Source organism: Enterococcus sp. DIV0970a (genome assembly GCF_051711265.1).
GTDB classification, from domain to species: domain Bacteria; phylum Bacillota; class Bacilli; order Lactobacillales; family Enterococcaceae; genus Enterococcus_D; species Enterococcus_D casseliflavus.
In genome coordinates this window covers 1,672,468-1,787,810 of record NZ_JBIOMF010000001.1, presented here as the reverse complement: position 1 = coordinate 1,787,810, position 115,343 = coordinate 1,672,468, and the positions used below count along the sequence as shown (strand labels likewise).

The 115,343-nt window shown below is 41.7% G+C and carries 119 protein-coding genes and 3 pseudogenes (2 of these 122 only partly in view); 76 read left to right on the top strand and 46 right to left on the bottom strand.

Translation table 11 applies throughout. From position 1 onward, the window contains the following. From IGK14_RS08595 to IGK14_RS08580, 4 genes are all read left to right on the top strand, one after another. Positions 1-693, top strand: partial view of a carboxypeptidase M32 gene (locus tag IGK14_RS08595; RefSeq protein WP_010748388.1) — the final stretch only. Its footprint begins 822 nt before the window's first position; the window shows 693 of its 1,515 coding nt (coding positions 823-1,515); the start codon falls outside the window, past its left edge; it ends in the stop codon at positions 691-693. Between the two features lie 146 nt (positions 694-839). After that, positions 840-1,499, top strand: coding sequence for an HD domain-containing protein (locus IGK14_RS08590; RefSeq protein ID WP_010748387.1), 660 nt, complete (start codon positions 840-842; stop codon positions 1,497-1,499). Between the two features lie 83 nt (positions 1,500-1,582). Beyond that, complete coding sequence (locus IGK14_RS08585; protein ID WP_005226138.1) at positions 1,583-1,963, top strand: hypothetical protein; 381 nt, start codon at positions 1,583-1,585, stop codon at positions 1,961-1,963. Next, a complete protein-coding gene (locus tag IGK14_RS08580; RefSeq protein WP_010748385.1) occupies positions 1,960-2,193 on the top strand; it encodes a hypothetical protein in 234 nt (77 codons plus the stop codon). Before IGK14_RS08585 ends, IGK14_RS08580 begins: the two co-directional genes overlap by 4 nt. 156 nt (positions 2,194-2,349) lie before the next feature. Here IGK14_RS08580 and IGK14_RS08575 read toward each other — a convergent pair whose 3' ends face one another. Then, positions 2,350-2,676: a hypothetical protein gene (locus tag IGK14_RS08575; protein WP_438712051.1), complete on the bottom strand. Its 327-nt coding sequence runs from the start codon at positions 2,674-2,676 to the stop codon at positions 2,350-2,352. A 93-nt stretch (positions 2,677-2,769) separates the two neighbouring features. Between IGK14_RS08575 and IGK14_RS08570 the strand changes: the two are divergent. After that, positions 2,770-3,932 (top strand): annotated as a pseudogene (locus IGK14_RS08570) (VanZ family protein). A 58-nt stretch (positions 3,933-3,990) separates the two neighbouring features. Next, on the top strand, positions 3,991-5,337 hold the full coding sequence (locus IGK14_RS08565; RefSeq protein ID WP_438712049.1) for a DEAD/DEAH box helicase: 1,347 nt from the start codon (positions 3,991-3,993) through the stop codon (positions 5,335-5,337). A 31-nt stretch (positions 5,338-5,368) separates the two neighbouring features. On the opposite strand, the gene IGK14_RS08560 is transcribed toward IGK14_RS08565, so the two are convergent. Beyond that, entirely contained in the window at positions 5,369-5,812 is a 444-nt protein-coding gene (locus IGK14_RS08560) for a GNAT family N-acetyltransferase (protein WP_010748382.1), read from the bottom strand. A gap of 70 nt (positions 5,813-5,882) precedes the next feature. Between IGK14_RS08560 and IGK14_RS08555 the strand changes: the two genes are divergently transcribed. The 4 genes from IGK14_RS08555 (at position 5,883) to cls (ending at position 12,839) form a co-directional block, all read left to right on the top strand. Then, on the top strand, positions 5,883-6,935 hold the full coding sequence (locus IGK14_RS08555) for a DUF7278 family profilin-like fold-containing protein (protein WP_005226132.1): 1,053 nt from the start codon (positions 5,883-5,885) through the stop codon (positions 6,933-6,935). Between the two features lie 351 nt (positions 6,936-7,286). After that, positions 7,287-9,929, top strand: coding sequence for an alanine--tRNA ligase (alaS, locus tag IGK14_RS08550; protein ID WP_010748381.1), 2,643 nt, complete (start codon positions 7,287-7,289; stop codon positions 9,927-9,929). Between the two features lie 276 nt (positions 9,930-10,205). Next, a complete protein-coding gene (locus IGK14_RS08545) occupies positions 10,206-11,348 on the top strand; it encodes a cation diffusion facilitator family transporter (RefSeq protein ID WP_081116312.1) in 1,143 nt (380 codons plus the stop codon). A 24-nt stretch (positions 11,349-11,372) separates the two neighbouring features. Continuing rightward, complete coding sequence (gene cls / locus IGK14_RS08540) at positions 11,373-12,839, top strand: cardiolipin synthase (RefSeq protein ID WP_010748379.1); 1,467 nt, start codon at positions 11,373-11,375, stop codon at positions 12,837-12,839. Here cls and IGK14_RS08535 read toward each other — a convergent pair. Further along, positions 12,819-13,235 (bottom strand): ribonuclease HI family protein, encoded by a 417-nt coding sequence (locus IGK14_RS08535; protein WP_005226128.1) that lies wholly within the window; start codon positions 13,233-13,235, stop codon positions 12,819-12,821. The two genes, cls and IGK14_RS08535, sit on opposite strands and share 21 nt — an antisense overlap. A 65-nt stretch (positions 13,236-13,300) precedes the next feature. Between IGK14_RS08535 and IGK14_RS08530 the strand changes: the two genes are divergently transcribed. The 19 genes from IGK14_RS08530 (at position 13,301) to IGK14_RS08440 (ending at position 32,564) form a co-directional block, all read left to right on the top strand. Beyond that, complete coding sequence (locus tag IGK14_RS08530; RefSeq protein ID WP_010748378.1) at positions 13,301-13,711, top strand: EbsA family protein; 411 nt, start codon at positions 13,301-13,303, stop codon at positions 13,709-13,711. A gap of 209 nt (positions 13,712-13,920) precedes the next feature. Beyond that, entirely contained in the window at positions 13,921-15,591 is a 1,671-nt protein-coding gene (locus IGK14_RS08525; RefSeq protein ID WP_438712044.1) for a formate--tetrahydrofolate ligase, read from the top strand. Between the two features lie 228 nt (positions 15,592-15,819). Then, on the top strand, positions 15,820-16,227 hold the full coding sequence (locus IGK14_RS08520; RefSeq protein WP_438712042.1) for a hypothetical protein: 408 nt from the start codon (positions 15,820-15,822) through the stop codon (positions 16,225-16,227). Next, on the top strand, positions 16,220-16,927 hold the full coding sequence (locus IGK14_RS08515; RefSeq protein WP_010748375.1) for a CBS domain-containing protein: 708 nt from the start codon (positions 16,220-16,222) through the stop codon (positions 16,925-16,927). The genes IGK14_RS08520 and IGK14_RS08515 overlap by 8 nt, the downstream gene beginning before the upstream one ends. Further along, the gene (gene lspA, locus IGK14_RS08510) at positions 16,924-17,409 is read left to right on the top strand and encodes a signal peptidase II (RefSeq protein WP_005226122.1); all 486 of its coding nucleotides are present in this window, start codon (positions 16,924-16,926) and stop codon (positions 17,407-17,409) included. Before IGK14_RS08515 ends, lspA begins: the two co-directional genes overlap by 4 nt. Next, positions 17,393-18,301: an RluA family pseudouridine synthase gene (locus tag IGK14_RS08505; protein WP_005226121.1), complete on the top strand. Its 909-nt coding sequence runs from the start codon at positions 17,393-17,395 to the stop codon at positions 18,299-18,301. Before lspA ends, IGK14_RS08505 begins: the two co-directional genes overlap by 17 nt. Positions 18,302-18,544: 243 nt before the next feature. After that, positions 18,545-19,081: a bifunctional pyr operon transcriptional regulator/uracil phosphoribosyltransferase PyrR gene (gene pyrR, locus IGK14_RS08500; protein ID WP_005231374.1), complete on the top strand. Its 537-nt coding sequence runs from the start codon at positions 18,545-18,547 to the stop codon at positions 19,079-19,081. A 19-nt stretch (positions 19,082-19,100) separates the two neighbouring features. Beyond that, on the top strand, positions 19,101-20,381 hold the full coding sequence (locus IGK14_RS08495) for a solute carrier family 23 protein (protein ID WP_005226119.1): 1,281 nt from the start codon (positions 19,101-19,103) through the stop codon (positions 20,379-20,381). Positions 20,382-20,428: 47 nt separating this feature from the next. Then, positions 20,429-21,355: an aspartate carbamoyltransferase catalytic subunit gene (locus IGK14_RS08490; protein ID WP_005226118.1), complete on the top strand. Its 927-nt coding sequence runs from the start codon at positions 20,429-20,431 to the stop codon at positions 21,353-21,355. A 36-nt stretch (positions 21,356-21,391) separates the two neighbouring features. Further along, positions 21,392-22,675, top strand: a complete 1,284-nt coding sequence (locus IGK14_RS08485; protein WP_010748373.1) for a dihydroorotase — start codon at positions 21,392-21,394, stop codon at positions 22,673-22,675. Position 22,676: 1 nt separating this feature from the next. Beyond that, positions 22,677-23,756: a carbamoyl phosphate synthase small subunit gene (locus tag IGK14_RS08480; protein WP_438712037.1), complete on the top strand. Its 1,080-nt coding sequence runs from the start codon at positions 22,677-22,679 to the stop codon at positions 23,754-23,756. 1 nt (position 23,757) lies between these two features. Beyond that, positions 23,758-26,943, top strand: a complete 3,186-nt coding sequence (carB, locus tag IGK14_RS08475) for a carbamoyl-phosphate synthase large subunit (RefSeq protein ID WP_010748371.1) — start codon at positions 23,758-23,760, stop codon at positions 26,941-26,943. Between the two features lie 21 nt (positions 26,944-26,964). Continuing rightward, on the top strand, positions 26,965-27,741 hold the full coding sequence (locus tag IGK14_RS08470) for a dihydroorotate dehydrogenase electron transfer subunit (RefSeq protein WP_225000860.1): 777 nt from the start codon (positions 26,965-26,967) through the stop codon (positions 27,739-27,741). Then, the gene (locus IGK14_RS08465; RefSeq protein WP_231435180.1) at positions 27,741-28,664 is read left to right on the top strand and encodes a dihydroorotate dehydrogenase; all 924 of its coding nucleotides are present in this window, start codon (positions 27,741-27,743) and stop codon (positions 28,662-28,664) included. The genes IGK14_RS08470 and IGK14_RS08465 overlap by 1 nt, the downstream gene beginning before the upstream one ends. Beyond that, the gene (gene pyrF, locus IGK14_RS08460) at positions 28,664-29,383 is read left to right on the top strand and encodes an orotidine-5'-phosphate decarboxylase (RefSeq protein WP_231435179.1); all 720 of its coding nucleotides are present in this window, start codon (positions 28,664-28,666) and stop codon (positions 29,381-29,383) included. The genes IGK14_RS08465 and pyrF overlap by 1 nt, the downstream gene beginning before the upstream one ends. Continuing rightward, positions 29,380-30,012, top strand: a complete 633-nt coding sequence (gene pyrE / locus IGK14_RS08455) for an orotate phosphoribosyltransferase (RefSeq protein ID WP_438712034.1) — start codon at positions 29,380-29,382, stop codon at positions 30,010-30,012. Before pyrF ends, pyrE begins: the two co-directional genes overlap by 4 nt. A gap of 160 nt (positions 30,013-30,172) precedes the next feature. Next, on the top strand, positions 30,173-30,850 hold the full coding sequence (locus IGK14_RS08450; RefSeq protein WP_017144366.1) for a carbonic anhydrase family protein: 678 nt from the start codon (positions 30,173-30,175) through the stop codon (positions 30,848-30,850). A 308-nt stretch (positions 30,851-31,158) separates the two neighbouring features. After that, positions 31,159-32,061 carry an AraC family transcriptional regulator gene (locus IGK14_RS08445; protein WP_225000858.1) on the top strand — a complete coding sequence of 301 codons (903 nt, stop codon included), beginning with the start codon at positions 31,159-31,161 and terminating at the stop codon, positions 32,059-32,061. Positions 32,062-32,075: 14 nt separating this feature from the next. Further along, positions 32,076-32,564, top strand: a complete 489-nt coding sequence (locus IGK14_RS08440; RefSeq protein WP_128431994.1) for a pyridoxamine 5'-phosphate oxidase family protein — start codon at positions 32,076-32,078, stop codon at positions 32,562-32,564. A 251-nt stretch (positions 32,565-32,815) separates the two neighbouring features. On the opposite strand, the gene efbA is transcribed toward IGK14_RS08440, so the two are convergent. Next, positions 32,816-34,516, bottom strand: a complete 1,701-nt coding sequence (efbA, locus tag IGK14_RS08435) for a fibronectin-binding protein EfbA (RefSeq protein ID WP_128488570.1) — start codon at positions 34,514-34,516, stop codon at positions 32,816-32,818. Between the two features lie 108 nt (positions 34,517-34,624). Then, entirely contained in the window at positions 34,625-35,023 is a 399-nt protein-coding gene (locus tag IGK14_RS08430; RefSeq protein WP_016609320.1) for a DUF1622 domain-containing protein, read from the bottom strand. A gap of 126 nt (positions 35,024-35,149) precedes the next feature. On the opposite strand from IGK14_RS08430, the gene IGK14_RS08425 reads away from it, so the two are divergent. The 24 genes from IGK14_RS08425 (at position 35,150) to IGK14_RS08310 (ending at position 58,549) form a co-directional block, all read left to right on the top strand. Beyond that, positions 35,150-35,728, top strand: coding sequence for a hypothetical protein (locus tag IGK14_RS08425; protein ID WP_010748364.1), 579 nt, complete (start codon positions 35,150-35,152; stop codon positions 35,726-35,728). A gap of 374 nt (positions 35,729-36,102) precedes the next feature. Beyond that, positions 36,103-37,155 (top strand): tryptophan ABC transporter substrate-binding protein, encoded by a 1,053-nt coding sequence (gene trpX, locus IGK14_RS08420; RefSeq protein WP_231435177.1) that lies wholly within the window; start codon positions 36,103-36,105, stop codon positions 37,153-37,155. A 78-nt stretch (positions 37,156-37,233) separates the two neighbouring features. Beyond that, positions 37,234-38,118, top strand: a complete 885-nt coding sequence (locus IGK14_RS08415; RefSeq protein WP_010748362.1) for an ABC transporter permease — start codon at positions 37,234-37,236, stop codon at positions 38,116-38,118. Beyond that, positions 38,118-38,876: an ABC transporter ATP-binding protein gene (locus tag IGK14_RS08410; protein WP_225000855.1), complete on the top strand. Its 759-nt coding sequence runs from the start codon at positions 38,118-38,120 to the stop codon at positions 38,874-38,876. Before IGK14_RS08415 ends, IGK14_RS08410 begins: the two co-directional genes overlap by 1 nt. 413 nt (positions 38,877-39,289) lie before the next feature. Then, positions 39,290-40,159 carry a shikimate dehydrogenase gene (locus IGK14_RS08405; protein ID WP_231435176.1) on the top strand — a complete coding sequence of 290 codons (870 nt, stop codon included), beginning with the start codon at positions 39,290-39,292 and terminating at the stop codon, positions 40,157-40,159. Between the two features lie 39 nt (positions 40,160-40,198). Continuing rightward, positions 40,199-41,224: a 3-deoxy-7-phosphoheptulonate synthase gene (aroF, locus tag IGK14_RS08400; protein WP_005226100.1), complete on the top strand. Its 1,026-nt coding sequence runs from the start codon at positions 40,199-40,201 to the stop codon at positions 41,222-41,224. Positions 41,225-41,260: 36 nt separating this feature from the next. Next, positions 41,261-42,316, top strand: coding sequence for a 3-dehydroquinate synthase (gene aroB, locus IGK14_RS08395; RefSeq protein WP_231435175.1), 1,056 nt, complete (start codon positions 41,261-41,263; stop codon positions 42,314-42,316). Between the two features lie 19 nt (positions 42,317-42,335). Continuing rightward, a complete protein-coding gene (gene aroC / locus IGK14_RS08390; RefSeq protein WP_005226098.1) occupies positions 42,336-43,502 on the top strand; it encodes a chorismate synthase in 1,167 nt (388 codons plus the stop codon). 44 nt (positions 43,503-43,546) lie between these two features. Beyond that, positions 43,547-44,629 (top strand): prephenate dehydrogenase, encoded by a 1,083-nt coding sequence (locus IGK14_RS08385; protein ID WP_034868604.1) that lies wholly within the window; start codon positions 43,547-43,549, stop codon positions 44,627-44,629. 9 nt (positions 44,630-44,638) lie between these two features. Beyond that, positions 44,639-45,928 (top strand): 3-phosphoshikimate 1-carboxyvinyltransferase, encoded by a 1,290-nt coding sequence (gene aroA, locus IGK14_RS08380; RefSeq protein WP_438712028.1) that lies wholly within the window; start codon positions 44,639-44,641, stop codon positions 45,926-45,928. Further along, a complete protein-coding gene (locus IGK14_RS08375; RefSeq protein ID WP_015509710.1) occupies positions 45,925-46,431 on the top strand; it encodes a shikimate kinase in 507 nt (168 codons plus the stop codon). Before aroA ends, IGK14_RS08375 begins: the two co-directional genes overlap by 4 nt. A gap of 1 nt (position 46,432) precedes the next feature. After that, positions 46,433-47,314 (top strand): prephenate dehydratase, encoded by an 882-nt coding sequence (gene pheA, locus IGK14_RS08370; protein ID WP_225000851.1) that lies wholly within the window; start codon positions 46,433-46,435, stop codon positions 47,312-47,314. Continuing rightward, entirely contained in the window at positions 47,289-47,759 is a 471-nt protein-coding gene (locus IGK14_RS08365) for a GNAT family N-acetyltransferase (RefSeq protein WP_225000850.1), read from the top strand. Before pheA ends, IGK14_RS08365 begins: the two co-directional genes overlap by 26 nt. Before the next feature lie 117 nt (positions 47,760-47,876). Beyond that, a complete protein-coding gene (locus tag IGK14_RS08360; RefSeq protein WP_438712024.1) occupies positions 47,877-49,151 on the top strand; it encodes an LCP family protein in 1,275 nt (424 codons plus the stop codon). A gap of 93 nt (positions 49,152-49,244) precedes the next feature. Continuing rightward, positions 49,245-50,093, top strand: a complete 849-nt coding sequence (locus IGK14_RS08355; protein WP_225000848.1) for a DegV family protein — start codon at positions 49,245-49,247, stop codon at positions 50,091-50,093. Positions 50,094-50,269: 176 nt separating this feature from the next. After that, positions 50,270-50,812 (top strand): GNAT family N-acetyltransferase, encoded by a 543-nt coding sequence (locus IGK14_RS08350; protein ID WP_225000847.1) that lies wholly within the window; start codon positions 50,270-50,272, stop codon positions 50,810-50,812. After that, positions 50,805-51,062, top strand: coding sequence for a TfoX/Sxy family protein (locus IGK14_RS08345; RefSeq protein ID WP_225000846.1), 258 nt, complete (start codon positions 50,805-50,807; stop codon positions 51,060-51,062). The genes IGK14_RS08350 and IGK14_RS08345 overlap by 8 nt, the downstream gene beginning before the upstream one ends. 188 nt (positions 51,063-51,250) lie before the next feature. Beyond that, entirely contained in the window at positions 51,251-51,730 is a 480-nt protein-coding gene (locus tag IGK14_RS08340; RefSeq protein ID WP_005235941.1) for a DUF6530 family protein, read from the top strand. Between the two features lie 18 nt (positions 51,731-51,748). Further along, positions 51,749-54,016 (top strand): AAA family ATPase, encoded by a 2,268-nt coding sequence (locus tag IGK14_RS08335; RefSeq protein WP_231435172.1) that lies wholly within the window; start codon positions 51,749-51,751, stop codon positions 54,014-54,016. A gap of 137 nt (positions 54,017-54,153) precedes the next feature. After that, positions 54,154-54,489: a hypothetical protein gene (locus tag IGK14_RS08330; protein WP_225000844.1), complete on the top strand. Its 336-nt coding sequence runs from the start codon at positions 54,154-54,156 to the stop codon at positions 54,487-54,489. A 29-nt stretch (positions 54,490-54,518) separates the two neighbouring features. After that, positions 54,519-54,791, top strand: coding sequence for a hypothetical protein (locus IGK14_RS08325; protein WP_225000843.1), 273 nt, complete (start codon positions 54,519-54,521; stop codon positions 54,789-54,791). 84 nt (positions 54,792-54,875) lie between these two features. Then, positions 54,876-55,544 carry a hypothetical protein gene (locus IGK14_RS08320; protein WP_231435171.1) on the top strand — a complete coding sequence of 223 codons (669 nt, stop codon included), beginning with the start codon at positions 54,876-54,878 and terminating at the stop codon, positions 55,542-55,544. Between the two features lie 15 nt (positions 55,545-55,559). After that, complete coding sequence (locus IGK14_RS08315) at positions 55,560-56,408, top strand: sce7725 family protein (RefSeq protein WP_142973007.1); 849 nt, start codon at positions 55,560-55,562, stop codon at positions 56,406-56,408. 1,730 nt (positions 56,409-58,138) lie between these two features. After that, positions 58,139-58,549 (top strand): hypothetical protein, encoded by a 411-nt coding sequence (locus tag IGK14_RS08310; protein WP_010748346.1) that lies wholly within the window; start codon positions 58,139-58,141, stop codon positions 58,547-58,549. Between the two features lie 157 nt (positions 58,550-58,706). Here the strand turns inward: IGK14_RS08310 and IGK14_RS08305 are convergent, their stop codons facing one another. Further along, a complete protein-coding gene (locus IGK14_RS08305) occupies positions 58,707-59,093 on the bottom strand; it encodes a hypothetical protein (RefSeq protein ID WP_438712018.1) in 387 nt (128 codons plus the stop codon). A 213-nt stretch (positions 59,094-59,306) separates the two neighbouring features. Here IGK14_RS08305 and IGK14_RS08300 point away from each other — a divergent pair, with 213 nt between their 5' ends. The 4 genes from IGK14_RS08300 to IGK14_RS08285 all read left to right on the top strand — a co-directional run bounded on the left by IGK14_RS08300 (position 59,307) and on the right by IGK14_RS08285 (position 60,723). Next, a complete protein-coding gene (locus tag IGK14_RS08300; RefSeq protein ID WP_010748344.1) occupies positions 59,307-59,675 on the top strand; it encodes a hypothetical protein in 369 nt (122 codons plus the stop codon). A 36-nt stretch (positions 59,676-59,711) separates the two neighbouring features. After that, on the top strand, positions 59,712-59,990 hold the full coding sequence (locus IGK14_RS08295) for a hypothetical protein (protein WP_010748343.1): 279 nt from the start codon (positions 59,712-59,714) through the stop codon (positions 59,988-59,990). Then, complete coding sequence (locus IGK14_RS08290; RefSeq protein ID WP_005226077.1) at positions 59,987-60,274, top strand: hypothetical protein; 288 nt, start codon at positions 59,987-59,989, stop codon at positions 60,272-60,274. The genes IGK14_RS08295 and IGK14_RS08290 overlap by 4 nt, the downstream gene beginning before the upstream one ends. A gap of 95 nt (positions 60,275-60,369) precedes the next feature. Further along, positions 60,370-60,723: a DUF2200 domain-containing protein gene (locus tag IGK14_RS08285; RefSeq protein WP_010748342.1), complete on the top strand. Its 354-nt coding sequence runs from the start codon at positions 60,370-60,372 to the stop codon at positions 60,721-60,723. A gap of 315 nt (positions 60,724-61,038) precedes the next feature. Here IGK14_RS08285 and rsgA read toward each other — a convergent pair whose 3' ends face one another. Both rsgA and mgtE read right to left on the bottom strand, forming a co-directional pair. Further along, a complete protein-coding gene (rsgA, locus tag IGK14_RS08280) occupies positions 61,039-61,980 on the bottom strand; it encodes a ribosome small subunit-dependent GTPase A (protein WP_438712015.1) in 942 nt (313 codons plus the stop codon). 152 nt (positions 61,981-62,132) lie between these two features. Beyond that, entirely contained in the window at positions 62,133-63,497 is a 1,365-nt protein-coding gene (mgtE, locus tag IGK14_RS08275) for a magnesium transporter (RefSeq protein ID WP_438712013.1), read from the bottom strand. A 408-nt stretch (positions 63,498-63,905) separates the two neighbouring features. Here mgtE and IGK14_RS08270 point away from each other — a divergent pair, with 408 nt between their 5' ends. Next, complete coding sequence (locus IGK14_RS08270) at positions 63,906-64,892, top strand: DNA/RNA non-specific endonuclease (RefSeq protein WP_010748339.1); 987 nt, start codon at positions 63,906-63,908, stop codon at positions 64,890-64,892. 34 nt (positions 64,893-64,926) lie between these two features. On the opposite strand, the gene IGK14_RS08265 is transcribed toward IGK14_RS08270, so the two are convergent. Continuing rightward, positions 64,927-65,205: a LexA family protein gene (locus IGK14_RS08265; protein WP_010748338.1), complete on the bottom strand. Its 279-nt coding sequence runs from the start codon at positions 65,203-65,205 to the stop codon at positions 64,927-64,929. Positions 65,206-65,545: 340 nt separating this feature from the next. Here IGK14_RS08265 and IGK14_RS08260 point away from each other — a divergent pair. Then, positions 65,546-66,031: pseudogene (locus IGK14_RS08260) on the top strand (AmiS/UreI family transporter). Between the two features lie 49 nt (positions 66,032-66,080). Here IGK14_RS08260 and IGK14_RS08255 read toward each other — a convergent pair. Continuing rightward, positions 66,081-67,319, bottom strand: a complete 1,239-nt coding sequence (locus IGK14_RS08255; protein WP_010748337.1) for a glycosyltransferase — start codon at positions 67,317-67,319, stop codon at positions 66,081-66,083. Between the two features lie 162 nt (positions 67,320-67,481). On the opposite strand from IGK14_RS08255, the gene IGK14_RS08250 reads away from it, so the two are divergent. The 4 genes from IGK14_RS08250 to IGK14_RS08235 all read left to right on the top strand — a co-directional run bounded on the left by IGK14_RS08250 (position 67,482) and on the right by IGK14_RS08235 (position 69,734). Further along, the gene (locus IGK14_RS08250) at positions 67,482-67,874 is read left to right on the top strand and encodes a hypothetical protein (protein WP_010748336.1); all 393 of its coding nucleotides are present in this window, start codon (positions 67,482-67,484) and stop codon (positions 67,872-67,874) included. A 61-nt stretch (positions 67,875-67,935) separates the two neighbouring features. Further along, complete coding sequence (locus IGK14_RS08245; protein ID WP_051095336.1) at positions 67,936-68,475, top strand: sigma-70 family RNA polymerase sigma factor; 540 nt, start codon at positions 67,936-67,938, stop codon at positions 68,473-68,475. Continuing rightward, positions 68,465-69,259, top strand: coding sequence for a hypothetical protein (locus IGK14_RS08240; protein ID WP_010748334.1), 795 nt, complete (start codon positions 68,465-68,467; stop codon positions 69,257-69,259). Before IGK14_RS08245 ends, IGK14_RS08240 begins: the two co-directional genes overlap by 11 nt. Positions 69,260-69,566: 307 nt before the next feature. Beyond that, positions 69,567-69,734, top strand: coding sequence for a hypothetical protein (locus IGK14_RS08235; protein WP_438712009.1), 168 nt, complete (start codon positions 69,567-69,569; stop codon positions 69,732-69,734). 242 nt (positions 69,735-69,976) lie between these two features. On the opposite strand, the gene IGK14_RS08230 is transcribed toward IGK14_RS08235, so the two are convergent. After that, complete coding sequence (locus tag IGK14_RS08230) at positions 69,977-71,302, bottom strand: dihydrolipoyl dehydrogenase family protein (RefSeq protein WP_154694491.1); 1,326 nt, start codon at positions 71,300-71,302, stop codon at positions 69,977-69,979. A gap of 184 nt (positions 71,303-71,486) precedes the next feature. Between IGK14_RS08230 and IGK14_RS08225 the strand changes: the two genes are divergently transcribed. Continuing rightward, positions 71,487-71,675: a hypothetical protein gene (locus IGK14_RS08225; protein ID WP_005226063.1), complete on the top strand. Its 189-nt coding sequence runs from the start codon at positions 71,487-71,489 to the stop codon at positions 71,673-71,675. A 62-nt stretch (positions 71,676-71,737) separates the two neighbouring features. On the opposite strand, the gene IGK14_RS08220 is transcribed toward IGK14_RS08225, so the two are convergent. The 4 genes from IGK14_RS08220 to IGK14_RS08205 all read right to left on the bottom strand — a co-directional run bounded on the left by IGK14_RS08220 (position 71,738) and on the right by IGK14_RS08205 (position 74,278). Continuing rightward, a complete protein-coding gene (locus IGK14_RS08220) occupies positions 71,738-72,715 on the bottom strand; it encodes a Gfo/Idh/MocA family protein (protein ID WP_010748331.1) in 978 nt (325 codons plus the stop codon). Next, positions 72,712-72,900: a heme-binding protein gene (locus IGK14_RS08215; protein ID WP_306453153.1), complete on the bottom strand. Its 189-nt coding sequence runs from the start codon at positions 72,898-72,900 to the stop codon at positions 72,712-72,714. Before IGK14_RS08215 ends, IGK14_RS08220 begins: the two co-directional genes overlap by 4 nt. Positions 72,901-72,934: 34 nt before the next feature. Then, positions 72,935-73,183: a hypothetical protein gene (locus IGK14_RS08210; RefSeq protein WP_228074171.1), complete on the bottom strand. Its 249-nt coding sequence runs from the start codon at positions 73,181-73,183 to the stop codon at positions 72,935-72,937. Between the two features lie 69 nt (positions 73,184-73,252). Further along, positions 73,253-74,278 (bottom strand): Gfo/Idh/MocA family oxidoreductase, encoded by a 1,026-nt coding sequence (locus tag IGK14_RS08205; RefSeq protein WP_005226060.1) that lies wholly within the window; start codon positions 74,276-74,278, stop codon positions 73,253-73,255. A gap of 204 nt (positions 74,279-74,482) precedes the next feature. Between IGK14_RS08205 and IGK14_RS08200 the strand changes: the two genes are divergently transcribed. From IGK14_RS08200 to IGK14_RS08185, 4 genes are all read left to right on the top strand, one after another. Further along, positions 74,483-75,376, top strand: coding sequence for a MurR/RpiR family transcriptional regulator (locus IGK14_RS08200; protein WP_010748330.1), 894 nt, complete (start codon positions 74,483-74,485; stop codon positions 75,374-75,376). After that, positions 75,373-76,338, top strand: a complete 966-nt coding sequence (locus IGK14_RS08195) for a Gfo/Idh/MocA family protein (protein ID WP_010748329.1) — start codon at positions 75,373-75,375, stop codon at positions 76,336-76,338. The genes IGK14_RS08200 and IGK14_RS08195 overlap by 4 nt, the downstream gene beginning before the upstream one ends. 160 nt (positions 76,339-76,498) lie before the next feature. Further along, positions 76,499-76,723 carry a hypothetical protein gene (locus tag IGK14_RS08190; RefSeq protein WP_005226057.1) on the top strand — a complete coding sequence of 75 codons (225 nt, stop codon included), beginning with the start codon at positions 76,499-76,501 and terminating at the stop codon, positions 76,721-76,723. Positions 76,724-76,900: 177 nt separating this feature from the next. After that, the gene (locus IGK14_RS08185; protein WP_010748328.1) at positions 76,901-77,377 is read left to right on the top strand and encodes a GNAT family N-acetyltransferase; all 477 of its coding nucleotides are present in this window, start codon (positions 76,901-76,903) and stop codon (positions 77,375-77,377) included. 71 nt (positions 77,378-77,448) lie between these two features. On the opposite strand, the gene IGK14_RS08180 is transcribed toward IGK14_RS08185, so the two are convergent. The 8 genes from IGK14_RS08180 to IGK14_RS08145 form a co-directional block, all read right to left on the bottom strand. Then, positions 77,449-78,492, bottom strand: a complete 1,044-nt coding sequence (locus IGK14_RS08180; RefSeq protein ID WP_010748327.1) for an AI-2E family transporter — start codon at positions 78,490-78,492, stop codon at positions 77,449-77,451. A 172-nt stretch (positions 78,493-78,664) separates the two neighbouring features. Beyond that, on the bottom strand, positions 78,665-79,522 hold the full coding sequence (locus IGK14_RS08175) for a triphosphoribosyl-dephospho-CoA synthase (protein WP_010748326.1): 858 nt from the start codon (positions 79,520-79,522) through the stop codon (positions 78,665-78,667). A 12-nt stretch (positions 79,523-79,534) separates the two neighbouring features. Next, on the bottom strand, positions 79,535-80,620 hold the full coding sequence (locus IGK14_RS08170) for an acyltransferase family protein (RefSeq protein ID WP_010748325.1): 1,086 nt from the start codon (positions 80,618-80,620) through the stop codon (positions 79,535-79,537). A gap of 24 nt (positions 80,621-80,644) precedes the next feature. Further along, on the bottom strand, positions 80,645-81,238 hold the full coding sequence (locus IGK14_RS08165) for a malonate decarboxylase holo-ACP synthase (RefSeq protein WP_010748324.1): 594 nt from the start codon (positions 81,236-81,238) through the stop codon (positions 80,645-80,647). A gap of 3 nt (positions 81,239-81,241) precedes the next feature. Then, on the bottom strand, positions 81,242-82,924 hold the full coding sequence (gene mdcD, locus IGK14_RS08160; RefSeq protein ID WP_154694490.1) for a biotin-independent malonate decarboxylase subunit beta: 1,683 nt from the start codon (positions 82,922-82,924) through the stop codon (positions 81,242-81,244). Next, positions 82,914-83,213: a malonate decarboxylase subunit delta gene (locus IGK14_RS08155; RefSeq protein ID WP_005226050.1), complete on the bottom strand. Its 300-nt coding sequence runs from the start codon at positions 83,211-83,213 to the stop codon at positions 82,914-82,916. Before IGK14_RS08155 ends, mdcD begins: the two co-directional genes overlap by 11 nt. A 25-nt stretch (positions 83,214-83,238) precedes the next feature. After that, positions 83,239-84,885 carry a malonate decarboxylase subunit alpha gene (gene mdcA / locus IGK14_RS08150; RefSeq protein WP_086295359.1) on the bottom strand — a complete coding sequence of 549 codons (1,647 nt, stop codon included), beginning with the start codon at positions 84,883-84,885 and terminating at the stop codon, positions 83,239-83,241. A 5-nt stretch (positions 84,886-84,890) separates the two neighbouring features. Then, positions 84,891-85,805 carry an ACP S-malonyltransferase gene (locus IGK14_RS08145; protein WP_010748321.1) on the bottom strand — a complete coding sequence of 305 codons (915 nt, stop codon included), beginning with the start codon at positions 85,803-85,805 and terminating at the stop codon, positions 84,891-84,893. Positions 85,806-85,922: 117 nt separating this feature from the next. Between IGK14_RS08145 and IGK14_RS08140 the strand changes: the two genes are divergently transcribed. Then, the gene (locus IGK14_RS08140) at positions 85,923-86,777 is read left to right on the top strand and encodes a LysR family transcriptional regulator (RefSeq protein ID WP_010748320.1); all 855 of its coding nucleotides are present in this window, start codon (positions 85,923-85,925) and stop codon (positions 86,775-86,777) included. 222 nt (positions 86,778-86,999) lie between these two features. On the opposite strand, the gene IGK14_RS08135 is transcribed toward IGK14_RS08140, so the two are convergent. The 3 genes and pseudogenes from IGK14_RS08135 to IGK14_RS08125 form a co-directional block, all read right to left on the bottom strand. Then, positions 87,000-87,419 carry a cupin domain-containing protein gene (locus IGK14_RS08135; protein WP_010748319.1) on the bottom strand — a complete coding sequence of 140 codons (420 nt, stop codon included), beginning with the start codon at positions 87,417-87,419 and terminating at the stop codon, positions 87,000-87,002. Further along, a complete protein-coding gene (locus IGK14_RS08130; protein WP_010748318.1) occupies positions 87,420-87,764 on the bottom strand; it encodes a carboxymuconolactone decarboxylase family protein in 345 nt (114 codons plus the stop codon). Beyond that, a pseudogene (locus IGK14_RS08125) lies at positions 87,733-88,050 on the bottom strand (flavodoxin); the annotation flags it as partial. The pseudogene IGK14_RS08125 and the gene IGK14_RS08130, both read right to left, overlap by 32 nt. A gap of 57 nt (positions 88,051-88,107) precedes the next feature. Here IGK14_RS08125 and IGK14_RS08120 point away from each other — a divergent pair. Beyond that, complete coding sequence (locus IGK14_RS08120) at positions 88,108-88,674, top strand: transposase (protein WP_438712003.1); 567 nt, start codon at positions 88,108-88,110, stop codon at positions 88,672-88,674. Then, positions 88,632-89,585 (top strand): IS3 family transposase, encoded by a 954-nt coding sequence (locus IGK14_RS08115; protein ID WP_416053495.1) that lies wholly within the window; start codon positions 88,632-88,634, stop codon positions 89,583-89,585. The genes IGK14_RS08120 and IGK14_RS08115 overlap by 43 nt, the downstream gene beginning before the upstream one ends. A gap of 221 nt (positions 89,586-89,806) precedes the next feature. On the opposite strand, the gene IGK14_RS08110 is transcribed toward IGK14_RS08115, so the two are convergent. Beyond that, the gene (locus tag IGK14_RS08110; protein WP_010748315.1) at positions 89,807-90,688 is read right to left on the bottom strand and encodes a LysR family transcriptional regulator; all 882 of its coding nucleotides are present in this window, start codon (positions 90,686-90,688) and stop codon (positions 89,807-89,809) included. A 288-nt stretch (positions 90,689-90,976) separates the two neighbouring features. Here IGK14_RS08110 and IGK14_RS08105 point away from each other — a divergent pair, with 288 nt between their 5' ends. Continuing rightward, on the top strand, positions 90,977-91,165 hold the full coding sequence (locus IGK14_RS08105) for a hypothetical protein (protein ID WP_010748314.1): 189 nt from the start codon (positions 90,977-90,979) through the stop codon (positions 91,163-91,165). Positions 91,166-91,383: 218 nt separating this feature from the next. On the opposite strand, the gene IGK14_RS08100 is transcribed toward IGK14_RS08105, so the two are convergent. The 4 genes from IGK14_RS08100 to IGK14_RS08085 form a co-directional block, all read right to left on the bottom strand. Continuing rightward, positions 91,384-92,079 (bottom strand): flavodoxin, encoded by a 696-nt coding sequence (locus IGK14_RS08100; protein WP_311902615.1) that lies wholly within the window; start codon positions 92,077-92,079, stop codon positions 91,384-91,386. Between the two features lie 303 nt (positions 92,080-92,382). Then, positions 92,383-94,626, bottom strand: coding sequence for a beta-glucosidase BglX (gene bglX, locus IGK14_RS08095; RefSeq protein WP_256998700.1), 2,244 nt, complete (start codon positions 94,624-94,626; stop codon positions 92,383-92,385). Further along, complete coding sequence (locus IGK14_RS08090) at positions 94,619-96,085, bottom strand: glycoside hydrolase family 43 protein (protein ID WP_231435329.1); 1,467 nt, start codon at positions 96,083-96,085, stop codon at positions 94,619-94,621. Before IGK14_RS08090 ends, bglX begins: the two co-directional genes overlap by 8 nt. A gap of 73 nt (positions 96,086-96,158) precedes the next feature. After that, positions 96,159-97,436, bottom strand: coding sequence for a PTS sugar transporter subunit IIC (locus IGK14_RS08085; RefSeq protein WP_231435328.1), 1,278 nt, complete (start codon positions 97,434-97,436; stop codon positions 96,159-96,161). 176 nt (positions 97,437-97,612) lie between these two features. On the opposite strand from IGK14_RS08085, the gene IGK14_RS08080 reads away from it, so the two are divergent. Both IGK14_RS08080 and IGK14_RS08075 read left to right on the top strand, forming a co-directional pair. Continuing rightward, the gene (locus tag IGK14_RS08080) at positions 97,613-98,602 is read left to right on the top strand and encodes an AraC family transcriptional regulator (RefSeq protein WP_010748309.1); all 990 of its coding nucleotides are present in this window, start codon (positions 97,613-97,615) and stop codon (positions 98,600-98,602) included. A gap of 142 nt (positions 98,603-98,744) precedes the next feature. After that, positions 98,745-99,053: a hypothetical protein gene (locus tag IGK14_RS08075; protein ID WP_034695606.1), complete on the top strand. Its 309-nt coding sequence runs from the start codon at positions 98,745-98,747 to the stop codon at positions 99,051-99,053. Positions 99,054-99,291: 238 nt separating this feature from the next. Here the strand turns inward: IGK14_RS08075 and IGK14_RS08070 are convergent, their stop codons facing one another. The 4 genes from IGK14_RS08070 to IGK14_RS08055 all read right to left on the bottom strand — a co-directional run bounded on the left by IGK14_RS08070 (position 99,292) and on the right by IGK14_RS08055 (position 103,099). Continuing rightward, on the bottom strand, positions 99,292-100,680 hold the full coding sequence (locus IGK14_RS08070) for a tryptophanase (RefSeq protein WP_010748308.1): 1,389 nt from the start codon (positions 100,678-100,680) through the stop codon (positions 99,292-99,294). A gap of 83 nt (positions 100,681-100,763) precedes the next feature. Then, positions 100,764-101,258: a nucleoside recognition domain-containing protein gene (locus tag IGK14_RS08065; RefSeq protein WP_005231345.1), complete on the bottom strand. Its 495-nt coding sequence runs from the start codon at positions 101,256-101,258 to the stop codon at positions 100,764-100,766. Continuing rightward, positions 101,255-101,896: a nucleoside recognition domain-containing protein gene (locus tag IGK14_RS08060; protein WP_010748307.1), complete on the bottom strand. Its 642-nt coding sequence runs from the start codon at positions 101,894-101,896 to the stop codon at positions 101,255-101,257. Before IGK14_RS08060 ends, IGK14_RS08065 begins: the two co-directional genes overlap by 4 nt. Before the next feature lie 18 nt (positions 101,897-101,914). Beyond that, on the bottom strand, positions 101,915-103,099 hold the full coding sequence (locus IGK14_RS08055; protein WP_010748306.1) for a M20 family metallopeptidase: 1,185 nt from the start codon (positions 103,097-103,099) through the stop codon (positions 101,915-101,917). A gap of 148 nt (positions 103,100-103,247) precedes the next feature. On the opposite strand from IGK14_RS08055, the gene IGK14_RS08050 reads away from it, so the two are divergent. Then, positions 103,248-104,177 carry a LysR family transcriptional regulator gene (locus tag IGK14_RS08050; protein WP_154694486.1) on the top strand — a complete coding sequence of 310 codons (930 nt, stop codon included), beginning with the start codon at positions 103,248-103,250 and terminating at the stop codon, positions 104,175-104,177. Positions 104,178-104,508: 331 nt separating this feature from the next. Continuing rightward, positions 104,509-105,009: a hypothetical protein gene (locus tag IGK14_RS08045; protein WP_438711999.1), complete on the top strand. Its 501-nt coding sequence runs from the start codon at positions 104,509-104,511 to the stop codon at positions 105,007-105,009. Between the two features lie 174 nt (positions 105,010-105,183). Here IGK14_RS08045 and IGK14_RS08040 read toward each other — a convergent pair whose 3' ends face one another. The 11 genes from IGK14_RS08040 to IGK14_RS07990 all read right to left on the bottom strand — a co-directional run. Continuing rightward, a complete protein-coding gene (locus IGK14_RS08040) occupies positions 105,184-105,873 on the bottom strand; it encodes an ABC transporter ATP-binding protein (protein ID WP_010748303.1) in 690 nt (229 codons plus the stop codon). Beyond that, entirely contained in the window at positions 105,867-107,066 is a 1,200-nt protein-coding gene (locus IGK14_RS08035) for a hypothetical protein (RefSeq protein ID WP_010748302.1), read from the bottom strand. The genes IGK14_RS08040 and IGK14_RS08035 overlap by 7 nt, the downstream gene beginning before the upstream one ends. Beyond that, entirely contained in the window at positions 107,063-108,166 is a 1,104-nt protein-coding gene (locus IGK14_RS08030; RefSeq protein ID WP_154694485.1) for a hypothetical protein, read from the bottom strand. Before IGK14_RS08030 ends, IGK14_RS08035 begins: the two co-directional genes overlap by 4 nt. Positions 108,167-108,459: 293 nt before the next feature. Then, positions 108,460-109,494: an amidase family protein gene (locus tag IGK14_RS08025; protein WP_010748300.1), complete on the bottom strand. Its 1,035-nt coding sequence runs from the start codon at positions 109,492-109,494 to the stop codon at positions 108,460-108,462. A gap of 61 nt (positions 109,495-109,555) precedes the next feature. Further along, entirely contained in the window at positions 109,556-110,770 is a 1,215-nt protein-coding gene (locus IGK14_RS08020; protein WP_010748299.1) for a phosphopentomutase, read from the bottom strand. A gap of 4 nt (positions 110,771-110,774) precedes the next feature. Then, positions 110,775-111,929, bottom strand: coding sequence for a YhfX family PLP-dependent enzyme (locus IGK14_RS08015; protein WP_010748298.1), 1,155 nt, complete (start codon positions 111,927-111,929; stop codon positions 110,775-110,777). A gap of 1 nt (position 111,930) precedes the next feature. Further along, positions 111,931-112,284: a PRD domain-containing protein gene (locus IGK14_RS08010; RefSeq protein ID WP_010748297.1), complete on the bottom strand. Its 354-nt coding sequence runs from the start codon at positions 112,282-112,284 to the stop codon at positions 111,931-111,933. A 105-nt stretch (positions 112,285-112,389) separates the two neighbouring features. Further along, positions 112,390-113,313, bottom strand: a complete 924-nt coding sequence (yhfZ, locus tag IGK14_RS08005) for a GntR family transcriptional regulator YhfZ (RefSeq protein WP_438711997.1) — start codon at positions 113,311-113,313, stop codon at positions 112,390-112,392. A gap of 4 nt (positions 113,314-113,317) precedes the next feature. Next, the gene (locus tag IGK14_RS08000) at positions 113,318-114,421 is read right to left on the bottom strand and encodes an aminotransferase class V-fold PLP-dependent enzyme (RefSeq protein WP_010748295.1); all 1,104 of its coding nucleotides are present in this window, start codon (positions 114,419-114,421) and stop codon (positions 113,318-113,320) included. 10 nt (positions 114,422-114,431) lie between these two features. Next, a complete protein-coding gene (locus tag IGK14_RS07995) occupies positions 114,432-115,304 on the bottom strand; it encodes a phosphotriesterase family protein (RefSeq protein WP_010748294.1) in 873 nt (290 codons plus the stop codon). A 13-nt stretch (positions 115,305-115,317) separates the two neighbouring features. Then, on the bottom strand, positions 115,318-115,343 hold the final stretch of the coding sequence (locus IGK14_RS07990; protein ID WP_010748293.1) for a YhfT family protein. Its footprint extends 1,291 nt past the window's final position; only the last 26 of its 1,317 coding nucleotides appear in the window; its start codon lies beyond the right edge, outside the window; the stop codon is at positions 115,318-115,320.

The following is a 115,343-nucleotide window of genomic DNA, read 5'->3' as shown; positions in this document are numbered from 1 at the left end:
GAGAAATACGAAGGCACGCCTGTTCATGAAGGGGCGTCCATGGGAATCCACGAATCCCAATCGCTGTTTAATGAAATCATTATCGGCAGCAACCGCAATTTCTGGGCAAAGCAATACCCATTTTTCCAAGAATGTGCGGAAGGCACGTTCGATGATGTGTCTTTTGACACTTTCTATGACTCCTTGAAGCATTCAAAAGCTAGCTTGATCCGTATTGAAGCCGATAGTCTGACATATGTCATCCATATCATTATTCGTTACGAGATCGAAAAAATGATCTTTAACGAAACCGTATCGATCGATGAACTGCCAAAAATCTGGAATGACAAATACGAGGAATATTTAGGGATTCGTCCAGAAAATGACCTGGAAGGGATCTTACAAGACGTTCATTGGTCTGGTTCAAGCTTCGGGTATTTCCCATCCTATGCTCTAGGATATATGTATGCAGCGCAATTACTCCACGCTATGGAAAAAGAAATCAATGTCGATGAAGTGTTGGCTTCGGATGATTATTCACCGATTCGTAAATGGCTGACTGAAAATATTCATCAATATGGCGCATCCAAGAAACCAAATGAATTGATTTTAGATGCAACGGATGAATTATTGAATCCTCAATATCTATTAGACTATTTACGCAAGATCTATTTTAGTGTCTATAAAATCAGCGAGACGCAAGATTTCGCTTAAAAGTAACGAGTGGAAAGAAGCTTCGCAAGACGTTACCGCCCCAATTATTTCATGGGGTGCTCGTCTTGTTGAACTTCTTTTCCTTTTGTATCAATCACCATCGAAAAAAGAAGGCTAGCTGCTTTCATATCGAAAGAAGGAAAAAAATGAAGGAAGAAAACAATGTTGCCGATCTTAGCAAAGTAATTGCTTATGCCGAAAGTATTCTGGGGAATGATTACACAGGACATGGGTTTGATCATGTCAAACGAGTGGCTGGGTTAAGTCAAGCCATCATTGATGCCGACGAATTGGCAGTTGATTGCTTTGTCGTACAGGCGGCAGCCTATCTCCATGATACGGTGGATGACAAAGTTGTGGCGGATGTCACAGCGGCGTCTAATGAAGTGCGAGCTTGTTTGACCACAGCGGGAGCCAGTGAAGCACAAACGAAAGAAATTTTTTCTATTATCGAGAATCTGTCTTTTTCAAAAGAACTTTTGCAAGGCGCGCAAGTTGTCTCAGTAGAAGGCCGCGTCGTTCGTGATGCAGATCGTCTCGATGCTTTAGGTGCGATCGGTATTTTACGGACGAGTTATTTTGGTGGCAGTCATCAACACCCGATCCATGTCAGTGACTTAGCCCCAAAGACGTTTCAAAATCATGAAGATTACCGAAAAGGGACGACGGTGATCAATCATTTTTATGAGAAACTATTTTTACTTCCTGAAAAGATGACCACGGCGTATGGCAAAAAAGAAGCCCAACGACGTGTGGCTTTCATGAAGGATTTTTTAGAAGAATTCTATGCAGAATGGGATGTTTAACTTTGTTTAGAGTTTTTTAAACTGAAATTCGATTATTTCCTTTTTCCTCCATTGTTCTTTATAATAATAAGTACAAAGGAGGGATGGAAATGTACTACCAACAGGCATTACAACCGAATGAACTATTGCCAGCGATTTCCAATTCAGGGGAATGCTTTTTTGTCATTCGGGCTGAGCTACCCATCCGGCAATATCAAATCGCAGTCTATCTTTACGACGATCAATTCTTTTTGTTGCAAGATGATCGCTTGTTTGATCAAATCGACCAAATCTCTAGTGAAACATTAGGGGATGAAGAAGAGATTTTACCATTTATCGAAGAAGCGCTGGAAGAAAACCATTATTTATTAGTGGAAAAAGCGTTTATTCGTTTAGATCTATCTACTTTACAAAAGATGACCGATCTTACTAGTTTCGATATCTTGTTTTATGAATTTTTTGACTCATGGGGGGAAGAAGGATGAAACGGACTGAATACGTAACGCTACAAGACCAAACATTGATCGACCTATTCCAGCAGTTAGGAGAGGATGTTTCAAATCTCGAGCTGATCGATGAAGAAAAGAATATCGATGTGGTGGTTGTGTCGAATAGTGACTGGCAATATTTATTGGAGCAAGTCAATGATGATGTGAAAGAGTCTTTTGCTGATACCTCAGAGACAGACCTGGATGAAGAACTAGCCGACGAATAAACCTTTTTTTAGTTGATAAACTGTTTTACTACGAAAGTGGCGGATGGATCTTTAGAACGGGTCTAGCAATCTAGGCAGCTTACCAAAAAAATACGAAGCGATCTCATTTCCCGTCAAGAGGAGCAGGATCAATTCGTATTTCTAGGTAAGTTGTTTTTATTTTGTCAGCAGACGAACGTTTTTGACTTTTAAATAGCCGCGAATCAAGTTGACAATCAGTAAAAGAATGCCCACAATCAATGGAATCGCTAATAAATAAGGCGAGTAAAGGTGGGTTTCTTGCACGTGTTCAAGAGATGTTTTCTCCACTTCATTGATGGCTTGTTGAATGACTTGTAAACTAAATCCTGTCAGAAAACCAGCAATGATGAAAAGGACGAAGCCTAGATAGGGAATATCGGAAGACCGGCGAAAAAGAGCAAAAGCTGCATATAAAACCAAAAGGAATGCCGGTACGCCAAAGGCAAAATAGGGATTTAACATGGTTTTTTAACCTCCTTTTCTTTTATGATACTCCAAAATTTACGTTTTGGGAAATAGCGTGTAAGATAAAAAGAAAACGTGAAGGAGTTCTTTATGTCCGCTTATATTACCCCAATAAAGGTTGCCTTGCTGGTTTTTCCTTTCCTAGCATTGGCGATATCAATGATTTTTTTGTTATCCAATATCGAAAATACGGTCGTTTTATCTTGTCACGCGCACTGGTTCTGTATTCATTTGTCTTCTATTTATTGTGCGCCTATTTCTTAGTTATCCTACCATTGCCCTCGATCGAAGAGGTAGCACAGATGACTGGTCCTAAGATGGAATTGCAGTTAGGTTCATCGTGGCAACATTTTGTCCAACAGACCGTCTTAAACATTCACGATCCGCAAACCTATCTTCCCGCTATGAAGCAGGGGGTCTTTCTTGAGCCACTCTTTAATTTATTGTTGACCTTACCATTTGGGGTCTATTTGCGTTATTACTTCAAATGTTCCTTTTTAAAAACACTCGTTATTACGTTTTGCCTGACGTTGTTTTTTGAATTAACGCAGTTGACGGGCCTATATTTTATTTATCCTCGTCCGTATCGCTTATTCGATGTCAATGATCTCTTTGTCAATACAGTTGGAGGGCTTGTGGGCTGGACGATCGCCCCACTTTTTACGTTCTTATTGCCATCAAGGGAAGAGATGGATGCCGATTCTTACGCCAAAGGCACTCGGGTGACTGTGACACGAAGGGTGTTTGCTTGGTTGATCGACTGGGGAATACTGAATGTGATCAGTTTCCTTGTGGTGATCGCTGTTCGTTTGCTCACTCAACAGACGGTACGGGACTTTAGTGGGGACTATTGGTACTTTGCTCTTGAAGTGTTGCTGTACTTTGTGTTGTTGGCTTACCTTGCCAAAGGACAAACGATTGGAAAAAAACTCGTACGAATCAAAATCATGCAAGAAGGCCGTGAGCGTGTCAGCTTGGGGGCGTTATTGAAACGCTATGGCTTGTTTTATCTGATTTATGCCAGCATCAGTCGGGTCAATATCTTCTTCGCTCCGTTTCTTGAGTCGGATAATATGCTGCTTTTAGTCGTTAGTTTGTTGATGGTAGTTATTTTTGGGTTGATCCAGTTTGGTTTTTACTTGAATCTCTTGTGCGCAGCAATAAAAAAATAAAGTCGCTTTTTCTATGAGCGCCGCAGTGCAACGTATACTATCAGTACGATCGATCCTCAATCGATTACAAAAGAAAGTTAGGAAAACAAGGCAACATATGCTATAATCCAAAGGATGCTAAAAGAAAGAAGGTGTTTGAATGTCTTTTGAGTCATTTAAATTTCAACCATTTATTTATGAAGCACTTGCTGATAAAAAGTTCTCTAAACCAACAGAAGTGCAAGAAAAACTGATACCTGTTATCCAAAAAGGACGCAGTGTTGTAGGGCAATCACAGACCGGAAGTGGTAAGACCCACACATTTTTACTGCCGTTGATGGATAAAATCGATGCCGAAAAAGATGAAGTGCAAGTAGTGATCACTGCACCGAGTCGTGAATTAGCCACGCAAATCTATCACGCCGCAAAACAAATCGGCGGATTTCATGATCCTGAAATTCGAGTGTCAAATTTCGTCGGAGGAACGGATAAGCAACGTCAATTAAGCCGTCTGCAAAACCAACAGCCCCATGTCGTGATTGGGACACCTGGTCGTATCTTGGATATGATCAACGAACAAGCGTTAGGGGTTCACACTGCCAATGTATTTGTCGTGGATGAAGCAGACATGACCTTGGATATGGGCTTTTTAGAAGAAGTCGATCAAATTGCGGGGCGTTTGCCTGAGAAACTACAAATGCTGGTTTTCTCCGCAACGATTCCAGAGAAATTGCGCCCATTCTTGAAAAAATACATGGCCAATCCATTGATCGAAGAAATCAAATCGAAAGCAGTCATCTCTGATACGATCGAGTATTGGTTGATTTCTACCAAAGGAAAAAATACCAATAAATTGATCTACCAATTATTGACTACAGGCCATCCCTATCTTGCCATCGTTTTTGCCAACACGAAGAGCCGTGTGGATGAAATTACGGATTACTTAAAGGAACAAGGCTTAAAAGTAGCGAAGATCCACGGTGACATCAGTCCTCGTGAAAGAAAACGGATCATGCGCCAAGTGCAAAATTTGGACTACCAATATGTTGTCTCAACAGATTTAGCTGCGCGAGGAATTGATATTGAAGGGGTTTCTCATGTCATCAATGCTGAGATTCCAGCTGATTTAGACTTCTTTATCCACCGTGTTGGTCGGACCGGTCGAAACCAAATGGATGGGACCGCGATCACTTTATATGATCCAAGCGATGAAGGGGCAATCCAAGCCATCGAAGATCTAGGGGTTGTTTTCCAACCGAAGGAAATCAAAAATGGCGAGATCGTTGCGACTTACGATCGGAATCGTCGGCAAAAGCGGGAAAAATCTCGTGACGAATTAGACCCAACCTTGATTGGCTTAGTCAAGAAAAAGAAGAAAAAAATCAAGCCTGGCTACAAGAAAAAAATTCAATGGGCCGTTGATAAGAAGAACAAAGAAAAACGGAAGATCGAACGTCGTCAAACGACTCGAACTGCCCGCAAAAACAAGAAAAATTCGAATAGCTAATGCTTACCAAAACAGCAGTCAAGGAAGAGAACTACTCTTCCTTGACTGCTGTTTTTAATTGTTTGGTCATTTCTACACACAATACGCCATCTTCAGCATAGGGTTCAGATGTTTTTTGATACCCACAGGATTCATAAAACGCACAAGCGTCGATCTCTGCGGATAACACTGATTGGAGGGCACCCTCTTGGATACCACGCATTTCGAGATAATGCAATAATTTGGTGCCGTATCCTTGGTGCCGATAGGCCTTGGCTACGCAAAAGCGATCAGGTTGCAGGGTGTTTGGCGTAGAGAATTGATATCTGCTGGTAGCGATCGGTGCGTTTCCATCTAGCCAAAGATAGTATGGGCAAGTTTGGTCTTTTTCATCAAATTCCCAATCTATAGGAATGTGCTGTTCTTCCACAAAAACGGCTTGCCGCAGGGCGAAAACCGCTTGTAGCATCCACGGACTGCGTCCAAAATAAAGCATCAGTCGTTTTCCTCCTTTTTCGTGGTATACTCGTTATATAGTAATTGTAGCAGATGAGAGGAGAAATGACGTGGATTTTTTTGAGGCGTTACAATGGTCAAATTGGAAGACACTGTCCTTTGAAATCAAAGAACAGCTGATCCAGCAAATTTTAATGTATTTTGTCAGTCCTTTAAAGGAGATCACCGATGTCCATTTTAGTCAGTTGACGTATGCAGGGTTGAAATGTGCTACCTTTGAATTAACGATCGATGGCGAAGACTTTGTCTTTATACCAGGGAACTCTGAGGCGATCTTAGGTTGGGATCTCGGTGTGCAAGGATTACCAGCTACTTGCTGGAGTAAAAATTGGCAGTCACCACCCAACGAGATCATTCGCCAGCTGGAAACAATCTATGAGTTAGAAACCAGCCAGGATTGGGGGATTTTTGTCAATGAGTCTACGAGCCCTTTGCGCAAAGCTGTGATTGATCCTATGCTAGTCCAAAAAAGTTCTCTGCCTGCTGGCGCAAGGTATATCGGGCAGTTAAATACGATCACTGGGGAGTTTCACGGGTTAGTCGATCAATTCAGTGTTTTCGAAAAAGAGCTAAAGGCACAATTCACAGCACCAGCGTCCTTTGAGGAAAGCTTGCGTTGGGAATTACCCGCTTTTTATCACGAAGAGAATCGCTATTTTGCTGCACTCGAGCCGTTATCGGAAACCTATCAGTTATTTACCCACGAATCCGTCAGTCAAACAGAATTGAAACAGCAGTTAGACAAACAAGGCTTTCAGCTGCTATCAGAGGATCAATGGGAATACGTTTGCGGTGCTGCGACTCGGCGACTTTTTCGCTGGGGCAATGAAAAGTCCTGCGACGATGGTGTCTCTTTGTCAACCGCTGAATTGCTTGAACCGAATTTATTTGGCTGCACCTATGGGCTTGCGGATGCGTGGGAGCTGACAGATGGCTTGTCTTTAAAAATGGAGAACTGGCAGATTTGTGGGCATCCTTTATTCGATGCCTTGCCATATGCCAGTTATTACCGTTCACGGAAAATGCTGCAGCCAGATCAAAAGCTTTCTCCCCAGAGCTATCGTTACCGCAAAGCGATTCTGATCAACAAAGAACGGATTTGAGGATTGACTTTTTCGAAACATTTCCTTATACTTTGAATGACGAAGGATATGGTCGGTTTGATGATTCATTACAGAAAGTTTTTCACTGCTGAGAGAAAAACATGAATTCGGACGGATTGCTCCCTTTGGTGCTCAACTGCAGCAGAAATGTTGCCGTCCACTCCGCGTTAACGAGTCTAAGAGGTAATGAGTCACATCATTGCAAGCAAGGTGGTACCGCGTATCGACGTCCTTGCTCTGCAATGGTGTTTTTTTATCGTCAAAATGACTTTACAGGCATAAGAGCGCCTTACCAGCAATTTTGTCAGCCCCTGTATCTTAAGCGAACACAGAAGAAAGTAGGAGAATAACGTGAAACAATTATCCAGTGCAGAAGTACGCCAAATGTTTTTGGACTTCTTTCAATCAAAAGGTCATTCCATCGAGCCGAGTGCGTCCCTTGTTCCAGTCAACGATCCAACCCTATTATGGATCAATTCAGGGGTAGCAACGCTAAAAAAATATTTTGATGGCAGTGTTGTTCCTGAAAACCCAAGAATTACCAATGCGCAAAAATCGATTCGGACTAACGACATTGAAAACGTTGGGAAAACAGCAAGACATCATACGATGTTTGAAATGCTAGGCAACTTTTCAATCGGCGATTACTTCAAAAATGAGGCGATCCATTGGGCATGGGAGTTTTTGACCTCACCAGAATGGATGGCTTTTGATCCAGACAAATTATATGTCACGGTTTATCCAAAAGACACAGAAGCAAAACGGATTTGGGCAGAAGAAGTCGGCTTACCACCAGAGCATATCGTTGAGATTGAAGACAACTTTTGGGACATCGGTGCAGGACCTTGTGGACCGGATTCAGAGATTTTCTATGACCGTGGTCCTGAGTTTAATGACGTAGCGGAAGATGATCCCGAAAACTATCCTGGTGGCGAAAATGAACGCTATTTGGAAATCTGGAATCTGGTCTTTTCAGAATTCAATCATCAACCAGATGGCTCCTATGAACCATTACCACATAAAAACATTGATACGGGGATGGGGCTGGAACGAATGGTTTCCATCGTTCAAAATGCACCTACCAATTTTGAAACAGACTTGTTTCTGCCGATCATCAATGCAGTGGCAGATTTAAGCGGTCGTGTGAACTACGGCGACAGCAAAACGACAGATATCTCCTTTAAAGTGATTGCAGACCATATCCGCGCGCTTTCTTTTGCGATCGGCGATGGGGCACTTCCTTCAAATGAAGGCCGTGGCTATGTTTTACGTCGTTTATTACGTCGTGCAGTCATGCATGGGAAAAAATTAGGGATCGATACTGCCTTCTTATACAAATTAGTACCGATCGTTGGCGAGATCATGGAAAGCTACTATCCTGAAGTACTAGAGCAGCAAGAATTTATTGAGAAAGTGATCCGCAACGAGGAAGAACGTTTCCATGAAACGATCAATGAAGGGTTAGATATTTTAAATCAAGTGATCGCCCAAGTAAAAGCAGACGGTCAAGATACGTTAGCTGGTCAAGATATTTTCAAATTGTATGACACTTACGGCTTCCCAGTTGAATTGACAGAAGAAGTGGCGGAAGACGAAGGGTTGAAAGTGGACCACCAAGGGTTTGAACAAGAAATGGATGCACAACGTGCCCGCGCTCGTGCGGCTCGACAAACAGAGCTTTCGATGGGCGTACAATCCGCTTTATTGACAGATATCAAAGTAGACAGCCGTTTCGTTGGCTATGATTCACTTGAAGCAAACAGCGAATTATTAGTGATCATCCAAGACGAAGCGTTACATGATTCTGTTTCGACAGGTGAAGCAAAACTGATTTTTGCCGAAACACCATTCTACGCAGAAATGGGTGGACAAGTTGCGGACACAGGCACGATCGTAGCAGAAGATGGTACGATCGTAGCGGAAGTGACGGATGTCAAAAAAGCACCGAACGGTCAGTTCTTGCATACTGCTACAATCAAAGCGCCACTAAAAGAAGGCGTGAACTATTTCTTACAAGTGGATCAGCATCGTCGCAATAAGATCATTAAAAATCATACGGCGACTCACTTATTGCATAAAGCCTTAAAAGAAGTATTAGGCAGCCATGCGAACCAAGCAGGTTCATTAGTTGCTCCAGGACATTTGCGCTTTGACTTTAGTCATTTTGGGCAAGTGACCAGCGAAGAGCTGAGCCAAATGGAACAAATCGTCAACCAGAAAATTTGGGAAGCTCTTCCTGTTGTGACGATCGAAACGGATATCGATACCGCAAAAGGCATGGGAGCGATGGCACTCTTTGGTGAAAAATATGGGCATGACGTTCGCGTCGTCAATGTTGCCGATTGGTCGATCGAATTATGTGGGGGAACCCATGTAGCAAATACGGAGGATATCGGTATTTTCAAAATCGTTTCTGAATCAGGGATCGGTGCTGGTGTTCGTCGGATCGAAGCAGTGACTAGTCAAGAAGCTTATACGTTATTGCATGAAGAAGAAGCGCAATTAAAAGCAATTGCAGGGATCGTTAAATCCGCCCAATTAAAAGAAGTCGTTGCCAAAACAGAACAACTGCAAGCGCAGCTGCGTGAATTGCAAAAAGAAAACGAAGCTCTTGCCAGCAAGTTAGCAAACCAGCAAGCAGGGGATGTTTTCAAAGATGTCAAAGAAGTAAATGGTCTGCGTCTGATCACAGCAAAAGTGACTGTAAAGGACATGAACCAATTACGTCAACTAGCTGACCAATGGAAACAAAAAGACCATTCTGATATTTTAGTGTTAGCTACCGCGAATGATGGCAAAGTGAATCTTTTAGCTGCCATGAACAAAGCATCCAACGAAAAAGGATTGAAAGCGGGCGATTTGATCAAAGAGATCGCACCTAAAGTTGGCGGCGGCGGTGGCGGCCGTCCTGATATGGCACAAGCCGGCGGGAAGAATCCAGAAGGAATCGCAGCAGCACTTGAGACAGCAGCAGCGTGGTTAGCTGCCAAGTAAGCACACTATGGTTGAATCTGTACCCGCGAGTTCCTTTCCTTTAAGAAGATAGGTGAAAGAGGAGCGTAGGTCTTTAACACATTCCTTTTTTGAACGAAGATGACGGAGGGGGAGACCCTTCCGTTATCTTTTTCCTTTTTTCCTACGTGTTATCTGAAAATGCGTTTGATAATTGAAGGGAATTCGCTTTTTTTTCGAAAAAACGATACGAATAGTTGTTTAATTGAATTCCTTCGGGGTAAAATAAGAAAGATGGTTTTTTGAGAGGGTGATGATTTGCTAAACTTTTTTTTAGATCGTAGCAAAAAAAATGGTGTCTACGAACGTACAGCCATCGGGAAATTAGCAGGTAGCCTCGGGTTGCTTTCCAACCTACTATTATTTGCTGGGAAATTTATCATTGGCTTATCTGCCCAGTCTGTTTCGATTATGGCAGATGCCATCAACAGTCTTTCAGATACCGCTTCGTCTATTTTAACATTGATCGGTTTTCGGATCTCTGCGAAACCAGCCGACAGTGAACATCCATATGGTCATGAGCGATTTGAAGCCATCAGTGGGTTTGTAGTATCTTTGATCATCACGTTTGTTGGCGGCCAATTTCTCATTAGCTCTGTGCAACGCATCATGGAACCGACGAGTATCCGTCTTTCCCCACTATTGTTTATCGTTTTGGTCTTATCGATTTTGATCAAAATCTGGCAGGGAGCGATGTACCGCAAACTGGCGAACCTGATCGGCTCTCAAACACTTAAAGCCAGCGGACAAGACAGTCTCAACGATGTGTATACAACGGGGGCAGTTTTGTTTTCAGCGACGATCGAGTGGCTGACTGGCCTACGTATCGATGGCTTTGTCGGCTGTCTGATTGCCTTGTATATTTTGATTAGCGGAATCAAAATGATTCGTTCCTTTATCAACGAATTATTAGGGGCACGCCCAACGCAAGAAGAAGTAGCTGCCATGGAGCAACGCTTGGATCACTATCCGACGATTCTCGGTTACCATGATTTACTGGTTCATAATTATGGACCGAAAAATCGCTTTGCCAGTGTGCATATCGAAGTGGATGAAACGTGGTCTTTACGAGAAGCGCATGAGGTGATTGATGCGATTGAACAAGATTTTCGCCAATCTTTAAAGGTCGACCTGGTCTGTCATCTTGATCCCGTACCAATTCAAGATCAGCAGTATCGGCATCTAAAAAAAGAAGTGTCAAAGATCATTCGCTTCGTTGACGCACAGTTACGGATGCATGATTTTCAGGTCAAAGGAGATCTGTTGGCTTTTGATTTAGTGATTCCCGCAAAACCGGCGTATAGTGATCAAGAAATCGAAGAAATGCTGAAACAAAAAATCAAAGAAACACTAGGGGACTATGAATTGAAGCTTGCTTTCGATCACAGTTACCTATTATAGGGTTACAGGATATAGGAGGAAACTATGATAAAAATGGATATGAGCATGATTTCCACGGTATTATTGGCACTTTTGTTTATTAATACGATCGCTGCCTTTATTACTGTTTTTCGGAAACCACGCTCGATTGCAAGTGTCTTTGCTTGGATGATGACGTTGGTATTCATCCCCGGCATCGGGTTCTTGTTGTACTTGTTTTGTGGTCGGGGGATCGACGGAGAAATTATTTATAAATTTAGTGAGCACCACCAAAGTAGGATCAATGAGTTGAATCAAATCATCAAAGTGCACAATTATTCTTTTCCTGAACATCCTTACTCAGATGACAATCATCTATTAGAGCGCTATTTTAAGAACCTTGATGAATCGCCCTTGACGAAAGGAAACAAAGTAGAATTTTATACAGATGGTAAAGAAAAATTTGCCGCATTGTTTGAGGACATGAAGCAAGCAGAAGATAATCTGCATGTGGAGTATTATTCGTTTTTTAATGATGAGATCGGTGGCCAATTCTTGTCAATCTTGATCGATAAAGCCCGTGAAGGTGTTGAAGTGCGTTTGGTCTATGATCCATGGGGGTCACCGAAGGCCAATTGGAAATTCTTTCAACCGTTGATTGATGCCGGTGGAAAAGTCGTGCCTTTTATCACTTCGAAGAACCTGATCCGCAACACACGATTGAACTACCATCTACATCGAAAAATCGTTGTGATCGACGGTCAAATCGGTTGGACTGGCGGCTTTAATGTCGGCGATCAATATTTAGGAAAAAAGGCCAAATTTGGCTATTGGCGAGACACCCATGCGAGAATCGTAGGTACTGCCAGTTTTACACTACAAGAGATTTTTATTCGTGACTGGAACGCATCTGTAAAAAGAGAAGAGGATCAGCTGGAATACGAGGATCGCTACTTTATTCTACCGCCGAAAGAGCGCTCTGGAAATGTTGATTTGCAGATCGTCGCTGATGGGCCTGAAAGTGAGACCCAAATTCTCAAAGGCGGTTTTGTAAAAATGATCTTAGCTGCCAAAGAATCGATTTGGATCCAAACGCCTTATTTGATTCCTGATGACAGTATGATGAACGCATTGGAAATTGCCATCCACTCAGGTGTAGACGTCCGAATCATGATTCCATGTATGCCTGACCACCCATTCATTTATCGGGCAACACAGCATTATGCCAATTACTTGCATCGCCGTGGTGCAAAAATCTACATCTATAACAATGGTTTCCTCCATGCGAAGACGGTCATGATGGATGATACCATTAGTTCCTTTGGGACGACGAATCAAGACATTCGGAGTTATGCCTTGAATTTTGAAGTCAATGCCTTCGCCTACGATCACGATGTCACGCAAACGTTGAAAGGCTTCTTTGAAGAGGATATGGCACAATCAACATTACTGACGGATGAAATTTTGGCGAAGCAATCTTACTGGTTGCGCTTCAAACAAAACTTCTCTCGGTTATTGTCTCCGATCCTTTAATTTCATCGCTTTTGCTAATCCTTGGCGTGCCAAATGGTCGGCACCTTTGTTTTGACTCTCAGGGACCCATTGGATGATTGCTAAAGCGAACTGTTTCAACAAGTATTGAATTTCTGTTAAATAATCAGAAAAAGCAGGGTTTTTGGTATAATTCTTGTCGATGGTCTGCGCAACGACTTTGCTGTCGGTATAGAGCATAATTGTCTGTTCCTGTAAACCTTTGTCAATCAGCAGCTGCAACGCGTTGACCATCACAGCGAACTCTGCTTGGTGGTTGGTTGAATCAGGTAGCGGAAACGCAATTTGTTCATGCAGATCAGTACCGACAATGACGATTCCACCGCCACTAGGGCCGGGGTTGCCTTTCGTGGAAGCATCAAGATAAACTTTTAACATTGTCTCACCCTTTTTTGATATGATAAAGATAGTATACTAGAAATTTTATGTTGTGAGGAACTTTTATGAAGCGTAAATTGTATTGGCAACCGGAAGCTGCTACAGCGATCATTTATTGGTCGTTTACTATGATGATATTATTTATCAGTTTGATTCTTTCGTTAGAAAATACCAGACCTTATTGGAAAAGCAACCTCGTTTTAGCCGTCTTTTTCTTTTTTGTATGGTTAGGGATTCACCGAAGCATGCTCATCAGGAATGATTTGGTCCTGATTCGCTATGCGCGCTTATGGAAGAAAAGCCTTATTTCTTTACCTGAGATAGAAAAATGGCAAATTATAAACCGTTTAATAAGCATTACCGATCATCAAAAAACGTATACCTTCACGTTGCGTAAAAAAGATGTGGCATGGTTAGAAACTTTTTTTCAAGAAAAAATCCCTGAAAAAAGGGTGCAGGTCAAAACCAACGAGTAATTCATTGGAATCTAGAAAGCAGCGATCACTCCTTTTGGCGTTACAGCCTTAGGAGGGACGTTGTTTTTTGTTTACATAAAGGATTCGTGAAACTTCTTGTAAAAGTGTGAAAAATCTCTCTTTCTTTCTGAATAAAATCAAGTATAATAAGAGCATAGCAAACAAAATACATTTTAAAGTGCTAAATAGTTCGTGAATTGAGGGTAAAAATGAAATCAGATATCGAAATTGCACAAGAATCAATGCCTAAACCGATTATTGAAATTGCTGAACCACTTGGTTTAACAGGCGATGACCTGGAACTTTATGGCAAGTATAAAGCAAAAATCGAATGGTCGGCAATCACCGAAAAAGCAAACAATCCGCTGGGTAAACTCATTTTAGTCACAGCGATCAGTCCGACACCCGCTGGAGAAGGCAAGTCAACCGTGACCATTGGACTTGCAGATGCGTTAAATCAAATCGGCAAGCAAACCGTCATCGCTTTACGTGAGCCATCTTTAGGACCAGTAATGGGCATCAAAGGCGGCTCCACCGGCGGCGGCAAAGCACAAGTGTTGCCGATGGAGGACATCAACTTACACTTCACTGGCGATATGCATGCGATCACAGCAACAAACAATGCCTTGTCTGCATTGATCGACAATCATATCCAGCAAGGCAATGAGTTGGGGATCGACGGACGTCGGGTCACATGGAAACGGGTTGTCGATTTGAATGATCGAGCGTTACGACAAGTGATTGTCGGTCTAGGGGGACCGTTACAAGGCGTTCCCCGAGAAGACGGTTTTGACATCACCGTTGCTAGTGAAATCATGGCGATTTTGTGCTTGGCAACAAGCATTGATAATTTAAAAGAGCGATTAGGAAAGATTTTAATTGGTTATTCTTTTGAGAAACAACCGATTTACGTAAAAGATCTGGCGGTCCAAGGTGCTTTAGCCTTACTTTTAAAAGATGCCCTCAAACCGAATCTTGTTCAAACGATTGAAGGAACCCCTGCGCTGATCCATGGCGGACCTTTTGCAAATATCGCCCATGGGTGTAATAGTGTCATCGCAACCGAGACGGCTTTGCACTTAGGCGAATACACGGTGACCGAAGCTGGGTTTGGTGCTGACTTAGGGGCAGAGAAATTTCTTGATATCAAAACACCGAACTTATCAAAGGCACCAGATGCGATCGTAGTAGTAGCGACGATCAGAGCACTGAAGATGCATGGTGGGGTCGCTGTGGCTGATTTAGGGACAGAAAACTTAAAAGCATTAGAGTTAGGCTTCAGTAATTTAAAGCGACATGTTGAAAACATGCGTAAATACGGGATTCCAGTTGTCGTTGCGCTTAATGAGTTCTCACAAGACACCGAAGCGGAGCGAACACTAGTCGAAACCATGTGCCAGCAAATCGACGTCACCATCGCACGGACAGCCGTTTGGGCAGACGGTGGTGCAGGTGGAACGGATCTAGCAAAAGCAGTGGTTCAAGTAATCGAGGAAAAACCTGCCAACTATCAACGCTTGTATACCGACGATTTGCCTTTAGCGGATAAAGCTTCTTTGATCGTGCGTGAGATCTATGGCGGGGCAGAGGTTGAGTTTGCGCCGAAAGCCAAGGCACAGTTGCAAAGCTTCAAAGAACAAGGCTGGGATCAGCTGCCGATCTGTATGGCAAAAACCCAGTATTCCTTCAGTGATGATCCAAAGCGATTGGGCGCACCAGATGACTTTACAGTAACGATTCGCGAATTCGTGCCAAAATTAGGGGCTGGCTTTATCGTAGCCTTGACAGGTGCCGTGATGACGATGCCAGGATTACCGAAGAAACCTGCCGCCATCAATATGGACGTGACTTCTGATGGCCAAGCGATCGGTCTTTTCTAAAAGAGCACTCACAAACAAAGAAGGCATTCGCGGCATTTGAAACGGAAAAACGGAAAGAGATGATTTGAAAGGACGGGTGCAAGCGGCATTCGTCTTTTTCTCGTTCATTAGACGTGATGGAAGATAAAAGTAGGGATTCTTGTTATAATAATCAAGGAAGCAAGCAAAAGTCTATTTTCTTTCTTTTGATAATCAAGTATACTTAACCAATTGAGGTGATCTTTGTCAATGGAGCTACAACTAACTAGGAGGACTGGTTTTTATGGAATGGGCAGTCCCTTGGAGGTCATGCAAGGAAAAAAAAGAATCGCTGCCATCAATCATCAGCAAACGATTTTTTTGGCGCTGGCTGAGCAGACGCCGATTCGTGTGCGCATGTTTTTTTTAGAAAGTCAGCCTTTTCAGTTACCAAAAGGCCAATCAGCGCTCAAGCTGGAGATCGTGATGAATCCTGCGCTTAAAAGAATATATATCGGCTTTTATTTAAGCCTTTTTCTCATGATGGGGGTATTGGGCTTATTATCCATCTCCCTTTACTCGTTGCTTTTTGTCGGTGTGTATTTAGTGGCATATTTTGTCTTTGTTTTGATTTATTTAAAAAAAGCGTATCTTATCAAGGAGGTTCCTCATGGCTAGTGGTGCAGATCAATTTTTGAGCAGTTTTAATCGAATCGAAAAGCGGCTTCGTGACGAATTGGATAATCCGCGGAATATGGGTTTTTCTGAAATGGTTCGTCGCTTGTCAAAAAGCAAAAATATCAATGTCAGAAGAGCAGAAGATGATCTATTACAAATGGCTCAGCTGCGCAATGCCATCGTACATGAAAAAATCGGAGAAAACTTTGTCATTGCAGAACCGAATGAATGGGTCGTCAATCGCATCCAAGAAATTGAACACTCCTTACTGGCACCTGAAAAAGTCATGCCGCGTTTTGCGAAACGAGTGACTGGTTTTGAAAAGTACCTGCCATTACCAGAGTTATTGAAAATCGTTGCCCAAAAGCGCTATTCACAATTTCCGATCTATGATAATGGTCGATTTTTGGGCTTGATCACCTTGCGTATGCTGGGTTACTGGTTAGCGAAAGAAAGCCTCCATGGTGAAATCAAGTTGGCAGGCAGAACGGCAGATGAATTATTAGCAGGAGATGGGAAACGATCAAATTATTGTTTCGTGTCGGCTGAAACGACCATCGTAGAAGTGGAAGAATTGTTTCAAAAAAATGCCCTGCTTGAGGCGGTTTTGATCACCAAGGATAAAAATCCGAATGGAAATCTCTTGGGCATCATCCGTCCACGAGATATTTTTAAAGAAGAAAGAGTGGAAAATTTATGATCGCGTTGTTTTTTTTGTTAAGTGCTGTTGTCATTGGCTTGGATCAATGGCTGAAAATTTGGATCGTTGCCAATTATCAACTGGGTGAAACACATTCTCTGATCGACAATGTGTTGTCCCTGACCTATCTTCAGAATACGGGCGCAGCTTGGAGTATTCTAGAAGGAAAAATCACCTTTTTTGCGATCATCACCGTTATCGCGGTTGCTGTTGTTGTTTACCTATTGTTTCGCTACCAAAAAAGCAGTCTATGGTTTCGTTTCGGACTGGCGTTTGTTCTAGGTGGGGCGATCGGTAATTTTATCGATCGATTGCAGCATGGCTTTGTGGTCGATATGTTCCAGCTTGATTTTATCAATTTCCCAATTTTCAATATCGCTGATATGTCATTAGTGTTCGGGGTGATCTTGATTTTTATTTATGCACTGGTAGATGACGAAGCAAAAGGGAAACAAGGAGAATCAAATGGAAAAGCAAATTGAAGTAATCATTAAAGAAGAAAAAGGGCGGGTCGACAAAGTGTTGGCTGAACGCTTGCCAAATCATAGTCGGTCACAAATCCAGCAGTGGCTAAAAGAAGATGCGGTCACATTGAAGGGCGAAACGGTTCGGGCAAATTATAAGGTAAAAGCAGGTGATCACTTGATCATCCAAGTACCAGAACCTGAAGTTGTAGACTTACAACCAGAAAATATTCCTTTGACGATCGTCTATCAAGATGCTGATGTGGCAGTCATCAACAAACCGCAAGGGATGGTGGTTCATCCATCCGCTGGGCATCCAAATGGCACCTTGGTTAATGCGTTATTGTACCATATGGATGATTTATCCACGATCAATGATGTTGTTCGGCCAGGAATCGTTCATCGAATCGACAAAGATACGTCGGGTCTGTTAATGATCGCCAAAAATGATCAGGCACATGAGTCGTTAGCGAAACAATTGAAAGACAAAACATCGTTACGCAAGTACGTAGCATTGGTTCATGGTACGATCAGCCACGAAAAAGGCACCATCAATGCACCAATCGGTCGCTCAAAAGTCAATCGCAAAATGCAAGCCGTGATCGAAAATGGCAAACCCGCTGTCACTCACTTCACCGTGTTGGAGCGCTTCGAGCAGTTCACCTTAGTAGAACTACAGCTGGAAACAGGAAGAACCCATCAAATAAGAGTCCACATGCAGTACATCGGTTTTCCACTAGCTGGCGATCCACTATATGGACCTAAACGCACGCTAAAAGGCAATGGGCAGTTTTTACATGCCAAGCTTCTAGGCTTCACCCACCCAACAACAGGCGAGTCGCTGGTCTTTGAAGCGCCATTACCAGAGCTGTTCGCGGACACGTTAAAAAAATTGCGAAAAAATGATTGATTTTTTTGTGTGAGAACTGTATAGTAATTGTAACAACTAAATAGCTCCTTTAAATGTAGTCCCGTGAGGCTAAGAAGGAATGAGTAAGCAGACGACTCCCGCGTTGGAGATTCGAACCCTTACTAGATGATAACGTGTACCCAAAATCCACAGAATGGGATTTTAGGCAACGATCGGAAAACATGACTCCTACCTCAAGCAGGTAGGAGTTTTTTTATGTTCAAAATTAGGAGGGAATAACATATGGCAGCGAAAGAAGTAGTAGATGCAGTAACAATGAAACGAGCGTTAACGCGGATCACCTATGAAATTATAGAAAGAAATCGCGGCATTGATAACTTGGTGCTGGTAGGGATCAAAACCCGCGGCATCTATATCGCGCAACGAATAGCAGAACGTTTAAAACAACTAGAAGGCGTAGAAGTACCTGTCGGTGAATTGGACATCACCTTGTACCGAGATGACAAAAAGACAGAAGATGATCCAGAGATCCATTCATCAGACATCCCGACTGCCATTGATGGCAAAGAAGTCATCTTGATCGATGATGTCTTGTTTACAGGACGGACGATTCGGGCAGCTTTGGATGCAATCATGGATATTGGTCGACCAAAAAGAATCTCACTCGCCGTTTTAGTTGACCGCGGTCATCGTGAACTGCCGATTCGGGCAGATTTTGTTGGAAAAAATATTCCAACTGCTTTAAGTGAAGAAATTATCGTGGAGATGGAAGAATCAGATGGTTCTGACCGGATCATGATCAATAAAGAAAACGACTAGGAAGAAGAGTGACAGCAACATGCAGAAGCAAGAATTTCGTAATCCAGACGCAGTTTTAGACATCAAAGATCGGCCCAAAGCACTGCCTTGGTTAGGCCTAAGCTTACAACATCTTTTCACGATGTTTGGGGCAACCGTTTTAGTTCCGATCCTCGTTGGGATCAACCCCAGCATCGCATTAGTTAGTTCAGGTATTGGAACATTGGTTTACTTGGTTACGACGAAAGGGAAGATTCCAGCGTATCTAGGCAGCAGCTTTGCGTTTATCGCAGCGATGCAGATGCTGATGAAATCTGACGGCTACCCAGCTATTGCACAAGGCGCCATCACGACTGGGTTGGTCTACGTGATCGTTTCGATGATCATTAAACGTGCAGGTGCTGCTTGGTTGGATAAGATCTTACCACCGATCATTGTCGGTCCTGTGATTATGGTGATTGGATTAGGGTTAGCCGCTAACGCAGCTCAGAATGCGATGTACAATGACTCAGTCTACGATTTCAAGTACATTCTGGTAGCCTTGGCTACCTTAGGATTAACGATTTTCTTCAATATGTTTCTGCGAGGGTTCTTAGGACTGATTCCGATCCTTCTGGGGATCGTGGGCGGATACTTGATCGCCTTAGCAGCGGGAATCGTCGATGTACAGCCCATCATTGACGCCAACTGGTTTGGCATGCCGAGCTTCGAGATTCCCTTCATTAACTATGAACCAAAACTGTATCTGAATGCGATCACGACGATGGCGCCGATCGCTTTTGTTACCATGACCGAACACATCGGTCATCTGATGGTCTTGAACAAATTAACGAAGCGGAACTTTTTTGAAGAGCCAGGCTTGAACCGAACACTTTTGGGCGATGGTTTTGCTCAAATCGCAGCCGGTCTCGTTGGGGGACCCCCAGTGACAAGTTACGGAGAAAACATCGGGGTTTTAGCCATTACACGGGTCCACAGTGTGTTCGTCATCGGTGGTGCGGCAATTCTAGCCATCGTACTAGGCTTCGTTGGAAAACTAAGCGCATTGATCTTAAGTATTCCTGGTCCAGTCATCTCAGGGATCAGCTTCCTGCTCTTTGGCGTCATCGCTGCCAGCGGGTTGAAAATTTTGATCGACAATAAAATCGATTTTGATCGTAAGAAGAATTTGATCATTGCGTCAGTGATCCTTGTGGTAGGAATCGGCGGGCTTGTCTTCACGGTCGGTACCTTCACCTTATCCGCAATGGCGTTAGCAACTGTCCTAGGAATCTTCTTGAATCTTATTTTACCTGACAGCTCTCGCAGCGAAGAAAAATAACTTGTGCCAACTCATCGTTTAAACAGAATCAAAGGAGGAATTCATTCATGATTATTCAATCCGAAAGAATCAGCTTAAAGCATCTTTTGACGGTCGAAGCATTGACAGACCGTGAAGTGATGGGACTCATCCGCAGAGGACAAGAATTCAAAAGAGGGGCGAAATGGATGCCCCAAAAAGAACAATATTTCGCAACAAATCTCTTTTTTGAGAACAGTACCAGAACCCACAAAAGCTTCGATGTTGCTGAGAAAAAACTAGGGATCGAAGTCATCGAATTTGAAGCCTCCACCAGTTCTGTTCAAAAAGGCGAGACCTTGTATGACACGGTCTTGACGATGTCGGCTTTAGGTGTAGACGTTGCGGTCATTCGCCACGGCGATGAAAACTACTACGACTCTTTGATCCAAAGCAAAACGATCCAGTGCAGTATCATCAATGGCGGGGACGGCAGCGGCCAACACCCAACGCAATGTTTGCTAGATCTGATGACGATCTATGAAGAGTTCGGGCACTTTGATGACTTGAAAGTCGCAATCGTAGGCGATATCACCCACTCACGGGTCGCAAAATCAAACATGCAAATGTTGAAGCGTCTCGGCGCGAAAGTCTTCTTCTCAGGTCCAAAGGAATGGTATGACGAAGAATTTGAAGTATACGGTCACTGGATGCCACTCGACGAATTGGTCGCAGAAGTCGATGTCATGATGATGCTTCGTGTCCAGCACGAGCGCCATGATGGAACGGAAAGCTTTTCAAAAGAAGAATACTTAAAAAATCACGGGTTGACCGTCGAACGCGCCGCAAGAATGAAAGAGCATGCGATCATTATGCACCCAGCACCAGTCAATCGCGATGTAGAGTTAGCTGATGCCTTAGTTGAAAGCTTACGCTCGCGAATCATCACCCAGATGTCCAATGGCGTCTTTGTTCGAATGGCAATTCTTGAAGCGGTGTTGAACGGTAAGGCCTAACAGGAAAAAAGGAATGAATTAGAGGAGGAAGTTTACATGAAAACACTCATTAAAAACGGTAAAATCATCAAAAAAGACAATCACTGTGTGCCTGCAGCAATTTGGATCGAAGACGGAATCATTCGCGGGATCAGTACAGCATTTCCCGAAACAGATTTTGACGAAGTCATCGATGCCAAAGAGCAATTGATCACACCAGGTTTAGTGGATGTTCATGTACACTTCAGAGAACCGGGCTTTGAATACAAAGAAACAATCGAAACGGGCAGCATGGCAGCCGCTCGTGGCGGGTTTACGACAGTTTGCGCAATGCCAAACCTTGACCCAGTTCCTGATACACCAGAAAAATTAGCAGCTGTTTACGAAAAAATCAGCGCAGATGCATCAATCAATGTCTTACAATACGCTCCGATCACCGAAAACTTGCGCAGCGAAACGTTGACGGATGCAGCTGGAATGAAAGCCGCGGGGGCATTTGCCTTAACAAATGACGGTGTCGGGGTTCAGACTGCTGGCACAATGTATTTGGCAATGAAGCAAGCCGCCGAAAATGACTTGGCCTTGGTTGCCCATACAGAAGATGATTCCTTACTCTTTGGCGGCGTGATGCATGCTGGTAAAAAAGCGGAAGAACTTGGATTGCCTGGGATCTTGAGTGTAACAGAAGCTTCTCAAATCGCTCGGGATGTGCTTTTGGCGGAAGCAACAGGAGCCCATTACCATGTCTGCCATGTCTCTACGAAAGAAAGTGTTCGAGTGATTCGAGATGCCAAAAAAGCTGGGATCCATGTGACAGCCGAAGTTTCTCCCCACCATTTGCTTCTCATCGATGAAGATATTCCTGCCGATGAAGGCTTTTGGAAAATGAACCCACCGCTACGTGGGCAAGAAGACCGTGAAGCGTTGATCGAAGGTCTGTTGGATGGCACGATCGATTGTATCGCGACGGATCATGCCCCACATGGCTATGAAGAAAAAATGCAAAGCTTTTTAAAAGCACCCTTTGGCATCGTCGGATCAGAATATGCCTTCCAATTGTTGTACACTCATTTTGTGAAAACAGGACGCTTTACCTTGCAGCAGCTAGTGGATTGGATGACCGTGAAACCAGCGTCGCTCTTTGGTCTAAGTGCTGGAACGATGATGGTCGGAGACAAAGCCGACCTGGCAATTTTTGACTTAGAATCAGCTTATAACGTGGATCCTAAGCAATTCCTATCAAAAGGAGTCAATACGCCTTTCGGTGGATGGACGTTATATGGGGATACGAGTTATACATTTGTAAATGGTAAAACAGTATGGCAAAAAGGTGGGCAATAATATGAAGCGTTGGCTTATTTTAGAAGATGGAACATACTTTGAAGGCGAAGGGTTTGGTGCCAGTGTCAATGTTTTTGGTGAGATCGTTTTTACCACAAGCATAACAGGGTATCAAGAAGCCATTACGGATCAAAGCTTTAACGGACAAATCATTACGTTTACGTATCCGATGGTTGGCAATTACGGCGTCAACCGAGACGATTACGAATCAATTTCACCAACTTGTAAAGGGGTTGTTGTGAAAGAACACGCGCGTCTAGCGAGCAATTGGCGGAAACAGCTGACGTTAGACGAATTTTTAAAACGCAAAAATATTCCAGGGATCGCAGGAATCGATACACGAGCGCTGACGAGAAAGATTCGTCAACACGGAACCATGAAAGCGAGTATCGTTGATGCAGGCGATGTCTTTGATCATGCCTTTGATCAATTAAAAGCGGCGGTTTTACCAACCAATCAAGTGGCACAAGTTTCTACCTCAAAACCTTATCCAAGTCCTGGAACGGGTCGCAATATCGTGGTCATCGACTTCGGCTTGAAGCACAGTATTTTACGGGAGTTGTCACGCCGCAACTGCAATTTAACGATTTTGCCATACAATACGACAGCGCAAGAAATTTTAGACCTCGCACCAGATGGCGTAATGCTGACGAATGGACCAGGCGATCCCAAAAGCTTGCCAGAAGCAATTAAAATGATACAAGGGATTCAAGGCAAGGTACCAATCTTCGGGATTTGTTTAGGTCATCAGCTCTTCTCATTAGCGAATGGAGCAGATACCTATAAAATGAAGTTCGGTCACCGCGGACTAAATCATCCGGTAAGAGAGATCGCCACTGGTCGGATCGATTTTACCTCACAAAACCATGGCTTTGCTGTGGATGAAGCATCCATCGATCCAGAAAAACTAATGGTGACCCACGTCGAAGTAAACGATGGCACGATCGAAGGAGTTCGTCATCGCCGTTACCCAGCATTCAGTGTCCAATACCACCCAGATGCGGCACCGGGCCCGCATGATGCAGTCCACTTATTTGACGAATTTTTAGAGATGATCGATGCATGGAAGGAGCAGAACTAATATGCCAAAACGTACAGATATCAAGAAAATCATGGTTATCGGTTCTGGACCGATTATTATAGGACAAGCGGCAGAGTTTGATTATGCCGGTACACAAGCTTGTTTAGCTTTACGAGAAGAAGGCTACGAAGTGGTGTTAGTCAATTCGAATCCCGCAACGATCATGACGGACAAAGAAATTGCTGACAAAGTCTACATTGAACCAATCACATTTGAGTTCGTCTCACGGATTTTACGTAAAGAACAGCCTGATGCAATTTTACCGACATTAGGCGGACAAACGGGCTTGAATATGGCGATGGAATTAGCCAACTCAGGTATTTTGGATGAATTAGGAATTGAGTTGCTAGGAACCAAATTAGCAGCAATCGACCAGGCAGAAGACAGAGATTTATTCAAACAATTAATGGAAGAATTGGATCAACCGATCCCAGAATCAGAAATCGTGTCAACGGTGGAAGCAGCAGTTGAATTTGCGAAAAAAATCGGCTTTCCAATCATTGTTCGTCCTGCATTTACGCTAGGGGGAACGGGCGGCGGCATGTGTAACAATGAAGAAGAACTTCGCCAAATCGCTGAAAACGGCTTGAAGCTCTCGCCAGTGACCCAATGCTTGATTGAACGGAGTATTGCTGGATATAAAGAGATTGAATATGAAGTGATGCGAGATTCTGCTGACAACGCGATCGTCGTTTGTAATATGGAAAACTTCGATCCAGTCGGTATCCACACCGGCGATTCCATCGTCTTTGCGCCGAGCCAAACTTTGTCAGACCATGAATACCAAATGTTACGGGATGCCTCATTAAAAATCATCCGCGCGTTAAAAATCGAAGGTGGCTGTAACGTTCAATTGGCGCTTGATCCTCATAGCTTCAACTACTATGTCATTGAAGTAAATCCACGGGTCTCACGTTCCTCTGCGTTAGCAAGTAAAGCTACAGGGTACCCGATTGCCAAACTGGCAGCGAAAATTGCCGTCGGTTTAACATTGGACGAAATGAAAAACCCAGTCACAGAAACCACCTATGCAGAATTTGAACCCGCCCTTGACTATGTCGTCGCAAAAATTCCTCGCTGGCCGTTTGACAAGTTTGAAACTGGGGAACGTCGATTAGGAACACAAATGAAAGCGACTGGTGAAGTGATGGCGATCGGTCGTAATATTGAAGAGTCATTATTAAAAGCCGTTCGTTCATTGGAGATCGGCACACACCATATCGAAATGAAAGAATTAGAAGCTCTTTCTGACAATGATCTGATGGAAAAAGTCATCAAGGCGCAAGATGATCGCCTATTCTACGTCATGGAAGCCATCCGAAGAGGGTACACCATCGAAGATTTGAACGAAATGACGAAAATCGACTTGTTCTTCTTGGATAAGATGCTTCACATCTTTGAGATCGAACAAGCATTAGCAAACGAACCACAATCCCTTGATGTGTTGAAAAAAGCCAAGCAAAACGGCTTTACGGATAAAAAGATTGCTGAGCTGTGGGAAACCACGGAAGCTGAGATCCGCACGCTGCGTCATGAGCAAAAGATTTTGCCCGTCTACAAAATGGTAGATACATGTGCCGCAGAATTTGAATCAGCAACACCTTATTTCTACAGCACCTATGAGTTTGAGAATGAAAGCAAGCGCAGTGAAAAAGAATCTGTTCTTGTCCTAGGTTCTGGACCGATCCGAATCGGACAAGGGGTGGAGTTCGACTATGCAACAGTGCACTCGGTGAAAGCGATCCAAGCTGCTGGCTATGAAGCGATCATCATGAACAGTAATCCTGAAACGGTTTCGACTGACTTTTCTATCTCCGACAAGCTGTACTTTGAACCATTGACCTTAGAGGATGTCTTACACGTGATCGACTTGGAACAACCAATTGGGGTCATCGTCCAATTTGGCGGGCAAACGGCGATCAACTTAGCAGAGCCTTTAGTAAAAGCTGGGGTCAAAATCTTAGGCACCAGCATTGAAGATCTTGATCGTGCCGAAAATCGTGATCTCTTTGAGCAAGCATTACAAGCGCTAGATATTCCGCAACCACCAGGGGATACAGCGACGAATGAACAAGAAGCGATCGCCATCGCTCAAGAAATCGGCTATCCTGTTTTAGTCCGCCCAAGTTATGTCTTAGGGGGACGTGCGATGGAAATCGTGGAAAACCAAGCCGATTTAGAAGATTATATGCGTCATGCAGTGAAAGCATCACCAGAACATCCTGTTTTGGTCGATCGTTACTTGGTCGGTAAAGAATGTGAAGTCGATGCTATCTGTGACGGCAAAACTGTTTTGATACCTGGAATCATGGAACATATCGAGCGTGCAGGGGTCCATTCAGGAGATTCAATGGCGGTCTATCCACCGCAAAATCTTTCGGATGAACTAATTGCTACGATCGAAGAATATACCAAACGCTTGGCATTAGGTTTAAATTGTATCGGTATGATGAATATCCAATTTGTCATCCATGAGAACAAAGTGTATGTCATTGAAGTAAATCCTCGTGCTAGCCGAACCGTACCATTTTTAAGCAAGGTAACAGAGATCCCAATGGCCCAAATTGCCACGAAGGCGATTCTCGGGGAAGAGATCACAGCGTTAGGTTATCAAGACGGACTTGCGCCAACGCCAAATGAAGTACACATCAAAGCACCTGTCTTCTCCTTTACAAAACTTTTAAAAGTCGATACTTACTTAGGCCCTGAAATGAAATCAACGGGTGAAGTAATGGGATCAGACAAAGATTTGGCAAAAGCACTTTATAAAGCTTTTGAGGCATCAGGCCTGCATATTCCTGAATTTGGAAAAGCACTTTTCACCGTTGCAGACGAAAGCAAAGAAGAGGCAGCAGCACTGGCAGCGCGTTTCGTAGAGGTCGGCTTCACCTTATTGGCTACCAATGGAACCGCCGATTACTTTGAAGAAAAAGGACTACAAGTGACTCGGGTTGCCAAGATTTCCGAACAGCAAGCAGAAGAAACGGTTGTTGATTTGATCCGTAAAGGAACGACCCAAGTTGTAGTCAATACCATGGACAAAGATCGCCAAAATGCAACGGAAGACGGATTTATCATCCGCCGAGAAGCGGTGGAACATGGTGTACCGACCTTTACTTCTCTTGATACAGCGGATGCGATTCTAAAAGTGATGGAATCCCGCAGTTTTTCAACAAAAGCAATTTAACGCAGATAAAGGAGTTTTTTGATGAAGCAAGAAATCATGACCATCAGCAAACAGCGTCAACTGGCACCGCGGATTTTTGAAATGACATTGACGGGTGAATTAGTCAATGAGATGAGGACCCCAGGGCAATTTCTACACCTGCGGGTTCCTCAAAATGCCTTTCTTCTTCGCCGACCGATCAGTATCAATCATATCGATGCTGAGAAAAAAGAATGCCGAATCATTTATCGGGTTGAAGGAGATGGCACAAGAATTTTTTCAGAAATGACTGTTGGTGATCCAATCGATGTGATGGGGCCGTTAGGAAATGGGTTTCGCTATCATCATTTAAACCAAGGGGACACTGCATTTATCGTAGGGGGCGGTATCGGTGTGCCGCCGCTCTATGAATTATCGAAACGCCTGACGCAACAAGGCGTCCACGTCATTCACTTTTTGGGCTTTGCCAGCAAAGACGTTATGTATTATGAAGAGGAATTTCGCACACTGGGAGATACGAGGATCGCTACCGATGATGGCAGCGCGGGTTTACAAGGAAATGTTGGCAACCTGTTATTAGCTGCAGAGCAAACACCTGCGGCGGTCTTTGCTTGCGGAAATAACGGTCTTTTAAAAACCACCGCCCAGCTTTTCGAAGACCTTCCAGATGTTCAATTATCCATGGAGGCGCGAATGGCTTGCGGGATGGGTGCCTGTTATGCCTGTGTTTGCCATACGAAAGATGATGAACAAGGCACAAAAAGTGTCAAAGTTTGTGACGAAGGGCCTGTATTTCAGGCGAGAAAGGTGGTCATTTAATGTCGATCAATGTCGAGCTACCCGGATTGAGTCTAAAAAATCCGATCATGTCTGCCAGCGGCTGTTTTGGGTTTGGTGCAGAATATGATAAATATTATGACATCAGTCAATTAGGTGCGGTGATGATCAAAGCGACCACACCTGAACCACGTTTTGGCAATCCGACCCCAAGGGTAGCAGAAACGCCTAGCGGTATGTTAAATGCCATCGGGTTGCAAAATCCTGGGTTAGAAGCGGTCATGAATCAAATTTTACCCGACTTAGCTCAAAAACACCCCGATTTGCCAATCATCGCGAATGTTGCCGGTTCGACCGTCGAAGATTATGTTCTTGTGTGTCAGGAAATCAGTCAGGCAGAAAATGTCAAAGCGATCGAATTGAATATCTCTTGCCCGAACGTCAAGCATGGCGGCATCACGTTCGGAACCGATCCTGCGGTTGCTGGTGCATTGACTGAAGCGGTCAAAAAAGTCTCGCAAGTGCCGATCTATGTCAAACTTTCGCCGAATGTGACGGATATCGTCCCAATTGCACAAGCGATCGAAGCAGGCGGCGCCGACGGGTTTACGATGATCAATACACTTTTAGGCATGCGGATCGATCTAAAAACACGGAAACCAATTTTAGCTAACCAAACAGGGGGCTTGTCTGGTCCGTCAATCAAACCAGTGGCGATTCGCCTGATCAAACAAGTGGCGCAAGTTTCTCAATTACCAATTATTGGCATGGGGGGCGTGATGTCAGTGGATGATGTCCTTGAAATGTATCTGGCAGGTGCTAGTGCTGTTGCAGTCGGAACCGCAAACTTTACCGATCCTTACATTTGCCCAAAGTTGATTGAAGAATTGCCTATACGAATGGCAGAATTAGGAATCCCTTCTTTGGAACAGCTGATAAAAGAAGTGAGAGAGGAGCACATGTGATGAGTGAACGGCCAATTATTGCCTTAGATTTTCCTAACAAACAGGCTATTGAAACTTTTTTAGCGCAATTTCCTATAGAGGAAAAGTTGTTTGTGAAAGTGGGAATGGAGATTTTCTACCAAGAAGGACCAGCGATCGTTACTTGGTTAAAAGACTGTGGTCATGATATTTTTTTAGATTTAAAACTACATGATATTCCCAATACAGTAGGACGAGCAATGGAACGCTTAGCTTCTTTAGGTGTTGCTTTGACGAATGTTCATGCGGCCGGCGGGATCGAAATGATGACTGCTGCTAAAAAAGGCCTGCAGCAAGGAACCCCCGCAGGGCACAAAGTTCCTGATTTGATTGCAGTTACCCAATTGACCTCCACTAGTGAGGCACAAATGCATCATGATCAGCAGATCATGACGTCACTGCAAGAAAGTGTCATGCATTACGCCACTTGTGCCCAAAAAGCTGGGTTAGACGGTGTTGTTTGCTCCGCTCACGAAGCAAAGCAGATCAAACAAAGGACAACGGATGCCTTCATACGCTTGACGCCTGGTATCCGACCAGCTGGCAGTGAAGTTGGTGATCAAAAACGGGTCATGACACCTGCACAAGCTCGTAAAGCAGGGGCTACCATGATCGTTGTGGGACGTCCAATCACCCAATCTAAGGCACCGTATGAAAGTTATCTGCAAATAAAACAAGAATGGAAGGAAGCTAGCCAATGAAAGAACAATCCAATCAAATCGCCAAAGATCTTTTAGACATCGAGGCGATTTTCTTACGACCGAATGAACCATTTACTTGGGCAAGCGGCATCAAAAGCCCTATTTACTGCGACAATCGAATTACTATGAGTTATCCACATGTACGTCGCGCCATTGCGAAAGGCTTAGCTGCAGTCATCAAAACGACTTACCCAGAAGCAGAAGTGATTGCAGGGACCGCAACAGCTGGGATTCCCCATGCTGCATGGGTCGCTGAATTGTTAGATTTGCCAATGGTTTATATTCGCAGCAAAGCAAAAGAACACGGTAAAGGCAATCAAATTGAAGGGCGTATTCAACCAAATCAAAAAATGGTCGTCATTGAAGATTTATTGTCAACAGGTGGCAGTGTCTTAGAAGCTTGTGAAGCAGCCAAAAGAGAAGGAGCCGACGTATTAGGCGTCGCTGCGATCTTTACTTACGAGCTGCCTCAAGTCCAAGAAAATTTTGATCAAGCAGGTTTACCCTATGTAACTTTGACAAACTATACAGCGTTGATCGAGTCGGCTTTAGAAACGGGTGCTATTCAAGAATCTGATGTTGCCCTGTTACAAGAGTGGCGTAAAGATCCTGCTGCTTGGTTGAGTTAATAAGGAATTGAAATAAGAAACGGATATGTGAGGGAATGACCAAGCATATTCGTTTTATTTTTACCTATTTTCTGATAGCATTGGGAGAAAGTTTTTTGATAGGAAGGGCTATACCTTGCTGTCAACTTGAATTAGGAGGCTGTTTTTTTTGAAAAGAAATATGGACGTTCCCTGGAGTTATTCCGGAGACAATGGACCTGAACATTGGCACACTTTGTGCGACTGGTATGCACAAGGTGCCGAATTTCCTTACCAATCCCCAATCGCTTTAGTCCACGATGAGACCGAAGAACCCATCGATCAGGACTTGGCTTTTCACTATAAACGAGAGCGGTTCACGGAAAAAGAATTCAAAAATACGATTCACTTCGTTCCTTATAACAAAGAAAGCTATGTCACATTTAAAGGGATCAACTACTATTTGACGGATATTCATTTTCACATGCCGTCTGAACATATTATCGATGACGAGCAGCAAGAGTTAGAGTTTCACCTCGTTCATATGAATGATGACGGAGAAAACTTGGTGGTGGGTATCTTATTCAAACTGACGGATAAACTCAACTGGATCTGCAATCAGCAAGACGACAGCATCTGGGACTTTGAGAACCACACCCAATGGTTTGATCCGAGCATGTTCTTGCCAGAACGCACCCACCATTTTCATTATGTTGGTTCCTTGACGACCCCACCAACGAAAGGGCCAATCAACTGGTTTGTCTTTGACTGGATTGGGGAGATGAGCCGTCGCTTCATTTTAGAATTCCGCGAAGAAGTATTAGAAAATAATAATCGCCCATTGCAAGACCGCAAAGATCGGCCTATTTATTTCTATTGATTTATAAAAATGGTTCCTTTTACGTATTTTTTTCGGACTTCTCTTCTGATTATCCTATAAAACCCGACGTAGTGGGAACCTTCTAGCAATACAATAGTTTAAAAACGAACGGAAAAAAAGACGAAAATCCTCGTCTTTTTTTTATTTTCATAGGCATCGAGCACAAAGACTATGCTAAACTAATCAATAAGCAGGTTTTAAGTATTTGGTTTATTGTGAAATAAAACACAATTGAATCAATTGAAAAAGAGCAGACACGGTAAAGCTTTTTTAGCGAATTATTTTATAGTAAAAGAAAGGAAATTCATATGCATGCATGGGAGGCAATCCAAAAATCAATCGATTATATTGAAGACAATCTTACCGAGCCATTAGAGATCGAAACGTTGGCGCAAGTTGCATCATTGTCCGTTTTTTATTATCAGCGCTTATTCACTCGTTTGGTTAAACTTTCTGTTAGGGAATATATAAAACTGCGTCGTTTGGCAAGAGGTGCGCTTTTATTGAAAAACCAAAAGAAGCGAGTCATTGATGTCGCTTTTGAAGTCGGCTTTAGCAGTCATGCCGTTTTTTCAAGAACGTTTAAAACGGTCTATAGAATTTCACCCTCGCTTTATCAGAAAAAGCCCATTGGCTTACAAAACTTTGATAAGCCAGATCTTTCATTAGGCTATATTGTGACGGAAGAGGGTATCCCATTGATCAGTGAAGGGGTTGTTTTAGAAATCCAGAAAAAAAGCAATCTGCATCCATTGGTCTTCTATGGGATCGTCGGTTACTACCCATTCAACTATGGGAAAATGCTAGGGCAACGAACAGGGATCGACCCGATTGAAGAAATTTGGCATGAATTTCTTCAAAAGATTGCTAATCAACCGGGAAAAGCCAACTACCAGATCGGTGTTTCGTTACCTGGAGATGCGCCAGAAGGCTATTCGAGTTACTTTGTTGGCCAAGTAGGTGATGACTCACAGGGATCGACCTTCAGTGAATGGACGCTACCGGCTCGGGATTACGTTGTTTGCAGTTTTGATACGATTTCAGAGCAACTGATCATCAATATGGGGAAGGCGATGCGCTATACCCGTTTCTGGTTAAAGAAGAATGGGTGGATTGCTGAGGATTTTTTCCCTGAGCTTTATCAAGAAAGAGAAAATCATGTCGTTCATGTTGAATTATGGATTCCTTTTAAAAAAAGAAGTGAGATGTAAGGAGGAACAGTACAATGACTCAGTTTGAAGAAGGAGTAAAACTACTTGAAGAAAAATTCGGACATTTTAAAGACAATGTGATCGCCCTTGCCACGACTGCTTGTAACGAGAATGACAAGGGAGAAACACAGCCAGTCGTCCGAGAAGTAGATGCTTTTTATGAAGACGGCGTTTTTTACGTGACAACTCATGAGCAATCAAACAAAATGAAGCAAATCAGTAAGAATTCAGCAGTTGCGATTGCTGTCAGTGGTGAATGGTTTACTGCGATCGGTCAAGGAGAGAATTTAGGGTGGGTGCTAGACCCTAAAAATGCAGAATTAAGAAGCAAAATTCGCAAAGCCTTTGTCTGGTACGACGAAGTTAACAATGAGGATGATAAAGGCTGTTGTTTTCTAGCGATCCGTTTGACCAAAGGAACGTTGAATATCAATCACTGGGAAAAGCTGTATCATTTTGATTTTGAGAAGAAAGTCACTATGGAGGATGGCGGGATTTATTAGCCAGCAGAGCCTATTAGCCGCAGGTGATGTTCAATTGCCATTCTAGCGGATCTAGCAGATATGTTGATGGCTGAATTCTGATAAGGCTTGCCTTTTGTGATACAAGCTAAGCAAAATTGTTGCTGAAAGAGCATTAGATAGAACGAAAAAGCATAAAAACCGATCACAAGCGCTGCGAAGAGGCACGCGCTTGTGATCGGTTTTTTGATTGATTACTTTATGATTTTTGATCCGAATAAACTTAGAAACAGCTAGGACTGTTTTAATCTCAAAATTCCCTCATCAGGTGTCACAAAAAGTGTTTTTTGATTCTCATAAATGACGAATCCAGGCTTGGCACCATTCGGTTTCCGAATATGTTTGACTTGCACGTAGTCCACTGGTACTTGGGCAGATTGACGATATTTTGAGAAATATGCGGCAAGCTCTGCAGCTTCCATTAAGGTTGTCTCACTAGGATCATCCGAACGAATGATGACATGAGAGCCAGGAATATTTTTGGTATGCAGCCAGATATCACTCTTACGAGCTGTTTTTAAGGTCAGTTGGTCATTTTGTAAATTGTTTTTTCCGACGAAAATTTCAGTTCCGTCTGAAGAAAGAAATCGTTCTGGTTGCGAAGGAGCAGCTTTTTTACGCTGTTTCGCCCGATTTTTGACATAGCCTTGTGCGATCAGTTCTTCCCGAATAACCGCCAGATCCATGGGAGAGGCGATTTCTAATTGGGCTAACACGGATTCGAGATACGCGATTTCTTCTTTCGTTTCGGCAATCTGCTGATGGATCAGTTTGACTGCATTTTTTAATTTCTGGTAACGTTGAAAATATTTCTGAGCATTTTGATTGGGAGAAAGAGCAGGATCGAGTTTGATCGTCAAAAGCCGATTCTCATCATAATAATTTTCCAAATCAACTGAAGCAGCACCACGGGGGACTTGATTCATAAAGGTCGTCAAAAGCTCACCTTTTTGACGGAATTCTTCGGCGTTTTCTGAATCGATCAACGTTTGTTGGCGTTTCTTTAACTTCAACTGGTTCCGTTTCAGTTCATTCTCAATTTTTTTCAGTAATTCGCCACCTTGTTGTTTGACCCGATCTCTTTCCGCCTTGTCGTGATAAAACGCATCTAAAAGCTCACTCAGACTCTGATAATGGGTGACAGTGGTGGTCGCATCGATCAATGATGGATAGGGAATTGGTGTAAAATATTCCTTTTTCTCTGACTGGAGATAACTTGGTACTAGCTCCTGGGTAAGCTCTGTAAAGAAAGCTTCCCACTGACGCAGTTTTTCATTGGGATTGGCATTGATTCGAGCGATCAATTCTTCTGCTGTATCGCGGCCTAAGCCTTGGAATCGTTGTTGAAGTTCTTTTGCCGTCAATGGATCAAGAGTAGATAATTCTTCAAAAATTTTGGTGCGAGAGGCTGTGAAAGGATTAAGCGTCGATTGCTTTGGTGGTGCAACATAGACAGCACCTGGCAATAAGGTACGATACGTATTTTGTGAATGACCAATGTGTTTGATCGTATCGACGATTTTTCCGCTCGTCTTATTCATTAATAAAATCGTACTGTGACGGCCCATTAGTTCGACGATCAAGACGAGGGCTTGCAAATCACCTAATTCATCTCGTCGCGTGAAATGAAAATGGATCACACGGTCATTGTCGATTTGTTCGATTGATTCTAAGATCGCCCCTTCTAAATATTTCCGTAGCATCATCAAGAAATTCGGTGGGGTTTCTGGATTGCTATAGGCGATCGTTGTGCATTGTACACGAGCATAGGTGGGGTGTGCGGATAGCAAAAGTTTGTGATTTTTCCCTTGGGAACGAATCACAAATACGACCTCATTTTCATAAGGTTGATGAATTTTGTTTACACGTCCACTGGTTAATTGATTTTGTAATTCTTGGACCATTAAATGGGTAAAGACACCATCAAAAGACATATTGTTTCCCTCTTTTCTTTTAAGGATAGTTTGACTGAGGGATTGATCCTTCCAATGTCAAATATTCCTATCTATTATACCGAAGAATCCAAAGAAAAGCCATGGCAGCTAGCTTTCCTTTTTCTTGGTAGGTTGGTGATCGGTGGTTTGCAGTGCACGCTCGATTTCCTTATTCAAGAAATAAGAGATGACTGTCCGAATAATAACGACGGCAGCTAGACGTACGATGTCTTCGAAAGTAGGGTGGATGATCGTCTCAATAATATCTGCTGCAATCAAGATCTCCAGACCTAATAAGACATAGCTCCCTAAATAATTGCGGATAAAATTATTCTCTCTGGCTGCCACCAATCGATCCTTTTCTGTTAATTCGTAGCGCACAAAATCAATGCCTGCGATCAATACACCCCAAACGATGACAAAAATGGAGAGAAAGTTCAAACAGACAACGATGAAATCGAAGATTGGATTGGCTCCAGTCATCAATGAATCAGCTAGATTATGCATAATGACTCCTTTACCGTTTTCTTTTATCTTACCGAATTATCGAAGAAATGTGAAGTTTCTTGACGTTCTAGGAGGGAATTGATAGTATGAATTAATAGTAGGATTTTTAAAAAAGGTGGGCAAATTATGGAACAAGTTAGGAACTTTGTTCATTACACGAAAGAAAAAATAGTTGAAAGCTGGCAAGCTTTTTTAGATGATCTTTATCGAGATCAGAAAAAAACGATTTTCACGCTGATCGGGGGAATTCTTTTCGCACTGGTCTTCGCAGGTTTGATCGTCTTTTCTCAAAATCGTATCAATGCTTCTTTAGTGGATCGGATCGCTTTTGACAAGCTGCCGTCAGAAAAAGTACAGCCATTGCCTTATCTGACTGCAGACAAGACGATTCGTGAAACACGAGCGATCTCGGTGATGTTTAGTAAGCCCAACGGACCTCAACTCGATCAAGTATTTGATCTGATCCAAGCGCAAGAAGATGAGCTGAATCGGACATTTTTTTATTATCCAATCGTCTATGATGCGGCTTTTTTCTCCAATGAATACAGCGTTGATCCTGATAAAGTGACGTTTGTTTTTTATGAAGAAGGGGTTGAGAAAAATCGCTTTACCTTTGATTCATTTGAGCAGCCAACGACGGAATTCATCCCAGAATTGAATCGTTTACCGATGTGGACGATTCGTTCTTCTGCCAATGATCGATAAAAAAATCTGACAATTTGACAGAAAATTGTTGACGTTTTTTTATCAATAAGCTAAACTGAATTCAATCAAGAAAGAAAACAAGTTGAGAAGGAGGAACAATCATGAAACTATTTATTCCATTGCAAGTGAAATCATGGCAAAACTGGCGTAGATAGTTGTATTGATGGGACCTCATTCCATAGATACAACTTTTTAGAGAACCTTCTAAAGTGCTGTATCTATGCTGGTAGTTGAATTTATCGCCGCATAGGACAAGCTTCTATGCGGCTTTTGCTTACTTGCAATTGCCGTCACATAGGCAGTTGCTTTTTTTGTTCTCAAAAATCATAAAATGAAAAACACGAAAAACGTAAGCAGAAAAAGGAGAATGAAAAATGAAAAACAAGGGATTAATTGCATCGGTTGCCGTTATTTTATTATTTTTAGGAGCGACATTTGTCTATCAGTTAGGAATGAGAAGTGGGACCAATCAAGCTAGTGAGACTTCGGAACCAGTAGAAAAAGCTGAAAAAACAGTCGGGATCCTACAATTTGTCAGTCATGAAGCACTGGATGCGATCACCGAGGGGATCAAAGAAGGCCTTAAAGAATCAGGCTATACCGAAGGGGACAACTTGACGATCGAATTCCAGAACGGTCAAGCGGATCAAAGCAAATTGGCAACGATGAGTCAGCAGCTGCTAAATAAAGATGCCGACGTTTTGGTTGGGGTAGCAACACCCGCAGCACAAGCGTTGGCGAATGTCACTCAGGATGTACCGATCGTTTTAGGAGCGGTCACTGATCCAGTTGGGGCAAATCTGGTGGCAGATATGGATCAACCCGGCGGCAATATCACTGGTGTTTCCGATAATGCACCAGTTGCTGCACAAATCAAACTAGCAAAAGATTTGCTGCCAGAGGCAAAAACAGTCGGTATTTTGTATTCTTCGACCGAAGACAATTCGAAATACCAAGTGGCAGAAGCAGAAGCTGCTGCCGAAGAAAATGGCTTGACCAGCAAATCGTATGCCGTTCCTTCAAGTAATGAAATTGCGCAAATGGTGCAAGTGATGGCACGGGAAGTCGATTTTATCTATATTCCGTTAGACAATACGATCGCAAATGCTATGCAGACCGTAGTTCAAGAAGCCAATAAATCAAAAACACCAATCATTACTTCCGTAGACACGATGGTGGAACAAGGCGGTTTGGCAACGGTCGGACAAGATCAATTTACGATAGGAGTGGAAACTGGGAAGATGGTGGCAGCAATTCTTGATGGGACAGCAGAACCTGCGACAACACCGATCTATACATTCAGCGATGGCGAAACGATCATCAATGAAACTCAGGCGCAGTTATTGGGCATCACTATCCCAGAAAACCTCAAAGACGAGGCGAAACTGATTACAACGACGCCAGAAAGCGAAGCAAGTGACGAGTAATAACCAAGAACAGCGACCACCTGCGATCATCGAGAGGGTCTTGAAAGAGAAAACTTGTAAGAATATGGAGGAAGAATGATGATTGTTTCAGCAATAGGGCAAGGACTACTTTGGGGAATCCTGGGATTAGGGATTTTTATGACCTATCGAATTTTAAATTTCCCGGATATGACGACGGAAGGGTCCTTTCCGTTAGGCGGTGCTGTCTGTGTGACAGCGATCACCCATGGGGTGTCGCCCGTCTTAGCGACTTGTTTAGGAGTATTGGCTGGGATGTGTGCGGGCTGTGTGACAGGACTTCTTTATACAAAAGGCAAAATTCCCGTGATTTTAGCTGGAATCTTGGTGATGTCTTCATTGAACTCGGTCATGCTGTTTGTGATGCGCTCACCCAACCTCTCTTTATTAAACCAACCGAAAATTCAAGATTTTTTTACTAGAATGAATTTACCGAATTATTATGATACGGTGATCATTGGATTGATCATGGTCTTGTTGATCGGGGGCGTCTTGGTTTACTTTTTCCATACAAATTTGGGTCAAGCTTACATCGCTACAGGTGATAATGAGCATATGGCAAAATCGATGGGGATCAATACCGATCGAATGAAAATCATTGGATTGATCGTCTCCAATGGCGTGATCGCACTCTCAGGCGCATTGATTGCGCAAAATGACGGCTATGCCGACATAAGCAAAGGTATCGGTGTGATCGTTATCGGACTGGCGTCAATCATCATTGGTGAAGTGTTATACGGGGAACTGACCTTGCTGGAACGTTTGATCGCTATTGTGATCGGCAGCATTATTTACCAATTATTGATCCTATTTGTGATCAAAGCTGGATTTGATACGACCTACTTGAAGATCTTCTCTGCAATCGTCTTGACGATCTGCTTGTTGATCCCTCAATTTAAACAAGCCTTGCATCTACGCACTGGTTTTGAAACGGAGGACGAATAATGTTAGCCTTAAAAAAAGCCTTTAAAGTTGTCGGCAACGGACCAAATGAGAAAAAAGTACTCTTGAATAAAATCGATCTTTCTTTAAAGCCAGGAGAATTTGTCACGGTCGTTGGAGGAAACGGCGCCGGCAAAAGCACGTTATTCAACTGCATCTCAGGCACCATGCCCTTGACGAGTGGGCAAGTGATGATTGATGATCAAAATGTGACTACACTTTCGGAAGAAAAACGCGCACGCTTTTTGGCGCGGGTTTTCCAAGATCCGAAAATGGGCACTGCTCCCCGTATGACAGTGGCAGAAAATCTGCTGTTAGCACAAAAAAGAGGGCAAAAACGGTCACTTGGTCTTCGACAACTCCAAGGACAAAGGGAAATGTTCTTTGCGCTTTGTAAAGAAATCGGCAACGGGTTGGAAAATCATTTGGATACGCCAACGGGCAGTTTATCTGGTGGTCAACGACAGGCACTAAGTTTATTGATGGCAACGATTCACACACCAAAACTGTTGTTGCTAGATGAACATACGGCTGCGTTAGATCCAAAGACCTCCAAACAGCTGATGCAAATCACTGCAAAACGCGTGGAAGAACAAAACCTGACCTGTCTAATGATCACCCATCGGATGGAAGATGCATTAAAATACGGGGACCGCTTGATCCTGCTCAGAAAAGGAGAGATCGTCAAAGATCTTTCAGCAGAGGAAAAAGCGCAATTAAGCTTACCAGAACTATTACTGTTCTTTGAGGATGACTTATAAACCCTTGATAGAACAGTGTTTTCAAAAAAAACAATCAAATAAATGAAAAAAATAAGAAAAAATCATTGACATCTTTCAAAGTTAAACCTATACTTAGGTCAATCTTACATCAGTTTGGAGCGAACGACTATGCAAAAATTATTGCTAACGAACCCCACACAACTGAATAAATATTACTTTAGCTATTTTAGATAGGTTTGTATTCATGAAGGCATGGGTACAAACGCTAAGTTTGTATCTATGATGGCTAGAGCATTTCGTAATGAATTCGCAGCCACGTAGATCGTAAAATCTATAGTGGCTATTTTTTATATTCACATTTCGGCTCTGTCGTTATGTAATGTTTGAAGGTGTTCACTGTAGATTCTTAAATTTACGGTGGACATCTTTTTTTGTTGAAAGGAATGAACCAGATGAAACAAATGATAACCGGTTACACACGGTTGGCGGCACTATTTGCTAAACCAGCCAAACACAGCATCTCTCCAGCGATGCACAATCTTTCTTTTGAAGAACAAGGGATCGACGCCGTGTATCTGGCCTTTGATGTTGAGCCGGACAATTTAGCCGCTAGTATCCAAAGCATCCGTCAGTTGGACCTCTTAGGTGTCAATTTATCGATGCCTCATAAAATGGCGGCTGTAGCGCTGATGGATGAATGTTCACCCGCAGCCGAGTTGATCGGCGCAATCAATACGATCGTCAATCAAGAAGGTCGCTTGATTGGGCACAATACAGACGGCATCGGCTTTATGCGAGCTCTTGATGACATTCAAGTATCCATCATTGGCGACACCATGACGGTGATTGGAGCTGGCGGAGCGGCGACAGCGATCATTAGCCAAGCCGCACTAGACGGCGTCAAAACGATCCATGTCTTTAACCGCAAGGATGAGTTTTATCCAATCATCCAAGAAAAATTAACACAGATTGCACAAAAAACAGCTTGTGAAATTACCTTAACCGACTTAGAAGATCAGATGGTTTTAAAAACAGCCATCGATCAAAGCAGCTTATTGGTAAATGCCACGGGCGTGGGAATGAAACCAAATGATACCGTAAGTCCTCTGAAAGATAAAACACTCCTACGGGAATCATTAGCTGTCTATGATGTCATCTATAATCCAAGAGAAACGCAGCTTTTGAAAGATGCGAAAGCAGTCGGCGCCAAAACTGCAAACGGCTTAAGCATGCTACTCTATCAAGGTGCAGCCGCATTTGAACTTTGGACTGGCAAAGCGATGCCTGTTGAAAAAGTCAAAGCACTCATCGAATCCATGTAAAAAATAAAAAACAGAAAAAAACGAAAGTAGGAAGAAAAAATGATCGTAATTATGAAACCAGGCGCTACGCCAGAACAAGTTGAAGTTGTTGTAACTAGAATCAAAAAAGAAGGCTTAGATGTTCAAGTCAACCAAGGAAAAGAACAGGTAGTTATCGGCTTAAAAGGGGATACCCGCCGCATCCAAGATGTTGCTTTTCGCAGCTACGAAGGTGTCGAAGATGCCATTCGGATCTCAAATACTTACAAATTGACCTCTCGTGAGTTCCATCCGCAAGATACGGTTGTTGATGTAGATGGTGTGAAAATCGGTGACGGCAACTTTGTTACGATGGCTGGTCCATGTTCGATTGAAGGCTTAGACCAAATTCGTGAATGTGCCCGAATCGCTAAAGCTGGTGGTGCACAAATCTTACGTGGTGGTGCCTTCAAACCCCGCACGTCGCCTTACGCATTCCAAGGGCTTGAAGAAGAAGGGCTAAAATACATTCGCCAAGCAGCCGATGAAACGGGAATGAAAGTCATCACAGAAGTCATGGACGAAGGACATATCGATATGGTGGCGGAATACAGTGATATTTTACAGATTGGTGCTCGGAACATGCAAAACTTCAAATTGCTAGCTGCCGTTGGAAAAACCGGGAAACCAATTGGCCTTAAACGAGGCATCTCAGGCACGATCGACGAATGGTTGAATGCAGCGGAATACATCGCCGTTCAAGATAAAAGTGAAGTGATTTTCATTGAACGCGGGATCCGAACTTACGAAACAGCAACCCGTAATACCTTTGATCTAAGTGCGGTACCAATCATCAAAAAACTGAGCCACTTCCCAATCATCGTCGATCCTAGTCATGGAACAGGTATCTGGGATCTCGTACCACCAATGGCAAGAGCGGGTGTTGCTGCTGGCGCCGATGGGATGATCGTTGAGATCCATCCAGATCCAGCCAATGCTTGGTCTGATGGCCCTCAATCACTTAACGAAAAAACGTACATGAACATGATGAAAGAAGTCCATATCATGGAAAAAGCGATGAAAGAAATCAAAGCGTTGCAAGACTAAGCGTCAAGACAACCAATAAAAGAGGTGCAAAAATCAATGTTACACATTCATTTAGAAGAACATTCCTATGATATCCTCATCAAACGAGGGGCGTTTCAAAACGTCGGAACCTGGGTGCAACAGTTGTGGGACAAACAGCGTATTGCCGTCATTACAGACAGCAACGTCGCACCCCTGTATGGCGGACAAATCGTCGATTCCTTAACCGCTGCAGGGTTTGAGGCAACACTGTTAGTCGTACCAGCTGGCGAAAAAAGCAAATCACTAGAGCAAGCAGCTAATTTATATGATGGTCTTGCCCAACTCGGAATGACCAGAAGCGATGGGATCATTGCCCTTGGTGGCGGTGTGATTGGTGATCTTGGAGGATTTGTTGCTTCTACTTATATGCGCGGCATTGATTTCTTGCAGATTCCAACGACGTTATTGGCACAGGTCGATTCAAGTATCGGCGGAAAAACAGCTGTAAATACTGGCAGTGCCAAGAATCTCGTCGGGACATTTGCACAACCAGCCGGTGTGATGATCGATCCAGATTTACTTACAAGTTTGCCCCTCAAACGCGTCCAAGAAGGCATTGCTGAAATCATCAAGTCAGCCGCTATTGCAGATCCTGAGCTTTGGCAAACGTTAGCAGGTTTGAAAGATGAAGTCGATCTTTTGGCACATGCTGAGAAAGTAATCACTGCTTCTTTAAAGGTAAAACAAAAAGTAGTAGAAGAAGATCCTTTTGATCATGGCAGTCGTCTGACACTGAACTTCGGTCATACGATCGGGCATGGCTTAGAAAGAACAGCCGCGTTTGACACCAGTCATGGCGAAGGGGTTGCAATGGGGATGATCATGATCACCCGTCATGCAGAAGCCATCGGATTAACACCAAAAGGTACGACCCAGCAGCTTACAGAAATGGTTGAGAAGTTTCATTTGCCGATCACACCATGTGAAATAGATAAAGAGCAATTATACCAAGCAATTACTCATGATAAAAAAGCCCGCGGGCAACAATTGAAGATTATTCTATTAGAAGCGATCGGACAGGCGAAAATCGTGACGATCCCGACTGAAAAAATCAAAGACTACCTATTATAAGAAAGGAAGGTAACGGATCATGCGTTATATTACAGCAGGCGAATCACATGGACCAGAGTTGACCGCCATTATCGAAGGTTTACCGGCAGGATTGCCATTAACAGCAGAAGACATTAATTTTGAATTAGCGAGACGACAAACCGGCTATGGCCGTGGGGGACGGATGCTGATTGAAAAAGACCAAGTCCGTATCACTTCGGGTATCCGTCATGGAAAAACACTAGGCTCTCCTGTGACTTTAGTGGTTGAGAACAAAGATTGGAAAAACTGGACCAAGGTCATGGCGATCGAAGAGGTACCAGAAAAAGACCGCAAACTACGACGAGTGGCACGACCAAGACCTGGTCATGCTGACTTAGTCGGCGGCATGAAATACCATCATCAAGATTTACGAAACGTTTTGGAACGCTCATCTGCTCGTGAAACGACCATGCGGGTAGCCATCGGAGCAATCGCGAAGAAAATTTTAAAGGAGCTTGGCATCGATGTGGCGGGTCATGTAACAATGTTAGGCGGCATCAAAGCGGAAATTCCTGAAGGGTTGACCGTCAAAGAAATCGCAGAACGCTCTGAAGCTTCAGAAGTAAGGGTGTTAGATCCGTCAGTCGAAGAAGAAATCAAGCAGCTGATCGATCAAACGAAGAAAAATGGCGATACGATCGGCGGTGTAGTGGAAGTACTTGTTGGCGGCGTTCCTGCTGGTTTAGGCAGTTACGTGCAATGGGACAAAAAACTTGATGCGAAAATCGCCCAAGCCGTGGTCAGCATTAATGCCTTTAAAGGTGCTGAGTTCGGCGTTGGCTTTGAGGCTGGTGTTTTGCCCGGCTCCAAAGTCATGGATGAGATTTTATGGGACGAACAACGAGGCTATACCCGTCGCAGCAACAACCTTGGTGGGTTTGAAGGCGGCATGACGAACGGTGAACCAATCGTGGTTCGTGGTGTTATGAAGCCGATCCCGACCTTGTACAAGCCATTGCAAAGTGTGGATATCGACAGCAAAGAACCGTATAAAGCAAGCGTCGAACGCTCAGATAGCACCGCTGTACCAGCAGCCAGTGTTGTTTGTGAGAGTGTGGTGGCGACAGTGGTGGCCAATGAACTATTAGAAAAGTTCCCAAGTGATTCATTCGCAGAATTGACTGCATCTGTTCAAGCGTATCGAGAATACTTGTTAACCTACTGATTATAGAACCAGCAAAAATTCCAGTAGAAATGAGGATTCTTTTCATGAACCAAAATATCTTTGTCGCCGGTCTAGGATTGATCGGCGCTTCCTTAGCAAAATGTATCAAAAAGGCACATCCGCAAGTGCATTTGATGGGCTGGGATTGTCAGGAAACCAATGAGATCGCATTAGCAACAAGTTTAGTAGACGAAGTGCCCCCTTCATTTTCTGAAGGTGCTGTCCGTGCCGACGTGATTTTGTTGGCATTGCCGGTAGAGATCACCAAAAAATATCTTGCCGAACTGGGGGTACTTTCATTAAAGCCTTCGGTGCTAGTAACAGACACCGGCAGTACCAAAGCGGAAATCACCCAATTCGCCGAGTCCTTTTCCTTTGATTTTATTGGGGGCCATCCGATGGCTGGCTCTCATAAATCAGGGATCACAGCAGCCGATGAGAACCTTTTCGAGAATGCTTACTATATCTTCACACCGACGAAAAGTCAGCGGATGGAAGAGCTGCAAGAGCTTTTTCGCGGCACCAGAGCCAAATATGTGGCGCTTGCGCCAAAAGAGCATGATCAAATCACAGGGATGTTGAGCCATTTGCCCCATATTATTGCTTCTGGATTAGTCAATCAGGCAGACGCTTTCAACCAAGCCCACCCCAGAGCGCAACAACTTGCAGCAGGCGGTTTTCGCGATATCACTCGCATCGCTTCTTCAGATCCTCGCATGTGGACCGATATCTTATTGAGTAATCGACAGGAACTACTGCAGCTGATCGATGAGTGGCAAAAACAAATGACGACCATGGCTCACTGGTTGCAGGAAAAAGACGAACGGGCGATCTTTCGGTTCTTTGAATCCGCGAAGGAAACACGGGATCAATTGCCGGTTCATCAAAATGGCGCGATCCCGGCATTCTATGATCTATTCATCGATGTACCGGATCATCCCGGTGTTGTCGCTGAAGTGACGGGGCTATTGAGCGAACATCAGCTCTCTTTGATCAACTTAAAAATTCTTGAAACTCGAGAAGACATCATTGGTGTTTTACAGATTTCATTCAAAACGCAAAATGATTTGCTGCAAGCAGAGCAGCTGATCCAAAACAAGACGACCTATTCGTGTCGAAAAAAATAGGAGGCTGGGATGAAACTAAAAAAAGCAACACATTTAAAAGGGACGATAGCGGTCCCTGCTGACAAATCGATCTCACATCGCAGTATCATGTTCGGGGCGTTAGCTGAAGGAACAACGACTGTCCGAAATTTCTTACGTGGAGAAGACTGCTATAGCACCCTTCATGCATTTCAATCATTAGGGGTTCCGATCCATGATGACGGTCAGACGATCACGATTGAAGGACAGGGCTTTAATGGTCTTAAGCCTGCTGACGAACCAATCGATATCGGTAATTCTGGCACAACGATTCGTCTAATGATGGGGATTTTGGCTGGACAGCCATTTACAACTACCTTATTCGGTGATGACTCATTGAATAGACGACCAATGAATCGCGTGATGCTGCCATTAAGAGAAATGGGTGCCAATGTGAGAGGGCATGAACAGACGGAGTTCCCACCGATCACCATCAATGGCACGGCTTCATTACATCCCATCAATTATCAGATGCCCGTAGCAAGTGCTCAAGTAAAATCAGCACTGATTTTTGCGGCACTACAAGCACAAGGTACATCTACGATCATTGAAAAAGAAACAAGCCGCAACCACACCGAAGAAATGATCCGTCAATTCGGTGGTGTCATCACAACACAAGGCAAAACGATCACTGTGACGGGACCTCAAACACTCCAAGGACAAGAAGTAGTTGTTCCCGGTGATATTTCCTCCGCTGCCTTTTTCTTAACAGCCGGCGCGATTATGCCAGAAAGTGAGATCGTTTTAAGAAATGTCGGGATCAACCCCACTCGTACAGGAATTCTTGACGTGCTAGAGGAGATGGGTGCTTCGATTGCTTTTTCTAATCAAGACGATCAGAATCAATCAGCTGACCTTACCGTTCAAAGTTCTACCTTGCAGGCAGTAACCATCGCTGGCGATATTATCCCACGCTTGATCGATGAATTGCCGATCATTGCGTTGTTAGCCACGCAGGCGCATGGCAAAACGGTGATCAAAGATGCGGAAGAACTAAAAGTAAAAGAAACCAACCGAATTGATGCAACTGCCGAAGAGTTGACAAAACTAGGAGCGGACATCACTCCCACCGAGGACGGCTTGATCATCAACGGTCCAACCCCTTTGCATGGCGGTCGAGTGTCAAGTCGGGGGGACCATCGCATCGGCATGATGCTGCAAATTGCCGCCTTATTGACAGATGAAGAGGTAGAATTAGAAAAAGCCGAAGCCGTAGCAGTTTCTTATCCTGATTTTTTTGAGGATGTCGCACGTTTGGCTAAAGGAGGAAACAGCGAGTGAAAAAAGTGATATTAATTGGCTTTATGGGTGCTGGAAAAACCACGATTGGTCGTCTTTTGGCTGAAGAAACGAACCAGTCTCATGTGGATTTTGATGACTTGATCGTTGCTGAGATCGGCATGACCATTCAAGACTTTTTCGATCAACACGGTGAGGAAGCCTTTCGCAAAATCGAAACGGATATTTTAGCTAAAACTTTGGCAAAGGAACAAATTATTTCCACTGGTGGGGGCATCGTATTAAAAGAAGAAAATCGTCAGCTTTTAAAAGAGATGCCGCTCGTCGTGTATTTAAAAACAGATCCCGAGGAACTGATCCATCGCTTAAAGGCGGATACTGGCAGCATTCGCCCCTTAGTCGTCTCAAAATCACCAGAAGAAATATTGGCTGTTTACCGTCCTCGGATCCCTCTTTATGAAGAAACTGCTTCATTGATCGTTGAAACGACGAACAAAACACCAGAAGAAATCGTACAGGAAATCTTGATCAAAGCAGGTGCATAAAATGAAGATTGGTTATTTAGGACCGAAAAGTTCCTTTACGCATTTAGCTGCGCAAGAAGCGTATCCAGAAAATGCCTGTATCCCTTATGGATCGATTCCACTTTGTATTCAAGCGCTAGCTAACGGTGTGATCGATCGCGCGGTCGTTCCGAACGAGAACTCATTAGAAGGGTCCGTTCATGCCACTATTGATACACTGTTTCGTCAAAATCAATTGAGCATCGAACAGGAAATTATTTTACCGATCAATCATCAATTGTTAGTTTCTCAGCAAACAGCAAAAGACAACCGTCCTATCACTAAGATAATTTCTCATCCGCAAGCCTTGGCGCAATGTGCCGACTTCATCGAAGCCAGATTTGCTGGAGCTACTGTTGAGGCGGTTGCTTCCACAACGACTGCAGCAGCCTACGTAGCAAAACATCCAGAAGAAGCAGTTGCAGCGATTGCTTCCAAAGAAGCCGCTTTGGCTTATCAGTTAACGATCAAAGAAACCAATATTCAAGATGTTGCCTTTAATCAAACCCGTTTTTGGGCTTTGACGAAGAAAGCAGCAAACACCCAATTACCAGAGCAGACCGTCGAGAAAGCAACGATTTTTGTGACGCTGCCAGCAAATCGCCCGGGAATCTTGCACAAAATCTTAGCAACCTTTGGCTGGCGAGAAATTGATTTAAGTAAAATTGAATCGCGGCCGTCAAAAACCACCTTAGGGGAATACTTTTTCGTGATCGATCTGGTGATGGACAAACCGTGGCAACTGATTGTAAATGCCTTTGAAGAGATTCAGTTGTTGGGTGGACACGTCCATCTTCTCGGCGTGTATTCGGTAAATGTTGTTGAGGACGTGACAAAAAATGACTCAAGTCAAAATAAGAATTAGCCAAGATGAAACACTTTTAGCAACGTTTCATAAAGAGATCCAAACACAGCACCATCAATGGTACCCAACGATTTTTAAGCCCTTTGATCAACCAAGATTTGAACAAGCAATCACACAGCAGCTGCAAGAGCCAAGCCACCACTTTTTTATCGCTTGGTTGGCGGAACAGCCTTGTGGCTTTGTGCATCTTCAAGAGGTCCGTTTGCCACAAAATGCGATGATGCATGAACGAAAGTGGCTGGAAATTGCAGCAATCGCTGTTGACCCTCGGTACCAAGGGATGCATATTGGAAAACAATTGTTGGAATTTGCTGAAAACGTTGCGTTGGAAAAAGGCTTCGATGATCTCTCACTAAACTTTTGGTCGGCAAATCAAGTGAAATCATTTTATGAGCAAGCAGGATTTGTGAGCACACGACAAGGAGCATCAAAGCATCTAAGGTAGAAAAATGAAGAAATTTCCTAGAAAAAGGTTAAAATTTCAGAAAATAGCTTTCTTTCTATAAGGTCTAGGGTATCCTTATAGACAGAGAGCTATTTTTTAGTTGGAGGATCAGAAGCAATGAGCAGGATGGAAAAAAATAAAAAACTGCATGAACGGCTAGAAAAGGAATCCAGTCAGGCAGCCAAAGAAAGTATCTTTGCCCGCCGAGAAGCCAAAAGAAGAAACCAGCGCGTCAGACCGAGTGATTCTACTTCGTCTGCTGATGAGCCAGTAAGAGACATTTTGTCTCAAAACACCGAGCATCCTATGGCAAGCGACCCTCGTGCGGCTCAAAGTTCCCGAAAACAGTCACAAGTAGGAATAAAAAAATCTGAGGGACGAAAAAGCGCAATCCCCCCGCTATCTGCTCAGGGACCTGCGATGCATCAAGGTCAGGAACAAAGCAAACAAAAACCGCAAAAGTTTAAGAAGACCAAGCAACCCAAACAAAAGAAAAAGCGGAAGCACCCAGTTCTACGTATTGTGGTTCGGGTACTATTGGTGCTTTTTGCCTATTCATTGATTGCGTTTCTTGTCGGTCGGCAAGTCGCAAGAAGTGACGCTGCTTTTGCTACGACTGATGAAGAGACCTTTAATGGTACGGCCGCTGCTAATGGTGCTCGTAATATATTGCTCATTGGTAGTGATAGTCGTGAAGGAGAAGCTGGACGCGCAGACACTATTATGGTTTTGCAATTAGATGGTCCCAGTAAGCAACCGAAGCTGCTTTCCTTTATGCGGGATACTTTAGTTACGACTCCCGGTTATGGCGAAAACAAGATCAACGCGGCGTATGCCTTTGGTGGTGCTGATTTAGTCAGACAAACATTAGCGGAGAATTTCGGGCTAGAAACCAACTATTATGCAAAAGTTGACTTTCGTTCCTTTGAAAAAGTGATCGACACACTGTTTCCCTCAGGTGTTGCTATCAACGCGGAAAAAGATATGAGTAAAAATCTTGAAGTTGCCATCAAACAAGGGCAACAACAAATGAATGGGCTTGAGCTGTTGCAATACGCACGCTTTCGGATGGACGAAGAAGGTGACTTCGGTCGTGTAAGACGACAGCAGCAAGTAATGGATGCGATCTTTAGCGAAATGAAAAATCCTTTAGCTATTTTAAAATTGCCTTATGCAGCAGGAAAAGTCTTAGGCTATGCTTCCACCAACCTGCCAATGTCTTTCCTATTAAAAAATACCTTCTCGATTGCTCGAGGGGCGGGAGGATTCGACAGCTTGACTGTCCCAGTCGCTGACTCTTGGCAATACGGTTCAAGTGCGAGTGCTGGAAGTGTGTTAGTCGTCAATCTTGAAACCAATCAACAAGCGATCAGGAATTTTCTTAATGAGTAAGCAGAATGAAAAGTTCTGAAAACCATTTGAAAGTAAGTAAATTTATGCTATATTATTAATGACGTTTGAAATTTGTTGAAACGAGGAAAAAGAATGAAATTAGCCGTTGTTACTGACAGTACAGCTTATCTGCCGGAACGGATCAAAAACCATGAAGATTTGTTTATCATACCGATTCCTGTTATTTTAGATGGAAAAGTCTACAATGAGGGTATCGACATTGAAGCTGATGAGTATTACGCTTTGCTGAAAAACAGCAAAGAATTCCCAACCACTTCTCAACCGGTATTAGGAGAAGTGTTAGCCTTATATGAGTCATTGAAAGATCGCGGTTACGACACGATCATTAGTATCCACTTATCAAGCGGGATCTCTGGATTTATCGGAACGCTGTATGGAATCACCGATGAAATCGAAGATGTTCAAATCATTCCTTACGATTCGAAAATCACAAGTATGCCGATGGGTCACATGGTAGAAACCGCTCTTGATCTATCAAGTCAAGGCAAAACCGTCGAAGAGATCATTTCCCATCTGGACACTATCAGAGACAATACCTATGCCTATTTGATCGTGGACGACTTGAATAACTTGGTTCGCGGCGGTCGCTTAACCAATGGGGCAGCCTTGATTGGCGGATTATTAAAAATCAAACCGATCTTGACCTTTGATCAAGGAAAAATTGTGCTTTACGAGCGCATTCGTTCCAGTAAAAAAGCATTCAATCGCGCAGAAGATATCATTGGTCAACGGGAGCAAGAAATCGCATTGCCTGTTAAATTTTATGTAATCCACGCCAATAATTTAGAAGTAGCGAAAGAAGAAAAAGCGAAGCTACAAGCGAAATACCCAAATGCAGAAATTGAGATTGGTCACTTCGGACCAGTTATCGGCACGCATTTAGGAGAAAAAGCCATTGGGATCGCTATTTCAGCGCAATAATTTTTATTTTTTCTATGTTTATCACGCCATTATCTTTTCAAGACGATGTATGTAAGAACCAGTTAGACGTTTGTCTAGCTGGTTCTTTTTTCTGCTTTTTTGAGATTCGCTTGTAAAAAATCACACAAACTCGTACAATAGGATCAAAATGAAGGACTGACAAAGGAGGAATTGCTATGAAGTGTTCCTTAAGAAGGTGGCAAATGAGCGATGCGCAAGATTTAGCCCATGCGTTAAACAATCAAACCATCCACGATTATTTACGAGATGGGTTGCCATTCCCATATACGGTCGCAGATGCACAAGCCTATATTCGATCTGTGGAGGAAGCAGAATTTGCCTTTGCGATCACTGTGGATGACCGAGCAGTCGGCAGTATCCGTGCTGTTCGCAAAGAAAATATCCATTATAGAACGGCTGAGATTGGCTACTCGATTGCACAAGAGTATTGGGGAAAAGGCTTGATGACCCAAGCTGTTCAGCAACTATGTGACTATGTATTTACTACATCAACTATTGTTCGTATGTCTGCTGAATCTTTTGCGAAGAATCATTCCTCTTGTCGTGTGTTGGAAAAGGCAGGTTTTACGTTAGAAGGCGTTTTGCGAAAGCATGCGGAGAAAAACCAGCAGCTGTTCGATATGAAGCTCTATGCGTTGATTCGTCAAGAGAAAGAGGAGCAAGATGACCACAATCAAAAAGGAGAAACCTATGAATGAACTGCAAAAATTACCAAATGTAGGTCAGGTTTTAGCGGATCACCTGGTTCGTATCGGCATCAATACCCCTGAACAACTACGCACAAAAACGGCCGAAGAGGTTTTTCTAGCTATCCGCCACCAATGCGATGCGGGCGCTTGCTTGCATATGCTCTACGGCATTGAAGGGGCGATCCAAGGCATTCCTAAAGCGCAGCTTACACATCAGAGAAAACAAGCGTTGCGCCTTTTTTTCAATCAATTGAGTTAGTGAAGTAATGCGTCATAAAAAGTACTTTTTAAGAGCGTTTGTTTTTAGATGCTTCTTATCAAGTGCTTTTTCTATAAACATCTGTCCCTAGCTACTAGAAAAGACCTTTTGCTTGTTCCAAACCAGCTTCCTCATTATACTTACTCTATCTAGTAAATTACTAATTTACTAAACAAGGAGTGAGAATAATGAAAATACCAGAAAACTTGAAACATAAGCCCGTCATTAAAGTGGAAGACTATGATACTGTTGACGGAAAAAATGCGTTACATACAGATGCAAAAGGCCTTTCCCTCGGATTAGCACAATGGAATGATCGCGGAAAAGTCGATATCTCAGGCAAGGTTTGGCGCCATACAGGTGAAAAATGGTCTCGTCAGTCAGAAGAACTACCCCTCACTAGAATCTTAGATCTAGCAATCTTAGTGGCGCAATCTAGTTTGTATTTTCAAGAGGCCTATCGCCATGAAAAGTTTTACGATCCTGAAAATCCGTTGATCGAGATCATTGGCCTGCAAGGAAATCGTATGACCGTTGAAGTAGACACCGAAAATCCTAAAATCGATGAAGACATTCTGCTTTTTTATGATTCCTTGCAAAAAGATGGCGAGCTATACGGCGAACGCTTCAAAATCCTGAAACGGCTTTTAGATGAGCTAGGTTATTAAGAAAAGGAGCAGATTGCCATGACACAACATCAACCGTCTTTTGTCGTAACGAAAGGACGCGCTTTTAGCAAATTAGAACAAACCATGATTTGGAAAAAACCACAAAGTCATCAGACCAGTGCTGAAGAACTACGAATTGCTTCAGAGATCGCGTTGAATTGGGCGGATCCAGAGATGAAGATCTTCAATGTGTTGCTGGAAGGCGATGCTGGGTCGGGTAAGACTCAGTTGGCAAAGGCACTTTCTGCCGACCTGCAACTGCCCTACACCAAAATCACCTGCTTTGCGGATATGGATAAGTCAGATGTATTTGGTGCTTTATTACCAGTGATCAATACCGACCAAGAAGAGGACAAGGACTTGCTGGATGCGATTTATCAAAGTGATTGTTTTGAAGATGTCTTGGCATTGATCCAGCGGCATTTTTCCCTGACTCGTGAGCGGGCACGGGCGAAATTTGCGGAACTGATCGAACGGATTGAAACCAGTGATCAGCAACCGACGATTCAATACAAATTTTATCCCTCCGAAATCGTACGGGCGCTGGAAAAAGGCTATTTGCTTGAGATTCAAGAACCAACGGTCATTCGTGATGCTTCGGTACTAGTGGCACTAAACTCGGCCCTTGAACAAAACGGGATGCTAAATATCCCGACTGGCTTTGTTCGACGACACCCTGACTGTGTGGTGATCATCACAACGAATCGGAATTACCAAGGCAACCGCCCCTTGAACGAATCCTTGCGAGATCGGATGCAGCATGCTGAAAAAATGGATTTACCTGAGCTAGCAGTCATGGTGCAGCGAGGCATTGCCAAAACCAATTATCCGGACAAAACGACTGCACAGAAAATGGCTGAAATCATACGCTTACTAGACGTGACCGCCAAAGCCAACGCCATCAAAGGGGTGGCGGGCATGCGTTCCTATTTTTATTGGTTAAATGCAGTCAAACAAGGACAAGATCCCTTTACAGCAATTGATAGCAAAGTGCTCTACAAAATCACTACCGATCCAAATGAGCTTTCTCTGTTACAACAGGCGCTAGAAGCTTCAGGCTTATTGGCGCAATTGTGGCTTTTGTTTTCTGGACAACCGCTAAATGCCTTTAAAGAACAAATCAAAGGACGCAGAGTCAGCAGCGAAGAGGCTGACCAACGCAATGTAGTGGAAGAAGGCACGCCCATCCTAAAAAATGAGCAAGTCCTTGAGACCGCCAATCAAGAAACTGAGGCGGAAACGATGGAAACCAGTGATTCTGACAAACAAGAAGCGAAAAGCGCAGCAACTGAGGCGACGTTTTCAGAAGAACTAGAGCGCAATAGTCATGATGGCCAAGCAAAAGCTGGGAGTGAGACACAAGAGGCAGCTCCTGCTTCTCATTCTTTGTCCATCGAAGCGTATGAAGCCCAGGAGAAAGAAAAGAAAACCACGGCATCAAAGGCAGCGCGACAAGCATTGAAAGAATCGATCCATGCCAAAGAAGGGCTGATCGTTCATCGACCACCCGTCGATTTAGAAAAAGCGACTGAAGCCCAACAGCGTTTGCAGCCGTTGCTGCCGATCGTAGAGTCATTGATCAAGCAAACACAAGAAGTATTGGAAAATGAACAAGCTTCGGCATACAGTAAAGGTAAGTACAGCGGCACACGCTTTGATGCCAGCAAGGTTGCGTATCAAGATTTCCGGACCTTTGACAAGAAGAATCCACCTCACGAACAGCCTTCCTTAGCTCTTGCTTTGCGCATCGATGAATCAGGTTCGATGATTCGAGAAGATCGGATATTGTATGCCCAACAGGCGGTCTTAGCGGTGAATGCTTTTGCCGAACGTTTATCTTTGCCATTGATGATCTATGGCGATACAGCGGACGTGACCGCTCGTGAAAAAACCTCGCTTTTTGCATACAAAGAATTCTATGAAGGCTTTGAATTTGTGCCAGAGAAACTCATGACAATGAAGCCTCGGCAAAATAACCGTGATGGAGCTGTCTTGCGCGTGCTAGCTGAAAAGCTCGCTCATCAGCCGGCAACCACTAAATTACTCTTGAATATAAGTGATGGCCAGCCAAAAGCTCTTCCTGATTATACAGGGGTAAAAGCCAAAGAAGATATTCAGCAGGTGATCGCTGACTATGAACGACAAGAGGTGCTGTTTCTTGCAGCTGCTATTGGGCAAGACAAAGAGGTGATCAAAGCGATTTATGGGGAAGAACGCTTTATTGATCTTTCCAACCTAACAGAATTTCCGCAGCGTTTGTTGCAGCTACTGACAAGGTATTTGTAAACGTCGATAGCTAAAGGGAAAAGAGTGTGGGCTGTGTGCTGCACTCTTTTTTTGATCATAATTATATTATGTAAACAAGAAGATGTTTGTCTAAATTTGAAAAGTTCTGTAAAATAGACGCCAAAAGGAGGGATATCATGAACAAATGGCGGTACTTCTACTATCCTTGCCAATTCGGCTGGCACGCAGCACTTCGTAGGCACAGTTTGTTGATGAGTGGTGTATTGGCGATTCTTCTAATGATTATCGCCAACTTTGCAGAGAATTGGCTAGTGTTTTTTCATCAATGGCTACAATATGAAACAAATAGCAGTGAGAATCAGATGGATCTCACGTATGCCAGTTGGCTTTTCTTTTTGCAGTTGCTACGCTTCGTACTAGGCGTTCTAACTATAGGCTTGATCGCCGCCTTTTTATGGCACTGCAATCACATGTATCGTTTTCATTTGATGGGGAGGAGCAGCAATCCCTGAATATTCGGTTGTTGTTAGGACAGTCTCCGTTGTTGGTCACCTTAGAAGAACTTTTCTTTGTAGGCATTCAAAGCATTGTTATTAGTTTGATAGGGCTTGTCAGCGGTTTGTGGCTTAGTCAAAAAGCACTGCAGGATTTTTTCCATTTCTTTCATCTTCCCGCAGGCTTTACTTTTGAATTTCCCTTCAAAGGTCTATTAATCACGCAACTTGGTGTGCTCTTGCTGCTTTTTTTGTTACGATTCCGCGGTACAAAGAGGACGGTTGAAGAGATTCTTGTTAACCGATGCCCGAATGGGTGAAGGAATAGGCTGCCTTTATTTCCCTCTTTCAAAATGCGAACATATGTTTTATAATAGGTGAAACAAGACAAAGGTCGTGAAATTGTGAAGACATCCTTAACTTTAGAAATGGAAGAGGCACTTTATTATTATTGTCGTGAAAACAGTGATATTGTGGTAGAAGAGGTCGTCATGCCAGACGATCACGGCATCGTGGATACCTTAAGTTGTCGCTTGACGGCAGAAAACACCTTTGAATGGCGTTGCTACGAACTCAAAGTCAGTTTGGCAGATTTTCGCTCAAAAGCAAAACTATCTTTTATTGGGAATTATAATTATTTTGTCTTACCCAAGGCATTATATGAGAAAGTTAAAGATCAGATTGGGTCAACGATTGGTGTTTTGGTCTATCATGCGTTTCTTGAAAAAGAAACGGGCAGCAAAGGGTATTTCAGTGTCGAAAAGAAGCCCCAAAGGCAAGAGCTGCAGGTTCCAGAAAATGCCTTATTGTTTCGGTTGATTTTGGCACAAGCGCGAGAAGTCGGCAAAGCAAAACAGACTTCTCGAGGATTGCGGGTATTTTCAACAGAACGTTTGTACCAAGAACTGAAGAAACGTCAGCCTGAGTATGACTTGTTCGGTGGTGGAGTCAATTACTATGATCGATTTATTGAAGATACTCAGCTGCAAGCGATTGAAGCCTTGAAAGAAGAATTGGCCGCTACGAGATCAGCCTATGAAGCGCTGGAAAAACGTTTTTTATCAGGCGAGTAAGAAGGAGAGAAGAAGATGTACTTCCCGTATATTCGTGGAAAACAATTTGATTTATTGGCGTTGAAAGCACTGTTGGAACAAGATTGTTTGTCAGACGCGATCCAGCCGATCATTGAACCAGTCAAGCAATCAAAAACGTTTTGGACGACCATTGACCTGTTTCAAAGGAAGCAGCATCCTTTTTATCTGGTTCGCAATCCACAGGCAGGGGCTTTTCTGACGGCAGAGGGGTTAGCAGAGTTGCAAAATGTTACTGCCCCTAAAGCAATGATCGTAGATCGCCCCATTGAGACAGTGGAAGAAAAGCCTGATCTTTGGATCATTCATCAAGCGGACCAAGCACTCGCTAGTGATTGGCGGGAAAATACGCTGCCGGTACTGGTAAGCAAAGAGTTTCGTTTGTTAAATAAAATCAACGGCCCGAAACTACTGATGGAAGATCCGTTTACCCGTTTACCTAAAAATAGTTTTTATACAGAATGTCCAGACGAAGGGTTTTCAAAAACCCATCATCTTTATCATAAATTGGGCTATGCGGGATTTAGTGATTTTTCTGTCGATAGCAAAATTTATTATGAGCACAGTTATCCCTCAAAACGGTTGGTTTTGCATTGGATCTATCCGACAGCAGAGCAAGACTTGCGAATCGTTCACTTATTTTCTGAGGAAGAATTACCAAGTCAGAAAGAAAAGTTTTTCGAAGTCATGGAAGCTTTGTTACAGCATGAGGAAGAGTATCCTACGCAAACAGCTGGGCTGCAGCTATTAGTTGCTGCCTATCAGCAAAGGTCGTTCCCAGGTATGGGCGTTATTCGGAAAGCTGCCGTTATGAATCACTTGGAACTCGTCAGTCGTCTTATTTAGTCGCTATACGCATACGATTGTAGGCTCTAACAAAATACTGCCATTTATTGTACAAAACACCTTGATTGCACCCATTTTTTTCAGGATAGTGATAGAATCAGGGAAAAGGAGTTGGCGCTCGTGGGAACAAAAGATAGAGAATATTATCGAAATGAAGGAAAAGAATTTGAAAAAAATAAGAAAAACCTGCTTATTCGACGTTTAAATCAACTAATCGTTGTCTTGGTCATTTTGATCATTGTCTTTTCGGCGATCCTGTATTACATAGTTTGAAACTTTTGTTGCCGTCATTGCTTTATTGGCAGCAATAAAACGAAAATTGTACTTAGATGACTGTGAACCCTTGGTTAGGACTCGCCATGGGAATCTGATCCGATTAGGTGAAAACTGAACGCAACTTCATTTTTCTTGTTTATCGTTGCTGGTTTGCCTGTGATCAAGATTCCCATTAGGCTATTAGTTAGCACAAATTTGCTGGGTTAAGTACGAATCATTACTGATAAGATCGTGAACAACGATTACTTGACTGATTCATTGAGTTTGGCCAGCATCTGCAAACCAAAGCTTGAATTCAAAGAATCAAGGATCAACAAAATCAAATACAGATAAAGGTACAGATATAATTTGCCAGTTGATTTTCTTATCAGTTGTAGAACAAACAAAATCTAAAACTATCGCTCAAATGACCATTTTTTTGGATTATGCTGCCAATTAGGTGAATTTGAAGAAAATAATCCTAAATAAGAGGGAGGAGAGCCGTAAAATTATCCGCTAAATACAGTGTTCGAAAAATTTTATATTTTAGTTTACATAATATATATTATACAAAGTTGTATTCGAAAAAGAGTTCGTGATATTTTAGACAGTTCAAGTCAATTTTGCATCATTTTACCTCCCTCCGAATGACTTTTATCAGGAAATTGTCACTAATTCATCTAAAATTCAACTAAAGCTAAGAATTTCTTATTTTACAAGTTTCTTCAGATTCTTTTTTATGATTTACTGATCAACAGATTGTTAACGGTCTTGTAGCAAGTTATATACGGATTCGTCTTTTTTATCTCAGCAAATACAGATTCAAACTATCAGCCTTGATTCACGAACCAATCGGTTTGATTGTATGCTATAATCATTTTGAAAATCTTTGAGCTTTTACCTAGAACTTTATTCATATAGCCAATCCGTTTCAAAATTCTGACACAAGTAGTTAGACGTTGCAAATGCCAACAAATATCTACTACATGATTCTATAAAAAAGAACCCTAAAATCATGTAGATAACTTAGGGTATTTCGTTATTTAATATAATTGTAATGTTCATAGGTCGCCATAAACGTCCATATTTTGCTAAAAAAGTCTGAATAAAGCGCCGTTGATCATTCCTTGGAATACTAGAACCATGGCAAGTAAAATCAAACCAGCAGCTATCCACAAGCTTATTTTTCCTTTTCGTCGACTGCTGAACGGGTTTTGCTTCAAGTTGCCACTCGTCAGGATGAAATACATAATCATGCTGAATGATATGAGCAAAATAATTTCTATCCCTATACCTTACCATAATCGCTGATTGTTTATTATTGTCATTTTATCACCTCAACTCATTTTACCATTAATGAGTTGCAGACTACTGATTTGCCTGGTTTGCAGCTTGTTTTTTTCCATTTGTGTAATTAACACCCGATAAAAGTAATTCCATCCGTATAAGCTGACAATTTTAAAAGGAGAATAATAATGAAAAAGAAGAAGCAATTAAAGCTAGTCTTTTTACCAAAAATCTGGGCGTCACTCCTCTACTTGCTTTTCGTGTTCACAGCCCTCTTCCTCTACTTATCAAAGTACTTGGACATTTCTTTCTTTACTTCGATGTATCCTGACTTTTATCTTCATATCTCCAATTTTTCGATTAGTTTGATTATTGGCTTACTGGGGTACTTTTGGCTTCTCGTAGGTGCGCCATTTAAAGCCGTCACTCTATTGACCCTGTCCTTACTCATTGCCAATCTATTGAGCGAGACTGTCTTTGGCTTCATGAACACCCCTGATCGAATCGATTTACTTTTTGGGATTGCAGGAACGCTCGTCGCATATTTTACTTTGGCAATGATCAAAAGACACGGTTTAGTCAAGAATCAATCGGTTTGATTTCAACAGTCGTGACTTCTCCTTATATGATCCTTTTGCTACTTAGGTCCAACCCATTTTTTGGGAAAAGAAACATCTTGCTGCAGTGATTTAGCCGAAAAAAGCACTCAATAAAGGGAGTGCTTTTTTCGTTTCCATTGGCGATACTTTCGTATGGCTAGTCACTTGGTAGCCAATACAATGGACTTAGCTGTAGATTTTCCCAATACGGGTTGTGAAACCCTATCAAATAGTGCATAGCTAAATACCCAAAAATCATAAAGCCAAATGACAAAGTCACGATCCGTCCCCACCGTGGTATTTCTTTGATAAATAGACCTAGCATACCTATCAATAAGGGGAACGAATAATTAAACAGTAAATCACTTCTAATATTTTGGTTCCGAGGATCCTTCATTATTTTGTCATTTAAGCCCCAACTTATGCCGCCGATCACAAACATAAGCGCCAGAATAGTCAATCGTTTGCGATCAAAAAGCCACTGTTCTTTATCTTTCCTACTTGCAAAGTAGATCGTAAGCAGGACCATGATTAATCCAGACATACTATTCTCCTTTTTCGCCAGCTATTTTCTAAAACGTTCATGATTCCTTCAGGATAAATTATAACATATATAGTATAAAAAAACGATGCCCGCCACTATCTCCTTGTTTGATGCACTTTTTAGATGTTTCATAGAAGAATCAGAAATTTAAAAATCTGTTCGCTTTACAAAAGAGAACGTATGTTTGTATTATATAGATAAGAGGTGATTGCTATGGGTATGCTACAACCATATGAAGATCGGAAAAAGCTAAAGTGGCAAGGATTCTTTTTATCTGAGCATACAACTGAAATTGAAGAAGAGCCGACACGCACGTTTGATTGTCCGCCTAAGCCGTCACTCACAACGGAAGAAATCAATCAATGTTTATTCGAAGCAATGAAAAAGAACGTAACTGTGGCGATCCAACGAGAAGAAGTCAATGAAGAAGGCGGCTATCCCCCAGATATTGTCGGAAAAATCAGCGGATACGACCCATTGGGCATTTATTTGACGGGAGAAACCACAGAAAAAATCCATTATGATGAGATTCGTCATGTTGCTTTTTATGAAGAGAAAAAATGGTTTGATCTCAACGAATGATCCGCTTTTTACTACTTACTAAAGGAGGAATACCTGATGCAAACACAAAAAGGCGCTGTCTCAAAAATAAGGATCGTCTCCTTTGCCCCCTCCCCTTTGGTCCGCTTTACACTAGGCACCACCAACTGTTTGATTGCGAAGCACAGTTTGAATTTTTTAGGGGATGTTGATGAGGGCATGTTTCTAACTGTGGGTGGCTATTGGAATAAGCGCCACCAATTCGTGGTGCAAAAGTATACGGTGTACGGCAAAACAAAAATCATGTTGGATATCGATGCCTATCGACAAAAAACAGTAAAGGCGGGTTCACTATGAGAGCAAGAGACCTCTTGACAGCACTGACAACGTCGTCGAGTGCTGCAGATTACCAAGGAATTTATTTAACTTACAAAGAAAACCTGATTCCTTTTACGACGATCGCACAAGATAGTCATAACCAATTGATTTTATTTTTCGAACCCAAAAAGCCTGCTCTGACTCTGAAAGAATTATATACACAGCTAATGCTGCATAAGAATTTGGACTTGCTCTATTGGGATGGCGAGTCACGACAAAAGGTATTGGGGTTTCGTGAACAAGAAGAAAAAATCATCCTTTAGTCCCCTCGCCTATTTTGGCACACAACAAACGTTGAAAATCTCGGCAAAAAGAAAAAAATGAAGTATACTTTGTGTAAAGACTAAAGGAGTTTATCATGAAAAATCAAAAGATTACCCAAATGAGTTTTGCGAAAGTCTATCCTCTGTATATTGCCAAAGTAGAACGGAAAAATCGGACAAAAGAAGAAGTAGATCAGATTATTACCTGGCTGACTGGGTATGACCAAGAAACACTCCAACAGATGGCTGATGATATTTCTTTTGAACGCTTTTTTAAGCAAGCCCCTCAGCTCAATCCTGCACGAAAACAGATTACTGGTGTGATTTGCGGGATTCGGGTAGAAGAGATCGAAGAGCCAATAGTTCAAGAAATTCGTTACCTAGATAAACTGATCGATGAATTGGCGAAAGGAAAAGCCATGACGAAAATTCTGCGCTCTGCTGAATGAGGCGTTTTTTTCGAGTTGCTATTTAAGAATCAACGCTTTATACTAGAAATACCTTGGCAGGGGCAAATCATTGCTCAAAACACAGTGGGACAACACCCCACTGTGTTTTTTTATCCTGCTTTTCTTGACGACAGCTTGTAACCAGGCAGGCGATCTTAGTTTAGTTCAACCACTTAGCATGTAGTGCCCTTTGAAATTGGCCGCCTTTTCATGAAAACACAAGAACATTGGCTGCGGCTCTCCTCTTCTTTACTCAACAAGGCGCTCTTGACACGTACAAAAAAGCACTCCTCTTATAGAAAGGAGTGCTAACTATTATTTTTTCATTTCTTTGATCTGTTCTTTTCGTTTCAAATACGCCAGCTCTTTTTCCATTTTGCGATAGCGAGCGAAGGCTACTTCTGAAAGCTCACCGGCAGCAATAGCTGCTTTTACCGCACATTTCGGTTCTGTTTCATGCTGACAGTCTCTGAAGAAACAACCTTCAGCATATTGACTGATCGCTTCAAAGGATTGCTCGATCGAAGCTGACCGAACGGTACTGATGCCAACTTCCCGCATGCCAGGAGTATCGATGATCATTGCGCCAGAGGGCAGTGTGAACAACTGGCGACTCGTCGTCGTGTGTCGTCCTCGACTATCCTCTCGTATGTCATTGGTTTTTTGAACGGCTTGCTCCATGAGCTGATTTAATAAGCTGGACTTCCCAACGCCTGACGAACCGATAAATGCACTGATTTTTCCGTCTGAAAAGTAGGCTTCTGTCAGCAATTCGTTCGGTTCATAAATAGAAGTAGCGAATGCTTTCACACCAAAAGCATCGTTTAATGCTTGCAACAGCTCTGCTTTTTCATCAGCTGTGACTTGATCGGCTTTGGTCAAGAGAATCACTGGGTTAGCGCCACTGTCCCAAGCGATCGTGACAAAGCGCTCTAACCGAGCGAAATTAAACTCTTCATTGGCACTAGTAGCAATAAAAACCATGTCGATGTTCGCAGCGATCCCTTGTTCATCCGTCCGATTTCCGGCTACTTTTCGTTGTAAAAAACTCTTTCGTCGGAGCAAAGCATCAATCAAGAAATGATCTTGATCATACACCTGCCCTTGGACAAAATCGCCAACAATAGGATAATCCTTTGGCGCTCGTGCCTGTTGACGAAATTTTCCTGAAACGGTTGCTAAACATTCTTCTCCTGTAGTCAGGCGGACTTTTGCGATATCCTTAGCCTGAAAGACCACGATTCCTTGTTTTTCCATGATTTCCCTCCAGTTAATTAGGAGGCCGCACTTAAAAAGAGAAACCTCCGAGTTGATGTTGCTTCATTTGATTTGTCATAGGACATTTCCCCTTTCTATGTTGTGCTCATCATGTGATGTCGCTTTATTATACCACTGGAACGGACAGTATGCTAAAGCAAATGACCCAAAAGAACATTTACTGAAACGAAGTAGATAAACAAGCCAGCAATATCTTTGATCGAGGTGATGATCGGTGCCGAACCGGCTGCTTGGTCGATGTTTAGTTTAATAAGTACAAACGGGACTAAAAAGCCAAGTGCTGCCGCTAAGGTCATAGCAAAAACTAATGAAATCCCAACAGCGACCCCTAACATTGGGATCCCTTGCCAAAGTGAAGCAGCGGTTCCAGAGATGATCCCGACGATCAAGCCTAGACTCAAACCGATCCAAACTTCTTTAAAGAAATGTCTGGTGAAGGTTGAAAGATCAATATGCCCTAACGACATCCCCCGAACAAATACAGTAGAGGATTGTGTACCAACGTTTCCACCCATATCCATGATCAAAGGAATAAAAATCGCAACGGCTGCCACCGACTCTATCGTTTGTTCAAATTCATCAATGACGACCCCAGCTAAAAGTCCAGCCACTAAAGTGATCACTAAGAATGGCAAGCGGACTTTCCAGATTTGCCACAGGCTGCCATTGATCAAAACATTACTACGGTCTGCTTCGTTGGAGGCGACATCGACCAAACCAGCGGCATTAAACATGTCTTCCGTTGTTTCCAACTCGATGACATCGATCGCGTCATCGACGGTAATGATCCCAACGATTCTTGATTCCTTGTCTACGACTGGCAGCGCAATGATATCTAGTTCATTTAGCAAACGGGCTGCTTCTTCTTGGTCGGTGTCAGTGGTCACATAAATAACTTTTTGGGACATGATCTCACTGATGCGTTGATCCCCTTGTGCTATTAAGAGATCTTTCAGCGACAAAACACCTTCTAACGTTTTCGTTTGATCAGTAACATAAAGCGTATAGATCGTTTCTTTTTCTTTGGCTTGCATTCGCACTTTTTCCAATGCTTGATTGACTGTCATATCTTTTTTCAATGTAATGAATTCCGGTGTCATCAAGCGGCCCGCAGTTTCGGCTTCATACCCTAGTAAGAGGTTTGTTGCAGCTCGTTCATCAGGCGCCAACGATTGTAAAAGTTTTTGTGTTACGGTCGCTGGCAACTCATCTAAAAGCCGTACACGAACATCTGGCGCCATCTCATTCACAAATTCGGTTGCTCGTTCATCGGTGAAAGAGCGTAATAAGTGTTGTTGGGTAGCTGGTGTCAAATCTTCAAACAGGATAAGGGCTTTGTCTTTCGGTAACAGTCGGAAAACGATCACTTTTTCATCCGCGGATAAGTTGCTGAATAATTGTAATAGCGGCAGCTCTTCCATTCCTGATACGAGTTCTTTTAACTTTTCAGAGTCTTTCTTATTTAAATAATGTAAGATGGTTTCTTGCTGGTTCATGGGATACACTCCTTCTCCTATAATTTTGGTCAAAGAAAGAAAGGCAATCGTTCAGAAAATTGTCCAGTTTTCTTTCGTTTGAACGTTGTCTGCTAGACAGCTGAAAGTTTGTTCCGCAGCTGGAGATGACTGTTATTAAAACAAGCATCAAAGGGATAGAGCAGCAACTTTATTCATTATATCACATAGTTTTTTTAAATTATGAAAAATATCACTCGCAGACGAAAAATTCTTTTAAAGGACGTCGCTTGTAAAGAAAATTGACTGAAGTTTGTCAAGAACAAAAGGCAAAAGAAGCTAGCAGACGCTGTAAAACATCCCCCGCAAATGGTATGATAAACTAGTTGTGATTTTTTTACTCACCGTTTATTCTAAACCTATATCAATGAAAAGAGAGGCAATAAAGAGATGGCAAAGAAAAAAACATTGATTGGATCGGTCACTGCGCTTCTCGCACTCGCAGCAGTTGGCTTTGGTTTCCTACAAAACAATGACCTATTTCCAAAGCAGGAAACGCAACAATCAGAGGTAAGCACCCCTTCTGCTAAAGATATTCGCGCAGACGAATTGGCACAGCTAACCTACCAAGGCACCCAAACAATTGAAGTCAATCAAAACATCCCTGAGTTTTCAGAAGACGACCTTTCACTTGAAAATGGTGCCTGGGAAGCATACGGCGACCTTGACCACCTCAATCGAGCGACTTCGGCTGAAGCAATGTTGAATCAATCCTTAATGCCTACGGAAAAACGTGGCGATATCTCCAGCGTGAAACCGACAGGCTGGCGTAATAAACAGCTCCCCAATGGGAAATATTTATATAATCGGACGCATTTGATTGGGTTTGCTTTAGCTGGCGAAAATGCAAACTGGAAGAATTTGATCACGGGAACTAGTCAATTGAACAATCCAGAGATGTTGCGCTTAGAAATGGATATCAACTACTATCTCAAGCAAGACAAAAACCATTATGTTCGATATTCTGTCACTCCAATCTATCGTGATGACGAGCTGGTTGCCCGTGGGGTACAGATGCAAGCCCAATCTATTGGCGACGATACGATCCAATTCAACTATTATATCTTCAACATCCAAGATGGTGTCACGATCAACTATGCGGATGGCAGCAGCGAGATTTCAAACGAAGATATGACGCAACAGGAGAATGCTACAAGTAGTGAGAACAACACGACAACAGCCACTTCTCAAAACAGTGAAACAGAGGAGAAACAGAAAGAATATGTCGATCAACAAGGAAATGGTTTGATCAAAGGATCAAGAAGCGGCATCTATCATTTGCCAGGATCTAAATACTATGATGATACGACGAATCCGAAAGAATGGTTCAAAACGATCGCTGAAGCGGAAGCTGCTGACTACCGTGCACCAAAATAAAAAAGCCTAGAGGCTTTTTTATTTTGGTGTTAAGCTATTCTTCATTGCCATGCGTTTGTTTTTCGTCTGCTAAAAGTGCTTGTCGCAACGCTTTGACATAGGCCTTCCCTTCGTCTGTAAAACGAACCGAACGTGACTTAAAGCGATAAGCTCGGTAAATTAGGCCTCTTTTTTCGAGACGCAGCAAATGACGATAAACCAAAGAGGTCGTTTTTATTTCTTCATTGGCACAGATTTCTCGTATGGTAGGTGCGCAACCTTGAGCTTGCATATATTCATCAATGAAAAGTAAGATTCGATATTTTCTAGGCATAAGTCCTCCTTTCCGCAAAACAGTCTTCACTGCTGCAAATTCGTAAAAACCGATAAACTGCTACCTGGTCTGCTTTTTGTCCGATCAATACACTGAAAATCTATTGATCTGTCTCTTTTCCCCTTCTTCCAACGAGTAAAAGTTCTTTTTATACGCTGAAATTTTCTCCTTAACGAGAAAAGCATCGGCTAGCAGCGCTCTTTGGTATTGATTTTATTAAATTTAGCAGCAAAAAATAGCAATTTTCAAAATTATTTTCCTTTTTATTGACATAAAAATAAATAGAGCTATTATTTTTTCTTAGAATTTGTTATTCTAAATTTAAGTAAAGGAGGATTTTATGTTAGGGATCGGTTTATTTTTTGTAGGAATTACTTTGATAATCAATGGCTGGGGCAGCTTACTTCACATTGACTACCGCTCACTTGCTTTGATCAATCTTTTTACAGGTACGTTATCTTTTATTATCAATCTAATCTATATGCTTCAAGGCGCTTATTAAGAAGCAGGCACTGGCTTTCTCTTTGCCTTCACGTATTTGTTGGTAGGGATCATTTACCTTTTTGATTTAGATCTACGTATTTATGGGATTTTCGCACTATTCGTAGCCATCAATACCTTACCTTTTGCTTGGGTCTCTTGGCAATGGGAGCAAGATCCCCTCTTTGCATTGATTTGGTTAACATGGGGAGCGTTATGGTTTTGCGGCTTTTTGGATACGATCGTGAAGGTAAACTTTGGTCGTAAGATTCATTATTTTGCGATCGCTTGTGGTATCTTCACTACGTGGGTCCCAGGCTTGCTGATGCTAGTAGATCTCTATTAAAAAAGAGTGATTATCTCAATGATAATCGCTCTTTTTTTAAAAGAAAAATTTAGAAAAATTGTTTTTTTTCTAAAAAGTGTTCAATCTCCTGCATCGCTTTCTGAGGACCATTTGCCGGGAAATCCTTCTTTAACTGATAGGCTTGTTGGCAAATCTTCGGAGCACCAACCTCAGTCAGGGCAGCTTCCAGCTTTTTCTCAGTTAAGGGTTTTGTCAGTGCGATTGCATTGCCATACGCCACGCAGTACTGAATATTGCAGCATTGCTCATAGTGCATCCCAATTCCGATAAACGGCTTCCCAGATGCACAAGCTGTTTGAACAGTCCCTTCCCCACCATGGATAAAAGAAAAATCGATATGCTCATGCAATAAATGACTTGGTAGATATTCGGTCAAGAACAGATTCTCTGAGTCGTTGTGTTTCCCCTTGAGTAGATGTGTAACCGGAGCAATGATCGCTAGTTCCGAACGGTTTCGCAAGAAAGTTAAGATTTTTCGCACCATGCGCGGATTCCCCGAACTGCCCATCGCAAAATAAACGATTCGTTTTCTTTCCCGCCGCTTTTGTTGAATAAAAGTCAACACTTCGTCTGGTAAAGAAGACCCGAGCTTCGCAAAAATCGGCCCAACGATTTGATAATTTTCTGGCAGCTGCTCTTTCGTTAAAAATAAATCAGGAGTGGTGATGAGATTTAAATCAGCGTCCATCATTCGTAAGCTCGTTTCAGGCATAAAAAGTTTTTCTGTTTGAGCAGCGTGTTTGAATGCTCGGGGCATCCAGCGGGATTTTACCAATTGTTTTCTTATCCAATACCAAAGTGGTTTCCTTAGCGGTCCGAAGAAACGCAAACTAGAAGGGATAAATGCGCTATCTGATCGAAAAAAGGGATCGCTCATCGCATAGGGTTTTACGAAGACTAAGGGAATCTGTTTGCTGCGAGCAGATAGAAAGATCGTGACATTCGATCCAGTTACAATGACCTGATGAGCAAGTTTATCGATCAGCTTTTGTTCGCTCAGAATACGCGCGGCAACCATCTCTTTGGTGAAGGGATTTTTGATTGAGCGTAGTTGATCTAATTTTATGATCTGTTCCTCTTGTTTTTCTGTCAGAGTCGGCGTCAGCAAATGGTACGTAAAGCCACTTTCAGTGATAAGTGAAGCAAAGGTTTTTGAAAAACCAAAGAACTCGCAGTGGTGATTTCCTTGCATTTGTTTAGCGACTTCGATCATCCTTGTCGTTTCAGCCAAGTTGAATACCGCAGGCGCAAAAAGAATCGTTGGCATGAAATCCTCCTTATGTATCGAGTCCATCCACTCGTTTCTTTCAAGTATACTAAAAGTAGGCACATGTAGGAGAAGTTTTTTTGCAGATCTTCTCGTTCATCTTTTTACATTATTTAATTAAAAATTTGCTATAATAAAGAAAACCTTTCAAGGAGTAAACCAATGCGAAAAAAAATATCTTCCTTGCGGCTTAGTACATTATCAAGCGGGCTCATTCTCTTTGCTTTCTTTTTCTTGATTCAACAATTTTGGGAAATGGTTGTTTCTGACTTTGCACTTTTGCCTTCGCTGGCATTCATCCAAATTCTCTTGATGATCCTTTCAACCTTTCTCATTAGCAAGTTTGTTAAAAAACGCTCGTGGCGGCAAGTGCTTTTTGGCAGCTACCTATTCATCATCGGCTCGCTATTTTCTTTCTGGCTAGCAAATAATCCATTGGAGCTGCAAGCAGTCATTCTTTATATGATAGGCGCTTTTTTTGGCGGCATTCTTTGGGAATATTTGGCCCAGCGCTTGGCAACAGATCTTCTGGCCAAAGAACATGAACCTCGTTAACAGAGGTTTTTTTCTTTTTCTGATAGAAAAGGCAAACATTCTTCGTATATAGTGTGAAGGGGTGAAGAAGGTGCAGGATGAAGAAATCATTGAACGAATCAAAAAGAAAGACTATGCCGGCTTAGAAGAACTGTTAGCTGTTTATGGTGATAGCATGCTGAGGACGATTCATAGTGTCCTCTCCCAACCGCATGAAGTGAGCGAGCGCCAAGATGTAGCGAACGAAGTTTTTTACGAGGTTTGGCAAAAGATTGCTGCGTACCAACCAGAAAGAAGCCGCTTGATTACTTGGCTGCTTTTGATCAGTCGTAGTCGTGCGATTGACCACAAGCGGAAGTTGAACAAGCGCTCACTGGAAGAAAAACCTGTTGATGAGCAGGAACTAGCTATTGAAGAATCACCTTTGACAAAGGAAACCTTTTTGGGCTTTATTGAAGACCTTGAAGCCCTCGATCAAAGGATTTTTCTGCTCTACTATTTTTACCAAGAGTCACCCGAAACCATCGCAGAGCAGACGGACTTAAATGTCTCAGCAATCTACAATCGTCTTTCCCGTGGCCGCAAACGCTTAAAAGAAAGGATGACTATCGATGGATTTTAAACAGTTAGTCTTAAATGAAAACAATTCACTGACAAAGATATCTGAACAAGTAAAAGCAACAACTTTCGAGCTGTCCAAACAATATGTTTTCTTGCAAGATCTATTAGAGGAGCTTCAGACGCTTTTAGCAAAAGACGAAACGATTCTTGGCTATCTGCCTTTGACGCCAGATGGAAACCTCGCCTTCGCCAATCAAGGACTTGGTGCCTATGCCTATGCAACAACCGAGAAAGCAAAAGCATACCGTGACATCTTTCATGATACCCGCGGCAATCGTTTGTTAGTTTTCACAGAAACCCGCATGCTTTTTCTGGTCATCATCGACTATTTAGAAAGTAACACCTATTTCAGTTACCCCTATGAGACCATCAAGGCGTTCACGATCAAGCCAAGAAAGCTGATGAAGCACGAATCACCAGAGGATAAAGAACAATTCCATTGGGGCTATTTCGACTTTCAGGCAGGGACGCACATTTTCTCAGAAGTACTGACGAAAAAAGACTACGAATTATTTACGTCCTATCATGAATCGATCCCTGCACTCAAGAAAATTCCGATTCAAAACAAAGTTTACCGAGCAGCGAAATATCAGTATTTCCTGAGTAATTGGCATTTCAGTTTTCGCTTGATGACCGCTTTCAACCTGCTTTTCCTGCTGCTGTTTGTATTAATGATTCTCGGATTTTTCTTACACATTGGCCCACTGAAAGGATTTTATTATAAGGATCTGTTGGACATTGGTATAGTCATTTCCCTTTTTTATAGTAAGAACATCTTGCCATAAAAAAGGACTGCTGCTCCTTCCTAGGCATTTCTTTTATATCAATTGAATAAAGCACCAGATTTTCTAAAAAAGAGTACCCCTTGCAGGATTCAAGTCAAAATGAATGCTGCAAGAGGTATTTTTCGTCTCGGACTATTGGGATATTCCTAACCGTTCGTTTTTTCATTTCCTTTTGAAATTCTCAGATTTCTTGTGAACTTTTCAGAAGACTCCACTCATAATTTCATACATGCCTAATGGGATTATTTTTTCCTTCACGCTTGCTTTTTAGGAAGAAACGTTATGATGATTTTACTTGCTAGGAGGTGTGAAAAATCGAACTTATCGGACATTTGGTCTTTTGGATCCCGTTTTGTCTTTTTCTAGTGATTTGATCGTTTTTCATACAATGGCGGAAACGTTTCGTATCAACCCTTATTGCAGCGATCCCGGTTCTCTTTTTTATGGTAAAAATATTCAATTATCGGCACTATGAGCCGGATTTTATTTTCATCATCTATTTGGTCGGACTCTTCTTGTCATCGATCTTACTGATTGCAGCTGTCCGCCGACTGTCAAAAAAAGCCTAGACCTAGGGTTACTAGAAAACAAAGACATTGCTTAAATGAATATCAGTCTAACTTTAAGGTTCATTTAAGGTTCACGGACTATAGTCAATACGGACATAATAATTTAGAGCCTGTGCTAGCGGAAACTAGCGCAGGCTTGTTTGATTATTTATAGAAAATAGGACAAATCGCTAGCAGGTGTTGGGTAGGCAAAAATCATTTGGGCCAGCGCTTCTTTCGATAGCTGATTCTCCAACACAAAAACAAAGTGGTTGATCAACTCATCCGCCAATGCAGAAACAATCGTGACAGCAACGATGGTATCAGATGTGTCATAAACCAATTTGATTTTTGCCTCTTGATCATTGATTCGTCGATAGGTATACCAAGAAGAAAGATCCATCACCTCGCTATGATACTCTGAGGCATGATCGGCAATCTCTTGCTCACTGATTCCGACTCTTGCCAGTTTTTCCGCACCAAAAACCAGCGTAGGGATCAACGGATAGCGGATGGGTGTTTTCTGATCATCTATATGCTCGACAAGATAGGCGGCTTCAAAGCTGGCAACAGGCGTCAGTTTGGGCTGCTTTTTCGCTAGCACATCCCCGATTGCATAGATGTGTCTTTGACTAGTCTGCAAAAACTCATTTACTAAGATCCCTTGTTTTGACGTTTCTACTCCTGCCTTTTCCAGTTGCAGCTGATCGCTATTGGGTCTGCGTCCCGTGGCACCAATCACTGCTTCTACGGTTAGAGACAATGCTTGTGTCTGGATCGTATAGTGGTTTTGTTCTTTCGTGATTCGCTGCGTGTTCTGATTAAAGTGGAACGAAACGCCTTGGTCCTGCATTGAACGAACCATTTCTGCGGTTAATTCAGCATCAAATCCTTTTAGCGGCTGATCATTATGATGGATCACATGCACTTCAGCACCTGCTGCTTGAGCGATCATTGCCAATTCGAAAGTAATATACCCAGCACCTATGAAAGCAATCGTTGCTGGCATCTTTTCAAAGGAAAGAAAATCAGTACTGCTTTGTAAATGCTCCTTGCCGACGATTGGCAGTACGGCTGGACGCTGTCCTGTCGCAATAATTATTTTTTCTGCTTGAATCTCTTCTGCGTCCACGACGACCGTATGGGCATCACGAAAAGCGGCTTGTCCGTAGTAAGTAGTGATTCCTTCTGCAAGTAACCCTTGTTTGGTTGACTCCGGCACCCGGTCAGTATACGAGCGCTTAAACGCCATCAGTGCCGGCCATTCAATGGATACCTGCCCTTGAACGCCATTGCCTTGCATACGTTTCGCCTCTGTTTTGACTTCTACGCCTCGCATCAGTAGTTTTTTTGGATCGCACCCGCGGTTGGGGCACGTGCCACCCCATAAATCGGCTTCAACGATCGCCACTGTCTTTCCTTTGGCTTTTAACCCGTAGGCAGCAGCCGTTCCAGCTGGACCCGCTCCGATAATCAGTACATCCACCTTTTCCATCTGTCTCCTCCTTCTCCTAAAAAAAATATTCCTGCGCTTTCTCTTCCCTTCAAGTATAGCGAATCACGGTCAGCCGACAAAACAATTCGCCTTTTGCGGCTCCTACGAATGATCACAATCAGCCCTTGAAGTTGCGTTTGATGTGGTATACTTTTCTTGTCAGTTTAACGACAAAGGAGAATGAATGACTGTGAGTTTTAAACGTTTTTTTCAGCTCTTTCTTTTCTATTTTCTCTCGATTCTGGTGGCATATGGCCTGATTGCATTTCTAGCAGTAGATAACTTTTGGCTGGTGGTCTGTTTGATGACGATTGTCGGCTACCTCACCTTGGGTATCCCACTAACCTTATTGAGTTTAAAGAAGAAAAAATAAGACAACAGACAAAGACACCAGCAACTTTTCTAAGAAGCTGGTGTCTTTCCTCATTTATGCGATTATCCTAATACGATCTGGGCATCTGCCAATGCTTTTTCCACTACTTCCATCACCAGCTTGCTATGGGCAAGGCGTTCCTTGACAAAGGCGTGATCATTTTCGTGAATGGCTTGTGCAAAACGGGCAAATTCTTCAAACATACGATGACCGTGAACGCTTCGATCCTGATGGCTTTTTGCCCCATTGACCGGTTCAACGTCATAGCTGGCAAGCATATTCGTCGGCCCATTGGCGATGATCGATCCTTTCGTTCCTTGGATCGTTGAGCGAATCGTCGCTGTCGAATCTTTGGCGCCGATACAAACGACTTTTGTTTGTTCATAGTCTAAAAACAGCATGCCAGAAGTATCGATCCCCTCTTCGACATTAGCGAAATAGCGGACGCTTTTTGGTTTTCCTAAAAGCCCGACGACAAAATGAATATTATAGATATTGATATCCATCAATGCCCCACCACCCATTTTCGGGTTAAATGCAGGTAAAACGGTTCCCTCTTTGAATAAATCATAACGAGAAGAATACTGCGAATAGTTGCATTCAATCACTTTCAGCTCTCCCAATGTTTCAAGCTGCGCTTTGATTCCTTGGTAGTTGGCTAAATACTGATTCGTGATTGCTTCCATCAAAAGCACTTCGTGGGCAGCAGCCAATTCTGTTAATTCTACTAATTCTCGTGTCTGCAACGTAAATGGCTTTTCACAAATGACGTGTTTGCCAGCGAGGATCGCTTCTTTGGCAAAGGAATAATGCAAATGATTGGGCAATGCGACATACACGGTGTCAACGGATGGATCCGCCAAACATGCCCCTAACTCTGTGTAGACGGTTTGAATCCCGTATTGCTGTTTTAAGTGATTCATTTTCTCTAAATCATTTTCTGTCCCAAAAATAGCGGACAGTTCAAGCTGCGGGACATCCCCTGCCACCGTCAAAAAATCATGGACGATCATGCCTGCCCCTAAAATCGCTAAGTTCATCTTGCTTCCCCTTTTCTATCTTCTTGGATCATTTGTTTCAATACTTCGGTGATCACTTTATGATCCTCTAAATGGGCCAAACCTGACACACAGATAGCACCCGTGACATTTCTGTCTTCGATAATTGGAAAACCACCACCACAAATTGCATAATGTTCGTCTTGTGCCCATTTAGCAAATTGTATATCTCTATCTTTTTGCGCATAGACGTATAGTGAACTATGCCCGCTTTACTAGTACCGTTCGTTCTTTTCTTTCAAGCCAAGGGCTCTCTTTTCGCCCTGCCATTAAAAATCGAATGATCGGCAAGCCCTGATGAACAACTTTGATCCCTACCGGCTTCGGGTAGTTCCTTTTAACGTACTGATCGATGGCAATAACCAACCGCAATGCGAGGTCATTGTCAAAATGAGCAAACTGCAGCTGCTGTTCTTCTTGCAGGATTTCTGAAGGTTCGATTCGGATCAACTCCTTTACGTTGAGTCAGTTGATGCCTTCAGGCGCTTTGTTTGTCAAAAGCCCCATAATCACTCTGCCTTATGACTCAGTGATCACTTGATTGATGCCTGTTTCTAACATTTCGATTTGTAAAATCGTTTCTTCGTCTTTCACGATTTTCTCTTTGCCATGGATGATCGTTTCATAGACGCCCTCATACACACGGCTATAATCACCAATTTCAGAGATGACTTTTTCTTCATGGTAGTTCCCGTTAGCATCCATATAAGTTAGTGTGCCATAGTGCTCTGGCAAATCGATCCCAAAATCGGCATGATCTGGGAGATAAAACTGTTTTAGATGCTCTTCTTGTCGATCCTTGGTTTGTTTTACAAAAACGCCGTTTTCGCCATAAACGACAAAACTAGGCCGCTCTTTTAATCGGAAGTAACTAGATTTGACTGAGACTTTCATTCGACCATAAAACAGATCCAAATCGAAGTAATCATTCATGCGATTTTTTCCAAGCAATTGCCGAACCTCATAATGGACATCGTCTGGTTGTCCAAAATAGGAGATCACTTGGTCCAGTGTATGACAAGCGTGTCCGTACAAGTAGCTAGTATTCAATGAAAATTCGGTCACTGACCGTGGAATCTCTGGACGAAAATAATCATAATGCATCTCTACTTCTAAGAGATCTCCGAGCACGCCGCTTTCGATCACTTTTTGCGTGGTCAAAAAATCGGAATCAAAGCGGCGATTTTGATAGCATTGCACAAACAAGCCTTTCTCCTGCGCCAGTGCGAACAATTCCTTTGCTTGTGCCGAAGTTTCCGTAAAAGGTTTTTCGATCAAGACATTTTTCCCATGAAGCAAGACATCCTTGCCTAATTCATAATGCAAATGACTGGGGGTCGTGACCACAACTAATTGAATTTCAGGATCACGGTAGATATCCTCTAAGTCAGAGGTGTAATGAACACCTTCTAGTGTTGGCCAGGTCAGCTTTCCGCTTGGTGAATAGATCGTCTTTACTTTGATCTTATCCTGCAGCTTGGTTGAAAAAGGCAGATGGTAGCGATTGGTGCTTTTTCCGTTTCCGAGATATGCGATAGTTAACATTGTAACGCCTCCTATGAATTGATAGCTTGATTATTGCTGATATCCTTCGAAATGAGAAGTCTTTTGCCAAAAACAGGTTCTTTTGACCAGACTTTTTCGCAAACTGCTGAGTGGTTCTGAACATTTTTACCAAATTGACAAAAAGGTACAGTTTTTGCTTTTGGTTTTCTTTGTCCTAGGCTATGATTAGAAAGAGGTGGTTTGATGTTATTAGGAGATAAATTACGGCTTCAAGAAGGATTGACCAATACGGAGAAACGGATTGCCGATTATATTTTGCAAAATATCAATGATGTGCCTTCGTTGACGATTGAAGTCATCGCCAAGCATACATACACATCCCACTCTTCCGTCATTCGTCTAGCCAAAAAGATGGGGTATGAAGGATTTAAAAGTTTTCGCTTAGGTCTGGCTGAAATTGCCCATAATCAGATGTTCAACCCAACCTTTGTTGACGCGAATTTTCCCTTTTCGCCTAAGGATCAAACACCTGACATTTTGAAAAAAATGGCCGATCTAACGATCAACTCGATCCACAAAACCCATGCTCAGGTCGCTCCAGAAATGATGGAAGCAGTGGTGCAATCGTTGGAAGCTGCGCAACGGATTTTCTTATTTGCTCGCGGCGATTCTCAGATCCGAGCAAGAAGTTTTCAAAATAAGTTGGTCAAAATCAATAAGTATCTGATCGTAGCTGATGAATATGGGGATGATGCGTGGAATGCATCGAACGTCACGCAAAATGATTGTGCCGTGTTTATTACCTACCGTGGGAAAAATACGCAATACGAAAAAATCATGCAGCACTTTCGTGATGTCGGCGTACCAGTGATCGTGATTTCTGGAAACGCCCATGCGAAAATCATCCCATTAGCGACCCATGCGATCATCGCTTCTCATGATGAACGTGATTTTCTCAAAGTCGGCACCTTTTCTTCACAGGTCGCCTTTGAGTATATTTTAGATTCACTGTTTGCATTGCTGTATGCCAAAGAATACCAAAAAAATATTGTCGAGTTAAGAAAAAAACAAACTGTTTTGGAATCAGGGATTCTCTCAGAATACCCGTCAACTGAAGAAAAGAGGGAAATGAAATGATCAATTGGGGAATTATTGGTGCCGGAAATATCGCCAATCGCTTTGCTGCAAGTTTAGAAAATTTTCAAGACGCCCAGCTTTATGGGGTTGCTTGTCGTACGATGGAAAAAGCGCAAGCGTTTCAAGCAAAATTTCCGTGTGATGCCGTCTTTGATGACTACCAAAACCTATTAGATGATCCAACTATCGATGTCGTTTATATTGCTTTGCCGCATTTGTATCACTATGAATGGATCATCAGAGCCTTTCAAGCGAAAAAAGCTGTTTTATGTGAAAAACCAGCAACCTTGACTGCACAAGAAATGCGCGATGTACAAAAACAAGCCCAAGCACACGAAGCCTTCTTTATGGAAGCTATGAAACCGCGCTTCACGCCGGCGTATCGCAAACTAAAAGAACTTGTGGATGATGGTTATATCGGCGAGCTGACCAGTGTTACGACTACTTTTCGCCGCCATTTACCAGTCGAAGGCAGTTCTTATCATTATCTGCCAAAACAAGGTGGTGCTTTACTGGATATGGGGATCTATAACTTAGCCTTTATCCAAGATTTTTCACCAGAAAATTTAACTGCCGAATTGATCGATTACAGCCTTTATGAAACTGGGGTTGATACCTACGTTGAAGCACGCTTTGTCAGTGAAGACTTTGTTGCAGTGATTGAGACTGGATTTGACCAAACAAAAGAGACGGTGGCGGAATTACAAGGAACAAAAGGGAAAATCACGATCCCCAACTTCCATCGCCCCGCTTCTTTTACCGTGACGATTGACCAAGAGGACATGGTCTATGATATTGGGTACGAGATCGATGATTTCCATTCGGAGATTCAAGCAGTTCATACCGCTCTTGCACAAGGACAACTCGAAAATCCCCTGATGTCCTTAACGGATAGTATTGCCTGTATCGCTTTAGCAGATGAACTAAGAAGCTTGCTAGATGCGGAAAAAAAAGACAATTAAGATCATGCCCCATCGTTTTTGAATAGAACTGACCAGTGGCTACCACTCGGTCAGTTTTTTGTATCAAAAATTGAGCGCTTTCTTTGACGGTATCGAAATGGTTATATTATATTTATTGAGTATATTTTTATACAAACAAAAAAAAGAAAGGAAAACGCTTATGACTCCAGAAATTATTACGTATCTTATTTGTTTATTGACCTTCGCTTATCTAGCTGTGACGGTTTTTACTTTTGTAAAAAATCGTCGGACAGGTGACGGCTATCGCCTCCGTATTTTTTACGTGCTGGCAGCAGCACTCGTCTTTTTGCTTTCCGTTTATGCAATCGCTACCGGTCAAACCTATGACGACTTAGTGACATCGATAAATGATCTTTTTCAATAAAACAACGACGGCACGAACCCCTGCGGATCTCTTCGTTTGTGAACCTGTGGTTGAGGGAAGGATCAAAACAGAAACGAGCCAATGAAAGACTGCTAATCGATGGCTTTTCCATCAGGATCTGCTAAGCCGAATCAATGTCTTTCAATAAATGATGTCTGATTTTTTATGGAGGTGTGCATGCTCATTCAGCTTAAAGAAGCGAAGCTTTCCGATCTGCTTTCAATCTACTTGATACAAAAAGCGGCCTTCAAACCACTCTTTCTCCGTTATCAAGACAAAGAAACTTCTCCCTATTTACAAAGTTTCGAGAAGCTAAACGCAAAGTTTTCTGCGTCGAATACCACTTATTATTTAATCATGACCGCTCAGAAAACCGTGGGCTTTCTAAAACTGACGGTTGAGCAGGAACATACGACGAAGCTATCTTCCATCGCCCTTCTTCCCTCCTACGAGAACCGCGGGATCGGTAGACAAGCAATGACCTTGATTGAAAGGAACGTGCAAACAGATACGATACATTTGAATACGATCCTGCAAGAACCCAAGCTGGTTCACTTTTATCATTCTTTGGGGTATTCAGCAACAAGCGTATTTCAAAGCCCCTCTTCAGCAATCTGCTTTGTCTCCTTTACGAAAAAAATTGCTGCGAAATAAAAAAGCCATCTCGCCTTTCATCGGCAGAGGTGGTTTTTTCTATCAATTGCCATCCTTTACAGCAATCATTTTTATTGGTCCTGCAAGGTGTCATCGGTTTTTTTACGCAATCGCGGAATCTCTTTCACATTCATTAAATCTAAAAAGAAAGTGAACAATGGGATCCCGATGATCAAGCCCCACAAGCCAAAGAGATGTTCGCTAAGATACAGGAGAATAAACGTGTAAAACATCGGGATCTCTGTTTTATTAGCCATCAAGCGGGGATTTAAGATATAGGATTCCAACGCATGAACAAACACTATGATGAATAAAATGTAGATCACGTCATTAAATCCGCCGATAGAATAGGCAATAAACGTCAATGGAATACACGAGATGATCACACCAGCAACAGGAATCAAGCTGAGAAAGAAAATCATCAACGCCAAACTCAACAGCTGCGGAAAGCCCATCACCGCTAAGGCGAAGACAGTGATCGCTGTATTAACTAAGGCGATCACCAACTGCGTCTCGATCACATTTCCGAAAGCCCGCGTGAACTTAGCCCCTAAATAGTAAACATCTTCAAAGAACCACGCCCCTCGACCTTGCAAAAACAGCCGAGAAAACGCAACGGTCTTTTTGTTATCGATCATAAAGAAGAAACTAAGCAGAAAGGAGATCAGCACAGTCAACGCCAACTCACCGAAATTATACAGATAATTGATCACGACTAGAACGCCGCTTTGTAATTTCTGGATGTATTCGCTGGTTTGCAATAAATTCAAGACATATTCGATCAATTCATTATTAGAGTCTGTCCGTTGGTAGAAATCAGCAACGGAATTGACTAATTGGACGGATTGTTTGATGATGATGGGAACATAATTTGTTGCTACTAAATAAAGAATAAAGACAATCAGGCTGTAAGTCAGGATGCTCGTAAGCTTGATGGGCAGTCGGCTTTTTCGATGGAGCAAAAGAACCAGCCGATAAATCAGATACGTAAAGATAAAGGTCAGCAAAAGAATGGTCATCATACTGCGAAACAAAAAAAGAATGCCCGCAAGCATAAACAGGACCGTCCAGCGCCGCAACACAAGATTTTGAAGAAAAGCATTATAGTATTTCATCTGTAACTCCTTTATTCGTTGCAATGGAGCAACGAAGCATTTCAGTAGTGCCTAAGAATTATCTAATCATTAAACTATCCAAATAGCAAGAGATTTTATTTTTCTTAATCGAGCGAAAAAATGAAACAAAAAATCCTTAGAAGAATCGTTGCCTTTCTTCTAAGGAAAAGAGTTATTGGTAAACGGTCTTTCCTTCATTAACGGGTAAAACCGAGTTGATGGACAATAAAAAGAAGCTGGCAGCCAACAGATCAGCACTACCGCCGGGAGACACATTTTCTGACTGGCAGAAGGCTGCTAGTGCATGAAATGCTGGGTTCGGCAACGCTTGCTGATTGGCTTTTTGTGCGAGTTGCTGAACCAGTGCCAGTACCTCTTGATTACTGCGGTATAAAATACACGTATCGTCCAGCGTAGCGATGATCGCCAACAGCATGTGGAGTCTTTTTTTGGTCTCATTGGAACAATCCCGAGAAAAGTAATCTGCTAGAGCGATTTGAACATGAGGAAACCCAGCAGCAGCTTCCCCATACGCACCGAGATGTCCATATTTGGCTTGAACAGTTTTGCCATGACTTTCTGTTTGTTGAATCAGCGCACGATCAGGAAATGCAGTGAGAAGCTGGATGTCAGAAAAAACTTCTGGTAAAAAAATCCGCTGTTTGCGACTAAGTTGACTACTGACGGCGCTGATGAGCAAGCCTAATGCCCAGATGGCTCCTTTATGGGTGTTGATGCCACCAGTGGCTACCAACATCGCCTGTTCTGCCTTCCGACCGATTGCAGCGATTGCTTCCCGCAACTCTTGAGACATGCTGCTTCCCCAAGACACCAAGGCCATTTCTTCAAAGTATGGCGTCAATGCTCGAGCTGATCGCAGAAAGAGTGCTTGATCCATATCGTGATGGGCACCTGAATCAATGGCATCCACTAATCCCGGTTTTGGGGACAATGTCACTTCTGCAATCAAGGCTTCTTCTACCAATTGGGCGAGTCGTCGACAATTTTCTTCTACAGCTAATGCAAACATCCAACTCCTCCTCTAGTTTTTGATTTGACCTTTGATCGTTACCCATAAAACATGCAAAACATAGCTTGTTAAAAAACCACAGCTGGCAGTTGCCAAATAAGCGACGATGATCATGATGCCCATTGGCAGTTGCAGCAACAAATCTTTGAAGCATAGCAACAAGACTTGAAAGACAAAAACATTGGCAAGATAGGTCCGATACGCATAAGTAGACAGCCACTTAAACGTCCCTAACTGTGGGGCATTGTTTTTGATCATAGTTGACCCAAACATAAAAACTGCAAAAATCAATACTAAGCTATATAAGCTTTGCAATGTATTTAAATACGGTGCATGAGCGAAACTTAGATCACCTGCATAATGTAGCAGATGATTGGCAGATAATAGCCCTAATGCTAAGCCCACTGGCAAGAAAGCGTAGCGAATCTTGTATAGGAAGCGATAGACGGTTTCGTGATAAATCAAAGCGGCCTCGCCATAGATCCCGTAGATCACAAAGCTAAAGACAAACCGATCCAATAAATACCAGCTTTCATGATGCGGTCCTTCAAAAACTTGGCGATCATAAAACACATACCAAGCGACATACAAAGCAGTTGCGACGATCAATACTGGCCAAACAGCTTTTTTCTTCGTCAACACTTTGTAGCCTAACCAGACAAAAAACGGCATCAACAATTGGATCTGCAGCATCATGATCGTATACCATAAGTGTGGCGCCGCATCCCCCGTCACATATTTCAGTAAAAACGTTGCTGTGTCAGTATAAGGTTTTCCTTGTTGGACAGCGGGAAACAGCCATAAATAAGCCGTCGTCCAAAGCACATATGGCACGACAAGTTCAAAAAACTTTTCTTTCAAAAATTCTAGATAAGACAGATGTTGACTAGTCTTAACCATGTTATAAACAATAGCAAAAATAAACAGGGGTGCGGTAAATTTCACCAAGACATAAAAGGTACCGATGAATGCTGCAGTCTTTTCATCTTGGGTATTGGATAAGGCAAAAGTCAAAATCGTTTGCATCATTACTGCTGTCACGGCAAATACTTTTTGGAAATCACTGATGTTGATTTTTAAATCGTTGTTCTCAAACATGTTTTTCGCTCACTTTTCTAATAATTACCAAATCTCAGTGGTGAGTTTTGGCCCTTCGTCTGTTTTTACTAAGATTTTTTTTGATGGATGTTCCAAATACTCCTTTAAGGCAAACCCGCCTTGTTTTGTGATAACTTGAACATCGATCTGTTGAAAAAAGGCTGCCTGCTTTTCCAATAGTTCCAGTGGCAGCTTTTCTTTCGTGTCGGCATAAAGCAACAGATCTAAATCACTTGTCGGCTTGATTGCTGCCTGTTTTGCAGCCAATTCAAACCCCAAGCTGCCACCGATTCCCCAAGAATAGTGCTTCAATAAACGCCGTGCTTGTTGATAGTTGCGGTAAACTGGATAATTGGCTACTTCATTGAATCGGAAGCTCTCACGAGTGATCAATTCCCAAGGATGGATCGTTCGTTTGATCATGTTGCAGGGTGCCTCAAAGGCAAACCGTTCTTGCCGCTTTTCCCCGCGCAACCCCACTGGTAAATAGCTGGGGTTACGGGGTTTCCCACGACGAACGGTCGCAAAAAGCTGTTCTTTTTCAGAAAACCATCTGGGAATATCAATCATATCAAGAACTTCTTTATCTAATTGAACGATATCGTGGGCACGGTTCATTCGTTACTCATTCCATTCTGCATTCATTTTTTCAAATACGTTATTCGTTTCCAGCCGGCCGCTCTTTTTAGCAATCGGATTGGTGTAGCGACTGGTCAACATCCTGTCATTCGTTTTACGCACATCATCAATCGCCTCATTGATCGCTTCGATTACAGTCGCTTTGCTTTCAGAGGTGACAGACTGATCCGTAATGGAGGATAAGAAAGTGAAGATTGCCCCAAGTTTCGTATAATTTTTGATATCATAAGCAATACTTGGTACTTTTTCCGCCGCGGCTTCAATCGCTGCAATCGACCGTTTGGTGACGCGACTTGCACTTTCTTTTGACATTGCTTGAACAGTGATCTTTTCACTATTTAATGCGATCAGACGACTTGATTGCAAGCCATGCGCTAAGAAAGCCCCAGAGATCGCATTGCCAGCGATAAAACCGATCACTGGATGACCCGCTTGGCGTAGTTTGGCATAAGCTGCCGCACTATTTGCTAAAGCTGCATGAATACCAATCAATTCTTCATTGTAGCCATACGCTTGGCTAGGGACATCGATGACCGCAACGATTGGCCGTTTGATTGCTTTCTCTTTGTCTTCGTGATAAACAGTTTCTAACAGATGGCCCATCTCGTACCCTTCGACTAAACCAACTTCTCCATTGCGTACCCGATACATCGGATTATTTGCGTTTGGCACGATCGCTGTAACAACGACTTCTTCAGTAAAAAGGTCAGATGCAGCTGCATAGACTGTTGCACTAGTTGAAGTTGGGAACTGCAGATTCGTCAATGCTGAAAACCAATGATAACCGATACTGTCAGCAGCAGCTTCTTGGCCTTCTGTTACAGTAATAGGTGCCACTTCAGTTGCTTTATGCGTTGCAAGAGCCTTATTGTATGCCTCGATAGTCAGCGGCTTTGATAGATCAAGTTCGTTTAAAAGAGAAAGATAAAAACCACTTTTTTCGCTGCGATGACTGTCTTTCTTTTCAACCATCGCCGCAATCACAGCTTCTTGGATCGATTCGACACTGTCAGTCACTAGTTCATCGATCATTTGTGCTTCCAAACGTTGTTTGGCGCCAATGGTATTCCAAATCAAATCTTTATCACTGGAATCAAATTCTCTCACGCCAGCTTCTTGTTCGATGACTTCAGGACCGTTCAAACCGATACGGGCTTTCTTCGTCGCTATCAAGTAGCTCATAAGTGCTGAGGTAATCGACATACCGCCAAAAGAACCCACCCGACCTGGCACTAAGCCAATCACTGGCACATACGATTTTATTGCAACGATCAAATTGCCGATTTCTGCGATCGACAATAAGCCGTAATTCGCTTCTTGGAGGCGTACCCCACCAGTATCGAGGATGATGATCGGTGTGATCGGATTGCCCTTTTGGTTTTCTTCCAACACATGCGTCAATGCAGCGATGATTTTAGCACCAGAAACTTCACCGATACCGCCACCTTGGAATTTCCCTTCCATAGCGATCACGACCACGTTTTCTCCAGAAATCGTTCCACGACACACAACGATCCCATCATCGCTTTGTGGCACGATGTCTTGAGCCACCAGATTGGGTGCGATCATTTGGTCGAATGGATCGATCAATTCACGACCGCTCTTGGCATCCAATAAGGCGTGCACCCGTTCTCGAGCATTTAATTCTACAAAACTATTCTTCATCTGCTAGTTCCTCCATTGCTTGGGTTAATCGTAGGTAAACCACACCGGGAGTGGCGCCAAAGTCGTTGATCACTATTTGCGCACTGATTGGATAGCGCTCAAAAAAACGCGTCAAGACATTTTGCCACACATCGCCAAAGCCGTCACTTCCTGTACAAACTGAAACGGTGGTTTCTTGTTTGTCTGTTGGAAAAAGCAGAATTTCCAAGTCACCAGAACCCACCACGCCAACATGGACTTTTTTGGTGACTGGTTTCGTTGTTTGATACGTATAAGCTAATTTTTCCATCTCTTCTTCTCTCCTCTTGCTCTTATTAAGACCACGTTCTGAATTTCATTGGCGGTTCGTACAACCCATCGGACCATTCGATCAAATCATCAACGGTTTGAGCTGCTAGCAATGATCGTTTGGCATCACTGCGTTTGATCCCTAAGTCTTCTGGTAATTTCACGATCCCCGCTTTGCGAAGGGCATCCAGAGAAGCTTTTGTGCTGGTCATTCCTAGTGGAGTTACACCGCCGATGGCTGCGATGGCTGCTTGTTTTTCCTCTTTTGAGTTTGCTTTATAAAGATAAGCGATGCCTTCTTCTGTCACGATATGCGTCGTATCTTCGCTATAGATCATAATTGGGGCATTGGCTAAACCAGCTTGCTTTTGGACAGCCAACGCATCTAACGTTTCTACAAAAACAGGTTTTTTATTGGACCCATACGTTTCAACCATTTGAACGACTAATTTTTGTCCTTTTGCTAAAGGATCTGTTTCATCCCGCAAGGATTGCCAAGCTGGAGTCGAATGCCGACGGCCCCCCGGATTATGCCCCATATTTGGTGCACCACCAAACCCAGATAAGCGGCCTTTCGTCACTGTAGAAGAATTTCCATGATAATCTAGTTGTAAGGTCGAACCGATAAACATATCGATGGCATATTGACCTGCAGTTTGTGATAATGCTCGATTGCTGCGCATCGTGCCGTCTTTTCCGACAAAGAATACATCGGGTCGAGCGGCAATATATTTTTCCATACCAACTTCCCCACCAAAACTGTGGATGCTTTCGACCCAACCAGATTCGATAGCTGGAATCATCGTTGGATGAGGATTCAAGACCCAGTTTTTCGCTACTTTTCCTTTGATTCCAAGCGTTTCTCCATAGGTTGGTAAAAGTAACTCGATCGCAGCGGTGTTAAAACCGATCCCATGATTCAACGATTGTACTTCATGTTCTGCATAGATTCCTTTTAATGCCATCATCGCCATCAAAATTTGTAATTCCGTAATGTTTTGCGGATCTCTCGTAAAGAGGGCTTCTAATTGATACGGTTGGTCTGCTACCACGACGACATCGATCCAATCGCTGGGAATGTCGACCCGCGGCAAACGATCGACCACTTCATTAACTTGGACGATCACAATCCCATCTTTAAAGGCTGCTGCTTCGACGATCGTTGGCGTTTCTTCCGTATTGTAACCTGTATAAAGATTTCCTTGGCGATCGGCTTTGTCCGCCGCCACAAGGACCACATTCGGAATCAAGTCGATAAATAAGCGACCATATAATTCCAAATACGTATGAATGTCCCCTAATTTCATAGTTTTGTCTTCAATCATTTGGGCAACGCGCGTACTTTGTGCGCCTGCATAAGAAAAATCGATTTTCGCTGCAATGCCTTTTTCAAATATCGTCAAATGTTCTGGACGGGAGATACTCGACATGATCATATGCAAATTATTGACTTTTTGAGCATCGACTTGTTCTAAGCTTTTTGATAGGAAGCTTGCTTGTTTTTGGTTGTCGCCTTCAAGGACCACTTTGTCTCCCGGACGGATCAACTGTTCTAAGACTTCAATGATCGCTTCCGTTGGGACATATTTTCCATCGAGAAGATGCTCGATTTTTTTCATGGTTTGGGCCTTCTTTTCACGTTTACTTGCCCAGTTTCTTGCAGGTTTTTCCATTCTATTCATCTCCATTTTTGATATAGGAATAAAGCATCATCCAAGCCATGTTGATCCAAATTGATCACACGGATCGCTTTGTTTTCACCAAATTTTGCTTGGATCAGTTTTGTTAGGGTATTGCCAGGAGGAAATTCAAGAGCCAAATCAAGTCCTGCTTCGTAGGCAACATCCATGATCTTGTTCCACTGCACCGGATAAGCAATATTTTGCAGCAAATCTCGACGGATCTCTTCAGGGTTCATGGTCATCCGACCATCCGTATTTTTGAGGTACGGACAGATAGGCACATCAAGGAATACCGTGTTCATAAATGGCGCAAACCGTTTCACGGGTTCTGCCATCAACACACAATGGGACGGGACAGGCACTGCTAAAAGTTTGGCGGTTTGCGCATGATAATCTTTCGCTTGAGCTAGCGTCTTGCGCAAGCCTTTGATATGACCAGAGATCGTATGCTGCATGGGGCAATTTTCATTTGATAAATAGACGGGAGCAGCAGGATCAAATGTTTTTGCCACGAGCGCTTCTGCTTCACTTCTCGTTACACCAACCAGTACCCCCATGGCATAATCAGTCGGATAGGCTTCTTTCATCAATGTCGCCCGATGATAGACCAAGCTAGCGGCATTTTCGAAACTCAAGCTTTCACAAGCTAACGCAGCGGAAAAAGCGCCAATCGAATGCCCCGCCACAAGCTGAGGTTGCACACCAGATGCTTTCATCTGGTCCGTGTAAAAAGCCGCTTTTACTAAAAGGGCCAACTGAATAGAGACGGTATCTTGTTTGAGATCCCCCGATACAGGGTGTAAATCAAAGCCTGTCGCCTGTTCTAGCCGATGGAAATAACTGGCAGGCACGTCCTCAAGCATCTTGCTGGTCTGACTGCCTTGTCCTGGGTATAAGAAACCTGTACTCATGAAACACCTCCTAAACAAATTCTCTTTCCTGTGTCATAATAACGGAAGTTTGTTATAATAAAAAATACCAGTTTCGTGAATATCCATAACCAAAAGGTATGGAAAGAGGAGTATCTGATGAACCTTGATCATTTACGCTACTTTAAAAAAGTAGCCGAATCGAAAAATATTACCCAATCTGCACAAGAATTATACATCTCACAACCTGCCTTGAGCCGTGCCATGAAACACCTAGAAAGTGAACTAGGCGTTCCTTTGTTCTATCATGCCGGTCGGCATATCGAGTTGACGATGTATGCTGAAGAATTTTATCCCTATGTCGTTGAGACGTTAGCACGTTTCGACGAAGGAATGAGTGCGATCCAAGCCTTAAATGGAGAAATGGTCCCTGCAGTGACGATTTACTCTGAAGTCGCTTCTGTTTCCTTGCCCAACTTGGTGGCGACATTCGTTGAAAAGCACCCTGAGATCCAACTTTCGATCAAGCAGCACGGCAGTAAGGAGACCAACAAAGAACAAGCCTTCTACATTACCTCTGAGCCAAAGAACGGCTTGACCAATCTGCCAATATTCACGGAACCCATCTTACTGGCGATCCCCAAAAAGCATCCCTTGGCAGAAAAAAAAGACTTGCAAGTTGCCGATATCCAACACGTGCCTTTGCTGATGCTGGTTGAAAACAGCCCGCTGCGTAGAACCATCGACGAAGCTTTTGAAGCAAAAAAAATCAGTTTGGCTATCGGTTCAACGACGGACGATCCGGCGACGTTGCGCTCCCTTATCAATCAAGGGCTAGGAATCACGTTCTTTCCTAAAATTACTTGGGGCTATGAAGATGAGGCACCTTTCGTTTTACGTGAACTAGCAGATTTCCCCTTATCAAGGACGATCTATTTAGCATCAAGCTTTACTAAAGGTCATCCCATGACAAAACTAATTGCAAAAACGTTGATTGAATTTTATCTTGGCTAAACAAAAAGAAGCGTCCATTCGCACGTTAGCTGTGCAAGTGGACGCTTCTTTTTTCTCTCCTATTTACAAAGGTTGAATCATCGGCTCGACCGTACATTCATTCACATTGATCACATTGATCACTCCGATCTCTTTTGACTCGCCACACTATTGGCTGCCCCAGTCAGGTGAGACCCCATAAGATTTGTTACACGCCTTCCAGTACGGCTGCCTTATCATCGCTTATGCATCGGGCAATTGATCGTATTCTTCATCACTGACTGCTTCTAACCATTCTGAAGCACCAGCAGTAATCGCGACATGGGCAAACCAACTATTTTTTGCTGCACCATGCCAATGTTTGACCCCTTCCTTGATGACTACGACATCACCAACAGTAAGTTTTTGCGGTTTCTTGCCTGCTTCTTGGTACCAGCCTTCTCCTGAAGTCACCAACAACAATTGATACCCACCATCAATATGCCGATGCCAATTGTTGCGGCAACCTGGTTCAAAAGTCACATTGCCAACGTTGACTGGAATCGCTGGATCAGCTACTAAAGGATTCAAGTAACTCTGACCGCTAAAATATTGTGCATAGGCGTCATTTGTGTTCCCTAATGAAAAGATTCCAGCTTCTTTTGCTGCATCGAGTTCTGACATTTATTTTTCCTCCAATTCAGCTAGCTCTTCTTGATAAACCGTTTTGGCGATGTTAAAAGCAGACCAAGCTTTGGGCCAGCCAACATAGAAAGCCAGATGAGTGATTACCTCAGCGATTTCTTCTGCTGTGATCCCGTTTTCTTTGCCAATCTTCAGATGGGCAGTCAATTGTTCAAAATTACCACCCGAAATCAAGGCAGATATCGTTAATAAACTTCTTGTATGAGGAGCCAATTCTTCCTCACGTGACCAAACTTCACCAAATAACACATCATCATTTAATTGCGCAAATTTCGGCGCAAATGTCCCTAGGTTATCTCTTCCTGCAGTTTGTTTCTTTACCATATCGATCGACTCCTTCTTCTATTGTGATGAAATGCGGGTTCAGCCAATTTTGAATGGCAGTATCCGCCTTATTCACTCGTGACCCACGGATGGCTAATCCAGGATAAATGAGGGCTTCAGGACAAGTTTTTTTAAAGTCTTCAAGGCTAGAGCCGAATCCTGAGCCTTCATGGGTACAAAAGGGAAAAATAATCTTCCCATCGAAATGATGGTCTTTTAAAAAACTCGCCACGATCCTCGGATAGCTCCCCCACCAGTTGGGAAATCCAACAAATAGTACCCGTTCTGAAGCGACCCCCAAAAGTTAGACCAAAAACTCTAACTTTTGGGGGTCGTTATTTGTATGGCAAAATATGCTTTTGAATTAAAACTAAAAATCGTTAAAGAATATCTTAGTGGCGTGGGTGGATATCGGCACCTTGCCAACAAATACGGTATTTCAAGCAAGTCTCAAGTAAGTGATTGGGTGAATGCCTATCGTGAATACGGAGAGGAAGGTCTATTGAGAAAGCATCAAAATCAGAAATATTCTGTTCAATTTAAGTTAAATGCGCTAGAGTTATATCAAACAAGTGAGATGTCCTATCGAGAAGTTGCCAGCACTTTAGAAATGAACAACCCTGCGCTTATTTCCAATTGGATGCGTAATTTCAGAGAAGCAGGTATTGAGGGGCTCTCAAAAGAGAAAGGGCGACCACTTACTTTGGCTAGAAAAAAAGAAAACAAAAAAGAAAATACAACAACTGAAGAACGCGAGCGTATCAAGGCATTAGAAAAGCAAGTCCGATCCCTTCAAATTGAGAATGCCTTTTTAAAAGAGTTGAGGAAGCTGCGAAAACAGGAAGCCCAGCAAAGACGCAAGAATCAATCGCACGAATCATCGCCAGCCTCCGAGGATCATTCAAACTAGTTGAGCTTCTTGAAACATTGAAATTTCCTAAAGCAACCTATATGTATTGGCAGAAACGGTTTGACAGACCAAACCCAGACCAAAAAATTGAAGAAAAAATCCTTGAAATTCGCAAAGAGCATAAAGACTATGGCTGTCTGCGACTAAAAAAAGAATTAGAGAATCAAGGGGTTCATGTCAATAAAAAGAAGATTCAACGTCTGATAAAAAAACTAGGTATCGAAGTAAAGTCTTACACTCGAAAATCTCGACGGTACAATTCTTATCGTGGGAAGGTTGGCACTGTCGCCAAAAATCGTATTCATCGTCGGTTCTATACAAATATCTGTCACCAAAAAATTACAACTGACACCACAGAGTTTAAGTATTATGAAGTAGACACCACAGGTGTCGTTCGTCAGAAAAAGCTGTATTTAGATCCTTTCATGGATTTCTACAATAGTGAAATTCTATCTTATCGGATTTCTGAAAAACCAAACGCACTAGCCATAATGGAAGGATTAGAAGAAGCAATCCAGATGACAAATGATTGCCCATTTCGTAGAACCTTCCATTCAGATCAAGGATGGGCCTATCAAATGAATGCTTATAAGAATAAATTGAAGCAGCATAAAATCTTCCAGAGTATGTCTCGTAAAGGGAATTGTTTAGATAACTCACCTATGGAAAACTTCTTTGGTTTATTAAAGCAAGAGATTTTTCATGGAGAAGTCTATCGGAGTTTAGATGAATTGAAAACAAAAATTGACCAATATATCTATTATTACAACCATAAACGCATCAAAAAGAAATTAAATTCTGATAGCTTTCAGGATAAGGTTCCACAGGGGCAAGGGTATAAAGGGGGCCTTGCAGCTGCTCTGACAGCTTCTCTGCTAGAATCTGCGTATTTCCTATGCCCAGTTTTTTGAGCTGTCCCTCAATCAGATTTTCACCAGCTCGTGAACAAACAAGTATTGCCGCCATTGTGTCACCTCCTACTCTTTGTTTCCTGATAGATTTAATGGTAAGCCAATCGAGTTGGATTGGCTAATGCTTTTTCACACAAGACCTTATGCTTACAAAGCATAGCTGGTTTCGATATACAAAAAAGAAGCGGATATCACCGCTTCTTTTGATGTTTACACTGAGATTATTGAAAGGAATCGCGAAATCGTCGAATAAACTCGATAACGACTGGCGACAGTACACGATTCTTTTTCCAAACCAATACACAGCTGGTCTCGATTTGTGGTACTAAAGGCAGAAACTTGATTGCCTCATTCCTTCGCTGACCAACAGCGCCACTAACAGTCAGTGCCGAACCAACATGGTTTTCTACTAAGGAAAAGACATTGAATATTAAATTGTAGGTACCCACGATCGGCAACTCTTCCACTGGTGTCTTCGACCATTGGCTGAACATTTGCTGTACTTCTGGACGCTTGGAGATCAATAAAGGCACACCTTTGATGTCTTCGGGTGTAATTTCTTCTTTATGCGCAAGAAAAGAATCAGCCGAAGTCAAAAAGCCCCATGTTTCTTTTCGTGGAAGAACGATTTTTTCATACTTCTCGATTTCAATCGGTTCGATCAAGATCGCTAGATCCAACAAGCCTTTCTCTAGACGATCGCTGATATCATCTCCGGTACCACTATGAATATGAAAGCGAACATCCGGATAATCATTGATAAATTCTTCCAACATCAAGGAAAGCGTATCGGAATTATCTGCTTCCACACAACCAATCGTGAAGTGACCGCTAAATAAATGTTTTTTACGATCTTCAAACGCTTGCATTGTCTGGTCTGTCAAACTCAAAATCTCTTCCGCACGGCTTTTTAAAAAACGCCCCGCTTCCGTTAAAACCATTTTACGATTATCACGAGTGAATAGTGCCGTCCCTAACTCGTCTTCTAATTCTTTTAATTGTCGACTCAATGTCGGTTGTGTAATGTGGAGCACTTCTGCAGCTTGAGAAATCGTCCCTTCCTCCGCAATCGTGTAGAAATATTTTAATAACCGAATTTCCACAAAATCTCCTCCTCATTTTTTCTTGTGCATTCAAGGTGTTCGAAACAAAAGAGAACCTCCCTCTCCAGTCTCCTTATCAATTCTTATGATAACAAAGAATCACTGTTCCAGCGAATCTAGCTAAAAAAGCGTAGGAAATTGCAGAATTGTAAAAAGATTCGTCAACAACATGTAAAAACTGTTCGCTTAAACGAACAGTTTTGTCAGCTGCTTGCTTTTTACGGCTTTTGGCGTAGGATGTATGAGTATCTTGGTATGAGTCCTCATACAATGATTTGGAGGAATATGATGTTAAATTTATCAATTATTTTATTTTGTGTAGCGATCGCTTTACTCGGACTTGGAGGATTCATCTTTAGAGTGCGCGCGTTGCTGAACAAACGTCCGTGGAATGGTCCTGTATTGCCATTGTCGGTTATTGGTGTGATTCTTTTCATCGTCTCTTTGGTCATGATCTACCTTTCTTATCCTAAATAACAGAATTGTAGTCAACCTAGAACGAATAAATCGGAAAAATTGACTATTCTCGGGAAGAAGAAGCTCTTGCTTCTAATCCATCAACTCATCCCAAATGATTCATAAATCAACCGCACTAGTTTACCATAATTATATTATGATTATTTCGACTTGTGGTACATCATGAACATGTAGCCGATTGAGAAACGGCTATACTAAACTTGAATTTTGCTAATATCCTAGTCATCGAGCCAATTCAACAGATTCGGTTCAGCGTCTTCAACACTTCCCGCTCTTGCTGCAAAGCCTTCAAGAAAGTCATACGCTGGATACAACGTTTGAAGTTCGTTTTGACTATTGGTCAGTCCACTTCCCCCATGGGTTGCAAAAGGAATGATATGTTTATCCGTAAGATCATAGGTTTCAAGAAATGTTAAAACGGCTCTTGGGGCACGGTTCCACCAAACGGGAAAGCCGATAAAGAGAACATCAACTTCAGTCATTTGGGCAACGTCAGCATTCAACGTTGGTCGGGCATCTTCTTCCACCTCTCTAGTCGCTAAAGCTGTATGTTCATCGTAAACGTTAGGGTAACCTACTTCTGTTTGAATCGAGAACAACGCACCGCCGGTCTGTTCAGCGATCATTTCTGCTATCACCTGGACATCTCCTACTAAGGTGTCATCGATTACATTAAAACTACTTCCAGAAACTGCTTCGACCGCTGGTTCATGCTCTAAATTTTCTGGTCTTGTGAAATAGGCAATCAAAATATCGGCCTCCCCATCAATCCCTGTTTCTCTCATTTGTTGCGTAACGGTGTCACTAGTACTTGTTTCCGTTGTAACAATGTCTGGCTCGTCATTCATTGAATCACTGCTGCATCCTGCTAGAAAAAGCATTGTCAGAAAAAGTCCTTTTGTCCATTTGTTCATTGAATTGCTCCTTTCTTTTCCCATCAAAATGGTAGTTCCAGTATAATTCTTGAAGTGGACTTTAAGGCAAGTCAAAAAAAGATTTTTAGGGTTTCCTTTCCCTTTCTCTCACAGAATCAGCACATTATAAGGAGCCGTAAAACATTAAGCGTAGCTTTACGGCTTTCCCCTGTCTTATCTTTCATTTTTCCTCGTGATCTATACTTTTACAAGGTAATACCTAATGAAAACAGTACCTTGTATGAAATGTTAGAAGTAGTTAAAGGATCAGAAAACGTTTCGTGTCAGAAAATGACCATATATTCATAGAAGTTCGAAAGTCGCTGCTTCACCTTCTGCAGAATTTTTCCCAATAAACAAAGTAAACAATCCAGGTTCGACGCCAAAAGTCAGATCTTTTTGATAGTAAAAAAGATCTTCTTTAGTTATCGTGAACAAAACGGTTATTTCTTCATATGGAGACAACGGAATTTTTTTATATTTTTTTAATTCTTTCACTGGCCTAACTACCGATCCAACGTGATCTCTGATATAAAGCTGGACTGTCTCCAATCTGGAGTAAGCAGAATTGTTGCGGATCGTAATTTCAGCTTCCAACGTTTCATTCATGGTTGAATCACTCAATTTTAACGAATGGTATGATGCTTCCCCAAAACTCAACCCATAACCAAATGGAAAGAGCGGCTCATTTGAGCAATCCAGATACTTCGAAACGAAACGTCCTGTATGTGTCTTGCTGTTCAATGGTCTTCCAGTATTGAAGTGATTGTAGTAAAGTGGCAGCTGCCCTACATCTTCTGGGAAGCTCATACTTAAACGACCAGAAGGATTTACCTTCCCAAAAAGTATGTCAACGATTGCTTGTGCTCCTTCTGTACCAGGAAACCATGCCTGTAATATTGCATCCATTTGTTTTGTTTCTTCTTTTAACACCAGTGGGCGACCACTGAAATTGATCAAGATATTTTTTTTGCCAAGAGCGGTCATTTTTTTAATAAAAGCTCTTTGAACAGCTGGTAAATGAAGGTCCGTTCGACTGCCAGCTTCCCCACTTTGCAAACTGTGTTCCCCCATAGCAAAAAGAATAATGTCTGCCTCAGTGCTAGCTTTCAACGCTTCTTTCAGCCAAAGATCTTGCTGTGCAGCTGATGAGGCATTGCCGCTGGCAGTATAGCCAAAGTCTCCAAGTACAGAATCATCTTCTAAAAGCGGACAACCTGGTTCGTAATGAACATATTTTTCCGACACTGTATTTTGGAGCGCCGTTTTTAATGTTGTGACATCCTCTGTTTTTCCGTGTACTGCCCATAAACCAATCATTGCTTGGTTGTCACCATATGGACCAACGAGTAATATTTTCTCTTTTTTTGGAGTAAGAGGAAGTACCTCTTGCTTATTCTGCAATAAAACGATCGCTTCGGAGGCAACTTTTCGTGCAAGTTTCCGGTTCTCTTCGGATAAGAGTATTTGAGCTTCTACTTCTTCTGAACTGCCACGGAAGGGATCTTCAAACAGCCCTAAATCCTTTTTAAGTTTCAAGACATGATACACAGCGTCATCGATCAACCGCTGATCGATCGCACCACTTTCCAGCAGCGGACGAAGCTCTTTCGCATAACATCGGGTTTTCATATCGATGTCATTTGTTGCTTCGATCGCTAATTTGGCCGCTTCTCGATCATCCGCAGCAATCCCATGAGGAATTAATTCTTGAACAGCTGCATAATCCGAAATAACGACTCCATCAAACTGCCATTCTTCTCTTAAAATTTGTTTGATCAAAAATTGATTAGCAGTAGCGGGAATACCATCATACGTGTTAAAAGAAGTCATGACTAGTTTGCATCCAGCCTCGACAGCCGCTTTATAGCCGCTTAAGTAGTCTTGACGCAGTTTGCGTTCGCTCATATCAACTGTATTATAATCTCGTCCTCCTTCTGCTGCACCATAAGCAGCAAAATGTTTAACACAGGCAGCGATTCCGAGCAGTGTTCCCCCTTTTTCTTGCTGAATGCCTTCTACCATTGCTTTCGCAAAATCAGCATTTAGCAGCGGATCCTCTCCTGTCGACTCCAAGCATCGCCCCCATCGAGCATCGCGTACTAAGTCGACCATTGGTGCATATGTTACGTGTGCGCCAGCCGCTCTTGCTTCTTGTGCTGCGGCTTGATAGGCGCTTTGAATCAATGCTGGATTCCATGTTGCTCCCAATCCCAGAGGGATCGGAAAGACTGTTCGGTATCCATAGATGATATCTGCCATGAACAATAGTGGGATTTTGTGTCGACTTTTTCTTAAGTAGTCTGTTTGAATCTTTCGAGTTACTTGGGCACCTGTGACGTTCAATACCGAACCGACAACATCGATGGTTTGTTGTTCGATGCCAAGTTTTTGCTGAGGACCCAAAGACAAATCACTTCCGCGAAAGAATTCTCCAGATAACTGCACCAATTGGCCGATTTTTTCGTCTAAGGTCAGTTGGTTGACTAATTGTACCAGTGTTTGATTTTTCATATTATTACTCCTCGCATAGTTTTTTCTATTGATATCTTAGTTCTGGTGTGATGAAGCGAGTCTTTCCTGTAGCTGCTTCTGCAAAGACTCCTAACTGGACACCGGTAAATTTTGAGTCAGAACATTCATTTGTAAAATGACGTACAGCGATTTGATCATTGAACACTACTGTATTCGTTTCATCTAAAATCAGCAGGTCGTAGCTGTTGCTGTCTCCAGACAATTTCAGAGTCAACCGCTTTCTATCTTTTAAATTATTGAATCGATACAGAAGTAAATCGAAGATGTTTTTCCTGACAAAAAGTTCAGTTTGGTGTTTTGTTTTTCGCAATCCAAATTGGCAAAAATGCAGGTCATCCTTGTAGATTGCTATACCAAAAGTCCCCTCCTGACATTCGTCGACCATCAAAGTGGTTTCAAAGCAGCAGGTAGTATCAGCTTGACATAAGGACAAAAAGGCAATGGGCTCGTCCTTAGAAGTTCCTAAACGAGTCGGTAAGTTATCAATGATCAAATCAGTATCATATGTATAATCAATTGGCAAACGTACACTCTGCAACTTCTTGCAGAGAAAAGGTACTAGTTCATTCCGCTGCTTAACGCTTTTTGAAAAACGATCTGTTTCAACTTCAACCGATGCATTCCCTGTCTGATTGACAACTGGCCAACCATCTATCCACTCTACAGGTAATAAAATCGTTTCACGACCAAGCAGGGTGAAATGACGGTTGGGCCTAGTCGCAAGAGCTGTCAGCCACCAAGAACCTTTTTTGTCTTGAAAGAAATCTGCGTGCCCCACGGCTTGAAGCCTCGATTTGATATCTCTATTAGAGAGGATAGGATTCGTATTAGCTCCTTCATACGGACCATTGATTGATTTGCTTCTTTGAATCGTTACCATATGGCCTTCTCTTGTGCCACCTTCTGCCAATACAAGATAGTACCATTCGTCTTTCTTGAATAGATGCGGTGCTTCTGCGTCGCGTCCACCGCAACCTTGGCTGATTTCTACCGGATCTGTCAGCATTTTCCCGCTGTAAGGATCGATTTCAAATTGTAGAATGCTGTTTTTCTCTTTCATTGATGCAGCAAGTTGGAAGAAAAATTGGCCATCAATAAATGAAAGTGAGGGATCGATCCCAAAAGGACAATCGATCCAGATTGGATCAGACCAACCATGGTCAAGGTTTTTCGTATGGCAGATGAAATTCCCTTGGGTGACAGTTGTACATACTAGAAAATATGTTTCCTCAAAGAAGCGGATCGTTGGGGCAAAAAGTCCCATCGAGTTGCTGATTTCTTTCAGATTGATATGATCCGGACAATCAATCGCATACTGCTTAAAATGCCAATTGAGCAGATCCTGGCTTTCAAAAATCGGCAGACAAGGAAAAAATTCAAAACTTGAACAGACTATATAGTAGGATTTCCCATCGAAACAGATACTCGGATCAGGATGAAATCCTTTGATAATTGGATTGGTATACTTCATTGTGCTCCTCTTTTCTCTTTTAGTGCCACATGTAAAAAGAAGAAAGCGACACTAGCCGCTTTCTTCATCGAGTTTACACTTTCTCCTTCAATGCGGCTTGTTCCAATTGATAGGTTTCTTTATCCAGCTTTTTAAACCACGGATACCATAATATCGGTGACAAAATCAGTTGAATGAACAACTGTAGAATGATAATCGATAGTTTCCCTTGAACAGCTGCATGGAACCCAATTGGTAAACCGAAAATGGCAGTAACACCAGTAAAACGAGCGACAAATCCAAAACGTGTTAAAACATAAGCTAAAATTAAAGCAATGCTATTATTGGTAATGAATGGTACCGCTAATTTAAAGTTTAATACCAAAGGCGTACCAAAGATCAATGGTTCAGTGATTCCGAAAAGAGCTGGAACAATTGCGACTTTCCCTGTTTCTCGATACTGCTTGCTTTTCGCTCGCAGCATTAATAATGCTAATCCTAAGCCCATACCGCTCCAAGTTATGATCATAAAGAATGCATAGCCAGTAATGTTTGGCGGTGTTTGGCCTGCCGCAACAGCGTTTAAGTTCTCGACGTCCATTGCCATCCACAGGGCTTGAACGATCGGCATAACGACATTTGTTCCATGAATACCGAAAAACCATAAAACCTGTTGAATCAGTGAGATCAGAATGACTGCACTGATTGATCCTCCGATCCCTTGAAGCGGTTCTTGTATGATACTGTAAACAAACTGATGCATGTTGCCGAAGCTGGTTGCTTCAAAGAGTGAATTTAATACAATGAAGAGCACACTGATAAGAACCGTAGGCAAAATTGATTCAAATACTTTTGTTACCATAGGAGGTACACCTGCTGGCATTTTGATCGTCCAACCTTTGTCTTTCAGCCAAATATATACTCTTCCACTTACCAAACCAACGATCATTGCGGAAAATACTCCTTGTGCACTTAGCCAAGTAGCTGGAATCGCGCTGACTTCATCCGTCGTTGTACCTAGGGGGGTAATGATAAAGAAACTAAGCAATGCGATAATAGCAGCGGAAATACCATCTTCTGACGGACGTAGATTTTTCACTAAATGATAAGCCATTAATACCACGACATAAACAGCCATCGAGCCAATAGTTATTTGATTTAGTTTGCTAAAAACATTTGCTAAACCAGCTAAAAATGAAAGTGCTGGAAGACTATTAGGTAATACTAGAAGTAAAACAGCGATCGAGCCGATCAAAATAGGACCTAGTGTCCCCATCATCGCACCGGAGATCGATTTTAAATAAGCATTATTGCCTAGTTTGTCAAAAAAAGGACTTAATTTATCGAAATAACCTGTGATTTTTTCTTTCATAATATTTCCTTTCAATCATTTATTGTTGATTTGATAGCGCCTTCAATTTCAACTTGTTTTCAATATAACAAATTATTCTACTGACGCGAATATCAATAAACGCTTTCTTTTTAACAAAAACACAGATTTGACTACTCGGTAACGGATTGTTAAAATCGAAAAAAAGGAGTAAAACGATGGACCATTTAGCGCTAGACAACTTGATCCGTGAAGTTTCTTCTCATGAAGAAGCTTACCGTGACGGCAATTTAAAACCCGACTATTCAGATTTTAAAAAAGTAGTTGTTAACGATCAAGAAGTTCTTTGTATGGAACTGACAGATTCACAGATGATTACTAAAGATCAGCCGTTTTTTATAAAACGACATTCTCGTTTTCAGAATTATCCTATTCACTGTCATGATTGGATTGAATTCAACTATATGTATGCTGGAAAATGTCAGCAGATCATTAACAATGAACCACATTTTCTGTATGAAGGGCAAACTTTGCTGATGGATGCAAATACTGTTCACAAGATTGAACCGCTTGGCGAAGATGATATTCTCATTAATTTGATTATTCCCAAGTACTATTTAACTGCAAATTTCTTCAACCGTTTTTCCTCGGACAGCGTTTTGACTTCATTCTTTATTGAAGCCATCACTCATGGAATGAAACATGATCGATTTATTCATTTTGCTTCAGAAACAAGGACACGTCTACAGTTCTTTTTTAAAGAGTTGTTATGCGAATGGTTTGATCGTTCCACAGCATATACCGACATTTGTGAAGGATTGTTGAGTTTGATCATTTCGGATCTTGTGAATATCTATCAAGATTCTTATACGGATCGTTCCGATCAATATCGAAAGAGCCCGATTGTTCCAATTTTGAAATACATCGAGAAAAATTACGCAAATTTGACTTTGACAGAATTATCGGAACAATTCAACCTTAATCCCAATTATCTCTCCAATCTTTTAAAAAAACATACCGGCTATTCTTACAAAAAACTTGTAATCAATCAACGTATCTTGGCAGCAGATCGTTTTTTACTTTCAACAGACATGGAGATCGTTGATATTTCGCAGCAAGTCGGCTTTGAGAATATTAATTTCTTTTACCAAAAATTTAAAGAAGTTTACGGTGTCACTCCGGGTATGAGGAGAAAATTACATTTTTGATCAACGCCTAGGATTGACTGAGAAAACTGTCTTCGTTTTGTCCGTTGTTCTTCGATGACTGGCATCGTCCAACTCCGCTTGGTAATTTTACAAGGAGGTCTGTCTGCTCAACCGGACTAAAATGGAAGATTGGTGATTCGTAATGAGTATAGATCAAATACTTAAGAGTAAGCATTCTTTCTCATCTTCCCTTCTATTTTTAACGTTTGATGGTGGGAATTGCAAACCAGATAAATTCACTAAACAAAAAATCCAGCTGATCGCTGGATTTTTTTGCTTCGAAACTAGGATAAATATTTTACGGGATTTCCCGCTATCACTTCAATTTCAATTAAAGCATTTAGCGGCAGCTCAGCAATTTGAAATGCACTGCGTGCTGGATAGGGTTTTGAAAGATAAGATACCGGATAAAAACAGCATTCACATCACTCATATGCTTGATGTCCTTTAAAATACAGTGACTTTTAGAATATGACTGAATTGAAGATCAACAGCTGCTTGCATCCGCTGAATATTTGTGAATATGTGCTCTGTCTGGTCAATAATGCCCTTGGTCAGTTCATTATTTTTGGGTTGATTCTGAACTATCCAGAAAGGAAAACAAATCATTCGTTGTGATTCCTTGGGATTATGGGCCGATAGCTTGCGGTGCTTCTTTTGTATGAATAATTCTTTTCATTTCAAGCGCCTCAGCTTAAAGGAGCTAAATGCGCTTGGAAGTGGCGAAGAATTGGTGGTTCCCATGTTATCTTATAACCCTGTTGGATCGTATGTGCTCGTTTTTTCACTGAAATCAACGCATCTGCTATAGTGTCCAGATGAGACTGCGTATAGACTCTTCTTGGAATTGCAAGACGGCTGAATTCAAAGTCGGCTTTTAATTGTTTGTTCGTATCTGGATCGTTGCCTAACATATACGACCCAATGTCGCAGGTACGTATACCTGCTTCTTTATAGAGCTCAATACACAATGTCTGTCCTGGATACTCATAATAAGGAATTTGTGGATACATCTCTGCTGCATCAATGAAAACACCATGTCCGCCAACTGGAGATTGATAGGCAATCCCCGCTTCATCTAGTCGCGAAGCCAAATACTCCATTTGTCCGATCCGATACTTCAAATAATTTTCATCTATTCCTTCATACAAACCTATTGCCATCGCTTCAAGATCACGACCTGCTAATCCACCATAAGTGAAAAATCCTTCATAGCTTATACAGTTTGCTTTCACTTTAAGAACAAGTGGTGATTCTTTCTCTTTGATCCCTAACAAGCCGCCCATATTGACAATGGCATCTTTTTTTGCTGACATTGTAAACATGTCTCCGTATTGAAACATCTCTCGAACGATTTCTTTCACCGCTTTGTCTTGGTATCCTTCTTCATCACGTTTGATGAAGTGCGCATTTTCAGCAAAACGAGCGGCATCAATACAAAGTGGAATCTTATACTTTTTACAAATATCTGACACTTCTTGCAAGTTTTTCATTGAAACAGGTTGTCCTCCTGCCGAGTTATTCGTAATTGTCATTACAACTAATCCGACATTGTCTGATCCTTTTTCGAGAATCGTTTTCTCCAGTTTTTCAACATCCATATTCCCTTTGAACTTCGCTCGAATATGCGGATTCTTAGCTTCTTCAATTACACAGTCAATGGGTCTGGCTCCTGCTAAGATCACGTGAGCTCGTGTCGTGTCGAAAAACATATTGGAAATAGCGAACATTCCTTCTGATAAAAACAATGGAAGTAGCACTTTTTCTGCCGCACGACCTTGGTGTACAGGTTGAATATACCCATAGTCAAAAATGTCCTTTCCAGCTTCGATTAATTTATAGTAGCTGGATGAACCGGCATAGGCCTCGTCTCCTTGCATTACACCTGCCCATTGGGTCTGGCTCATAGCATTTGTACCTGAATCAGTCAAAAGGTCAATGTAACAATCTTCTCCTCGTAAGTGAAACAGATTGTAGTTTGCCTCTTTGATTTTTTTAACCCGTTCGGCATGACTTAACATCTTTAACGGTTCTACTGCTTTGATTCTAAATGGTTCTGCAACATATTTTCTTTCCATCATAAAACCTCCTAGATATGATTTATAAAATACCCCGGTTATCGATCTATGATGAGCGGACAGTATATTATCAAATTAATACATTATTGAATATTCATAAGCGACAAAATAAAACGCATAATCAGTAAAGATAGAAACGCATCAAAAACAGGAATAAACAGCATAAATAAGTGCCATTTTTTATTCGTTCCAGCGACTAACACAATTCTTGCGTAATGACCAATCAAAGTCCCCATCAAGATGCATGCGGGAAATAGCATCGTTGCTTGTCCTACTGTTAATACGCCGGAAGCGTATAAAGTAGCAGCTGTAGCACACCCAGATGCCTTGGCGAAAAAAGCCGAAATTAGAACTGCGACAGCCGCACCTGGCAGACCAAACAAGCCCATAACTGGAGAAAAAATGTTTCCCAAGATATCTAACAGGCCTGTTTCGGTCAAAACATAAATCAATGTATAGCCAAGTATCATTGCGGGAATAATATTTTTTACAGCAACTTGAAATCCCTTGGCACAACCTTTTAAAAAAATATCAACCACTGAAGGTGTCATCCCAATATCATTTTGTTTTCCTGTCATGTCTGATTTCCTCTCTTCTCCATAGAAACTTTACGCTTGTCTTGTTTGTTTATAAGGTATCGAACAAGGTTGGCGCCAACTATTTTACAAATGATTTGAACGAGCAAGATAGGTCCTAATGCGATTGGACTGATCAAAAGTAATGGAGCGCCGCCAGTTATTGTATTGTTGATAGGCGCCGATCCTGCATATTGGTAAGCAACAAATGCGGTTCTTTGCCCATCTGTCATTTCTTTTTTTTCTACTAAATCCCGAGTCATTACTGCAGCTACATCAGAACCTGTAAAACTACTGATAAATGCAACGCCTGCACTTCCTGGAATGCCTAATAAAGGTTTGAGTATTGGACTGAATAGTTTTTGCGAAGCTTCATAAACACCTAAATGCTCGAATACATCAAGTAATCCGCAAAAGAGCATGATCGCCGGCAATAAATTCAAGCCCACTAAGAATCCCTCTCTTGCACCAAAACCGCCAGTTCCCAAAAAGTTTGTATTCGTATCACCGATCAAACCGAATTGCCCGCTGAGATTGGTAAAATCGAAAACTCTCAAGAATGAATCACTTTCTCTAAATGCGCCAGACAGAATAACAACTAACAAAATCAGTGACAACCAACTTTTGATCTTCGTTTTCATTCGGACCTCTCCCATCTCTTATGGATATTGATAGACAGCTGCAGCTGCTAATTTTGTTCTTGAAAATAATGATTCAACCTCGGCATATTCATTCAATGTGTGATTATTCTTCCCTTTACATCCCAATCCGCATAAAGTTGGGACGCCATTAACTACAGCGATCGCTGAATCAGAAATTCCTCCAACAGAAAACGGATGAATCGATCCATATCCTGAATCAAGAGCTGCTTGTTTAAAGTGTTCAAATAATGCCATTACTTCAGGGGTAGTTTCCATACAATCCATGCCCATCTCAAGATTTATTTTTGCTGTTGTTCCATCAATAAAGCTTGTTTTTGCAATTCGGTCTACTGCTGAAACAATCTCATTTTTAATTTTCATGGTTGGAAATCGATAAGCAATACGGATCTCACATTCTTCTGGAATCGTATTTTCACCTATCCCTCCGTTGACCATTCCACAATTCAGCAGTTTTCCTACCGAGATGTCGTTTTCTTTTTCAAGCTCAATAATTTTATACGCTGCTTCCAAGATGGCACTTCTTCCTTTTTCGGGCTCAATGCCGGAATGGGCAGCTATACCTTTGATTTTTAAGGATATGATCCCTCCGCCTTTTCGTCCAACAACTATACCATCATCTTGGTAACCTGTTTCGAAGTTCAATGCAGCGGCAGCCCCTCTTATTTCAGAAGCCAGCACTTCGGCTGCTGTGGAGTCCTTGTGCATCGTTTCTTCATCACCCGCAAGGACTAACTTTATCGGGTAACGTGTGTAGCCGATTTCTTTTAATGCTTTGATCGTATAAAGAGCGATAACCAGTCCGCCTTTCATATCGAGAACACCGGGACCATGTGCAAAGCCATTATCATCGATAGAAAATGGAAACTTTTTTATTACTCCTGGTTGAAAAACGGTATCCGTGTGCCCAAGAAAGATGATTGGTTTTTCCTTGTTGGTATTTTTCCAAAAGGCTGTGAACACATCTCCCGCGTTAGGCATTGAGAGGACCTTTGTTTCTAATCCAATATCTTCCAGCTCTGACTTAATTACGCTGATTACTTTTGCCACTCCTTCTTTTTGCTTTGGCCCACTTTCAATGTTGACCAGTTCCTCCCATAACTCAATCATCTCGGTTCGTTTACTCTCCACATAGATGTCGATTTGCTTCATAATCATTTTATTTTTTGTTTGCAGCTTGTCCATATTGTTGCCTCCTTAGGTTGAAATAGGAACACATCTGAGAACGTTCTCGTTATCTTAACTTAATAGTATCAGAATTTTCTTGCAATTCGCATAATCAATTTGTTATAGTCTGGGTATAACTATTCGTTATACCAAAGAGGAGGAAACCATGCAGTTTCAGCAATTAATTTATTTCAATGAAATAATTAAAGCAAAAAGCATGAATCGAGCAGCGAATAATCTATATTTATCACAGCCGAGTTTAAGTAAATCGATGCAATTGCTTGAAGAGGAAATCGGTACTAAGTTATTTATTCGTACAAATAAAGGGGTTATACTCACAGAAAATGGCGAAAAGCTCGCTCAATATTCAAAAACGATTTTGGCACAATTAGAGATGATCAAAAAAATTCCGCAAGAAAAATCCCGTAAAGTCTTAAACATTGCTTCTTACCCCTTGATTACAGTCGAAAAAGTTATTGCAGATTTTTATAATGTATATGATTTCCATCCCCTTGTAATCAATTTTGAACAATGTCGGCTTAATGATGTAATTGAAAAAGTGGAAAAATCGGATGCTGAAATTGGAATCATTATGTACAATGAAGCACAGTCAAGAGAAATAAAAAACATTTTGAGACACAAGCACTTGCTTTATACTGAATGGATGACCGATACTTGGTATGTTAATCTCGGAAAAAAGAATCCGTTATACCATTCCAAAATGATTTCAATGGAAGAGTTAAGAAGCTTCCCTGTCATACGAAAACCAGATGATTACTATTCCAGTTTAAGTTTTTATCTCGAAATTGACGGTATCCGCCTTGCCGAGTTGGATAAAGTAATATATACAAATGACAATTCCAGTATCATTACAATGCTGCAAAAAACAGATGTTTTTCGTTTTGGACCGTCGATCAGCAAAAATGAGTTCAACCAATATGGAATAAAAACGATTCCTATCAAGAATTGCCAGGTATTCATAAGAATCGGTTGGATTAAACGAAAAAAAGAAATTTTAAGTAACGAGTCACAGTCATTCATAGAGTTCTTTAAAAGAGAAATTTGTGAAAAAAACAGTGAAAATTTATTACTTTGATTAGGATAAAAACGCAACCTTTGATACCTTTCTATAATTAACCTTTTTCCCTGTGATATCAAAATCTTGATAATACAGGAATGCCTTAAAATGATGATTTAGAAAAGATAATTAAATTACGGATAAGAAACTATGAAAATTTCTTTTAAAGAGCTCGATAATCATTTCCTTTGTGAAACCTGAGGAAGCGAGAATACTGTTTAAGCAAATGAGACATAGTAAAAAAAATCTGAGATTCTTCATTCTATTTACTAGTAATTAGAATGAGATAGATGTATTATTAAGATAAAAGAAATAAGTTGGTATAATTTTACTTAAAATGAGAAAATACATGAAAAAAATATTTATTGCCTATTTTTTATGTTCAATGTTGGGTCTTGCAGCTTGTAGCACAGGTACCTCGGATAGTGTATCAACCAAAGAAAGCACTACTCGCACTTCGCTTACAAGTGAAAGTACTCTTTCCAGTTCCTCTTCTACAAATGAATCAATAGCTGAAACAACAACTGGAACAATTCCCAGCCAATCATCTGTTACACAGAACACACAAATCCAATCATCAGATATTGCGACTGATTCAAATACACAAGCGAATGCTAACGCTACGCTTTCTATGGAAGATCAAGCATTAGAAATGCTGTATGCCGCTAGACCAGAAATGAAAAATGACGATTATACATTCGCATTTTTCGGGATGGTTGGTGCTGATTATCTTTTCCGAGGTACAAGCATTTCGATTCGTAATCAAGGCGGATCGGGGACAATAGGATTTTTCCGAGTAACACCTGAAGGTGCTGTGATCGATACCGACTCATCGGGAAATCCTTACTAAATCATCCATTCTTAATGATTCAAAGTTACTATTAAAAAGTTTTGCGGATTTCAACATCCCCAGAACCGAATAGTTGGATATGTTTTTCATTTTTCGAAGAACAAAATGAATAAAGAGAGAGCAAAAAAGAGTTGTCTTTTGCGTCTCTCTTTTTAATTGACGGTTGTCCTTTTATTATTGAACCTTCACATAAATCTCCTGATATTTTTCCATCAATGATTTTTTAGGATCATTGTATTCAAACATAACCCCATCTTTCAGAAATAAGATCTGCTGAGAGATCTCCTCCAAATTATACAAAATATGAGAAGAAACCATGATCGCTTTTCCTTCTGCAGCCAGCTGCTGCAAAATAGTCGAAACCAATAAAACATTGGTAGGATCCAGTCCGTTCATCACTTCGTCCATGAACATATATGACGTATCCCCGATTACTTGCATCGCAAAACAGAGCCGCTGACGCATGCCTAATGAATAGGTCGCTACGCGATTTTTTGCATAATCTTCCATTTGTAGCAGAGCAATGATCGTTTCAACCTTCTTTGATGACTTCCAAATACTTTTGTATAGCTCAAGATGTTCAATACCGGTAAATTCCTCGAACAATTCACTTTGATCTGGTAATAGAGATACATTTTCTAATAAACGGCTTTTTTTCTTTAGCGAAGTGAAATCTTCGCCGTTTAATGTTATCTCGCCAGAAAAGCGCGATACTTGTCCCAGGATTGCTTTCATCATTGTGGTCTTGCCAGTACCATTTGGCGCTACTAAACCAATAATCGCCTTTTCTGACAATTCAAAGGAAATATTTTTTAGGATCTGCTTATCTCCAAAATTGACGGATAAATTCTGAATGCTCAACATTTTTTTCGTCTCCCTTCAATCAGATAGGTAAGCAGAAGCAAACCCGTTAAACTAACGATCCAGGCTAATAAGACCCTGACTCCGAAATCAAAACGCATCCGAGGATCATAATAATCAAACCAGCTTCTCCCCAATACGACCTTCCCAATACTAACAAAAGAAGTGGGGAAAAAATGCCAGCTATTGTATGCTCCGCCACCTCGAACCAGATAAAAATTACTGGAAACAAGCAGCAACAATGAAAACATCGCACTAATAATCTGAGAAGAAAACCACTTATTTAGTAAAAACGCAAATAGAAAACCAAGAATCAGGAACAACACATAGAGAGCAAGGCAACGAAGCAACACGCTTCCCAACGTCGATAAACCAAAATTCACTTCGATACCACTTGTCCAATAAACCGCCACTGGATAATCTAAGCGCCCAACTTCATGGGTAAAGCTATGGAGAAAAACGCAAGCCATGACTGGTAAAAGCAAGCTGAGCCCATACGCTAACCCAGCTGCAGCTTTGGCTAAAAATCTGCGGGACTTGCGCAATGGAAATGTCGCAAGCAGTGTCTCATGTTTTTGGTCCCGTGTAAAACTATCACTAATTCCTAAAATGAAAAAGAAAAGCAAAGCCATTGGCAAGATCGTTTCACTGCTTCTGAGCAATGCCTGCAAAGCCGTTTTTTCCTCCAAGGCTTGTGCTGTCACCTCCCCCTCATAGCGGGCAAATTCCTGATATTTCAAGATATTTTTTTGATAGTCGTAATGTCCATCGATTTTTGCATTCGGATTATTGTTTAAATAATAAGGAATGTCGTAACGTAGAACCCCAATATCGTTTGCGAATAGCTGCTCGTCAGAAAATCGATACCATTCACTCGTGGCTTCAGCGTATTGCCGCCAATCATGATCATCGATCGCTGCTAATCGCATTTGATCCCATTTGTTCCAAATCGGAAATACACTCAGCGCATAATGAACATAAAAGTGAGTATTTTCATCCACAGTAGTATTTTCTAGAAATGTCTGTCTTTCCGCAACTCTGGTGTTGATAACAGGTCGATTGATTTTATCGATCGGCTCGAAGTTGGAGGCGACCTGCAATGTATAGTAGACACCTAAGAAGAAAAGCAGGAAAAAAGAGACATACGTTCTTTTTTGGCGAAACTGTCGCTTTAATTCGAACATCCAGATAGTCATTTCCTTAATCCCCCTTTCACTCGTTGTGTGGTCAACCAAAAAAGAGCGACCGTAAAGATGAGCAAGAGGATCAGAGCGAAATAAAAAGAATAGAATGACCAATCACTGGCAAAAGCATAGTCTCCTTGAAGCAGCTGGAAGACATTCAGAAATTGAAACGGTGTAAGCAGCCAGATTCGACTAGGAACAATCAGCGGTAATGCCCCAAGTAAACTAGCAAGTAAGAAGGTTTGTAAGACGTCTTTCGTTACAGTAAAAATGAACGAGGTCAAACAAATGGCAAACCCAGTGATGACAATCGTCATCAGAAAATACAAGAGCAAAAAGAGAAGAAATCCAACTGCTTGAATTTCCCGCAACCAATAGGCAAAAGGATATGAAAAATCAACATGATCAAAAAAGAAAGAACAAAAAACAGCACTGATCAAAAACAAGCTGGTCCCTATGGTGCAAATTACCAGTCGAATGATGATAGGAATAAAAATTCGGTCTCGTTTTCTAAAAGGTAAGCTGTTGGAAAACTGCGGACGTTTCACTTCTGAAAGAAAAAGATCTGCTGACCAGAAAACAGTCAAATAAAAAAGTAGTGCGCCATAGAGTAAAAAGACGGTTTTCCAGTAGTCACTGAATCCTTGCTGATTCCAATGAAATTCTTTGTTTTTGGCAAGTACTTGTGTGAACTCACTTGTTTCTTGAACCACTGTTGACTGTTTTGGAAACAAGGATCGGTCACTTTCAGCGGCATACTGCTCATAGAAAGTTCCCATTTTTTCACCATAATCTATGCTGGCAAACAGATACCGTTGGCGATTTTCTAACATAGCAGATTGTGTCATGGTTGCTAAAGCGTTGGATTGATCAATAAGACCAAGGTAACGCTCATCGGTATTCTCGACATCGGTCAAATCAATATTTTGATAACTTTGTAAAGCGATATTGATAGATGATAGTCGTGCCTGAGCAATATCTGCAACCGTTTCTGTCACATTTTTTTGAATGAAAACAAAAAATAGCGGCAATAACAGCAAAAATACTACTATAAAGCGATGCTTTAGGCTGTTTGTTTCTAATTTTAGGTAAAAGAGTAAGGTGTTTTTCAAAAGAAGCTCCTTATGATTTTCATAGATAAACTTAAACATCACTACTTTCTAAAAAAAGTTTAATGTATTTAAGTCTATTTTTTAGTTAAAGTTAAAGATAAACCAAAGCTTTTTGATCATATTTCAAAACTTTTATCTTTATATTTTATATAAAATGCTATTTAAACCTTAATATTTTCTATTACATCAGTCAACACATTTTGAAAGAAAAAAACCAAAGACAATTAAATGTCAATGGTTTGACTAAATCTTATTGGATTTCGACTCGTTGCTATAATTTCAAAGATATTCTTTTACAAATTATATCCATCGTCAAAATAAGAATGATGATCGAGAAAATAATTCTTTAACAATCTATCTTCTTTGGCAATAAGTTTTTTTGCTAAATGAAACATTTGTTGCTCAATTCCTGATTGAGGCTTTCCGATTATTAAGTACCCAATAGCTAGACTTGTAGTTGGAACGATCAACCCGATAGCATTACACATATTGACAACTCTGATAAATCCTTTTTTACCAGCAATTTGATTTTCTCGCGTCTGAACATCAAAATGTCCGATGAGTGTTTCACCAATACCGTAAATGTCAATTGGTCCTTCTTTCGAAATAATTATATCTACATCTAAAAACAATCGTTCTACTTCATCAATTAATTTTTTACGACTTTCTTGATACTTATAGGAAAAATCCTTCGTAATTATTTTCATAGTCTCCATGTCTACTGATAAATGATCCTTATTTATTTCTGAGTCTACAGCAACAATTACTGTCTTTTCTTGGTCCTTATGATCAGTAAAGATTTGTGCTAATTGCTCTATGAGATTTAAATCACGACTAATAAGTCCGAGGGATGGTGTGAAAGATATGCCATCTGTTGAAGATTTTACCATTTTTTCTAATCCGAGCATTTTCTTTCCCACTTCCGGATGGATATAACCAACTAAATTTAAAGCTGCTGCTGGAGCTAAAACTGAACCACCTCCGTCCGTACCGATTCCAACATCATTAATACCTAAAAAAACGTTCACAGCTGTTCCACTCGATGAACCAGTCATTACACCACCAGTAATTGGATTTCTTAAATCTATATCTATCCCTCTTCCTTTATGACTTGCTTTGTCAATCGTGTGAAGATGGAAGCCATTTTTCTCCAAAAAATCTATAAAGAAAGATGTGAAAACTATAGAATCTTTCAGTCCAATATAATATCCAGAAGAGGAACTGATTTTCTCTATGCAATTAGGAAATACTTTAATGACGGAATTGTAAAAATTTGCCATTGCTAAACTTGTTCGCTTGGAATACTCTTGAACTCTATTCTGCTCCATTTTATAAACTCCTTAAAAGGCTCGATTTTTGGTTTTACTACCATCAATCGAGCCATTACATTTAACTAATAAACAATTCTGGCAAAAATGACTGTCCATTTTGAGGAGGCGAAACATTAAAGTAATCTGCTACAGTTGCGCCGACATCTGCAAGGGTTTGCCTGTTTCCTAAATATTTATTATGGATGCCTGGACTATAAAGCAATAAGGGAACCTTTTCTCGAGTATGATTGCTGTGCCCTATCGTGGGATCGTTCCCATGGTCTGCCATAACAATTAGGATATCCCCCCTTTTTAAGGATGGAAGCAATTCTTTGATTCGTTTATCACTAATTTCTAAACGATCAGAATAACGATTTACATCTTCCGCATGACCAGCCAAATCAGTTTCTTGAATATTCAGCGCAAAAAAACCATGATCAAGCGTTTTCACTTCATTGATCAAATCATCAAAAAGACGATTTGTATCAACTCCTGGAAATAAGCGTTTACTATCCGTCTGGATAATATCCGCGACTTTGCCCAAAAAAGAAACTGGGATATTTGCATGATCTAAGATTGTGGGAGTTTGAACATTTTTATTAATACCATATCCAAGATGAACGACTTGATAACCAGTATTATATACGCCAGATTGTGGAGCATCTACTCCTGCAATTTCTCCATTCCTTGTTTTTCTTGCTCCGAGTAAGTCTTTTAATGTTATGTTTTCACCACCAAAAGTAATGACTCTAGAAACCTCAACCACTTCCCTTACAACATGCCCAATTTTTGCCAAGTCATTAAAGGAGATCAAATCCAGACAAGCGGAAACATTATAAACTTGTCCATAATCTGTTTCCAAGTTATCACCGACCGTTGCAAGTTCATCTACAACTAAAATCTGTGTCCCGCTTTCACCCACTCTTCGAACTTGATGACCATACTTTATCAGATTAGCTTCGACTTCATCGATTTTTTGATTGAATGGTTGAATCAATGGAATCTTAGGTGTTGTGCCCATAATTTCTTGATGTCCTAAGAATGAGTCGGCTCCATAGTGTGCTAGGTCAGCTGTGCCATAATTTGCTGTCGGTGAAAATTTATGATTTTTTATCTCAAAACCAAGAGCATTCATCAAACCTAAGCTTTCCAACGTTGGTATATTAATTGACGGATTGGAGGCAATGATATGTGCAGCAGTGTTGCTTCCTAGATCTCTAGGTCGAACCTCCTTAACATCATCCATTGCGCCAACGCCAAAACTATCTAAAACGATAACAACAAATTTCCCCATTTTTTCACCTTCTAACTATATTTCCAAGGCTATCATATATACCTTCGACTTTTGGCGAGCCATTTTGAATACCTGAAACAACTGCTACATCACTTCTAGTAACAAAAATTTGTGTTCGAAATGCAGCGATAACGGTAGCTCCCACAGGGTGGGTGGATTCTGTTGAAAGATAATAATCAATATTTTCATTGCTAAAAGGTCGAACTCGGTCTTTTTTAACTGATTCCGAACTTACAATCAGGGCCGAGTCAAGATGTCCACGTCGATAATATCCACCACCATAAAAATAAGCATGATTATCTAAGTTATGCGATATTTCGCTCACATAAACCATAGCTGGATGTTCCGGTAACATCATCTTTGAATGTAATGGTGTAGTTCCAGTAAGTGCATGTCCGGGTTCGCCTTGTGTTCCCCCAATTTTTTTTATGAAAGGAATAGTTTCGTGACAAGTTGCTGACGGAATATTCACTTCTTTTATTACGATCCCTAACTCTTCAAAAATTTTTTTCGCTTGCTGGATCGTTTTCAAATTATTGGTAGGTAATAACTTCGATTCGCCATCAAATAAGAAACAAGGAAAAGAGGTCACACCTTCAATGGTCACATGGTCTGTTTGTCTAACTAATTCAACAATTGAAGATAACTCGTTTAAATGAAATCCACCAAATTGCCCCTCGTAAATCTGATCATCAGATTCAATGATTTTTACTAGAATCTTTTGTTTTATAGTAAGCTCTTCAGCTGCTTGAATGATTTGTTGTAACGCCTCCAAAGAATAAACCGTGATATAATCAGTTCCGTAATTCATGATTCTAGTTAAAAGATTCCGTGGTATTTGAACTAAATGACCCACATTTCCTAATGGTAGATTTTGTTCCATAAGAATCAATGCTTCTTTATAATCCACGACCACCGCTTTTTTGATTCCCGAATCATGTATCTTTTGTGCAACTAATGGGTTGCGGCCAAATTGCTTAGTCATATAAAACAAGTTTATTCCATGTGTCTTGGCATCTTCTGCTAAGCTTGCAGCATTTTTTTCAATCATATCAAGATCCAAGACATAGGTATCTGGAAGTATTTTTCCTTCTTTATGGAGAGAGATTGCAGCGTCAACCAGTTTTTGATTTCTTTGGATGGTAACATTCAAAAACATGTTATTCCTCCCTCAACATATTGATGATATGAAGATAAAAGTAATCAAGCTCAGCTTCAGCAAATTGCTTTCCTTTTGTCATTCTTTGAAGATCCTGCCATAATTCTTTCGAGTGAAGAAATTTTGGATCAGATTGGATTTCCTGACTGATAAAAGATTCGAGGTCATTTATCGTCTCATTTTGCTTTCGTCGTTGGTCTGCCATCGCTAGATGAGTCAAAAAGACATCCGCTTTTTTATCATTATCAATAATTTTTTGCTGTAATAAATAATCTAATACGCGCAAAACATACTCATAAGTATTTTCATCGATTACTTTTGAACTTAGTAATATTGCTAATTTTTCTCTAATCATCTAATCCCCCTATTTCACTCAAAACACAAAAACATATTCTATCAAGCAATGGATAAGAAACTAGGTTTCCTGATTGCCTGCCCTGGTATAAAACTGTAAATGAAATCAATACTGAGGAATTAAACGCCCTTCACAAACCTCTTTTTGAATAGTAAGAATTTTTCCTTTATCTACGCTTTTTTGGAAGAATGCTTTCATAGACGTTTCTTCCGTATGGGTAATGATAACGGAAGTACTCATTTCTTGCTCCATTTCACTTCCTTCTAATGGAACAGCATAGAGCCCTTGATGGTTTTTATCTCTAATTTCATCAAAATTCCAGATCCCAGCATCAATGCTACCATTTTGTAAAGAAGATACGATTTGATGCCCTTGCATTTCAACAAATTCAACTTGTGTCTCATTAACGACTGCTTTCGTTAATAATTGTTGGTCAATTGAACTATAGTCAATAGCAATCTTCATCCCTTTTTCAATTGACTTTTTTTTCTTGTCCCTAAATAGCAACACATGCTCACTAAGATAAGTATGTTGTCCAAAGTCCAATGTGATTTCAATCGGTTCTCCATTTTTTATTGCTTGATTTGCCGCAAATTTTGAAACAATTGCAAAACGATACGTTTTATTCAAGATTGATCGAACACGCTCTTTTGATCCTCGAATATATGCAAGATTTAATTTAATTTTATTTTCTTTGAAGGCTTCATATATTCCTGTTGCTAGTCCCTCATATAGACGTGAATATGGTAAGGTCATTGTACCGAGAATCGTATCTGATAACGCATATTCTTGCAAAATATTATAATTAATTTCTTCTATAAATGTGCCCATATGACCGTGACTTTTAACTTTTATTGCATCAATCTCTTTTAAAAAACTCCAAGCATTTTGAACAGTCCCTCTGGCTACTTTATATTTATTTTGATATTCCGTAACACTTTGAACTCGATCGCCCTTTTTCTTTTGTAAAAGATCTGATGCTAAGTAGTTAACAATGATTCCTTTTTTCTTTAAAAATTCTTCTCCCATAGACTCACACCTCTTTTTCAACAACATCCATTGCCTGTTTTAAAATCCGCATGATCGTGTCTGCACCTGATCGATTGGGATTTATACGAATCATGAATTGTTCAGCATCTGGATCAGCTGCTCTAAATGTGCCAGAAACCCGATAGACAAGTGGAGAGAACTCATATTTTGATTCTGCTCCTACTGGATTGGGTAAGGCACCAAAACTTGTAGCTTGTTCAATGACTTTTTTTGCAATTGGCTTTTTTAATTTGACGACAATTACCTTCGACTGAGCATTGATTAGAAATGCTTTTTCAATCCCTCCAATTTCTTGTTGATTGATTCGACCACAAACCTCTTCACTTACTTTTGCTGATATAGCCAATGAGACCGGTGCATAGATCAATCCTTTTAAAACGTCTATTGCTTCATGACCTTGAACCTGCCCACCACCAGAATAGTTGTCATTCTTCAGGCGTTGAATCGCTTTTTTCTCACCAACAATACAACCAATACCTTCAGGACCAAGCAATTTGAACGTAGAGAAACAAGATAGATTGGCACCGAATTCGGAACCTAACCCCTTAGTTTTTAGAGCCGAATAATTGTCATCAGTAATGATCTGGATAGTTTCATCAAACGATCGGATAAAGGCAATCAATGATTTTAAATCATAGGAATCATCAAATTTTTGTCTTGTTACTTGAATCAATATTCCGTCTACTTTATTATTCAAAAGTTTTTCTTTGACTTCCTCGAGATGATTATAATCAGCAAAAATTGTTTTTAATCCTAACATCTCAATCGATACTTTTGACGTAGGATAGATTGGTGCATCATGAACCATTAAAGTTTTGTTAGTTCCTAAAAGAGAATATAATGCTAACCTAATGGCATTCGTACCAGAACCGCGTACAAGCATCGCAGCCTCAGCATTAAAAAAATCTGCCAAAACCTTTTCAACTTTTTGAGTAGTCCTCGGCTGATTTAACCCTTTTACAACACCAAGATCCCCTCGTGTTAGAATTTCTTCACCTGAGAAGTTTCTGGTTATAGCATCTACAAAGCGAAACTGCATTTGAGTCGCTTCTTCTATCGACAAACTTTCTAAAGGGAATGTCTCCATAATTTCGCTCCTAATTCATAAATATTCTTGGATTATCTCGTAGCATTTTATCGATAAAATTCTCAGATAAACCATTTTCAAGTGCAAGTGGAACAAATGTATCCAATAAATAAGAATACCCTATTCCACCTCGATATGCTAAATTTGACTTTCGAGTAATATCCATTGAAAGAAATACTTTGTCTTGATAACCACGTTTTTCAATCTCTTTTAGCATCTCTATTCTTAGCAGATCTGGTTGATAGTTCTCTTTTCCAATCGTGTCAAATTCTACATATACCCCTTGATCTAACATTCTTAAAATATAATCACTATTACCGGTCAAATCCACATGTCCAATCACCACTTTATTTAAATCAGCCCCATGCTCTTTAAAAAAGTTTACTTGTTCATGGCCAAAGGTTCCCAATGTTGTGTGAGTCGATATAGGAACATTACAATGTTTTTGAGTGAGGACAGCAGCGATAAATATTTTTCTTTCTCGTTCAGTCATATGGTTTTTACTTGTCCCTATTTCACCGATAAGTTGTGCTTTGATACTGGTTTCCGCAATTCCATTTTCTATCTCATTTACCATAAAATCAGTCAACTCTTCAATCGTAGCTGACGTCACAAATTCAGGTAAAAATTTATCTTGGTAAAATCCTGTTGCTTGGACAATATTGATTTTAGATAGCTCAGATACTTGCTGAACATATTCGGAATTTCTTCTCATGTCCATATTTGTCAGGTCTACTATATTACGAACTCCCTTAGAATACAATTTTTTGTATTCTGAAACAGTCTCATCAAAACAATTTAAGTTCGTATCATCATCTTTCTTCAGACGTGAAAGATCGATCGTAGTATGTTCGTGCATATAAGTTATACCGTCTAACAACATCACTTCAATCCTCCTAGTTTGCAACTATTGGTGCGAATA

Bases quoted from the DNA above. Each gene is read 5' to 3' on its own strand.
- IGK14_RS08040 (WP_010748303.1), bottom strand. From the start codon at position 105,873: ATGTTGAGCATTCAGAATTTATCCGTCAATTTTGGAGATAAGCAGATC.
- IGK14_RS08490 (WP_005226118.1), top strand. From the start codon at position 20,429: ATGATTATTCAATCCGAAAGAATCAGCTTAAAGCATCTTTTGACGGTC.
- aroC (WP_005226098.1), top strand. From the start codon at position 42,336: ATGCGTTATATTACAGCAGGCGAATCACATGGACCAGAGTTGACCGCC.
- IGK14_RS08285 (WP_010748342.1), top strand. From the start codon at position 60,370: ATGAAAAATCAAAAGATTACCCAAATGAGTTTTGCGAAAGTCTATCCT.
- IGK14_RS08355 (WP_225000848.1), top strand. From the start codon at position 49,245: ATGAAATTAGCCGTTGTTACTGACAGTACAGCTTATCTGCCGGAACGG.
- IGK14_RS08470 (WP_225000860.1), top strand. From the start codon at position 26,965: ATGAAGCAAGAAATCATGACCATCAGCAAACAGCGTCAACTGGCACCG.
- IGK14_RS08205 (WP_005226060.1), bottom strand. From the start codon at position 74,278: ATGTTAACTATCGCATATCTCGGAAACGGAAAAAGCACCAATCGCTAC.
- IGK14_RS08315 (WP_142973007.1), top strand. From the start codon at position 55,560: ATGTACTTCCCGTATATTCGTGGAAAACAATTTGATTTATTGGCGTTG.
- pheA (WP_225000851.1), top strand. From the start codon at position 46,433: ATGAAGATTGGTTATTTAGGACCGAAAAGTTCCTTTACGCATTTAGCT.
- IGK14_RS08070 (WP_010748308.1), bottom strand. From the start codon at position 100,680: ATGGAAAGAAAATATGTTGCAGAACCATTTAGAATCAAAGCAGTAGAA.
- IGK14_RS08145 (WP_010748321.1), bottom strand. From the start codon at position 85,805: ATGAGTACAGGTTTCTTATACCCAGGACAAGGCAGTCAGACCAGCAAG.
- IGK14_RS08360 (WP_438712024.1), top strand. From the start codon at position 47,877: ATGAGCAGGATGGAAAAAAATAAAAAACTGCATGAACGGCTAGAAAAG.
- IGK14_RS08255 (WP_010748337.1), bottom strand. From the start codon at position 67,319: ATGCCAACGATTCTTTTTGCGCCTGCGGTATTCAACTTGGCTGAAACG.
- yhfZ (WP_438711997.1), bottom strand. From the start codon at position 113,313: ATGGGAGAAGAATTTTTAAAGAAAAAAGGAATCATTGTTAACTACTTA.
- IGK14_RS08045 (WP_438711999.1), top strand. From the start codon at position 104,509: ATGAAAAAAATATTTATTGCCTATTTTTTATGTTCAATGTTGGGTCTT.
- IGK14_RS08535 (WP_005226128.1), bottom strand. From the start codon at position 13,235: ATGTTAAAAGTTTATCTTGATGCTTCCACGAAAGGCAACCCCGGCCCT.
- IGK14_RS08525 (WP_438712044.1), top strand. From the start codon at position 13,921: ATGAAATCAGATATCGAAATTGCACAAGAATCAATGCCTAAACCGATT.
- IGK14_RS08180 (WP_010748327.1), bottom strand. From the start codon at position 78,492: ATGAAATACTATAATGCTTTTCTTCAAAATCTTGTGTTGCGGCGCTGG.
- IGK14_RS08250 (WP_010748336.1), top strand. From the start codon at position 67,482: ATGCGAAAAAAAATATCTTCCTTGCGGCTTAGTACATTATCAAGCGGG.
- pyrE (WP_438712034.1), top strand. From the start codon at position 29,380: ATGAAAGAACAATCCAATCAAATCGCCAAAGATCTTTTAGACATCGAG.
- lspA (WP_005226122.1), top strand. From the start codon at position 16,924: ATGATCGCGTTGTTTTTTTTGTTAAGTGCTGTTGTCATTGGCTTGGAT.
- IGK14_RS08300 (WP_010748344.1), top strand. From the start codon at position 59,307: ATGGGTATGCTACAACCATATGAAGATCGGAAAAAGCTAAAGTGGCAA.
- mdcD (WP_154694490.1), bottom strand. From the start codon at position 82,924: ATGAAGAATAGTTTTGTAGAATTAAATGCTCGAGAACGGGTGCACGCC.
- mdcA (WP_086295359.1), bottom strand. From the start codon at position 84,885: ATGGAAAAACCTGCAAGAAACTGGGCAAGTAAACGTGAAAAGAAGGCC.
- IGK14_RS08590 (WP_010748387.1), top strand. From the start codon at position 840: ATGAAGGAAGAAAACAATGTTGCCGATCTTAGCAAAGTAATTGCTTAT.
- IGK14_RS08530 (WP_010748378.1), top strand. From the start codon at position 13,301: ATGAAGCGTAAATTGTATTGGCAACCGGAAGCTGCTACAGCGATCATT.
- IGK14_RS08485 (WP_010748373.1), top strand. From the start codon at position 21,392: ATGAAAACACTCATTAAAAACGGTAAAATCATCAAAAAAGACAATCAC.
- IGK14_RS08085 (WP_231435328.1), bottom strand. From the start codon at position 97,436: ATGAAAGAAAAAATCACAGGTTATTTCGATAAATTAAGTCCTTTTTTT.
- IGK14_RS08520 (WP_438712042.1), top strand. From the start codon at position 15,820: ATGGAGCTACAACTAACTAGGAGGACTGGTTTTTATGGAATGGGCAGT.
- IGK14_RS08220 (WP_010748331.1), bottom strand. From the start codon at position 72,715: ATGAACTTAGCGATTTTAGGGGCAGGCATGATCGTCCATGATTTTTTG.
- IGK14_RS07995 (WP_010748294.1), bottom strand. From the start codon at position 115,304: ATGTTGTTAGACGGTATAACTTATATGCACGAACATACTACGATCGAT.
- IGK14_RS08015 (WP_010748298.1), bottom strand. From the start codon at position 111,929: ATGTTTTTGAATGTTACCATCCAAAGAAATCAAAAACTGGTTGACGCT.
- IGK14_RS08225 (WP_005226063.1), top strand. From the start codon at position 71,487: ATGACTGTGAGTTTTAAACGTTTTTTTCAGCTCTTTCTTTTCTATTTT.
- IGK14_RS08065 (WP_005231345.1), bottom strand. From the start codon at position 101,258: ATGACAGGAAAACAAAATGATATTGGGATGACACCTTCAGTGGTTGAT.
- IGK14_RS08190 (WP_005226057.1), top strand. From the start codon at position 76,499: ATGACTCCAGAAATTATTACGTATCTTATTTGTTTATTGACCTTCGCT.
- IGK14_RS08155 (WP_005226050.1), bottom strand. From the start codon at position 83,213: ATGGAAAAATTAGCTTATACGTATCAAACAACGAAACCAGTCACCAAA.
- IGK14_RS08170 (WP_010748325.1), bottom strand. From the start codon at position 80,620: ATGTTTGAGAACAACGATTTAAAAATCAACATCAGTGATTTCCAAAAA.
- pyrF (WP_231435179.1), top strand. From the start codon at position 28,664: ATGAGTGAACGGCCAATTATTGCCTTAGATTTTCCTAACAAACAGGCT.
- carB (WP_010748371.1), top strand. From the start codon at position 23,758: ATGCCAAAACGTACAGATATCAAGAAAATCATGGTTATCGGTTCTGGA.
- IGK14_RS08080 (WP_010748309.1), top strand. From the start codon at position 97,613: ATGGACCATTTAGCGCTAGACAACTTGATCCGTGAAGTTTCTTCTCAT.
- IGK14_RS08130 (WP_010748318.1), bottom strand. From the start codon at position 87,764: ATGGTAAAGAAACAAACTGCAGGAAGAGATAACCTAGGGACATTTGCG.
- aroB (WP_231435175.1), top strand. From the start codon at position 41,261: ATGTTACACATTCATTTAGAAGAACATTCCTATGATATCCTCATCAAA.
- IGK14_RS08230 (WP_154694491.1), bottom strand. From the start codon at position 71,302: ATGGAAAAGGTGGATGTACTGATTATCGGAGCGGGTCCAGCTGGAACG.
- IGK14_RS08415 (WP_010748362.1), top strand. From the start codon at position 37,234: ATGATTGTTTCAGCAATAGGGCAAGGACTACTTTGGGGAATCCTGGGA.
- IGK14_RS08425 (WP_010748364.1), top strand. From the start codon at position 35,150: ATGGAACAAGTTAGGAACTTTGTTCATTACACGAAAGAAAAAATAGTT.
- IGK14_RS08340 (WP_005235941.1), top strand. From the start codon at position 51,251: ATGAAAATACCAGAAAACTTGAAACATAAGCCCGTCATTAAAGTGGAA.
- IGK14_RS08585 (WP_005226138.1), top strand. From the start codon at position 1,583: ATGGAAATGTACTACCAACAGGCATTACAACCGAATGAACTATTGCCA.
- IGK14_RS08365 (WP_225000850.1), top strand. From the start codon at position 47,289: ATGACTCAAGTCAAAATAAGAATTAGCCAAGATGAAACACTTTTAGCA.
- IGK14_RS08445 (WP_225000858.1), top strand. From the start codon at position 31,159: ATGCATGCATGGGAGGCAATCCAAAAATCAATCGATTATATTGAAGAC.
- IGK14_RS08090 (WP_231435329.1), bottom strand. From the start codon at position 96,085: ATGAAGTATACCAATCCAATTATCAAAGGATTTCATCCTGATCCGAGT.
- pyrR (WP_005231374.1), top strand. From the start codon at position 18,545: ATGGCAGCGAAAGAAGTAGTAGATGCAGTAACAATGAAACGAGCGTTA.
- IGK14_RS08060 (WP_010748307.1), bottom strand. From the start codon at position 101,896: ATGAAAACGAAGATCAAAAGTTGGTTGTCACTGATTTTGTTAGTTGTT.
- IGK14_RS08075 (WP_034695606.1), top strand. From the start codon at position 98,745: ATGAGTATAGATCAAATACTTAAGAGTAAGCATTCTTTCTCATCTTCC.
- cls (WP_010748379.1), top strand. From the start codon at position 11,373: ATGATAAAAATGGATATGAGCATGATTTCCACGGTATTATTGGCACTT.
- IGK14_RS08020 (WP_010748299.1), bottom strand. From the start codon at position 110,770: ATGGGGAAATTTGTTGTTATCGTTTTAGATAGTTTTGGCGTTGGCGCA.
- IGK14_RS08135 (WP_010748319.1), bottom strand. From the start codon at position 87,419: ATGTCAGAACTCGATGCAGCAAAAGAAGCTGGAATCTTTTCATTAGGG.
- IGK14_RS08440 (WP_128431994.1), top strand. From the start codon at position 32,076: ATGACTCAGTTTGAAGAAGGAGTAAAACTACTTGAAGAAAAATTCGGA.
- IGK14_RS08200 (WP_010748330.1), top strand. From the start codon at position 74,483: ATGTTATTAGGAGATAAATTACGGCTTCAAGAAGGATTGACCAATACG.
- IGK14_RS08345 (WP_225000846.1), top strand. From the start codon at position 50,805: ATGAATGAACTGCAAAAATTACCAAATGTAGGTCAGGTTTTAGCGGAT.
- IGK14_RS08430 (WP_016609320.1), bottom strand. From the start codon at position 35,023: ATGCATAATCTAGCTGATTCATTGATGACTGGAGCCAATCCAATCTTC.
- IGK14_RS08480 (WP_438712037.1), top strand. From the start codon at position 22,677: ATGAAGCGTTGGCTTATTTTAGAAGATGGAACATACTTTGAAGGCGAA.
- aroA (WP_438712028.1), top strand. From the start codon at position 44,639: ATGAAACTAAAAAAAGCAACACATTTAAAAGGGACGATAGCGGTCCCT.
- IGK14_RS08465 (WP_231435180.1), top strand. From the start codon at position 27,741: ATGTCGATCAATGTCGAGCTACCCGGATTGAGTCTAAAAAATCCGATC.
- IGK14_RS08175 (WP_010748326.1), bottom strand. From the start codon at position 79,522: ATGTTTGCATTAGCTGTAGAAGAAAATTGTCGACGACTCGCCCAATTG.
- IGK14_RS08310 (WP_010748346.1), top strand. From the start codon at position 58,139: ATGAAAAAGAAGAAGCAATTAAAGCTAGTCTTTTTACCAAAAATCTGG.
- IGK14_RS08010 (WP_010748297.1), bottom strand. From the start codon at position 112,284: ATGATTAGAGAAAAATTAGCAATATTACTAAGTTCAAAAGTAATCGAT.
- IGK14_RS08165 (WP_010748324.1), bottom strand. From the start codon at position 81,238: ATGAACCGTGCCCACGATATCGTTCAATTAGATAAAGAAGTTCTTGAT.
- IGK14_RS08385 (WP_034868604.1), top strand. From the start codon at position 43,547: ATGAACCAAAATATCTTTGTCGCCGGTCTAGGATTGATCGGCGCTTCC.
- IGK14_RS08140 (WP_010748320.1), top strand. From the start codon at position 85,923: ATGAACCTTGATCATTTACGCTACTTTAAAAAAGTAGCCGAATCGAAA.
- IGK14_RS08505 (WP_005226121.1), top strand. From the start codon at position 17,393: ATGGAAAAGCAAATTGAAGTAATCATTAAAGAAGAAAAAGGGCGGGTC.
- IGK14_RS08335 (WP_231435172.1), top strand. From the start codon at position 51,749: ATGACACAACATCAACCGTCTTTTGTCGTAACGAAAGGACGCGCTTTT.
- IGK14_RS08405 (WP_231435176.1), top strand. From the start codon at position 39,290: ATGAAACAAATGATAACCGGTTACACACGGTTGGCGGCACTATTTGCT.
- IGK14_RS08495 (WP_005226119.1), top strand. From the start codon at position 19,101: ATGCAGAAGCAAGAATTTCGTAATCCAGACGCAGTTTTAGACATCAAA.
- IGK14_RS08330 (WP_225000844.1), top strand. From the start codon at position 54,154: ATGAACAAATGGCGGTACTTCTACTATCCTTGCCAATTCGGCTGGCAC.
- IGK14_RS08120 (WP_438712003.1), top strand. From the start codon at position 88,108: ATGGCAAAATATGCTTTTGAATTAAAACTAAAAATCGTTAAAGAATAT.
- IGK14_RS08000 (WP_010748295.1), bottom strand. From the start codon at position 114,421: ATGGAGACATTCCCTTTAGAAAGTTTGTCGATAGAAGAAGCGACTCAA.
- mgtE (WP_438712013.1), bottom strand. From the start codon at position 63,497: ATGAACCAGCAAGAAACCATCTTACATTATTTAAATAAGAAAGACTCT.
- IGK14_RS08560 (WP_010748382.1), bottom strand. From the start codon at position 5,812: ATGCTTTATTTTGGACGCAGTCCGTGGATGCTACAAGCGGTTTTCGCC.
- IGK14_RS08450 (WP_017144366.1), top strand. From the start codon at position 30,173: ATGGACGTTCCCTGGAGTTATTCCGGAGACAATGGACCTGAACATTGG.
- IGK14_RS08105 (WP_010748314.1), top strand. From the start codon at position 90,977: ATGTTAAATTTATCAATTATTTTATTTTGTGTAGCGATCGCTTTACTC.
- IGK14_RS08575 (WP_438712051.1), bottom strand. From the start codon at position 2,676: ATGTTAAATCCCTATTTTGCCTTTGGCGTACCGGCATTCCTTTTGGTT.
- IGK14_RS08270 (WP_010748339.1), top strand. From the start codon at position 63,906: ATGGCAAAGAAAAAAACATTGATTGGATCGGTCACTGCGCTTCTCGCA.
- IGK14_RS08195 (WP_010748329.1), top strand. From the start codon at position 75,373: ATGATCAATTGGGGAATTATTGGTGCCGGAAATATCGCCAATCGCTTT.
- IGK14_RS08035 (WP_010748302.1), bottom strand. From the start codon at position 107,066: ATGACTATCTGGATGTTCGAATTAAAGCGACAGTTTCGCCAAAAAAGA.
- IGK14_RS08295 (WP_010748343.1), top strand. From the start codon at position 59,712: ATGCAAACACAAAAAGGCGCTGTCTCAAAAATAAGGATCGTCTCCTTT.
- IGK14_RS08100 (WP_311902615.1), bottom strand. From the start codon at position 92,079: ATGAACAAATGGACAAAAGGACTTTTTCTGACAATGCTTTTTCTAGCA.
- IGK14_RS08240 (WP_010748334.1), top strand. From the start codon at position 68,465: ATGGATTTTAAACAGTTAGTCTTAAATGAAAACAATTCACTGACAAAG.
- IGK14_RS08580 (WP_010748385.1), top strand. From the start codon at position 1,960: ATGAAACGGACTGAATACGTAACGCTACAAGACCAAACATTGATCGAC.
- rsgA (WP_438712015.1), bottom strand. From the start codon at position 61,980: ATGGAAAAACAAGGAATCGTGGTCTTTCAGGCTAAGGATATCGCAAAA.
- IGK14_RS08185 (WP_010748328.1), top strand. From the start codon at position 76,901: ATGCTCATTCAGCTTAAAGAAGCGAAGCTTTCCGATCTGCTTTCAATC.
- IGK14_RS08025 (WP_010748300.1), bottom strand. From the start codon at position 109,494: ATGGAGCAGAATAGAGTTCAAGAGTATTCCAAGCGAACAAGTTTAGCA.
- IGK14_RS08050 (WP_154694486.1), top strand. From the start codon at position 103,248: ATGCAGTTTCAGCAATTAATTTATTTCAATGAAATAATTAAAGCAAAA.
- aroF (WP_005226100.1), top strand. From the start codon at position 40,199: ATGATCGTAATTATGAAACCAGGCGCTACGCCAGAACAAGTTGAAGTT.
- IGK14_RS08350 (WP_225000847.1), top strand. From the start codon at position 50,270: ATGAAGTGTTCCTTAAGAAGGTGGCAAATGAGCGATGCGCAAGATTTA.
- IGK14_RS08515 (WP_010748375.1), top strand. From the start codon at position 16,220: ATGGCTAGTGGTGCAGATCAATTTTTGAGCAGTTTTAATCGAATCGAA.
- IGK14_RS08265 (WP_010748338.1), bottom strand. From the start codon at position 65,205: ATGCCTAGAAAATATCGAATCTTACTTTTCATTGATGAATATATGCAA.
- IGK14_RS08410 (WP_225000855.1), top strand. From the start codon at position 38,118: ATGTTAGCCTTAAAAAAAGCCTTTAAAGTTGTCGGCAACGGACCAAAT.
- IGK14_RS08565 (WP_438712049.1), top strand. From the start codon at position 3,991: ATGTCTTTTGAGTCATTTAAATTTCAACCATTTATTTATGAAGCACTT.
- trpX (WP_231435177.1), top strand. From the start codon at position 36,103: ATGAAAAACAAGGGATTAATTGCATCGGTTGCCGTTATTTTATTATTT.
- IGK14_RS08055 (WP_010748306.1), bottom strand. From the start codon at position 103,099: ATGGACAAGCTGCAAACAAAAAATAAAATGATTATGAAGCAAATCGAC.
- efbA (WP_128488570.1), bottom strand. From the start codon at position 34,516: ATGTCTTTTGATGGTGTCTTTACCCATTTAATGGTCCAAGAATTACAA.
- IGK14_RS08305 (WP_438712018.1), bottom strand. From the start codon at position 59,093: ATGTCTGGATTAATCATGGTCCTGCTTACGATCTACTTTGCAAGTAGG.
- IGK14_RS08290 (WP_005226077.1), top strand. From the start codon at position 59,987: ATGAGAGCAAGAGACCTCTTGACAGCACTGACAACGTCGTCGAGTGCT.